The following is a 112,507-nucleotide window of genomic DNA, read 5'->3' as shown; positions in this document are numbered from 1 at the left end:
GGCAAAGATCTTCGACCAGAAATGGTAGAGGTCACGGTAGGTGTCGTTATGGGTCTTGAGCCACAAGCCTTCCAGCACCGCGAGGTAACTGGCCAGGCCGATGGTGATCGCCGGGAACAGGATGTGGAATGAGATGGTGAACGCGAACTGAATTCGGGCGAGATCTAGCGCCTCCAAACCGAACATAAGTCTTCCTCTGTCAGGTAATACCGGCTGCTGGCGGGAGCCTGCACCCACTGCCCCCACGGATATGGAGTCTGGCGAATTTCAATTCGTTTCTTTTTTTAACCAACCACGTAGGGAATCGGGCCTTGCGGCCACCAGAACAAATTCTGAAATGACTTTGATCTGGATCAATCACAGTCAAAAGAGTAGTCCCATTTTCGCGGTTGGTCCGTGTGGTCTTTTGCCGCGTGACAGACTGCCTCAGCGCAGTTCTTGCAACCATCTGTTACAACTTGATGATAATCTCGGCCCTTCCTCCGGCCTTGACCAGAATTCCCGATGCCCAGTGAACCCGCGTTGCTGTTACGTCACCACCGCCCTTTCATCGCGTTCTGGCTGGCACGGATTTTCACCGCCAGCGGCTTCCAGATGCTTACCGTGGCCATCGGCTGGAACCTTTACCAGCTCACTGGCAACGTGCTGGACTTGGGGTTGGTCGGCTTGGTGGAGTTCGTGCCGCGCGTGCTGTTCATGCTGCACACCGGGCATGTGGCCGACCGCTATGAGCGACGCAAAGTCGCGGCCATCTGCCAGACCGTGCAGGCGCTGATTGCCCTCTCCCTGGCCATCGGCGGCCTGACCGGCAACGTGACCCGCGAGATGATCTTTATCCTGGCGTTCCTGCTCGGCGCGGCGCGCTCGTTTGAAATGCCCACCACCCAGGCCCTGTTGCCGAGCATCGTACCCAGCGCGCTGTTTCCGCGGGCCGTGGCCTCGTCGCAGTCGGCCCAGCAACTGGCGACCATCGTTGCCCCGGCGCTGGGCGGTTTGCTTTACGCCTTCGGCAGCGTCTGGGTGTATGGCCCCACAGTAGCGCTGTACCTCATCGCCTGCGTGCTGACCCTCAACCTGCCCGCCCGCCACACCCCGCTCAATAAAGGCAAGGCCACCCTGGATTCGCTGCTGGCGGGGATTCGTTTTATCCGCAGCCGCCCGGACATCCTCGGGGCGATTTCCCTCGACCTGTTCGCCGTGCTGCTGGGCGGCGCCACCGCGTTGCTGCCGGTGTTCGCCAAGGACATCCTGCTGACCGGCGCCTGGGGCCTGGGCCTGTTGCGTTCGGCACCGGCGGTGGGTGCGTTGTTGATGTCACTGTGGCTGGCGCGTTTTTCGGTAGATCGGAAGGTCGGCCGGGTGATGTTCACCGCCGTCGGCGTATTCGGCGTGGCGACCATTGCCTTCGGCCTGTCCACCTCGTTCTGGTTTTCCCTGGCGGTGCTGGTGGTACTGGGCGCGGCGGACATGATCAGCATGGTCATCCGTGCATCCTTTGTGCAGTTGGAAACCCCGGATGAAATGCGCGGCCGGGTGAGTGCGGTCAATGGCCTGTTTATTGGCGCGTCCAACCAATTGGGCGAGTTCGAGTCGGGCATCACGGCCCATTGGTTTGGCACCGTGCCGGCCGTGGTGATGGGCGGGATCGGCACGCTGGTGGTGACCGGGGTATGGATCAAACTGTTCCCAACCCTGGCGAATCGGGATCGTATGCATGTGCCGATGGAAGAAAGCATCAAGCCCGCTGCATGATTCAATGTGGCAATAAGGTCAATGTGGGAGGGGGCTTGCTCCCGATAGCGGTGGATCAGTCAACTTATGCTTGGACTGAAACTCCGCCATCGGGAGCAAGCCCCCTCCCACATTTGGATCTTCAATGTTTGCTGGACCGCGTCAGAGCACCTTGTCCAGGGTGATCGGAAACTCCCGCACCCGCTTGCCGGTGGCATGGTAAATCGCATTCGCCACCGCCGCCGCCACCCCGACAATCCCGATTTCCCCCACGCCTTTAGAACCAAGGGCGTTAACGATCTCGTCGTGTTCTTCGACAAACACCACGTCTATCTCACCGATATCGGCATTTACCGGGATGTGGTATTCAGCCAGGCTGTGGTTCATGTAGCGTCCCAATTGATGGTCGATCTGAGTCTCTTCGTGCAGGGCCATGCCGATACCCCACACCACCCCGCCGAGGATCTGGCTGCGCGCCATCTTCGGGTTGACCACCCGCCCCGCCGCGATGGCACTGACCACCCGGCTGACCTTGATCGTGCCCAGGTCTTCATCAACCCGCACTTCGACGAACACCGCCGAATGGGTGGCGGTGGCGTACCCCTCGCGTTTCTTGTCCGGTTCGCTGTCGACCTGGACTTCCAAGGTCTCTTCGCCGCTGTCCTTGACCAGTTGAGCCAATGACACACTCACGTCACCGGTGTGCAGTTGGCCGTCTTCAAAGCGCACGGACTCGGCCTCCTTGAACACCGGGTAAGTTTGCCGGGCGATGGTCAGCAGCTTGGCGCTCAACGCTTCGCAGGCTTGCTGCACGGCGGTGCCGACGGACGACACGGTGAACGAGCCGCCTTGCAGCGGCGCGGTGGGCAGTGAAGAGTCGCCGAGCAGAAACACCACGTCCTCCACCGCCACGCCACTGGCCTGCGCCGCGATCTGGGTCATCACCGTGTAGGTGCCGGTGCCGATGTCGGTGGTGGCGCTGCTGACGGTCAGCTTGCCCTCAGCGTCGATGCGCGCCTTGGCGCTGGCCTTCATCTGCATGGCTTCCCACACGCCACCGGCCATGCCCCAGCCGATCAACTGGCGGCCGTCGCGCATGCTGCGCGGTTCCGGGTTGCGCTGGTTCCAGCCGAAGCGCTCGGCACCTTCGCTGTAACACTCGCGCAGAGCCTTGCTCGACCAGGGTTTGTCTTCGTTCTGGTTGCGCTCGGCGTAGTTGACCAGCCGCAGCTGTACCGGGTCCATCCCCAAGGCGCTGGCCAGTTCATCCATGGCGCACTCCAGGCCGATCACACCCAACGCAGCGCCGGGCGCGCGCATGTCCAGGGGCGTGAACACATCCAGCGGCACCAGTTTGTAAGTCAGTTGCACGTTGTCGCAGTGATAGAGCATGCCGCTCCACTCCACCACGTGCTCACTGAAATCTTCGAAGCGCGAGGTCTGGCCAATCGCCGTATGCCCCAACGCCAGCAGGCGACCATTGGCGGCGGCGCCCATCTGCAAACGCTGCAACGTGCGCGGGCGGTAGCCGAAGGTGAACATCTGCTGGCGGGTCAGGGTGACGCGCACCGAGCGCTTGAGCGCCAGGGACGCCATCACTGCCAAGGGCAATTGATACTGCGGACGCAAACCTGAGCCGAAGGCACCGCCGACGAATGCAGCAAAAATCCGCACCTGGCTTTTATCCAGTCCGAAGACTTTTTGCACATAGGCCTGGCAGTTCTGCGGGCCTTGGGTCTTGTCATGAATATGCAGGGTGCCGTCCGGCTGATACAGCACGGTGCTGGCGTGGGGTTCCATGGGGTTGTGGTGTTCGATGGGCGTGCTGTAGTGCAGGTCGAGACTGACAGCGGCAGCGGCCCACTCGGCCTGGAAGTTGCCGCGCGGCGCGGGTGGCGTCTGCGGTGAGGCATGGGCCTGTTCCTGTTGGGCGAGCAGGTCAGTCTCGAAGTCTTCACGCGCGTATTCGATTTCTACCAGCGAGCCCGCATGTCGCGCCAGCTCCAGGTTATCCGCGATCACCAGGGCCAGGGGCTGCCCGCTGTACAGCACACGGTCGTTATACAACGGGCGAAACGGCGAACCGTCCGCCGCATCATCATCCTGGAAGGCATCGTCGTAACTGGCGATTTTCGGCCGGTTGAGGTGATGGATAACCGCCACCACGCCCGGCAGAGCCAGTGCCCTGGCCGCGTCGATAGCCAGCACACGGCCCTTGGCGATGGTGCTGGACACCACACTGCCGTGGAGCAGGCCGTCCTCGGGGAATTCACCGGCATAACGCGCCTGGCCGGTGACCTTGAGCAGACCGTCGACACGGTCCAGGGGTTTGCCAATAGCGGTCATGGGCGTTCTCCTGCGACGGCGGCGTCGCTCAGGGCGCGGATAATTGCGCGGCGCGCCAGCTTGATCTTGAAGCCGTTGTGCTCCAGCGGCTCGGCGTCTTGCAACAGGGCGTCGGCGGCGTTGCTGAAGGTCTCGCGGCTGACCACCTGGCCGATCAGCGAGGCTTCCACCGCGCGGTCACGCCAGGGTTTATGGGCCACGCCGCCAAGGGCCAGGCGCGCGTCGACGATTCGGTCGCCCTCCAATTCGAGAGCGGCGGCGACAGACACCAACGCAAACGCGTAAGACGCACGGTCGCGGATTTTCAGGTAGTGGCTGTGACGCGCCAGCTGGTCGGCGGGTAATTCGATGGCGGTGATCAGCTCATCGTCGGCTAGTTGGTTGTCGCGTTGCGGCGCATCACCGGGCAAGCGGTGGAAGTCGGCAAACTCGATAACCCGCGCACCGCCACGCCCCTCCACATACACCCGCGCCTCCAGCGCCGCCAGGGCCACGCACATGTCCGACGGGTGAGTGGCCACGCACTGTTCGCTGGCGCCGAGGATCGCATGGATACGGTTCAACCCAGTGCGCGCCGGGCAGCCGCTACCGGGCTCACGCTTGTTGCAGGGCACGGTGGCGTCATAGAAGTAGTAGCAACGGGTGCGCTGCAACAGGTTGCCACCCGTACTGGCCATATTGCGCAGTTGCGGCGAAGCACCGGCAAGGATCGCCTGGGACAGCAACGGGTAACGCTGTTCGATCAGCGGGTGCCAGGCCAGGTCGGCATTGCTCACCAGCGCGCCGATCCGCAGGCCGCCCCCGGCGGTTTGTTCAATCTCATTCAGCGGCAGGCCGGTGATGTCGATCAGGTGCTCGGGGCGGCTGATGTTTTCTTTCATCAAATCCAGCAGGTTGGTGCCGCCGGCAATAAAGCGCGACGCGGCGCTGCTCAGGTGCACGGCTTCGTGGACATCCGCCGGTTTGCTGTACTGGAAGGGATTCATTGCTCGCCTCCTTGAGTACGGCAGGCAGGCAAGGCCTCTTCGATGGCATCGCGGATGTTGCTGTAGGCACCGCAGCGGCACAGGTTGCCGCTCATCAGTTCCTGGATCTGCGCGGTATCGTGGGCGCGACCTTCATTGGCCAGGCCGACGGCGGAGCAAATCTGACCCGGCGTGCAGTAACCGCACTGGAAGGCATCGTGCTTGATAAAGGCTTGCTGCATCGGATGCAGTTGGTCGCCGCCGGCCAGGCCTTCAATGGTGGTCAATTCGGCGCCATCGCACATCACCGCCAGGGTCAGGCAGGCGTTGATGCGTTTGCCGTCGCGCAATACCGTGCAGGCGCCGCACTGGCCGTGGTCGCAGCCTTTTTTGCTGCCGACCAGGTCCAGTTGCTCGCGCAGCAGGTCCAGCAACGTGGTCCAGGGCAATACATCCAGTTGGCGGTGCTGACCATTGAGGGTCAAGCGTATGGAGTGGGCGACGAACGGCTGGGCCGCCGCGCCATTAGGGGTCGCGCTCATAAACACCTCACGGGTTGGTGTACATCCGCGGCGTTCAGGAAAATCGCCGTCTCAGGGGTACGACTTCCCGGAATTTTGAGCGTTCAAGCTGATTGATCAGCGGATATTGAGCAGCGTCTTCAAGGTGTTTCGCGGGCCGTTGATCGACGAGTTGCTGTATTCGAACCAGCCCTGGGCTTCGACATTCAGGTCAAATACATAGATGTAGCCCATCAGCGTGCCCGCCCCGCTGCAGGCCTCGCTGATGCTACCGACCTGGCACACGGGCGTACGCTGCCCGTTCAGTTCGGCACCATTGAAGCGGCCCATCGGGTTGTTGCCCAGGCCGACTTCCATCACCGACACTTTGGTGGGCCCACGGTGCGTGCACATCTGGGTGCTTTGCGCGCGTTCCGGGATGGTTTCCGTGCAGCGCGCCGATTCGACCTTGAACACGCGCACCTCGCTCAAGGGCGGTGCAGTCGCGCCCCACACCGGTGCCGCGCCCAACCACAGGCCGAGACAAGGGATCAAGGCTAGACTCCACGCGTTGGCTTTTTTCATGCTGTCGAAGACCCGGTACTGAACGTCACAGCAGTATGCCTCAAGGCCATGCGCCACACAGCCTCGGCTGCTGGTATGATGCGCCGCTTTTTCCGATCCTCTCTGGAACCACAGGCGCTTGGCGCAGTTTGTGCTTTGACTTAGAGGTCAACAAATAACGACGCAACATAGCGTCACAGGGAGCAGGCATGCTGGAAAAGCTGTTTCAACTCAAGGCACACAACACCAACGTGCGCACCGAAATCCTCGCGGGCATCACGACATTCCTGGCCATGGCCTACATCCTGTTCGTGAACCCGAGCATCCTCGGCGAGACCGGCATGGACAAAGGCGCAGTGTTTGTCGCGACCTGCCTCGCGGCGGCCATCGGTTCGACCGTAATGGGCCTGATCGCCAACTACCCGATCGCACTGGCGCCGGGCATGGGCCTCAACGCCTTCTTTACCTACACCGTGGTTCTGCACATGGGCCACACCTGGCAGGTTGCGCTGGGGGCGGTGTTCATTTCGGCGGTGCTGTTCTTTTTGCTGTCGATCTTCCGTATCCGTGAGTGGATCATCAACAGCATTCCCCTGCCCCTGCGTTCGGCGATTGCCGCCGGTATCGGCCTGTTCCTGGCGCTGATCGCCCTGCACAACGCCGGGATCGTGGTCGGCAACCCGAACACCCTGGTGGGCATGGGCGACCTGACCAAACCAGCGCCTATCCTGGCCATCCTCGGTTTCATGCTGATCGTTGCGCTGGAAGCCCTGGCCGTACGTGGTGCGGTGCTGATCGGCATCCTGGCGGTGACCATCGTCTCCATCCTGCTGGGTGTCACCGAGTTCGGTGGCGTGATGTCGATGCCACCGTCCCTGGCCCCTACCTTCCTGCAGCTGGATATCAAGGGCGCGCTGGACATCGGCCTGGTCAGCGTGATCTTCGCCTTCCTGTTCGTTGACCTGTTCGACAACTCCGGCACCCTGATCGGCGTGGCCAAGCGCGCCGGGCTGATGGGCAAGGACGGCCACATGCCGAAAATGGGCCGTGCGCTGATCGCCGACAGTACCGCCGCCATGGCCGGTTCGCTGCTGGGTACGTCGACCACCACCAGCTACATCGAATCCGCTGCGGGCGTGAGCGCCGGTGGCCGTACCGGCTTGACCGCCATCGTGGTCGCAATCCTGTTCCTGCTGGCGCTGTTCTTCTCGCCGCTGGCCGCCAGCGTACCGGCCTTTGCTACCGCGCCGGCGCTGCTGTTCGTCGCTGTATTGATGACCTCAGGCCTGGCCGAAATCGACTGGGATGACATTACCGTTGCAGCGCCAGTGGTGATCACCGCCCTGGCGATGCCCTTCACATACTCCATCGCCAACGGCATTGCCTTCGGTTTCATCGCCTGGACCGCCATCAAGCTGCTTTCGGGCCGCTACCGTGAGCTCAACCCGGCACTGGTGATTCTGTCGATTCTGTTCGTGATCAAGCTGGGCTGGTTCAACGCATGACTTTTGACGCCGCACGCTACACCGTTCAACTGCAAGACAAGGTCACGCGTTTGCGTGACCTGCTGGCACCGTTCGACGCACCCGAGCCGCAGGTTTTCGAGTCGCCGCTGCAGAACTTCCGCCTTCGGGCGGAGTTCCGCCTGTGGCGCGAAGACGGTGAACGCCACTACGCGATGTTTTCCCAGGACGACAAGCGCACGCCGATCCTGATCGAAGAATTCCCCATCGCCAGCACTCGCATCAACCAGTTGATGCCCCAGCTCAAGGCCGCCTGGCAAGCCAGCGCCGCCCTGAGCCACAAGCTGTTCCAGGTGGAGTTCCTCACCACCCTGGCCGGCGACGCGATGATCACCCTGTGTTATCACCGCCCGCTGGACGAACACTGGCACACCGCGGCGAATAAGCTGGCGGCTGATTTGAATGTCAGCATCATCGGCCGCTCCAAGGGCAAGCGTGATGTGATCGGCCACGATTACGTGGTGGAAAAACTCGACGTCGGCGGCCGCACCTTCAGCTACCGCCAACCCGAAGGCGCGTTCACCCAGCCCAACGGCACGGTGAACCAGAAGATGCTCAACTGGGCATACGAAGCCTTGGGCGATCGCCCGGATGACTTGCTGGAGCTGTATTGCGGCAACGGCAACTTCACCCTGCCGCTGGCCACCCGTGTGCGTAAAGTGCTGGCTACCGAGATCAGCAAGACCTCGGTGAATGCGGCCCTGAGCAACCTCGATGAAAACGCGGTGGATAACGTCACCCTGGTGCGCCTCTCCGCCGAAGAGCTCACCGAAGCGCTGAATGAAGTGCGCCCGTTCCGCCGCCTGCACGGCATCGACCTGAAGAGCTACGAATTCGGTAGCGTGTTCGTCGACCCGCCCCGCGCCGGCATGGACCCGGACACCTGCGAACTGACCCGGCGCTTCGACAACATCCTGTACATCTCCTGCAACCCGGAGACGCTGGCGGCGAACATTGCGCAACTGCATGACACCCACCGCATTACCCAGTGTGCGATGTTTGACCAGTTCCCGTGGACGCACCATATGGAATCCGGGGTGTTATTGACCAGGCGGTAATTCAACGTCCTCAGATTCCTTCTTGCGTGGCCGGCCGCCCTTCTTGCCATTGGCGCGGGCGGCGGCGGATTTGGCGGCGCTGCTCTTGCGACCGTTGCGTGAGGCTACCAGGCTGGTGGCCAGGTCCATCAGCGGCTGGCTTGTGGCGATCAGGCCCGTGATCGAAACATCCAGATCCTGAGCCTCACAGCAAAGCGCCTTGCCGCCAAAACCGACTTCCAGCTGTTGGAAATCCTGCAAGGAAAACCCTTCGAACTCCGGCAGGCCTGCCACCGGCAGCATGACGCGACTACCGTCGCTGAAACCGATGGAAATGCAGTCGTCTACATAACGCACAGAACTGGCGTTGGCATACAAGCGCTTCAACTTGCGACCACGGGCTATTGCCTTGTCAATATCAGCTTCAGTAAGCGGTACATAAGGCACGACTTTGGCTTTTACAATTTTTTTCATAGCTCAATCTCCACGTAACCTGGCGCCCTCACCAGATTCAAAATAGTCAACTGCCCCGCTGCATCGTGCCGAGCATTGGCGATCACATAGACACCACGCCGAATGACTAAACCCGGCACCAGTTCGTCGGCATCCCAGTCCCAAGAATGGTTCTCCAGACAAACCGTTTGCAGTTTCTCCCACCAGATCCTTCGTGCCCGTGCCAAGTAATGCGGCTGCATCAGGGTCTGGCGGAGTTCTTTGAGGACCGACTCTGGTGGGCGTCGTCTTTCTGGATTCACATCCCACAACTCCACTTGCCCATTCAGAAAGCTGAAACGAAAACGCGCATCCCATGCATTCCCCCTGACATGTACATGAGGCGGGCAATGCTCGTCCCTGATAAACACCGAGATGACATACCCCTTGTAAGCACCTACTTTCATCGTAACCCATCCGTTAGGTTATTTTCCGCCAGGTAACAATTTCCCCCTGCCACCCGACAACCGGCTCCATGGTCTCGAAGCTGTTTCACAGATTAGTAACGACAAAAAACCCGGCGAATGCCGGGTTGTAACCACTCATGCCGACGGCTGGAAATACCCCGCCAACGCCCGCAAGTCCTGCTCACTCAGCAACCCCGCGTAATACTTCAACTGAATCCTGGCCAGCAGATACGCATGCCGCGCATTCGCCAGGTCGCGGCGGGCGGTGAACAGTTGTTGCTCAGCGTCGAGCACGTCGAGGTTGACCCGCTCACCGCCGCTGACGCTCTTTTGGGTCGCAGTGACCAGCGCGGTGGCGGAGCTGACAGCCATCTCGTAGGCACGCACTTTCGCCGCGCCGCTGGTGTTGAGGTTGAATTGCGTGCGCAGTTCCACCAGCGTCGCCGAGGTGTGTGCGTCCAGCTCGTATTGGGCCTGGGACAGTTGATTGGCCGCCTGGCGCGTGGAGGCCGACACCGAGCCGCCGGCAAACAACGGCAGGCTGACCTGGATACCGACGCTGTTGGTGTCGTACTTCTGGTTGTAGCTGCTTTCCGAATCGGAGCTGGTCTGGCGGCTGCTGGCGTACAGGCTGACCTTGGGCAAGTGGCCGGCGCGTTTACGCTCCACTTCGTAAGAGGCCACGTCCAGCGCGTGGTGCTGGGACTTGAGTTCGGGGTTGTTGGCCATGGCCAGTTCACGCCACGTCTCGAAGCGGTTGGGCTCCAGGGGTGGGATGTCAAATTGGCGGGCCAGGGGTGCCAGCTCTTCGACCTGCAACGGTTGGCCGACAATCGCTTCCAGCTCGCGCAAGGCGCTGTCCTGGGCGTCCAACGCCTCGATTTCCTCCGCCTGGGCCAGGCTCAAGCGCGCCTGGGTTTCCAGCACATCGGTGCGTGTGCCTTCGCCGCCTTTGAGCAAACGATCATTGAGTTGCAGGCGTTCGGCAAACGCACGCTTCTGCGCGCGGCTCAACTCGATGCGCTCCTGGGCCAGCAGCGCCTGGCTGTAGGCGCTGAGCACGCGCACGGCCAACTCCTGGCTCTTGCTGCGAAAACGTTCATCGGCCATCAGCGCCTGGGCGGTGCCTTGGCGAAAGCGCGCGTAGGCTTCGTAATCCAGCAACGGTTGCTGCAAAGTCAGGGTCGAGGCATAGCTGCGGTAATCACGGTCGCTGGTGACATCGCCGACGGCGGTGCTTTGGGTAACTTCGGATGCGTTGCGCGAGTTGTTATAGCTCCAGGACAGGTTCGGCAATAACGCTGCACGGCCGATCACGCGGTTCTCTTCGCCGGCTTCACGTTCCTGGATGGCTGCCTGAAAGGTCGGGTCATTGCGTAGGGCAAGGTCGTAGGCGTCGAGCAAACCCAAGGCATGCGCCGCCGGTGTGACGCTCAGGCACAGGGTAAAAAACAGCGCCTTCATTCTTCCACCAGGGCCATGTGGGTGCGATCCAGCAAGGGTTTGAACAGGTAATTGAGCATCGAACGTTCACCGGTCTTGATAAAGGTTTCCACCGGCATGCCGGGGCGAATCTGCACGCCGTCCAGCTGTTGCATGCCCGCCGCACTGACCTGGGCGCGCACGGTGTAATAAGGCTCGTCGGTGCGCTCATCGACCTGGCGGTCGGCGGAGACCAGCGTCACCTCACCGGCTACCCGCGGGGTGGTGGCCTGGTTGAAGGCCGAGAACAGCAGTTCTACCGGCAAACCTGGGTGCACCTTGTCGATCATTTGCACCGGCACCCGTGCTTCCACCCACAGCGGTTCGCCCTGAGGCACGATGTCCATCAGCGCCTGGCCGGGCTTGATCACCCCGCCTTCGGTGTACACGTCCAACCCCACCACCACCCCCGAAGCCGGCGCACGCACCAGGCTGTTGGCCAGTTCGAACTCGGCCGACGCCAGCCGGTTACGCAGGTCGTCGCTGCGGGTGCGGGTTTCGGCCAACTGGCCGCGCAGGTCTTTCTGGAAGTCTTCGCCGAGCTGGCGGATGCGCAGGCGCAGCTCCAAAACCTGGCGCTGCAACTGGCCGATGCGCCCGTAGTCTTCGGCAATCGCGCCGTCGACCTGGGCGTACAGGCGCTCGCTGTCGAGCAGGCGATTGCGCGGGATATAGCCGTCGCGCGCCAACTCCCGCAGGCCTTGCAGTTGCTCATTCAACGCCGCGCGTTGCAGCAGCTTGCTCGCTTGGGAATCCCGCGTGCCACGCAACTGCGCCTCGGCGCCGGCGATGGTTTCGCGCAGGCCTTGTTGCTCGGTGGCCAGCGCCTGGGCGCGGCTGGTGAACAGTTGCCGTTGCAGATTCAGGGTGTTGGCTGCCTCAGGTTCATTCAGCAATTCAGGGCCGAATGCAATGGCGGGCAAACCTTCGCTTTCCGCGCTCAAGCGCGCCTCACTGGCGAGAGACGCCAGGTACTGGCTGCGCAGCGACTGCATCTGCCCGCGCAAGGGTGTTTCCTTCAAGCGCAACAGCACCTGGCCGGCGTTGACCACATCACCGTCACGCACCTCGATGCGCTCGACGATGCCACCGGCAGGATGCTGCACGGTCTTGCGATGGCCAGAGACCATGACCTTGCCCGACACCGCCACGCCTTTGTCCAGCGGCGCCAACGCGGCCCAGCCGATAAATCCGGCAAAGCCACCGAGCACCAGCCACCAACCCAGGCGCGAATATTGTTTGTCATCCAGCGCCAACACCGTGTGAGGGCGGTCGCTGACCAGCACCGGTTTGCTCATGCTCATGCCTGTTTTCCTTCACCGAGGCGGTAGCTCATGCTCAGGGTCGACACCGGCTTGGGCGCTGCGGCTTTCTGCCGTGCTTCCAACACCCGCGCCGTAGGACCAAAGGCCTGCAACTGGCCGTCCTTGAGGATCAGCAACTGGTCGGTCAGGCTCAGCACATTGGCTTTGTGGGTAATCAGGATCACCGTGCGGCGCTGCTGCTTAAGCTGGGTGATCGCCTGGAGCAGGGCCTGCTCACCCACTTCGTCGAGGTTGGCGTTGGGCTCGTCCAGCACGATCAACGCCGGCAGGCCGTACAGCGCTCGGGCCAGGGCCACGCGTTGCTTTTGCCCGCCGGACAACCCCGCACCGCCCTCCCCCAATTGCGTGTCGTAGCCTTGGGGCAGTTGCAGAATCAGTTCATGCACGCCGGCCATTTGCGCGGCAGCGAGGACTTTGTCGGCCTCCAGCTCGGCAAACCGCGCGATGTTTTCGGCGATGCTGCCGGCGAACAATTGAATGTCCTGGGGCAGGTAGCCGATGTGCGGGCCGAGTTGCTGTTTGTCCCACTGGGCCAGGTCGGCGCCGTCCAGCCGCACCTTGCCGGCCAGCGGTGCCCAGGCGCCCACCAGCACCCGCGCCAGGGTGGACTTGCCGCAGCCTGACGGGCCGATCACGCCGAGCACTTCACCCGCTGGCAGGTTGAACGCCAGGTTCACCAGCGCCGGTCGACGGCTGCCGGGGGCGCAGGCGCTGATTTGCTCGACGCTCAACTGGCCCTTGGGCACCGGCAGGCTCATGCGCGGCGGTCGCGCCGGGTTGGCCGCCAGCAACTGCGACAAGCGCTCGTACGCCAGGCGCGCCGAGCCCCATTGTTTCCAGACGCCGATCAGTTGGTCGATGGGGCTCAGCACCCGCCCCATCAGGATCGAGCCGGCAATCATCATCCCCGGCGTGATATCGCCCTGCACCGCCAGCAACGCGCCCAGGCCGAGTACCAGCGATTGCAATGCCAGGCGCACGCCCTTGGACCAGGCGGTGACGGCGGCAGTCTTTTCACTGGCCAGGTTTTGCTCGGCGAGGAACGCCTGGTGCTGGTTGAACCAACGCCCGCGCAAGGTGGCGAGCATGCCCATGGCTTCGATGCTGTCGGCATTGCGCAGGTTGGCCGTGGCCTGCTGGCTGGCGTGGATGGACAGTTGGCTGGCCTGGGCCATCGGCGCCTGGCTGACGTGGTGGTTGATCCACGCCAACGCGATCAACACCACTGCGCCGCCCAGCGCCAGCAGGCCAAGCCAGGGGTGGAACAGGAAGATCACCAGCAGGTACACCGGAAACCACGGCGCATCGAAAAACGCGAACAGCGCCTGGCCGGTGGCGAACTGGCGCAAGGTGGTCAGGTCATGCAACGCCTGGCCCGCCGCCTGGGTGCCGCCCTTGAGTTGCGCTTCGAATGCGGCGTCGTAGACCCGCTGGTTGAGGCGCATGTCCATCTGTGTGCCGAGGCGGATGACCACCTGGCTGCGCACCCACTCCAACGCGCCCATCAGGCCGAACAGGCCGAGGATCATCAACGTCAGCATGAGCAGGGTCATCTGATTACCCGAGGCCAGCACGCGGTCGTACACCTGCAGCATGTACAACGCCGGGGCCAGCATCAGCAGGTTGATCACCGCCGAGAACAGGCCGATGTTGAAGAAGCCACCTTTATAGGCCGTGAGGGCGGCCAGGGTTTCGTTACCGGCGTGGCGCATCTGGGAATTCTCGTGGGGTTGAGCGTGCAGCGTCGCCGCGTTGACAGGCGATACGACGCTGCGCAGAATTCGGCACCGCCGTCGCCGGAAGAGTTAGAAGGCTTGGGCGAAGGCGGTGTAATGCAGCGAATGGGAGAGCGATCTTCCATTCGCTTTTTTCATGCAGCAGCAGGTTCAGGCTGCGAGTGCCCAGTCCTGTGCCACGTCCTGCACGCCCACCAGGGCAACGTCGGTGGACACTGCGTTGGCCTGCGCCGCCAGGCCCGCCGACACTTCGTCGAACGTGCTGGCAGTGGACAGACCAAAGTCGTCGAGCAGGTTGTTGAGCACGGTTTCCAGCGCGGCGGTATTGCCCTGCATCAAACCGTAGATCACGCTTTGTACTTCGTTGCCTGCCCGGCCGGCACCCTCGGCGGCGCTCAGGTCGAGGCCGTTGAACGCGACCTTGAAGTCGCTCAGGCTGAAGTCGCTGCCATTGCCGCCGCCCAGGCCAGTGCCCAGTTGCACATTATCCAGGTCGCCCCACAGGTAGTGGTTCAGGTTGCTGCTGGCGGGCAACGATGGGTTGAACACATAGTGCAGGCCATTGCTGGTGTCGCTGTCGGCGATGAACGCGTACTCGGAGTTGTTGGCGCCGTGGGTCGAATACTGGTCGCCGCTGAGGGTGCCGTTGCTGAAGCCGCCCGTGTTACTGGTGCCGTGACCTGCCGTGTTGAACCCCACTGCCCAGGAGCTCAGGTAGTCCGATACCGACAGAGAACCCAGGCCCGAATCGTAGCTAACAGAAATAGTCATCGCTAAACCTCGTTAAACAACGTTGTTGATGAGCACGCCGGTGCGGCGCGCCTTTTTGCCCACCCATGGGCAAAACCGTTGATCAAGTGCCTGCGCACGCTGATCAGAATTTGTATTCCAGCATGCCGCTCAGGGTTCGCCCGCGCGCCAGGCTGAGGTTGTTGGCGTCGCCCATGGCGACGAAATAGGCTTCATCGGTGGCGTTTTCCAACGCCAGTGCAATGTTCAGTTGATCGGTCATCCAGTAACTGGCGTACAGGTCATAGAGCGTGTACTTGGGCCACATCGCCTGATCCATCAGCTCGTAGCCCTGCTGATCGAGGTTTTCGCCGTTGCCCGAGCTGTAGCGCACACGCACACCCGTATCCAGACGTTTTTCCAGGAAGCGCGTGCCCAGGGTCAGCGAGCCGCGATCGGCAGGCATGTACGTGGCGTTACCCATGATTCGCCCGCAGCTTTCCTTGTTGTTGGCGACGTCGTCATCCAACACTTCATAGGTGGTGACCGGCCGTATGCTGATGCGCCCATCCGGCAGGGTGAAACGCTCCAGGCGAGTGGTCCTTGGCCCGGTGGTCTTGGCGCCGCCCATGTAATAGTTCTTCGAGCAGAATTCATTGCTGCCGATCATGTGGGTGTAGCTGAGGTTGGCGTACGCGCGCCCCATGTCGTAATTGAGCTGGTATTCGACCCCGCGAAAACGCGTCGGGTTGGTGTTATTGACGTAAGCCATGGTCCCGAGAAATCCACCCACCTGGGTTTCCGGCAAGCTGACGCTGGTGTTGAGGAAAGAGAAGTTTTCAATCCGGGTATCAAAGTAAGCCACCTTCATGCCGAGGCGGTCATCACTGAAGAACAACCCCTCCTTGAAGACATTCATGCCCACTTCCCAATCCCGCGATTCTTCAGGCTTGAGGTACGGGTTGGGGAACACGCGTTCTCCCGAACCACCACCGTGGGGGCGGCCGGTCATGAAGGTTTCGGTCACCGCCGGTGGCCGCCAGCCCTTGCCCCAACGGGTATAGAGTTGCAGCCAGTCCACGCCCGGTTTTACCGCAAGACCGAAGGTGGGGGAAAACTGGCCCTCTTCACGGTCGACCTCGATCACTTCCGAGACACGCCTGGCGCCGACGAGGCTGCTGTAGAAACGATCACGCCGGTACAGAGTCATGCCGGTTTCGCCTTCAAGCCGATAGCGGTCATAACGCAAGCCCGCATCCAGGGTCAGCCAGCCGCCATATTCGTACTGCGCGTTATTGAACAGACTGGCGATGGTGCGTTTGCCCCCTGGCGTACTGCCCTCTGCGTAAGGCAACAAGCCCAGGTTGTTGGTGGCTTCAACTTTGTTGGTCCGGGGCTTGAACTCGTCCTGATACAACTCCACCCCGTAGTTCCAAGTGACATGCCCCCGTTCGCCGAAATCAAACCGCGAGGTGTTGTCACCCTGCAGGCCCCAGGTGTCGGTCTGGAAGTGATCGGTGTAGGCGCCGACGTAGTTACCGGTACCTGGCGACGACAGGTTGGGGGCGTTGCCGCGATCCATCTGGGTGGTGACGTAATAGAGCTTGGCCTTGAGATCGATCAGCGGGTTGTCCGGGCTGTAGCTGTAGTCCAGCGCGACGTTTTTGGCGTTGAGATTGTTTTTGCTGGTGCGTACGTAGTAGGTGCTCTGAAGGTCGTCGGCGATATAGCCCCAGGCATCGTTACTGTCGGTGTCGGTTTCCAGGTAGCTCAACTGCACGCGTTGGTCGTTGGGCAGGTTCAGGCCGAACTTGACGATCTGTGAGCGGGTCACGCTGCCGGTGTCGCCGACTTCGCTGTTCAACCAGTCATCGAAGGCCGCAGGGGCAGATGATCTGGCGCGCAGGTTGGTGCCCAGGTTGTCGTCGTTGTGCCTGCCGGCGCGGTAGTTACCGAAATGCCGCTCGCTGTAGCCCAGCAATACATCGCCGCGCTCATCACCAAAGGCGAACACGCCGCTGCCGTTGAAGTCGGTGCCGTTACCCAGCTCACCGATGCCGCTGCCGGCGCGAAGGCGGCCGCCGTAGTCCTTGCCGTCCTTGAGGAACTCACTGGCATCCAGGGTCTTGAACGACGCAATGCCACCCAGCACGGCAGCTCCGCCCTGCCCCGACTGGCTGCCTTTGTCGATCTCGATGCTGGAGATGAACTCCGGGTCGATCAGCATGGTGCCGTTGCGCTGCTGGTGGCCGTTGACATTGAAGTTCTGGCGCATGCCGTCGATGTTCATGTTCACGCGGCCATAGTCCTGCACACCGCGAATATTCACCGACAGGCCAGGGTCGCGCTGGTTGACGGCGGTGTAGACGCCGGCGGTTTCTTCGAGCATGTCGGCGGCGTGACGGGGCGGACGTTTATCGATCATGTCCCGGCTGATCACCGCCACGGACTTTGGGGTCTGGTACACCCAGTCACTGGCCTGGCCGTTGGTGTTGCCGGTGATGGTGGTGGTGCCCACGGTCATGGCGCCGTCGTGGTCGTCGCTGACACGGTTGAGGGTTACCTGGCGCTCGCCGGTAAAGCGATATTCCACCGGCGTGGCACCGAGCAAACGGCCAAGCCCTTCCTGCACGCTGAAGCTGCCTTTGAGCGCCGTGCTGCTCAAGCCTTGCAGGCGTGGGCTGTCGAACAGCACCTGCAAACCGGCCTGATCGGCAAAGGCCAATACGGCACTGCCCAAGGATTGCGCCGGCACATCGAACGCCAGCACCGCCGGCTGGGCAGCGCCCACCTGAGGCTGCGCCGCATACACGGGAGCGGCTGCGGCGAACAGGCCCAAGTGGATGGCCAGGGCTAACCGACTACCGGTGAGACGCCCCTTGGTGAGTACTGACATTTCTGGTTTCCCTGCGCTGATCGTATTTTTGTTTATGCGAATGCTTCTCACCTAGCAAGACGTACGAGGCGCAGGAAGTCAGTAAGGCTTTTTCAAAAGTTTTTGCGCTGGGGGGAGTTAAGCGAGTGGGAGCGGGCCTCCCACCGGATCATCAATAGATCAGGCTGAGGCCTGCCAGGTCCAAGCGTTGCACTTGAAGTTCCTGGGTGAGGGTGCCGAGGGCGCTGTCGAGCATGTCGAGACGGAAGACACCGCTGACTTCGCGCTCGCCCAGGTCGGCATGGGTCAACACCACCCGCCCCGGACGGTAGCGATTGAGCTGCTCAATGACCTTGGCCAGGGGCTGGCGATCAAAGATCAGCACGCCACGTCGCCAGCTGGTGGCACGGTCTACATCGAACTGATCCAGGGGCACCACACCCTCCTGGGCGTTGTAGCGTGCAGCCTGGCCCTCCTGGAGCACCCGATCGCTCGGGCCTTTTTTCGGTGAGGCGTGCAAAGAAACTTCAACGCTGTGCTGCAACACGCCCACCCATGCCCGGCGTTCGGCCTCGCGCGCCACCACAAACCGCGTGCCCAACGCCCGCGTCTGCCCGCCGGCGCTCTGCACCACGAACGGACGGGTCTCCTGACCCACCATCGGCGCCACATCAAAAATCGCCGAGCCCTGGATCAGGCTGATACGCCGCTGCACGCCGTCGTAATCCAGGCGGATGGCACTGGCGGAATCCAGCTCCACCGTGCTGCCATCGGCCAAGTGCACGGTGCGCACCTCGCCTTTTTGGGTGACATAGTCGGCCTGCATGTGCAGCCAGGCGTCCGGCCCACGCAGCCAGCCGACGCCGGCCACCACCACGACCAACGCGACCGCCGCCGCACGTTGCCAGGGCCTGCGCCGCGGGGAGCGGCGCATGGGCAGCGCTGCAGTCGCGGGGCGCTGGCGGTGAACGCTCTCGTCCTTATGCACCTCGCCCAACGCCGCCCAGGTCTGTTCGGCAAAGCGCAGCGCCGCTTCGTGGCGGCTGTCGCAGGCGATCCACTGGCACAGCTCGGCCTGCTCCTGGTCGGTCAGGGCACCGGCGTGCAGGCGCACCGCCCACTCGGCGGCCTCCTCGGTAATGCTGTGCTGTTGCTGACCCTGGCTATTCACGTGTGAATCTCGAATTTTTCGTTATATGACGCTGTGACGTCTGACCTGAGGTTTTTCCGTAATTCATTCGTCGGATGGCCCCACCTCGCCATCCTGCAAGCGCTGCATCACATACGCCAGCGCCTTGGCCAAGTGCTTTTGCACGGAACTGTCGGAGATGTCCAAATGCCGGGCAACCTGGGCGTGGGTCATGCCCTCTATACGGTTCAGACGGAAGATCTGCTGGGTGCGTTCCGGCAGCTCCGCCAACGCCTGCTTCAATGCCTGTCGCTGTTGCTGCGCCATTGCCTGAGCCTCCAACCCGGCCACTTCATCTTCAATCTCGGCCAGCGCCTCATGGGGCACGGAATCGGTCTTGCGCCGCGCTTCCTGGCGAATATGGTCGATCAGCAGATTGCTCGCCGTTCGATAGAGATAGCCCTGGGAGTTGTCGATACGCTCGCCGGCCGGTTTTTCCGCCAGGCGCAGGAAGCTCTCCTGTACCAGGTCGGCGGCCAACTGCGGGTCCCGTACCTTGCGCGCCAGATACCCACGCAGGGTATCGGCATGCTTGAGAAACAGGCCTTTGAGATCCACGTCCGACAAACCGACTCCCTGGAATGTAAAGGAAACAGGCGGGCATCTTAAGCGTTATCGAGAATGATTTTCAATTGATATGTAATCTGATTCGTACCTGAACACTGTGCGATTAAGAGTTCGATAATCGAACACATCCGTTGCCATCAATTGACCAAATTAACCAACCAGTACATTTTATCCCCACAACGAACAAGAACTGTGGAGAGACCCTTTATGCCGCCCATCGTGCTGGTGCTCAACGGCCCCAACCTCAACCTGCTCGGCACCCGCGAACCCGCGACCTACGGCCATGAAACCCTGGCCGACGTGGCGGCCCTGTGCGGCCGCAGCGCCGAACAATTGGGGCTTAAAATCGAATTCCGCCAGACCAACCACGAAGGCGAGCTGCTGGACTGGATCCACGGCGCCCGCGCTCGCTGCGCCGGTATCGTGATTAACCCGGCCGCCTGGACGCACACCTCGGTGGCGATTCGCGACGCCTTGGTAGCCAGTGAAGTGCCGGTGATCGAGGTGCACTTATCCAATGTGCATGCGCGCGAGGCGTTTCGGCATCACTCGTTTGTGTCGCCCATCGCCAAGGCCGTGCTCGCGGGTTTTGGCAGCCATGGCTACCACCTGGCCCTGGAACATTTCAGCCAGTTGTTGAAGGGGTCGGCCCGATGAAACCGCGCATCCTCGCCGGGCTGATCGGCGCCGGCATCCAGGCTTCCCGCACCCCTGCCCTGCATGAGCAGGAAGGAGACGCCCAAGGCTTGCGTTACCTGTATCGCCTCATTGACCTTGAGCCCCTGCACCTGGACATCAACGCCCTGCCCGACCTGCTGGACGCTGCCGAGTTGATGCACTTCACCGGATTGAACATTACCTACCCGTGCAAGCAGGCAATCCTGCCGCTGCTCGATGATTTGTCCGACGAGGCCCGAGGCATCGGAGCGGTCAACACCGTGGTCTTCAAGGACGGCAAGCGTATCGGCCATAACACCGACTGCCTGGGGTTTGCCGAGGGTTTTCGCCGCAACCTCAGCGATGTGCCGCGCCAACGCGTGGTGCAGATGGGCGCGGGTGGCGCCGGTGCCGCAGTGGCGCATGCGCTATTGGCCGAAGGTGTCGAACACTTGAGTATTTTCGACGTGGACGCCAGCCGCGCCCGCGACCTTGTGGATAACCTCGCCCAGCGTTTCGGCGCCGGCCGCGCCCAGGTCGGCACCCACCTTGAAAACGCCATGGCCGAGGCCGATGGCCTGGTCAACACCACGCCGATGGGCATGGCCAAACTGCCCGGCACACCGGTGCCAGCGGCCCTGCTGAGAGCCGAACTGTGGGTGGCTGAAATTGTGTATTTCCCACTGGAAACCGAACTGCTGCGCGATGCCCGCGCCTTGGGCTGCCGCACCCTGGATGGCGGCAACATGGCGGTGTTCCAGGCGGTGAAGGCGTTTGAACTGTTCAGCGGAGAGGTGGCGGATGCGCAGCGAATGCTCGCGCACTTCAAGAGCATGAATACCTGAAATGTAGGAGGGGGCTTGTCCCCTCCTACATTGGCTTAGGCGGTGTATTCAGGCCTGCAGGTAGCGCAACACCGACTCGCAAATCATCTCGCGATGCCGCTGTTTAACCGTCTCATCCGACAGGTCGATCTGAAAGATCTCACTGAACGTATGGCGGTTGGACACCCGGTAAAAGCTGAATGAGTTGATCAGCAAGTGCACGTCCAACGGTTCCAGCCCTTCGCGGAACAGCCCCATCTCGGCGCCCCGGCGCAACGTCACTCCCAGCCCCTCGAGGATTTTGCTGTTCATCGCCTTGATCGTTTCGGTGCGTTTCACGTACTCGGCATTGTGGATATTTTCGATGCTGACAATACGCACGAAATCAACGTTCTGATCATGGTGGTCGAAGGTGAACTCCACCAGCCGCCGGATCGCCTCACGCGGTTCCAGGGCAGTGAGGTTCATGCGCGTTTCGGTGTTGCGAATATCGCCGTAGAGCTTCTCCAGCACCTCGACGTACAACTGCTCCTTGCTGCCGAAGTAGTAATAGATCATGCGTTTGGAGGTGTGGATGCGCTCGGCGATGGCATCCACGCGAGCGCCGGACAGGCCCTGCTGAACAAACTCGACGATGGCTTCCTGGAGAATGTTCTCCCGGGTCTTTTCCGGGTTGTTCTTACGACTCTTGCGCGGTGCGTCTGACACCGCGGGGAGTTCGGGACTTGAGGTCATGGTGCGCTCACGGCCATTTTTATTGTGCAGGCCGCGATTATGGGCCGAGGCGTCCTACGAAGGAAGCACTTGGCCCACCGTTATAAACGCGCCTGGCGCACTGCGCCGCTACGGGATTTGGCCATCGCCGCCAGGCGCACCGCCACGTTGGCCGCGCCGTAGCCGGCGTAGCCGTTTTTGCGTTGGATGATCTCGAAGAAAAACCGTCCTTCGAAGGGCTCGGTGTACACATGAAACAACTCACCGCCCTGGGCGTCACGGTCGTACAACACGTTGTAGTACGCCAGTTCGCTGAGGAACTCATCATCAAAATCAAAGCGTGCTGCCAGGTCATCGTAGTAGTTGAGCGGGATATCCAGCAGCGGCACCCCGGCCTCCTTGGCGCGACGTACTTCGGCGAAAATATCCGCGCAGTCAAAGGCAATGTGATGCACACCTGAGCCGCGATAACTCGACAGCGCGTGGGAAATCGCGGTGTTGCGGTTCTCGGAAATATTCAGCGGCAAGCGAATCGAGCTGCAACGGCTGCGCAGCGCACGGCTTTTCACCAGGCCGTAGGGGTCGGGCAGCACCACTTCGTCATCGGCTTCGAAATCCAGCAGGCTCTTGTAGAACAGCACCCAACTGTCGAGGCTGTCGGCCGGCAAGGCCATGGCCATATGGTCGATGCGCAGCAAACCACCGCCCGCAGCATTGGCCGGCTGCAGATTGAAATCGGTGTCGTAGATCCCCCCCTCACCCTGATCCACCAAGTAAATCAGGCTGCCGTCCGGCGCACGCACCGCCGCCAGTTCCAGCTCGTTGGGCCCGACCAGGCCGCGATAGGGCTGGCCCTTGTAGGCCACCGCCCGCTCCAGGGCCTTGGCGCTGTCCTTGACCCGAATCGCCGTGGCGCACAACGACGGCCCATGGGCCTCGAAAAAGTTATGCGCGAAGGAATAGGGTTCGCAGTTGAGGATCAGGTTGATATCCCCCTGGCGCAGCAGGCTCACGCTCTTGGAGCGGTGCTGGCCGGCCTTGACGAAACCCAGGCGTTCCAGCCAATGGGTAAGCTTGGCGCCGAGGTTTTCATCCACGGCGAACTCGAGGAACTCGATACCTTCGTACTCGCTGGCCGCTGGGGTATCAAACAGAATCTCGACAGGTTGTGCGGGCGCCTCCTGTTGCAAGCGCTCGCGGGTTTTCTCTTCCAGGTACAGCAAGGAACGCAGGCCATCTGCCGCATTCGCGCGGGTCGGCGCGGCGCGGAAGCCATCGTTGAAAATTTCCAGGGACAACGGCCCGGTGTAGCCGCTCTTGATGATCGGCGCGAGGAACCCCGCCAGGTCGAATTCGCCCTGGCCGGGGAAGCAGCGAAAATGCCGGCTCCACTCCAGCACATCCATGGCCAGGATCGGCGCGTCGGCCATTTGCACAAAGAAGATCTTGTCGCCGGGGATCTGCGCGATGGCACTCGGGTCGCCCTTGAGCGAAAGCGTGTGGAAGCTGTCGAGCAACACCCCAAGGCTCGGGTGATCGACCTGGCGCACCAGGTTCCACACCTGCTGCCAGGTATTAACATGCTTGCCCCAGGCCAACGCCTCATAACCAATGCGCAGGCCGCGACGGCCCGCGTGTTCGGCCAACAGGCTGAGGTCGTCCAGCAGGATGCGTTCATCCCCGACGCAATCGGCCGAGGCGTTACTGCACACCAGCACCAGGTCGGTGCCCAGTTCCTGCATCAGGTCGAACTTGCGCTCAGCGCGCTCCAGGTTGCGCGCAAGACGATCGCGGCGGCAGCCTTCAAAGTCGCGAAAGGGTTGGAACAAGGTGATGGCGATGCCCAGGTCAGCACACATCTGCCTGACTTCCCGGGGGCTGCCGTCGTAATACAACAAGTCGTTTTCGAAGATCTCGACCCCATCGAACCCGGCGGCGGCAATGGCTTCGAGCTTTTCCGGCAGGGTACCGCTCAAGGACACGGTGGCGATGGAACGTTGCATGGAAGACTCCCGGCAATTGTTGTTTGTGGCAAATTATTCGCCCCCAGACTACCCGCAGCAATTAAAATGTACGAACCGGTTAGTTTTTGGTGCGATTATCGAACACTAAGCCTCTTTGGCGAATTGACGATTTTTTAGCCACTGCGCACCATCAATCACGCAGCGACACCCAAAAGAAGACCCACAACACCTCATAAAAATTTCAAAAAACGGGTACAACCACATGCCTTCGCAAAACTCCGCCCTGGCCGCGCGCCCGGGCACCCCGCACGCCGGCATCGGCGACAAGATCCGCGGCGCCCTTGCCGTGGGTAAAACCCGCTGGGGCATGCTGGCCCTGGTGTTCTTTGCCACCACCCTCAACTACATCGACCGCGCCGCACTGGGCGTGATGCAACCGATCCTGGCCAAGGAAATGAGCTGGACGGCGATGGACTACGCCAACATCAACTTCTGGTTCCAGGTCGGCTACGCCATCGGCTTTGTGCTGCAAGGTCGGCTGATCGACCGCGTGGGCGTCAAGCGCGTGTTTTTCTGCGCGGTACTGCTGTGGAGCCTGGCTACGGGTGCCCATGGCCTGGCCACTTCGGCCGTCGGTTTTATGGTCTGCCGCTTTATCCTCGGGCTGACCGAAGCCGCCAACTACCCGGCCTGCGTCAAGACCACCCGCCTGTGGTTCCCCGCCGGTGAGCGTGCGGTGGCCACCGGTATCTTCAACGCCGGTACCAATGTCGGCGCAATGATGACGCCGATGCTGCTGCCGCTGATCCTGCATGTGTGGGGCTGGCAGGCTGCGTTCCTGTGCATGGCATCGCTGGGCGCGATCTGGCTGGTGTTCTGGGGTTTGAAGTACTACAACCCGGAAGACCACCCGAGCGTCAAACAATCCGAACTGGACTACGTGCAACGGGAAGTCGAACCGGAACAACCTGGCGTACCGTTCAGCCGCATCCTGCGCATGCGCGGCACCTGGGCCTTTGCCATCGCCTATGCACTCACCGCACCAGTGTTCTGGTTCTACCTGTATTGGCTGCCGCCGTTCCTGAACCAGCAGTACAACCTGGGCATCAACGTGACGCAGATGGGTATCCCGCTGATCATCATCTATCTGACCGCCGACTTCGGCAGTGTGGGTGGGGGGATTCTGTCGTCCTTCCTGATCGGCCGTGGGATGAACTCGATCAAGGCGCGGTTGTTGTCGATGCTGCTGTTTGCCTGCTGCATCGTCGGCGTGATCATGGCGGCCGGCTCCAGCCAACTGTGGGTCGCGGTATTTGCCATCTCCCTGGCCATCGGCGCGCACCAGGCCTGGACCGCCAACATCTGGAGCCTGGTGATGGACTACACGCCCAAGCACATGATGAGCACGGTGTTCGGTTTCGGCGGCATGTGCGCAGCCATCGGCGGCATGTTTATGACCCAGATCGTCGGCCATATCCTCACCGTCACCAACAACAACTACACCGTGTTGTTCACCCTGATCCCGGCGATGTACTTCATTGCGCTGACCTGGATGTACTTCATGGCGCCGCGCAAGATTCCTACCGTCGACGCCTGATTTACCGACGCCGCTGCTGCCAGGCAGCGGCCAACCCGCTCATGCAGATCACCCCGATGCCGACCACCGTGGTCATATCGGGGGTATGACTGAACACCAGCCAACCCAACAACCCCGCGAATACGATCTGGCAATAGCCGAACGGCGCCAGCAAGGCCGGTGCCGCGAAGCGGAACGCCTGGGTCAGCATCAAGTGTGCGGTCATCCCACAGGTGCCCAGCGCCAGCATCAACACGCCATGCCACAGCGTGGGAACCTGCCAGAAGAACGGCACCATCGCACTCATCACCAAGGTATTGCACAGCCCGGCGAAGAAGTTGCTGGTGGTGGGCGTGTCGTATTGGCTGAGGATGCGCGTGAGCAGTTGGTAGAAGCAGAAGAACAGCGCCGAGCACAGCGGCAGTAACACCGCAGGCGTAAACAACTCACCGCCTGGATGAATGATCACCAGCACGCCGACAAACCCGCAGATCACCGCCAGCCATTGGCCGCGTGTCACGTGCTCGCCGAGCAGCGGCACCGACAGTGCCGTCACCAGGATCGGCGCAAGGAAGTTCACCGCCGTGGCTTCCGCCAACGGGATGTAATGCAACGCCGTCGTGAAAAACAGGCTGGTACCCAACAGGCACAAGGCCCGCACCACCTGCATTCCCGGGCGTTTACTGCGCAGCACGCGTAGCCCCGATTGCGGCAGGAAAATCCCGGCCATCAGCAAGGTGTGCACCACGTAGCGCACCCACACCACCATCACGATCGGGTAGAACCCGGCCAGGTATTTGGACAAGGCATCGTGGCTGGAGAACAGGAATGTCGCCAACACAATCAGCAAAATGCCTTTGAAGGGATGGTTGACGCCGGAAAGGGGGGTGCTGACAGTCATGGAATTCTCTTGCGTGGCGAGCGAAACGCTGAGCACTGAACGAAGTAGCGCTCAACCCGGTAATCTAGCAGCCGGGCTGGAGTCTGCCCCAAGAGCATAACCAAACACCGGGCGAACAGCGCACTAAATCACCGCATTCGAGTCCAACGCAGCACCTTAGCCCCCGCATTGCATACTTTTTAACCAAGGCCTCGCCGCTATGAAAAAAATCCTCTTTGTTCTTTCTGCCCTTGCCCTGCTGACCGCCTGCGACCAGGAGGCCAAGCAAGCGCCCAAACCCGCACCGCCTTCCGTGCAGGCCACCCTGGTACCCGAAACCCCGCCCACCGATAAATGGGTCGGCAAATGGATCGGCGTCGAAGGCCTGCACCTGACCATCGCCAAGGACGACAGCATCGGCCGTGGCCACTACGTCCTCACCATGCAATACGGCCTCGACGCCGATGACTCGGGCACCTTCAAGGGTGAAGCCAGCGAAGGCGGCATCGCCTTCACCCGCCCGGACGGCCCGCAATTGCTGCGCGCCGGCGATGGCGAAGCGACCGGGCTGAAATGGCTGGCGGATAAAAAAGACTGCCTGATCGTCGCCACCGGCGAAGGCTATTGCCGTTAATACCGACCATACTCAATCACGGTTAGCACACAGAGGATTGCCCCATGCTATGGAAAAAAGGCCGACGCAGCGACAACGTGGTGGATGCCCGCGATGACAGTGGCGGCGGCGGTGGCGGGATGCGTTTTGGTGGCGGCAAGGGCCTGAGCCTGACCGCAATTGTGCTGATCGTCGGCATCGGCTGGCTGACCGGCCAGGACCCGTTGCAGATCCTCGGCCAGTTGACCGGCCAGATGGAGCAGGCGCCCTCGGTGAGCACGCAGTCGCGCCAGGCGCCGCCGGCCAACGATGAGCAAGCCGACTTCGTACGGGCGGTGCTGGGCGATACCGAAGACACCTGGGGCCAGGTGTTCCAGGAAAACGGCCTGGCCTACAAGAACCCCAAACTGATTCTGTTCCGTGGCCGGGTCAATTCCGCCTGTGGTGGCGCCACCTCCGCCAGCGGCCCGTTCTATTGCCCGGCGGATCAGCAGGTTTATCTGGACCTGGATTTCTTCCGGGAAATGTCGCAACGCTTCCAGGCGGCTGGCGATTTCGCCCAGGCCTACGTGATCGCCCACGAAGTCGGGCACCACGTCCAAACATTGCTGGGCATTTCGTCGAAGATCCAGGCCGCACGCCAGCAAGGCCGGCAGATGCAAGGCGACGGTGGCCTGCTGGTGCGCCAGGAGCTGCAAGCCGACTGCTTCGCCGGTGTGTGGGCCAACCGTGCGCAAAAGCGCCTGAACTGGCTGGAGCCTGGCGATATTGAAGAAGCGCTGAATGCGGCCAACGCCATCGGCGATGACCGCTTGCAGCAACAGGGCCAGGGGCGCGTGGTGCCGGACTCGTTTACCCACGGCACCTCGGCACAGCGGGTGCGCTGGTTCAAGACCGGCTTCGCCCAGGGCCAGATCACTCAATGCGACACGTTCGCTGCCAAGAGCCTATAAATGAATCAACGATTGGGACTGCTGTTGGGCCTGTTGCTCATCTCATCATCCGCCTGGGCCGCCGAGCATGGCGTCAAGGTGGTCAGTCCCGATCGTTTTCACCTCGACGCTGGTGACCTCAGCCTCGGCGTGAGCCAGGACTGGCGCCAGCCACTGCCCAACGTCACCCGCGCCTTGATCATCGTGCACGGGCGCCTGCGTAATGCGCAGACCTATCTGAAAAGCGGAATCGATGCCGCCGAACACGCCGGGGTTGCCGCCACCACCCTGGTGATCGCGCCGCAGTTTCTGAACGGGTCCGACATGCAGCGCAACCATCTGGACAGCCAAGTGCTGCGCTGGAAGGGCAATGACTGGATGGCCGGCGAAACCTCGACCGGCCCGGGCCAGATCAGCTCTTTCGGCGCCCTCGACCAGCTCATCAAGCACCTGGGCAACCGCACGCTGTTCCCGGAGCTCAAGGAAATCGTGGTCGCCGGTCACTCCGGCGGTGGCCAGGTGGTGCAGCGCTTCGCCCTCACCGGCCACGCCCACCCTACCCTGCAAACCGAGGGCATCCGCCTGCGTTATGTGGTGGCCAACCCCTCGTCCTATGCCTACTTCAGCCCACAGCGGCCGGTAAGGTTCGAGACCGCCAGCTGCCCAGGCTTCAACGACTGGAAGTACGGCATGCAGCACCTACCGGCCTACGCCAAGGGCCAAAACGCCGAGCAGCTGGAGCAAGCCTACGTATCACGCCCCATCACTTACCTGCTGGGCCAGCAGGACACCGACCCGAACCACCCGGCACTGGATAAAAGCTGCGAAGCCGAGACCCAGGGCGCGTATCGGCTGATTCGCGGGCACAACTACTTTGACTACCTCAAGCAGCGCCATCCGCAGTTGAGCCAGACGCTGGTGGAAGTGCCGGGGGTGGGGCATGACGGGGATGGGATGTTTACTTCGCCCGAAGGGCAGAAGGTACTGTTCACTCAGTAATACCTGAAGAAACAGTCTCAACATGTGGGAGGGGGCAAGCTTCCTCCCACATTTGATCTCTATTGCTTGGGTTAGATCATCCGGCGCAATGCAGCACAATCTGCAGCATGCCAATCCGCCAGCTCCGGCCACGGGTTCTCCGGCAAATTGACCAACACCGTCCTGGTCCCCGCCGCCCGGCCGCAGTCCAGGTCAAAACGGTAATCGCCGACCATCACCATCTCGCTCGGCGATACATCCCACGCCGCCGCCAATTTCAACAACCCACCCGGATCGGGCTTAGGCGGCGCATCGTCGCGACCCAGCACATCGTCCACGGCAAAGCAGTCCGCCAGGCCGATCGCCTCCAGGGTGATATGCGCCAACTCCCGCGCGTTGCGGGTCAGGATACCCAGGCGATAACCCCGCCCGGCCAGCTCGCGCACCAGCTCCACCGCACCGTCCGCCGCGACCGAACCCAGCGCCAGCTCGCGCTCATGTTCGAGCAGCCAGGCGTGCTTGGCCGCTGCGAGGTCCGCCGGCAAGGCGGCGAGGTGGGTCAGGATGTCGTCCTCGGGGGGAATGTCCAGGGCCACGCGAATCGCCGCAAAGTCATGCACCGCTACCGTCAGGGTGCCGTCCATGTCGAACACCCAGTGCCTGACGTCCGTCAGGCTCATGCCCAATCCTTGCGATGGCGGATCAAGCCTTCCTGGGTCACCGACGCCACCAGTTGCCCGGCGCGGTTGTACACACTACCGCGGGAGAACCCACGGGAATTGCCAGCCCATGGGCTGTCCATGGCATACAGCAACCAGTCATCGGCACGCAGGTCGGCGTGGAACCACAGCGCGTGGTCGAGGCTGGCGACCTGCATGTCTTTCTGCCACACGGTCTTGCCGTGGGGCAGCAACGAGGTGGTCAGCAGGCCGAAGTCGGAGGCGTAGGCCAGCAGGTATTTGTGCAGTGCCGGCGTATCCGCCAGGGCACCATCGGCCCGAAACCACACGTATTTGACCGGGTCGGACGGCTGCGGGTTGAACGGATCTTTTTCGGTGACCGGGCGCACTTCGATCGGCTTGGGGCACAGCAGCTTGTCGCGCATATGCTCGGGGATCAGGTGCGCGCGCTGTTGGGTCAGTTCCAGCTCCGACGGCAGGTTTTCCGGGCCGACCACCACAGGCATGGTGGTCTGGTGCTCGAAGCCGGCCTCGTCGTACTGGAACGAAGCGCTGCAGGTGAAGATCGGGTGGCCCTTCTGGATCGCCGTCACGCGGCGCGTGCTGAAACTGCCGCCATCGCGTACGCGGTCGACCGAATACACCACCGGCAACTTCGCATCGCCGGGGCGCAGGAAATAACCGTGCAAGGAATGCACGTGCCGCGCTTCTTCGACGGTCTGGCTCGCGGCCGACAGCGACTGGCCGAGCACCTGGCCACCGAACAGTTGGCGAAAACCCAGGTCCTGGCTGCGGCCGCGAAAGAGGTTTTCCTCGATCGCCTCCAGGGTCAGCAAGTCCACCAGATCTTCCAATACTTGGCTCATAGAGCAACTCCTACAACAATCGATAGGGCATTCCGGGCTGCTTATCCGTGCAGCGTGTCCAACCATTGGGCGCGGGTGATGCGGTACAAAACGTGGGGGCGCAGCGGGTCATCGGCTGCGACCTTGGGGTGTTCAAAATCTGCCTGGGGATCGTAATGCATACCGATGGCCTGCATGACTTTTTGTGATGGCAGATTGGCTTGAGTGGTGAAGGCGACGATTTCGTCCAACTGCAAACGGTCAAAACCACAGCGCAGCGCAGTCCAGGCCGCCTCACTGGCATAACCCAGGCCCCAATGCTCACGGGCCAGGCGCCAGCCGATTTCCACCGCCGGGGTAAAGCCCGCTTCGAAGCTGACGTTCTGCAACCCGGTCAGGCCGATAAACTCACCGGTGTCCTTGCGTTGCAAGGCCCACAGGCCAAAACCGTATTCGGCGAAGTGGCCGCGAATCCGGCCGATCAAGGCAGCACTTTCCAGGTGGCTCAATTTGGCCGGGAAATAGCGCATCACCTGCGAATCGGCGCACATGCGCGCAAATTCCGTCAGGTCGGCATCGCGCCACTGGCGCATAACCAGGCGCGCGCTTTCCAATTGCAATATCGCCTCCATGGGTCCCCTCCCCTTGCCATGTGCGTGAGTGTACAGCGCTGTTAAGATCCTTCGCAGATCCCCGTCAGAAAATCCCATGCCTTTGCCATTGATCTACCACGATGACTACAGCCCCGAGTTCCCGGCAGACCACCGGTTCCCCATGGACAAGTTCCGCCTGCTGCGTGACCACCTGGTAGCCAGCGGCCTGACCGAAGACAGCCAATTGCTGCGCCCGCCGTTGTGCCCGCCGGAGATTCTGGCCCTCGCCCATGAACCTGGGTATATCGAACGCTACATGAGCGGCGAGTTGTCCCGCGAAGACCAACGGCGCCTTGGCCTGCCCTGGAGCGAAGCCCTGGCCCGGCGTACCGTGCGTGCGGTCGGTGGCTCGATCCTGGCGGCGGAGCAAGCCCTGGAACACGGCCTGGCCTGCCACCTCGCGGGCGGCACCCACCACGCCCACTACGACTACCCAGCGGGCTTTTGCATCTTCAATGACCTGGCAGTGATCAGCCGTTACCTGCTGGATAGCGGCCGGGTCAACCGCGTGCTGATCTTCGACTGCGACGTGCACCAGGGCGATGGCACCGCGCGCATCCTCCACGACACGCCGGATGCAATCACCGTGTCCCTGCACTGCGAAAAGAACTTCCCCGCCCGCAAGGCCCAGAGCGATTGGGACATCCCGCTGCCCATGGGCATGGGCGATGCCGAGTACCTCCAGGTGGTGGACGATGCCCTCAACTACCTGCTGCCGCTCTACCAGCCGGACCTGGTGCTGTACGACGCCGGCGTCGATGTACACAAGGATGACGCCCTCGGTTACCTCAAGCTGACAGACGCAGGCGTAGCCGCTCGCGATGAAAGCGTGATGCGCCATTGCCTGGGCCGCGACATTCCGGTGATGGGCGTGATTGGCGGCGGCTACAGCAAGGATCGCCCCGCCCTGGCACGCCGCCACGGCATCCTGCACCACAGCGCCCAGCGGGTGTGGACGTCATCAGGTTGTCATTGAAAGGTGGGCGTTACCCACAATGCCTGTGGAACGGCCTGTGGATAACTTGAGCGTAAGCGTCTGAGAGCCTGTATCCGTAAAGCCTGTAGGAAGCTGTACGTTTTTTGATCAGGCAGCGCCGCGCTCCTCGGGTAGAATGCTCGGCTTATTTTCCGCGATCGTAGCCCTGCCCATGCCCGACATTTCCTCACGACACGTCACCATCATCGGCGGCGGCCCAGCCGGGCTGATGGCCGCCGAAGTCTTGAGCCTGGCCGGGGTGCAGGTTGACTTGTACGACGGCATGCCGTCGGTGGGGCGCAAATTCCTGCTGGCTGGCGTGGGCGGCATGAACATCACCCACTCCGAAGCGTACCCGGCGTTCCTGTCGCGCTACGCCGAGCGCGCACCGAACATCGCACCGTTGCTGCGGGGGTTTGGTGCCGAGGCGTTGTGCGAGTGGATTCATGGCCTGGGTATCCAGACCTTTATCGGCACCTCCGGCCGCGTGTTTCCTACGGATATGAAAGCCGCCCCGCTGCTGCGCGCCTGGCTCAAGCGCCTGCGCGATCAGGGTGTGGTTATCCACACCCGACACCGTTGGTTGGGGTGGAGCGCCAACGGTGATCTACTTATCCACAGCCCTGAAGGCGAGAAAACCGTCCGTAGCGATGCGCTCCTCCTGGCCCTCGGCGGTGGCAGTTGGTCGCGGCTGGGCTCCGACGGTGCCTGGCTCAAGCTGCTGGAGGATAAAGGCGTGCCTTACGTTGCATTGCAACCCAGCAACTGCGGCTTCGAGGTGTCGGCCTGGAGCGAATTGATGGTCAGCAAATTCGCCGGCGCGCCGCTGAAAAACGTCGCCATCGGCCTGGGGTATGACAAGCCGCGACTCGGCGAATGCGTGATCACCGCCACCGGTATCGAGGGCAGTTTGATCTACGCGCTGTCGGCGCCGATTCGTGAGGCCATCAATCGCGACGGTTCGGCCACGGTGCATATCGACTTGCTGCCCAGCAAACCGTTGGACAAGGTTCAGGCGGCGCTGGCCAAGCCGCGTGGCTCACGCTCGATGAGCAAGCATTTGCACAGTCAATTGGGCCTCGATGGGGTCAAGGCGGCGCTGTTGCGCGAGTTGGCGCCCGCCGAACACTTCAACAATCCGGCGAAATTGGCAGTGGATATCAAGGCGCTTCCGTTGACGTTGGTGAAGACACGTCCGATGGATGAAGCCATCAGCACCGCAGGCGGCGTGCCGTTTGAAGCGTTGGATGAGCGCCTGATGCTCAAGCAATTGCCTGGGGTGTTTTGTGCGGGGGAGATGCTGGACTGGGAAGCGCCGACCGGCGGGTATTTGCTGACGGGGTGTTTTGCCAGTGGCAGAGCGGCTGGGCGGGGGATGTTGGAGTGGCTCAACCGCTGAGATCTGCGGTGAATTCAAAGCCGCCATCGGGGGCAAGTCGAATCGTCGCACCGCCCCTCCCACATTTTTGATCTGTGAATACATTCAAACTGTGGGAGGGGCGGTGCGACGATTCGACTTGCCCCCGATGAGGCCCTTAGCAGCACCTCAAAACTTACTTCTTCTTACGCGGCCCAGTATTAAAAACAGGCACCTTACGCACCGGCTTGATCGAAGGCTCCGACGGCGCCACGTCACCACTGTCCACCCACTTGCCGAGGTTGCGCTTCCCACCGCCGCCACCTGACGCCTTAGGCTTCTTCGGTTTTTTCGGCTTCTTCACCACCTGACCGCTGGCATCGGTATCCGGCACGCGGTGCTCCGGCTCGAAGTCCTGTTCCATCTTGCGGGTCAAGGTCTGGCGGGTCAGCATCTCGATGGCCGAGAGCATGTTGACTTCATCGGCGCACACCAGGGAAATCGCCTCACCGGTGTTGCCCGCGCGACCGGTCCGGCCGATGCGGTGGATGTAGTCCTCGGCCACGATCGGCAGGTCGAAGTTGACCACCAGCGGCAGGTCTTCAATGTCCAGGCCGCGGGCAGCGACGTCGGTGGCGACCAGGATCTGCACTTCGCTCGATTTGAAACGGTCCAGCGCACGTTGGCGCGTGGCTTGCGGTTTGTCGCCATGAATGCCATCGGCATTGATGCCCAGGCCCTGCAACTTATCCACCAGCGCATCCACGCCGTTACGGGTCTTGGCGAACACCAGCACCTGCTTCCAGCGGCCTTTGCGCATCAGGTGCACAAACAGCTCCGCCTTGCGCTTCTTGTCCACCGGCACCACCCATTGCTTGACGGTGTTGGCGGCGACGTTGCGCGGGCTGACTTCGATGGTCAGCGGGTCGTTGAGCATCTGCCCGGCCAGCTGGCGGATGTCATCGGAGAAGGTCGCGGAGAACAGCAGGGTCTGGCGCTTTTTCGGCAGCATGCGGTAGATGTTCGCCAGTTCTTCGGAGAAGCCCAGGTCGAGCATGCGGTCGGCTTCATCCAGCACCAGGGTTTGCAGCTGGTTGAGTTTCAGCGCGTTCTGGCGGAACAGGTCAATCAGGCGGCCCGGCGTAGCGACCAGTATGTCGACACCCTTGCGCAGCTTCATCATCTGCGGGTTGATGCTCACGCCGCCGTACACCGCGTAGGTGGTGAGCGGCAGGTTTTGGGCGTATTCGGCAACGCTGGCGTGAACCTGCTCGGCCAGCTCGCGGGTCGGGCACAAGATCAGCGCGCGCGCCGAGTTGGCGGCGACTTTCGGCCCTTCCATGGTCAGCAGTTGCAACAATGGCACGGCAAAACCGGCGGTTTTACCGGTACCGGTCTGAGCCGCGGCCATCAGGTCGCGACCGGCCAGCACCGCCGGAATGGCTTGCGCCTGCACCGGCGTCGGGGTCTGGTAGCCAAGCGTCTCAAGGGCGCGCAGCAAGGGTTCGATCAGGCCAAGTGTGGCGAAAGTCATGTGTTTACCGTAGGAAAAATTCAGCGCAAGTCGCAATTGCGCCGCAGTTTACCTTATTTCCGGCTTGGGCTTTCGCCACTGGGGCAGGCTGATCAACAGCACGGCGCTGATAATCACCAGCATGGCCAAACCCTCTTCCAGGCCGATGGATTCACCCACGAACACAATCCCCAGTAACACCGCCACCGCCGGGTTCACATAGGCATAGCTGGTCGCGGCCGCCGGGCGAACATGCTTGAGCAGGTACATATAGGCGTTGAAGGCGATGATCGAGCCGAACACCGTCAGGTAGGCCAACGCCAGCCAACCCTCCAGCGGCGGCATGGCCTGCAGGTGCTCACCGGACAGCGCGCTGCCGATCAGCAATGTCACGCCCGCCACCAGCATTTCCGCAGCGCTGGCCATCGCGCCCTGGGGCAGCGACAACTGCCGACTCCACACGGACCCGAATGCCCACGATGCCGCCGCGAACAACAACAAGGCGGCGCCCACCGGGCTCGATTGCAGGGTGCTGCCCATGTTGAGCATGGCGATGCCGACAATCCCCAGGATCACCCCGGCCCATTCCAGCCGGGTATTGCGCGCGCCCCAGAAATAACCACACAGCAAGGTGAACAACGGCACGGTCGCCACCGCCAGCGCCGCCACGCCGGACGACACCCCGGTGTGCTCGGCCACACTCACTGCGCCATTACCGAAGGTCAGCAGCAAAATGCCGATCTTGGCAGCGGCCTTCCACTGCTCCCAGGTCGGCGCCGGCGCCCCGCGCCAACGCAAAAAGCCATACATCGCCGCACCGGCCAGCAAAAAACGAATCCCGCCCAGCATCAGCGGCGGCCAGTATTCAACGCCGATGCGAATCACCAGGTAGGTAGACCCCCAGATGACATACAGCGCAAAAAAGGCGGCGATCAACGGTAAAGGAAAGCGACGTGGGCCAGGCATTGGGCAGCTCTAAGGCAGATATAAGAGAGGCTTATTCTAAAAAGGCAGGTTGTTAAACATAAGTTACAAAACCTGTTTAAACCGCCCATACACTTTTCAAAGCATGGTTATCAGGGCTATAACCCGTGCTTTCGAAAGCCACGCGCAACTGGAGCCTTATATGGACAAATACGACCGCATGCTCCTCAGCGCCCTGCTCGAAGACGGCCGCGCCTCCTACGCGCAACTGGCCCGCACGGTAAACCTCTCCGCCCCCGCCGTGGCCGAACGCGTGGCCAAGCTGGAAGCCAGTGGAGTGATCACCGGGTACCAGGCCAAGGTGGATTTTTCGAAGGTGGGCTTGCCGATTCAGTGCGTGATTGAACTGCGGCTGACCAACCACGGCAGCCAGAAGGTGTATGACGCACTGGCCGAGATCCCGGAACTGACCGAATGCCACCGGGTGACGGGCGATCCGTGCGTGATCATGCAAGCGGCGGTGGGCTCGATGCCGGAGTTGGAGAGTTTGATCAATCGGCTGGCGAAGTTCGGGTTCAGCAAGACCTCGATTATTTTGTCGAGCGCGATAGAGCGGCGGGTACCGTTGGGGCAGTTGGAAACCAATGGCAAAAATGGTGGCTGATCTACCGCCATCGGGAGCAAGCCCCCTCCCACAGTTTGATGTGTGAATACATTCAAAATGTGGGAGGTGGCTTGCTCCCGATGGCGTCAGTGGCCGCACTGCAAATTCGAGCGTTCAACGATCAAGTCAACTATCTGCTGGATGGTAGTGATGTGATCCCAATCTTCCTGGGTCGCTTGCACGTTGAATTGCCACTTGATCTGCATGACAAAGCAGGTCAAATCATCATCAATAATCTTGAAGTCATGGATGAAGTCCGTTTGCTCCGTGACCTGGCTTCGGTCGATGAAACCGATGATATCGACGAATAGCTGAATCACCTTTTCGCTGATCTCGGCTCTAGTCGGGCTACCTTCCATTTCTTGCCTCATAGGCGCACTTACCAATACTGATTAGATCAAAGACAGCCAACCCCGCAGCAACGAAAGGAATGCCCCGTCCAATAATGCCAAATACCCGGACGGTGCCAAACGTTGCTTTCGCCATTCTGGCCACCGTGGGTTGCCTGATCAATGTACGAGGGAAAAAGCGCATTCCAATGAGACTCGCCAAGTTCGTCGTTTTGCTGGAGCCAACATGAACCCAAGTGCCCACGGCAATTTTGTTTATAGGTATGCCCGCGGCGCCAGTGAGAACCGTTGCGGCCGTCAAGCCATAGTGTTGCTGTGTACATTTCCAGAGTTCGTCAAACGTGGTGCTCGGCACCGAGGAGTCAGCATGAACGGGCTTGAGTAACTGGTAACTGGCGCCGTGGGTCCAGCCTGGCGAATTAGGTAAAACCATGACTGCTGGGCAACTTGTCATCGTGTTTCCCAAATGAAACGCCATGCTTGAAGTTGAGCCGAAATCGATGCCGTTGCCTTGGAGCTCAAACTGGCTTCGCCTGATTGCTGTGTGAAGATCGCTTTCCTGCATGACGTAGTCCCTGTACGTAAATGACAGCCGGGATCTTAGGTCGCAGCGAAGGGCTATAGACGGGAGAAGGGAAAATCCAGAAAGGTCCGACAGGACAGCAAGGCTAAGCCTACTGACTATTCAGAAAGCAGATAAACGCCCTCAAGATGCCCAGCGAGATGGCGAAGAGGGTGATGGATCGGGCGTTGGAGTGTGTGCAGCCTCGATGAACGACAGATAACCAATGTGGGAGGGGCGGTGCGACGATTCGACTTGCTCCCGATAGCTGAGTGTCAGTCACCAGATGTACTGGCTGACACACTGCAATCGGGAGCAAGCCCCCTCCCACATTTTTCTGAACGGCGTTGTTCTATCAGAACCCGCGATGTTTCTTCAGATGCTCATTGATCTTCGCCGCCGGCACCTTCTGCAGGGTGCACAGCAGGTCGTGGGACAGTTCGCGCAAGCCATGGGTACGCCGCAGTTCCTGGGCCAGGTGCGCCGTGAGGTTGGCGGCCATTTCCGCATCCGCCAGCGCTCGGTGAGCCTGGCCGGTGTGGGGCAGTTGGGCGTAGGTGTTGAGGGTGCCGAGCTTGTGGTTGGGCGCAGCCGGCATCAGGCGGCGGGCCAGCAGCAGGGAGCAGGCGAATTTTTGCAGGCGGGTGCGGCGGATCAGGCCGAGTTCGAAATCCCAGAACTTCTGGTCGAACGCGGCGTTATGCGCCATCAGCGGCGTGGTGCCGACGAATTCGTTGACTTCGTTCATCACCCGCTCGGCCGGCGGGGCGCTGCGCAGCATGGCGTTGCTGATGCCGGTGAGTTGCTCGATAAAGCCCGGCACGCGCACGCCTGCGTTCATCAGGCTCTGGTAGCGGTCCACGATCTGGCCGCGTTCGAGGATAACCACCGCGATTTCCGTGGCCCGGCAATGGCTGCTCGGGGTGATGCCGGTGGTTTCAAAGTCGATGACCGCTATACGTTCCAAACCTGTTCCAACTCCGTCTAACCCTTTATTTATTAAGCCGCCGTGCTTATTTGAGCAGCAACGCGCCTTCGATCGGCACGTAGCGGCTGGCGGCACGTATCAGTGAGTTGGCCGTCAGCCCCGGTACGCCGTAGGCCACGGCTTCGACGCCGTGCTTGTGGATGATGCGGTCGAGCAGCATGTCGAAGTCGCCGTCACCCGAGGCCAGCACAATTTCGTCGACGTGGTCGGCGGCGTCCATGATGTCGATGGTGATGCCCACGTCCCAGTCGCCCTTGGCCGAGCCGTCGCTGCGCTGGATATACGGCTTGAGCTTTACCGTGAACCCAAGGTTGCGCAGGATCTGCTGGAACTGCTGCTGCTTGCTGTCACCGCGGTCGATGGCATACGCATAGGCCTCGACGATCTGCCCACGCGAACTGATATCAGCCCACAGGGCGGCATAGTTGAAATGGCAGCCATAGGCCTGGCGGACGGTGTAGTAGAGGTTTTGTACATCGGCGAACACTGCAATTTTCTTCACCGCACTTCCTCATGACAGCCAGGCGCCAGGGCCCGGAAAGGGTGCCAGTATGCCAGCCGCGAGAACGTTTCCGGGAAAAATCAGACCGGGGCGGCTCAGCGCCCCGGACCGGGAGTGTCAGACGAAGGAATCGTCGTCGCCGAAGGAGGAAGAATCGTCGGAATAGTCGCTATCGGCAAAGCTGTCCGAGGCGTTGTCGCTGCCCCAGCTGTCATTGCCGGCGAACTTCTGGTCATCGTTGCCCCAGTTGCCGTTGTCACTGGCGGGCGCCGGCTCTTCACGGATGATTTCTTCCACGACCTGCGGCTGTTGCGAGTTGTGGCTGAACAGGCTGCTGATGCCTTCGGCCAGCAACACACCACCGGCCACGCCCGCGGCGGTTTTCATCGCGCCACCGAGGAACCCGCTGCCAATGGGGGCGGCGGCAGGTTGTTGTGGCTGTTGATAGTTCTGTTGCGGCGCTGGCTGACCAAAGGACGGCCGCGCCGGTTCACGCCAGCCACCGCCCGACGAGGCCGGAGCGCTCTGGGCCGGTTGCGGGTCACGGGAACCGCCGCCAAAGATGCTCGACAGGAAACCACCGCTGCTCGCCGGGGCCGCTTGTGCGGACTTGGCCCGCTGCAACTCATCCTGCAATTGCTGGATCTGCTGCGCCTGTTGCTTGTTCTGCGCGTCGAGACTCTTGAGCGCGTGTTCCTGCACCAGGATCGACTGGGTCATGTAGTACCCGGCGGCCGGTTGGCGAGTCATGTGCTCCTTGATCCGCGCTTCTGCCTGGGCGTCGCGGGGGGCTGAGTCCGTTTCGGCTTGTTGCAACCGTGAAAACAGTCCATCGATCAGGGTTTGCTCTTCGCTGTTCATGGCGACCTCGTTAGATTGCCGGTAAAAATCGTGGTCCTGCCTGTGATCAGGCCAGGTGCGTTCTAGTTATGGGGGTGTTACGAGTTGTTTCAATGGTCTTTACTCAAGGTTTACGTTTGCTTACCGCTGGCCATGATCGGTTAAAGTGTTGCCCTTGCTTTCAGGCCTGCGATGACCCCGATGAATCCGTTAGACGTATTGCGCGACTCCTTCCGTTTTACCCGAGGCAACCTGGGCGCAATCGTCCAGCTGTGCCTGCCATTGGTGATCCTCGAGGCCCTGCTGCAACAGCTGCTCGACCACACGCTCGGCGCGGATGCGTTCCCCGGCTACAGCGTGGTGGTGGGCTTGCTGGTGTACCCGCTGTACACCGGTGCCTTGATCCTGTTTCTCGACGCCCGCACCCGTGGCGAGTCGCCGCGCACCAAGGATATCTGGGCCATGGCCCTGACCCTGTGGCCGCGCTTCGCCCTGCTGACCGCCATGAGTACCTTGCTGATTTTGCTGGGCCTGTCGCTGTATTTCCTGCCGGGCCTGTGGCTGATGGTGGTGCTGGCGTTCGCCGAGTACCTGTTGGTGCTGCGCGGCATGTCGGCGCTGGAGGCGATGAAGGAAAGTCTGCGCCTGACCCGTGGGCATTTCTGGCGAATCCTGGTGTGCCTGTTGTGTGTGATGACACCGCTGTGGTTGCTCAAAGGCGCCAGCGTCGCGGCCTATCCCAACCCCGCGCCGTTGCTGGGGCTGCTGATGGACAGCGCCCACAGCTTCCTGCAACTGTTTACCAGCGTAGTCCTGTTCCGTTTATTCATGCTGATCGGTGGCGATGCCGACGCGCGGTGATATGCTCCACGCCACTCCTGAAACGCTATAAGCCGAGCCGATGACCCGTTTATTGCGCATCACCCTGCTGGGCCTGCTGATCGTTGCGGGCCTGCTGACGGCCCTGATCTACAGCCTCACCTGGCGCCCCGCCGCCAAGGAAACCCTGCCCGTCAGTTGCGTCGCGCCCCGTGCGCCGACCCTGTTGCCAGGGCAGGCACTCAAGGTCATGACCTGGAACGTGCAATACCTGGCGGGCAAGAACTACGTGTTCTGGTACGACACCGCCGACGGCAGCGGCCCGGACGAACGACCTACCGTCGAAGACATGGCCGTCAGCCTCGACGAAGTGGCGCGGGTGATTCGTGACGAACAGCCCGACATCCTGCTGTTGCAGGAACTCGACGAAAACGCCAAGCCTTCCCACTACCAGGACCAGCTAGCGCTTTTGCAGGAGCGCCTGGTCGACCTCTACCCGTGCAGCGCCCAGGCGTTCGACTGGAAAGCCGACTTCGTACCCGACCGGCATATCTTCGGCAGCGTGGGCCGCAAGCTGGCGACCCTGAGCCGCTATCAGATCGAACACGCCGAGCGCCTGCAATTGCCGGCGCCCGAGGCCAATATCATCAGCCGCCAGTTCCAACCCAAGCCGGCCTTGCTGCTGACCTACCTGCCACTGAGCGATGGCGGCCAACTGGCCGTGCTCAACACCCGCCTGGACGGTGATGCACCTGGGCGCAGTGCGGTGCAGGAGCAGGTGCAAACGACAGTGAAGCTGCTGGATAAATTCGAAGGCCGTGGCACGCCCTGGCTGATCGGCGGTGATTTCAACCTGCTGCCACTGGGGCAATTCCTGCGTTTGGATGCGGGTAAGCGTGGGCAGTATTCGCCGGACAGTGAGCTGCACTTACTGTGGGACAAGTACCCGATGATCCCGAGCAACAGCCAATCCAGCGGGATTGATCGTGAGAAATGGCTGACGCATTTCCCCAACGATCCGAGCATCGATGGCCCGGATCGCACCCTGGATTACCTGTTCTACAGCCCGCGAATCAAGCGGGTGGAGGCCAAGGTTAGGCAGGAGGATACGTTGCGTATTTCCAACCATTTGCCGGTGATTGCACGGTTCCTGCTGCCCGCCGCGCAATAACCCACACAACAAGATTAATGTGGGAGGGGCGGTGCGACGATTCGACTTGCTCCCTCCCACATTTGGATCCTTAGCGTTACGACTTTCGGGGTTTGATCCGCGCGGTCGGCTCGGCTATCAGCGGATCATCCGGCCAGTAATGCTTGGGATACCTGCCCTTCAGATCCTTCTTCACTTCGGCATAGGTACTGCGCCAGAAGTTCGCCAGATCCTGCGTCACCTGCACCGGCCGCCGCGCCGGCGACAATAGGTGCAACTTCACCACCTGGCGCCCGCCGGCAATGCGCGGGGTGTCGGCCAGGCCGAACAGTTCCTGCAAGCGCACCGCCAGGATCGGCGGGTGTTCGCTGTAGTCCAACCGCACCGACGAACCCGACGGCACGTTCACATGCTGCGGCGCCAGCTCGTCCAGACGCTGGGGCAGCGGCCAGGGCAACAGGTTGTGCAGGTAGCTGGAAATATCCAGGTTGGCGAAATGGCTCAGGCGCGAGACTTTGCCCAGGTAGGGCATCAGCCAGTGCTCCAGGCCGGCGAGCAAGGCGCTGTCGCTGACATCGGGCCATTCGCTGCTTTTGCCGGCGTCCAACTGGCGCAGCAGCAGGACGCGGGATTGCCATTGGCGCAGTTCAGGGGTCCAGGGCAGCAGCTCCAGACCTTTGCGCCGCACCAGGTTGACCAGCGCCTGGCTGCGTGCGGATTCGTCGAGACCGGTGAGCGGTTCGCGGCTGAGCACCAGCTCGCCGACTTTGCGCTGGCGTTCGGCGCGCAGCACGCCTTCGCGCTCGTCCCAGTCCAGTTGGTCGACGTTGCGCACTTGCTCGGCGAGGACCGTGTCGAACAGCGTCGGGTCAAAATCTGCCGCGAGGTAGATGCGTTCTTCGCGCTGGCCCTGGCGGCTGCCGAGGTCGGCGATCACCAGCCAAGGTTGTTTCATCAGGCTGTCGGCCTCGGCGAACAGCGCGGCGCGGCCGTTGGCCAAACGGTATTCGGCACCACCGGGGCGGCGTTGCTGGGCGACACGGTCCGGGTAGGCCAGCGCCAGCAACGCACCGAGCCAGCGCGGGTGGTCGGGGTCGGCCACCAGCCGGGTCGCCTGGCCTCTCAAATAGCCACGGTATTGCCGCGCCAGTTGCTTGGCGCGCTGCACGCCACCTTGAGTACCGCGCGCACGCTCTTCGCCGGACATCAGCGCCAGGCGGCTGTGCAGATCCGCGCCGCCACCGCGCAAAATATCGCGCTCGCCCAACAGTGCAGCGACATCACAGGCGGTGGCCGCAAGCCCCAGGTCCTGGCCGCGCAGCAGTAAATGGGCGATGCGTGGATGGGCCGGCAACTCGGCCATCTTCTGGCCATGAGCCGTGAGTCTTTCTTCATTCAAAGCCCCGAGGCGCACCAGCAAGTCCTGGGCCTGGGCATACGCAGCGGTCGGTGGTACGTCGAGCCACACGAGCTGCGTGGGCGTGACGCCCCAGCGCGCCAGCTGCAAGGCCAACCCTGCCAGGTCGGCCGCAAGGATTTCCGCACTGCCATACGCGGCCAGCCCTTCATGCTGGTCTTCGGACCACAACCGGTAACACACCCCCGGCTCCAATCGCCCGGCCCGACCCGCGCGCTGGGTGGCGCTGGCGCGGGAGATGCGCTGGGTGTCGAGGCGGGTCATGCCGCTGCCGGGGTCGAAACGCGGCACCCGCGCCAACCCGGCATCGATCACCACGCGCACGCCGTTGATGGTCAGGCTGGTCTCGGCAATGTTGGTGGCGAGCACCACTTTGCGTTTACCGGCAGGGGCAGGATCGATGGCTGCGCGCTGGGCGTTGAGGTCCAGTTCGCCATGCAGCGGGCAGAGCAACACGTCAGGGCTATTCCCCAGGGCGTCGGCCAGTTGCTGGTTGACCCGGCGAATTTCCGCCTGGCCCGGCAGGAACACCAGCACGCTGCCGGTTTCATCGTGCAGGGCTTCCAGAATGGTTTGCACCACGCGCGGCTCGATGAATTCACCCGGCTGGTACGGCCGCCCCCAGCGCATCTGCACCGGGAACATGCGCCCCTCGCTGCGCAGGATCGGCGCGTCGTCCAATAGGCTGGCCAGGCGCTCGCCTTCGAGGGTGGCGGACATCAGCAGGATTTTCAGCGGTTGCTCGTCGCGAAACACATCGCGGCCGTTCAGGCTCAGGGCCAGGGCCAGGTCGGCGTCGAGGCTGCGCTCGTGGAATTCGTCGAAGATCAGCAGGCCCACACCGTCCAGTGCCGGGTCGTCCTGCAGGCGGCGGGTGAGGATGCCTTCGGTGACCACTTCGATACGCGTAGTGGGCCCGACTTTGCTGTCGAGGCGGATGCGATAGCCGACGGTCTCACCGACTTTCTCCCCCAGTTCGCTGGCCAAGCGTTCCGCGGCGGCGCGAGCGGCCAAACGCCGGGGTTCGAGCATCAGGATGGTCTGCCCGGCCAGCCAAGGCTCATTCAACAAGGCCAAGGGTACGCGGGTGGTTTTACCGGCGCCGGGCGGCGCTTCCAGCACGGCTTCATGGCGATTCGCCAAGGCGTCACGCAGGGCGGGTAAAACATCATCGATCGGCAACGAATTCATACTGGCTCCAAAGCAGAGCGGCGAGTATAACGGCGAACTGCCGGATGCCGACGCTGGTCTCAATGGCAGTGCTATATAGTCCCGTATCAACCGTGTTCAGGAGAGTCTCCATGCGTATCGCTTCCCGTGTCATCGGCGGTGTCCTCGCCATCACCCTGCTGAGCCAACTGACGGCCTGCGGTTCGATTTTCTACCCGGACCGCCGTGGCCAGATCGACGGCAAGATCGACCCGACCATTGCCGTGCTCGATGCCGTAGGCCTGTTGTTCTACGTGATCCCTGGCCTGATCGCGTTCGGCGTCGACTTCGCCACGGGCGCGATCTATTTCGAACCCGGCAAGACTGCCCAGGTCGCCCCGGAAAAACTCCACGAAGCCATCGGCGCCGACGGCAAGGTCGACAACGCCAAGCTGCAAAGCATCATCCAGAAGGAAACCGGCCGCACCCTGCCGCTGGACGACCCGCGCATGATCCAGTTCAAGGGTAGCGTGCAACAACTCGCGTCCCTGGGCCTGCAACCCGCCGGCTAAGGAACGTTTATGACCAGCAGTCCCGAACACGCCCGGCTGTTACGCCTGGCCACCCGCGCCTCGGTGGGCGTGGCCTGTGCGCTGATCGTTACAAAGGCCATCGCCTGGTGGCTCAGCGGCTCGGTGAGCATGCTCGCCGGGTTGACCGACTCACTGCTCGATGGCGTGACCTCGCTGCTGAACCTGCTGGCAGTGCATTACGCCCTGCGCCCGGCCGATGACGATCACCGTTACGGCCATGGCAAGGCAGAGTCGCTGGCGGGCATGGCCCAGGCGTTGTTCATTGGTGGCAGCGCGGTGTTGATCGCCTTACAGGCGTACGAGCGTATGCAGCATCCGGAACCGGTCGGCGCGCCGTGGCTGAGCATTGGGGTGATCGTGTTTTCCCTGGTGCTGACCGTGGCGCTGCTGATGCTGCAACACCGGGTTGTGCGCGAAACCGGCTCCAATGCCGTGCGGGCGGACTCGTTGCACTATCGCTCAGACTTGCTGCTCAACGGCAGCATCCTGGTGGCGCTGGTGCTGGCGGGCATGGGCTTTCATCAGGTCGACGCCTGGTTCGGCCTGGGCATCGCTGCCTACATTTTGTGGAGCGCGATCCACATCGCCAAGGAAAGCTTTGCGGTGTTGATGGACGAGGAACTGCCGCCGGACGTCAGCCAGCACATGCTGGAACTGGCGCGAGGCGTGCCGGGGGTGCTGGGTGCCCATGACTTGCGCACGCGCATCTCGGGCAACCACTGGTTTGTGCAGTTGCACCTGGAGTTGCCGGGGGAGTTGACGTTGTCAGTGGCCCACGGCATCAGCGACCAGGCCGCCGATGCCATTCACGCAGCCTACCCGCGCGCCGAAGTGCTGGTGCACGCCGACCCGCGAGAAGTGGTCACGGGCGCCAAGGCCTAGTACTGCACCTGATACCCGCGACTGCTCAGGCAGTTGCCCTGGGCCTGGCGGTAGGTTTGCACCACCGCCGGGTCAGGGGCGTAGGTGACCGCCTGCGGGTCGAAGCCGCTTTGTTGCACCGCCCAGCGATAACAGTCGTAACCGTCCTGCTGCACTTGCGCCGGTGACTGCCCGTTGGTGGGATAGGCCACCACGTCATAGCCATTGCCTTGCGGTGCTGGCTGCGGCGCCGGCACTTGCGTCGGCGGTTGCACCACCACGTATTGCTGGGTGCTTTGTTCGTAGGCGTAGTAGGCGCCGGCGGCCAGGAACAACAGCGAGCCACCTACCCACACTTCGCGCGCATAGTCCGGCAGGTAATGCACGCGGATACCATACGGCGGCGCCACGACCACATAGCGCGGGCCTTGGGGGCGGTACCAGTAGCCGCCGGAGAAGAAGTAATCCTGGCCACGGTACGGCACGCGGTAATTGCGGTCGGGGAAGCGGTCGACGGTATAACCGGGCCGATACTGCGGGCCGGGGCCCCAGCCGTTGCCATGCCCATCGGGTCGACCTGGCCAGCGGTTGTCGTTGGGATGCCCGTTGTAGCCCGGCCGCGAACCTGGGCCACCGGCCTCCCAATTCCGGTTGTCGTCGTTGCGTCGAGGAATGTCACGGTAGTAACCCTGACGCGGTTCCTGGGTCTGGCGCACGGTATCGGGGCGACCCTGGATCGGCAGGTTATTCGCAGGCTGCGGGGCTGGCCGAGGCTGTTCGGCACCTTGCGGGCGACCTTGCCACTGCCCGCCACCGTGTTGTTGCTCGGCGCGATCAAAATGCGGGTTCTGTGGACGCGGCTGATTGTTTTCCGGCCGTGATTGATTGTTCTGCGGCTGCGGGCGCGGTTGGTTATTTTGCGGGCGCGGTTGTTCGTTACCTTGACCTTGCCGACCGCCCTCCGGCCCTCTTTCATGCTGGCCGCCCCCTTCAGGGCGTGGGTCTTCGGCCATCACTTGCGTGCCGACGGTGACCATCAGCAAACCTACACCTGCCATACGCCAGATGCGCTTCATGCTATTCCTCACTGCGGATAGGGCCTGGAAGGTCCGGCCTCATAGATGAGACTGGAAAAGCCTCGCCCGGTTCTGAGACAGGTTATCAGTCACAAGAACAATTTTCTTAAGGCAAAAGAAAAGGGGTGACCCGTCGGCCACCCCTTGAGAACTTCGTCCATGCTCAACGCTTTTGACGTTGGCTCACCTCACGCCGCCTTGTGGACAGTGTGCAGCCTGGAGGCCGGCTCAACCCTGCTGGGGTGGCGGCCGCAGCGCGCCTGATTGGGCGAGCTGCTGTGGACTATTGTCCAGGCGGTGATTCTGTTGATAAAGATACAGGCCCGCGCCCGACAGATGATTGCGAAGATTGCGTCAATAAACAGTGCTTGCGCAATTTTTAACCCTTCATGGATAATTCACCGCAATAGTTACGACAAAGGCCAACCCAATGAGCAAGCTTGACCGATACGACCTGAGTATTTTGGCGGAATTGCAGCGCGACGCGAGGATCTCCAACCAAGAGTTGGCCGAGCGCATCGGCCTGTCGCCTTCGCCCTGCTCGCGCCGGGTCAAGCAGTTGGAAGACGACGGCTACATCTCGCGCCAGGTCGCCCTGCTCGACCGCAAGATGCTCGGCCTGAGCCTCACCGCCTATGTGCTGATCGGCATGGACCGCCACACCCCCGAGCGTTTCGAGAACTTCGAAGCGGCCATCCGCACCCTGCCCCAGGTGCTGGAATGCAGCCTGGTCACCGGGATGGATGCGGACTATCAGTTGAAAGTGGTGGTGCCGGACATGGACCACTATCAGAAACTGCTGCTGGGCCACCTCACTCGGATCGAAGGCGTGACCAGCGTGCGCTCGAGCTTTGTGCTGAACCAGGTATTGAACAGCACCGAGCTGCCACTGACCCACCTGCGCACTTAAGATCGGTGAAGGTCAACTGTGGGAGGGGGCTTGCTCTCGATGACGGTGTGTCAGCCACAGATTAGCTGACTGACACACCGCCATCGGGAGCAAGCCCCCTTCCACATTTGGAACGCACTTCGATCCAGGTCAATGTTGCACCTGTGACGCTGCCGTATACTTGCCGCCTGCCCCGTTGGAAGAGCCCATGAACAACATCGACCCCGCCCTGTTCGAAGAATGGATGATGACCGGCCTGGTCACTATCCTGATCATTTTCATGGGCTTTATCGTCTGGGACCTGGCGAAGAAATCCAAGGCCGGGCGCTTTGGTTCGTTCATCCTGTTTTTCGTGCTGGGCCTGGGCGTGGCCGCGTTCATCATCAAGAGCGTGGTGATCGGCCTCATCGAGTCCGGCGCTTTATAAACGCGCAGGTACTTCCTTCCATTGGCCTTGGTCCAGGCCGTCGATTGTCCAATCGCCAATGCGCACCCGCACCAGACGCAAGGTCGGCAGGCCCACGGCGGCGGTCATGCGCCGCACCTGGCGGTTACGCCCCTCTCGAATCACCAGTTCAAGCCAGTACGTCGGTAGGTTTTTGCGAAAGCGCACCGGCGGGTTGCGCGGCCATAACTCGGGCTCATCCAAACGCCGGGCCTCGGCGGGCAAGGTTTTGCCATCGTTGAGTTCTACCCCGTCGCGCAGGCGTTGCAGCAATGCTTCGGTGGGTTCGCCTTCCACCTGCACCCAGTAGGTTTTCGCCAGCTTGTGCTTGGGGTCGGCAATACGCGCCTGCAACTGGCCATCGTTGGTCAGCAGCAACAGGCCTTCGCTGTCACGGTCCAGGCGACCGGCCGGGTAAATGCCGGGGATATCGATAAAGTCCTTGAGCGTCGCCCGCCCGCCCTCGTCGCTGAACTGGGTCAGCACATCGAAAGGTTTATTGAACAGGATCAACTTCGGCTCGGCCGGCGGCGCCTTGGCAACACGGCGCGCAGCAGAATACGGAGGTTTCACACCGGGGCGGCGCGAATCGGGACGGGTGGGACGGGACATGGCAAAGGAACATCTAACGGTCAGGACCGACAATGCTAGTGGCCTGACCGCTAAATGACCATCCCAACCGCTTAGCGGAACGGCGGCTCGTCGAAGCTGCGCAGCTTGCGCGAGTGCAGCGAGTTGAGTTCGGTGCGCAACAGGTCGACCGCCTCGATGCCGATCTTCAAGTGCTGGCTGACCGCACGTTCGTAGAACGCGTTGGCCGACCCCGGCAGCTTGATCTCGCTGTGCAGCGGCTTGTCCGACACACACAACAACGTGCCGTACGGTACGCGCAAGCGGTAGCCCTGGGCGGCGATGGTGCCGCTTTCCATGTCCACCGCCACGGCGCGGGACAGGTTGATCAACGGCCGTTCCTGAGCCCAGCGCAGCTCCCAGTTGCGGTCGTCGTAGGTCAACACGGTGCCGGTACGCAGGCGTTTTTTCAGCTCTTCGCCTTTTTCACCGGTGACATTCGCCGCCGCCTGCTGCAAGGCCATCTGCACTTCAGCCAGGGCCGGGATCGGGATGTTCGGCGGTACCACGCGGTCGAGAATCCCGTCGCGGCGCATATAGGCGTGGGCCAGTACGTAGTCGCCGATGGTCTGGGATTGGCGCAGGCCGCCACAGTGGCCAATCATCAGCCAGCAGTGTGGACGCAGCACCGCCAGGTGATCGGTGATGTTCTTGGCGTTGGACGGGCCGACACCGATGTTCACCAGGGTCACACCGTGGCCATCGCTGGCCTGCAGGTGATAGGCCGGCATCTGGTAGCGGTGCCACACCACGCCGGCGGCAATCGCCGACGCTTCACCGTGGTCCATGCTCTTGTCGATGATCACATTGCCCGGCAGCACCATGCGGATAAAACGCGGGTCGCTGCGCAATTGTTCCAGGCCATGCAGGATGAACTGGTCGACATAGCGGTGATAGTTGGTCAGCAGGATCCACGGCTGCACATGGCGCCAGTCGCTGCCGGTGTAATGCACCAGCCGACGCAGGGAAAAGTCCACGCGCGCTGCATCGAATAGCGCCAGGGGCAGCGGATCGGTGTTTTCCCAGTCGTACAGGCCATCGGCGATGCCGTCGGTGGCGGCCGACAGGTCGGTGCTGGGGAACACGCGCGCCAAGGTCGCGGCGGTCACACCGGAGCCGGCCAGTTCGTCGCCCTGCTCCACCACGTACGGGTACGGAATGTTCTGCTGGCTGACGCCCACTTCCACCGTCACGGTGAAGTCGTGCATCAGCGGCACCAGTTGTTCCAGCAAATACTTACGAAACGCCGCCGGATGAGTAACGGTAACGCTGTAGGTCCCCGGTAACTGGACCTTGGCATACGCCCGGGTAGTCTGTGGGACTTCACCGTGGCAGTGGTAAGTCAGGCGCAGTTCCGGATAGCGAAACAGCGCGCGTTGTTCGGCGTCGGGTTCGACGCGGTCCTTGAGGTACTGCTTGAGGGCTTGATTGAGCGCGCCGGTAGCCCGCTCATGCAGGGCCGCCAGCCGATCCACGGCTTCTTCGGCGGTTTGAACGACAACAAAAGCTTCGGTCACGGTAAGCATCCTGTGTTCTGACTTGCAGGCCTTTATCTTGCCTGTATCCCTGTCAGACGCAAACCTTGAATTGGAGTGCCCTCGCAAGATGGCTGCAATCCCTGTGGGAGGGGGCTTGCTCCCAATAGCGCTGGGTCAGTTTATAGATAGGCTGACTGACACTCAGCCATCGGGAGCAAGCCCCCTCCCACATTTGGACCGTGTTTATTCAGATACATTGGGGCTTGAGCGCGCGACGATGGCCCCGACATCGACGCCACGCGGCAAGGTGCCGTAGACGCGGCCAGACGACTGGCCCAAACGGCTGGTAATAAAACCATCGCTGACCGTCCCATGACCGGCCTCCAGCAGCAACTTGGCCTGCAGCGCCACGGCGATGTCCTCGGTCAACTGCCGCGCGCGGTACTGGATGTCCTGGGTGTCCATGAACGCCGACTTCAGATGTTCGATATGCCGCGCCAGTTGCTTATCACCATGCCCGTCACCGAGTTCGACAAACAGCGCTTCCAGCACGCCGGGCTCCTTGGACAGTGCGCGCAGCACATCCAGGCATTGCACATTGCCGGAACCTTCCCACGTCGAATTCACCGGTGCCTCACGGTACAAGCGCGGCAGGATGCTGTCCTCCACGTAGCCCGCGCCGCCCATGCATTCGGCGGCTTCGTTGATCATCGCCGGGGCGCGCTTGCAGATCCAATACTTGCCCACCGCCGTCACCAGCCGAGCGAACTTGGCTTCGCGCTCATCGCCCAGGTTGTCCAGGGCGCAGCCCATGCGCATGCTCAAGGCCAGCGCGGCTTCGCTTTCCAGGGCCAGGTCGGCCAGCACGTTTTGCATCAAGGGTTGCTCGCTGAGTACGCGGCCACCGACCAGACGATGGGCGCAATGATGACTGGCCTGGGTCAGCGCCTGGCGCATCAAGGCGCTGGAGCCGACCATGCAATCGAAACGCGTCATGGCAACCATCTCGATGATGGTCGGCACGCCACGCCCCTCTTCGCCGATCATCCAGGCCAGGGCGCCGCGAAACTCCACTTCACTGGAGGCGTTGGAGCAGTTACCCAATTTGTTTTTCAGGCGCTGGATGTAGAACTCGTTGCGGGTGTCATCCGGGCGGTGCCGGGGTAGCAGGAAACAGGTCAGGCCTTTGTCGGTCTGGGCCAGGGTCAGGAAGGCATCGCACATCGGCGCCGAGCAGAACCACTTGTGGCCCACCAGCTCATAGGCTTGCCCGGGCCCGCCCGCGCCCACTGGATAGGCGCGGGTGGTGTTGGCGCGCACGTCGGTGCCGCCCTGTTTCTCGGTCATCGCCATGCCGATGGTTACACCGGCCTTGTGGGCAATGCCGACATTGCGCGGGTCGTATTGGGTGCTGAGGATTTTCGGCAGCCAGGTCTGCGCCAGGTCGGGTTGCAAGCGCAGGGCCGGGACACAGGCGAAGGTCATGGTCAGTGGGCAGCCGGTGCCGGCCTCCGCCTGGCTGTGCAGGTAGGTCATGGCTGCGCGCGCCACATGGGCGCCAGACTGTGGATGGACCCACGGCAGCGACGGCAGGCCATGCTCGACTGCCGTGCGCATCAGCTCGTGGTAGGCCGGGTGAAACTCCACCAGATCGATACGATGCCCATACCGGTCATGGCTGCTGAACAGCGGTTTGTTCTGGTTGGCCAGGAACCCGGCCGCCATCAGCGGCCCGCCGGCCAACGCTCCGTATGCATCGATGCGCGCCTGCGCCCAGCCGGCGCCAAAGCGCCGCGACCATTCTTGCAGGGGCACGTCGATGCGGTACAGGTTGGTGCCGTCCAGGGAGGGCGGCTGGTTGATGACGTCGTGGGTTTCGGCGAACTGGTGCAGGTTCATGACGGGCCTCCTGGAAAAAGGCCCTGTCGAATGCACACCTACCCATGAAGGCGCAGATCGATTGAGGCCGGTTTTTTCAGTTAAGCACCGTCATCCGGGTTAAAAAAGTGGCATACGCGCCGAATGCCCGGCGCCTTCGCCCTCTAGCGCGCTCAACAAGTGGCGTTCCAGTACCGCCTGCAACGCCTCGAAGCGCACCGGCTTGGCCAGGCGGTCGGTGATGCCGATGCCGTGGCAGCGCTCGCGCTCAGACGTATTCAGCGACGTACTCAAGGCGATCACCGGCAATTCACCACAGCCCGGCAGTGCACGAATCTGACAGCACAACGAGAAACCGCCTTCAGGTATATCCAACAAGACGGCGTCGAAGTTTTGCCCCTGCAAGGCCGCCAACGCCGCCGGACCGCTCTCCACGGTTTTCACCCGGTAGCCCAACTTAAGCAACATGCCGCGCACCACCAACTGGCCGACGCTGTGGTCATCCACCAGCAATACCGCGCAATCCTGGGGCGCGCGTTGCCGGTCGGGCGCCGGTTTTGCCTCGGGCGGCACCGGGCTGACTTTCACGTCCAGCTGGAAGCGGCTGCCCTTGTGCGGCTCGGAATGATGGGTAAGGCGTCCGCCCAACAGCTCGATCAATTGCCGGCAGATGGCCAGGCCGATACCCAGGCCGCCGTATTCGCGGGTCATGGAGCCATCGAGCTGGAAAAAGCGCTGGTACAAGGTCGCCTCGTCGAGGAAGGCGAAGCCAATACCGGTGTCGGTAACAATAAAGCTCAGGCGTACGCCGCCATCACTGTGAGGTACACCCACCACTCGCAGGCGCACGGAGCCTTCGCGGGTGAACTTGAAAGCGTTGTCCAGCAAGCAATCCAGGCACTGGATCAGTTTGTCGACGTCCCCCACCACGCGGTCCGGCAGCTCCTCGGCCACATCGATGGAAAATGCCAGGCCTTTGCCTTGGGCGCTGGCGTTGAATTGCTGGCGCAGGGTGTCGAGCACGCCGCGCAGGCTGAACACCCGAGGCTGGGCACTCAGGCGGCCGGCCTGCAATTCGGTAAGGGTGAGGATGCCATCGACCATGCGCATCATGTCCCGTGCCGAACCGGCGGCAGTTTGCTGGTACTGCGTCAGGTCGTCGTCCAACGGTACCGTTTGCATCAGTTCAAGGGAGCCGATCACACCGTTCATGGGCGTGCGCAGTTCATGGGTCAGGGTTGCGAGGAATTCATCCTTGAGACGGTTGCTGCGGGCCAGTTGCTGGTTGAGCACTTCGAGCTTCTGGCTGGCATCGAACAGGATCTGCGCCTGCTGCTCACGCATGGCATTGATGCGGTCGGCGAGGGCCAGGGATAACAGCGCCACTTCAATCGCTGAGCCGATCTGGCTGGCGTACATGGTGAGGAACACATTGGGCAGGTAGCCCAGCACCATCAGCGTATTCACCACCCCACCCAACAGGAACGCCGACCAGGCGATGATGAAATACCGCGCCACCCGCTGGCCGCAGTACCAGGCCTTGATGGCGGCGACGAAGATGGTGACGGTGAATACCAGCGCCAAACCGGTCGCCAGGCGCAAGGCCAAGGCGTAGCTGGTCAGCAGCGCCAGCGCCATCACTACGCCACCGCATACCGCCAGTGTCAGCAAGACCCGGTTGAGCCAGCGGCTGTGCTGCGCGGTATGCAGGAAGCTACGGGCGAACAGGCTGCCGAACAGCGCCGCCGAACCGATCAGCAACGGTACCGCTGCATTCGCCCACCACGGGTTGTTCGGCCAGAAGTACTGCACGGCCACGCCATTGACCGACAGTTGGTACAGGGCAAACGAGGCGATATAGAGGATGTAATACAGGTAGCTGGTGTCGCGCACGCTCAGGTAGATGAACAGGTTGTAGACCAGCATCCCCAGCAATACGCCGTAGATCACGCCAAGCACAGACAGGCGCAGCGGTTGTTGCTCCAGGTAAGCGGTGCCGGACCAGAGCGTCAGCGGCGCCTGGATCGAGCCCTCACTTTGCAGGCGCAGGTAGAGCGTCTGTTGCTGGTTGGGCACAAAGTTGAGCTTGAACAGATAGTTGCTCTGGCTGACGTCACGACTGGAAAAAGGCAGCGCACTGCCGGTGCGGCTGGCCAGCCGATAATTGCCGGTGCCATCGTTCTGGTACAGGTCCAGATGATTGAGCGGTGGATAAGCCAACTCCAGGAACCAGGTGCGGGGGGCACGGGGGTCCTTGGCCATGTAATGCAGGTCGACCTTGAGCCAGAACACCGAGCGCGAATAGCCGGCGTTGAGGGTGGCTTTGTCATGGTGCTTGAATTGAGCAGCGTAGGCGGGAGAGCTTACTTCGGCGATGGTGAGGGCATCGGTCGGGTCTTCGAGCGCTTGCATGGCTCGGCCCAGCGGCAGGCTTCGGGTGTCCTGATTGAACTCGATGGCGCTGGCGAGCATCGGCAGCCCGCACAACAATAAGATCAGCAAATAGCGCATAGAGCCCCAGCGTGGCCTGTCCGGTTATGTCAAAAGCCCCCCATCCTTTTGAGAAGACGTACACCGGCGGTACAGTAAGTTGTTTGGATCCACTTTAGCATAGCCGCCAAAGGCCATTGGACACCATTGAAATAATTTTCCTTAAGGCTCTAGAACAAGGCTTTCAGCGCTTTTTGCGAGAAGAAAAGCGCCAAAAATTCGTCATTCTTTGGACAAAATTCAACCATCGCCCGAAGGCCCCGCCAAAAGCGTTTGGTGGTAAGCTCGCGCACCATGAATATCTACAGCTCTCGCCCTGTTGTCCTCTGTCTCTCCGGCCATGATCCCAGTGGTGGCGCCGGCTTGCAGGCAGATATCGAAGCCCTGCTCGCCCAAGGCTGCCACGCGGCTCCGGCCGTCACTGCCCTGACTGTGCAGAACACCGTCAATGTCAGCGATTTCCGCGTGCTCGACCGTGAGTGGGTACTGGCCCAGGCCAATGCCGTGCTCGGCGACTCCGAAGTGGCGGCGGTCAAGCTGGGCATGCTCGGCTCTACCGCAATGGTCGACACCGTGGTCGAACTGCTGCAGGCGCACCCGCACCTGCCGGTCGTGTGCGACCCAGTGCTGCGCGCCGGCGGCGGCGGCAGCCTGGGCAAGGACGAAGTCGGCTATGCCATGCGCGAGCGGCTGCTGCCGCTGTCGCTGATCGCCACGCCGAACCTGCCTGAAGCCCGTATCCTCGCCGAGCTGCCCGAGGGCACCGCCGACGAATGTGCCGAGAAGCTGTTGCCGTTTATCAAGCATCTGTTGATCACCGGCGGCCATGGCGATGAGCACGAAGTGCACAACCGCCTCTACAGCCGTGATGGCACGCGCCAGACCTTTACCTGCCAGCGCCTGCCCGGCAGCTATCACGGTTCGGGCTGCACCCTGGCCAGCGCCCTGGCCGGACGGATCGCCCAAGGCGAAGGGCTGGTGAGTGCGGTGCAGTCGGCACTTAACTACACTTGGCGCACCCTGCGTGACGCCGAACAACTCGGCCAGGGCCAGTTTGTACCGCGCCGTCTGCCGCTGGATTTCTGTTCGTAACTTTCTGCTCTTAAAAGCAAGAGGCCTGCCCGATGAAACTACGTGGCCTTTACGCCATTACCGACAGCCAACTGTTGGCCGGCAAGTTCCTCGCCTACGTCGAAGCGGCATTGGACGGTGGCGTGACCCTGCTGCAGTACCGCGACAAAAGCAGCGACGAAGCCCGGCGCCTGCGCGAAGCCGAAAAACTGCGGGAGCTGTGCTCGCGCTACAAGACCCAGCTTATTATCAATGATGACTTTGACTTGGCCGCGCGCCTGGGCGTCGGCGTGCACCTGGGCCAGACCGACGGCCCACTGACGCCGGCCCGTGCGCTGCTCGGTTCCAAGGCGATCATCGGCGCCACCTGCCACGGCCAGATCGAACTGGCCGAACAGGCGGCAAAAGAAGGCGCCAGTTATGTCGCCTTCGGCCGCTTCTTCAATTCCAACACCAAGCCGGGCGCTCCGGCCGCCACCGTTGAAATGCTCGCCGAGGCCCGCAAGCGCCTGCATGTGCCGATCTGCGTGATCGGCGGCATCACCCTGGAGAACGCCGGACCGCTGGTGGCTCATGGTGCCGACCTGCTGGCCGTGGTCCACGGCCTGTTCGGTGCCGACAGCACCCAGGAAGTCACGCGCCGCGCCCGCGCCTTCAACGAACTCATCAAATCCTGAATTCAGAGAGCCCTCACCATGTCTCGTTCCGAAACCCTGTTTGCCAATGCCCAGAAACACATCCCCGGCGGTGTGAACTCCCCCGTGCGTGCGTTCAAGAGCGTGGGCGGCACGCCGTTGTTCTTCAAGCATGCCGAAGGCGCCTACGTCACCGACGAAGATGACAAGCGCTACGTGGATTACGTCGGTTCCTGGGGGCCGATGATCCTCGGCCATAGCCACCCGGACGTGCTGGACGCCGTGCGCAAGCAACTGGAACACGGCTTGTCCTACGGCGCGCCGACCGCCATGGAAACCGAGATGGCCGATCTGGTCTGCAGCATCGTGCCGTCGATGGAGATGGTGCGCATGGTCAGCTCCGGCACCGAAGCCACCATGAGCGCGATCCGCCTGGCCCGTGGTTTCACCGGCCGCGACAGCATCATCAAGTTCGAAGGCTGCTACCACGGCCATTCCGACAGCCTGCTGGTCAAAGCCGGTTCCGGCGCGCTGACCCAAGGCGTACCCAGCTCGGCCGGCGTACCGGCAGCGTTCGCCAAACACACCCTGACCCTGCCGTTCAACGACATCGGTGCCGTCGAGCAGATGCTCAGTGAAGTCGGCCAGGACGTGGCGTGCATTATCGTCGAGCCGGTGGCCGGCAACATGAACTGCGTGCCACCCGCCCCTGGCTTTCTGCAAGGCCTGCGCGAACAGTGCGACAAGCACGGCGTGGTGCTGATTTTCGACGAAGTGATGACCGGCTTCCGCGTTGCCCTCGGCGGTGCCCAGGCGCACTACGGCGTCACACCGGACCTGAGCACGTTCGGCAAGATCATCGGTGGCGGCATGCCCGTGGGCTGCTTCGGCGGCAAACGCGAAATCATGCAGCACATCGCGCCGCTGGGCCCGGTCTACCAGGCCGGCACACTCTCGGGTAACCCGCTGGCCATGGCGGCCGGCCTGACCACCCTGCGCCTGATCAGCCGCCCGGGCTTCCACGCCGAGCTGACCGACTACACCACCCGCCTGCTGGACGGCCTGCAACAGCGCGCCGATGCCGCCGGTATCCCGTTCGTGACCACGCAAGCGGGCGGCATGTTTGGCCTGTACTTCAGCGGCGCCGATGACATCGTCACCTTTGATGATGTGATGGGCAGCGATGCCGACCTGTTCAAGCGCTTCTTCCACCTGATGCTGGAGGGCGGCGTGTACCTGGCGCCGAGTGCCTTCGAAGCCGGTTTTACCTCGATCGCCCATGGCGATGCCGAGCTGAAACTGACCCTGGATGCCGCCGAGCGCGCGTTTGCCGCACTGAAATAGCCGCTGGAAAAATCTGGCGTTGCTGTAGGCGGCGTCAGGTTTGCTACTTTGCTGACAGGCATTTCCCTATTTTTCCGAGAATTTACCTGCAATCCGGCAGATAACTTGCCCAAGCAGCAGAAAAACGAGTAAAGACTTTGTAAGCAGAGGCCTGCTTATTTCATAATGCGCGCTTATTGGATCCCGAGAGGATCCGCGCGCCCCGTCAGAGGTAAGTCGATTCCCATGAAACGCACCGGCCGCGCCCTGGTACTGGGCTGCCTGTTGCTCCTTCAGCCGCTGCTGGCACATGCCCAGGCAGGCGGCAACTCGTTGTTAATCCCAGCGATGGGTCGTTGCACCCTCAATACCCAGCCAGACAGCCAGGCCGAAGCCCTGAGCGCGTGTCAGAAACAGGCCGACGGCGGGGATGCGCAGGCGCAATACGAGTTGGGCGAGTACTACCACGACAGCAAGAACCCGGCCCGTGACCTCAACAAAGCCTTGAGCTACTTCGAGAAAGCCTCGTTGCAAGGCCACGCCCAGGCGCAATTCCAATTGGGTACCATGTTCTTCAAAGGCGAAGGCGTGCCCGCCAATAACGTCCAGGCCTATATCGTGCTGAAAATGGCCGCGGTCAACGGCGCTGAAGACGCGCTGGACACCGCCGACGAAGTCGCCGAGCACATGCAACGCGATGAATTGGAAGTGGCCACCCAGGTCCTGGGGCAGATTTTCCGCAACTACCTGCTGGAGCTGCAGAGTGCCGATGGGCGCTCGCCCTTCTCACCCCTGCCCTGATCAAGGCGATAACAGATAACCCTGTCGATATGCCTTCGGGCCTGCGACATGAGCAATCGTCATACCAGCGGTAGCCATTCGCCGTAGTGACCGAACATACAAAAGCCCCCCGCGCGTACAAATGACCGGAGTTACGTGGTCGGTGATCGGATCAATGATTTCGGCCAGGACTTGCCCCGCCTCCAGGGAATCGCCCACCTGCGCGCAAAACACAATCAAACCTCCCACCGGACTGATCACGGGCTCTACCCCGGCCAACGGCGTCGGCGCGTGGAGTAATGGCGGCGGGGGCGGCGCATGGCCATCAATGGCTCCGCGCTGAATCAGGTAGTTAATCAGTGCCTGGCAATCCTGCCGCGCCAGGCCGTGGTCCACATCGGCAACACCTCGCAATTCCACCGTCACCGCGAACCCCGGCGCTGTAAAGCGCCCGGTAAACCGCGCCTGCATCTGCGCCCAGAACAACGTAAAGCACTCATCGAACGACTGCCCTCCTGCCTCCTTGGTGAGAAAGCATGCCCTGGCGCCCAGGTAGCGAGCCAAGGGCTCCACCTGTGACCAGAAATCCGGTGACAGGTACAAGTGCTGCACGGCTTCGAAATCACAATGCAGGTCCAGTACGATATCAGCGTCACAGGCCAGCGTTTGCAGGACCAAGCGCATCGATTGCAACTGCGTCGCCGGTACTTGGCAGGCAAGCGTTTGCCGCAGGCTGGAACGGATCAGTTGCAGATTGTTGGCAGGATCATCGGTCAACAGGTCTTGCACGCAATCACCGACCTGCTGGCTCACATCAAGGAAGAAACGGTTGAAGTTCTCCCGGCTATCGTTATCGAAGCGCCCCTGAGGCACGTCCATCAGCACCTGTTCCAACCCCAGCGGATTGGCCAACGGCACCAGCACAACCGACCAACGCAACAATCCGGCCGCCTCCAGCTGCGCCAACCGTTGCTTCAGATGCCATAGGACCAGCATCCCCGGCAACTCATCGGCATGCAGCGAGGCCTGGAGGTAGACCTTGCCAGGCGCATTGTCTGGACCGTAATGAAAGCTATGGATCTGTCGTGCCGTACCCGGCACAGCCGCCAGTAACTCGTGTATGTGAGCCTGCATATCGGCCTCCTATCGGCCTGGATCAAGAAAGCGCAGCCAACGCCGTTCTGCCAGGCGAAACAGACCGACCAAGGCAAAGGTGATGCACAGGTAAAGGACTGCGGCGAGGCCGAAGGATTGGAAGGTCAGGAAGGTGGCAGCGTTGGCATCCCGGGCCACTTTGAGGATGTCCGGCACGGTGGCCGTAAACGCCAAGGTGGTGGAATGCAGCATGAAAATCACTTCATTGCTGTAGTAGGGCAATGCGCGGCGCAGGGCCGAAGGCATGATCAAGTGGACATACAGCTTCCAACCATCGAACCCCAAGGACCGCGCAGCCTCGATTTCACCGCGCGGCATCGCTCGAATCTCACCTGCCAGTATTTCCGTGGTGTAGGCCGCGGTATTCAGGGCGAACGCCAACAGCGTGCAGTTCAGTGCCTCGCGGAAAAACCCATCCAGCAGTGGTTGCTCACGAACCGCAGCAATGCTGTAGATACCGGTGTAGAAGATGAGCAACTGGATATACAGCGGCGTGCCGCGAAACAGATAGGTGAAGCTTTGCACCGGCCAACGCCACCGGCGCCGCGAGGACGCCCTGGCAATGGACAGTGGCAGTGCAAGCAGCAGGCCGAAACACAGCGAGGCACTGGTCAGCCACAGGGTCATGGCCAGGCCTGTCAGTTGTTGACCGTCGGAATAGAGCAACGGCTGCCAGTACTCCTGGATCAACTCGATCATCGTGATGACTCCTGCACACCGCCGCAGTAACGACGCGCCAACCAGCGCAACGCGAGGCTTGAAACGCTGCTGAGCAACAGGTAGACCGATGCCGCCATCAGCAAAAAGGCCAACACCTGTTGGCTGCTCTTGCCCGCTACCTGGGCCACTTTGATCAAATCCGCCAGGCCGATGATCGATACCAGCGCAGTGGCCTTGAGCAAAACCATCCAGTTATTGCCCAGCCCTGGCAGGGCGAACCGCATCATTTGCGGGAATATCACGTGCACGAAAGCTTGGCTGAAGGTCATGCCCAAGGCCTTGGCGGCCTGGAACTGACCGCGAGGCACGGCCAGCAAGGCGCCGCGAAAGGTTTCGGTGAAATAGGCGCCGTAGATAAACCCCAAGGTGAGCACTCCTGCGCTGAAAGGGTCGATTTCGATGTAGGCCCAGCCCAGTTCCTGCGTCAGACGACTCAAGCCGGTTTGTGCCCCGTAGAAAATCAACAACATCAAAAGCAGGTCCGGCACCCCACGGATCAGGGTGGTGTAGAGCTGTGCGCAGAAGCGCCAAGCCCTGCACCCGGACAGCTTGGCGCCTGCACCCAGCAGGCCGAATACCAGCCCCAACAGCAGTGATAACAACGCCAGTTGCAGTGTGATCCAGACACCGTGCAACAACAGCGGCGCGAAATCGTCCAAGGTTGCAGCGAATTGCGTGAAGGTCGGTAGCATGGTTGGGTCCTCGCCGATCATTGACCGCTGAACATATCCACACCCGGAAAGTACTGTTCTTGCAGCCGGGCATAGGTGCCATCGACGTGCAGGGCGGCCAACCCGTTGTCTAGCAAGGCTTTCAACACGTGGTTGCCCTTGGCGATACCGATAGCACTTTGGGAGGGCATCAGTTCGCTTTCAATCAACGGCCCCAGCACGAACCCCGCGCCTTGGGGCAGGCGCAAAAATCCGCTTTGCGCCTGCTGGGCATCCTGCAGCGAAGCCTGCAAACGTCCCGCTACCAGATCGGCGTAGACCTGCTCCTGATCGGCGTACGCCACGACCTTCATGCCCTGTTTAACGAGCACTTGGCGGGCGTAAGTTTCTTGAGTACTGCCCTGCAAATAGCCCACGGCCGTACCCTTGGCCAGCTCAGTGCCGGGGCGGAATACCATGGCAGTAGGGCTGGAAAACACCTCTGAGGAAAAATCGATCACCTTTTGCCGTGCTTCGGTGACCGTCATTGAAGCCAGGATCGCGTCGATCTTGCCGGCGTTCAGGCTCGGGACCATTCCGTCGAAGTCGCTCTCGACCCACTGGCAGCGAATATTCAAATGTGCGCAAACAGCATTGCCTATATCAACTTCGAAACCAGTCAAAGTTCCCGTCCGATCCTTATAGGCAAACGGAGCATAGTTGGGGTCGACACCGAAACGAATTACCGTATATTCGTCGGCAACGAGTGGCGCGCTTATAAAGAGCAGAGCAAATAACATCAGGATTATTTTTTTCATTATTGTATTCCTCGTTATTAATGAAACAGCAATATCCGCTACACCTCGATCAACGGAATTTCTCGACGTACAAATAAAGAATCAGCAGGCGCATCGAACTCTCGTGCCATTCGATGCCCCGAATAGACCGCAGCGGCTATCGTGCCGGGTGCCATGCAGTCGCCGATCAACGACAGCGTGCTGATGCCGGCCGCACGCAGGTGCTCGGGCGCGTTATTCAACGCGTGAAACAGCGTCTGCTCGGGTTCGCGGGACGTGACCAACAACAGGGACGCTGCTGGAATAAAGCGAGTTCGCTCGGTATAGACACACCCGGCCAGCACACCTTCCGGCATACCGCTGACCAGTGTGTGGGACGGGATGATCGTGACATTCAACTCCAGCAGCCGACGCTGGATGCGATGCTGCTCCAGGGTGTTGTGGGTCCACGCCGCCACATCCGCCGCTGGGGTGACGAATACCACGTCCACGCCCCGCGCCACCAAGTGCTCGGCCAATACACTGCCCATGTAATAGTGATCGTCGTCGAACAGCAGCACCGGTGAAGGCGGCAGTACACCCGCCATCAGATCGTCCGGCGTCAGCACGGGCAGGCACTCCAGACCCGGTAAGGTGCACCGCAGGGCGCGCCCCAGCCCGTCCCGCCGCCAGCGAGAGCCGGTGGCGATAAACACATGTTCGGCAGCAAAGTCGAGGATGTCCTGGGCCTGCAATGGGCTTTCCCGATATATCTCGACCGATGCCAGGCGGCTCAAGGCATCCTGTCGATAGTCGATGACTCGCGCCCAACTCGCCAGCCCCGGAAGCCGGGCCTCCAAGGCTACGCGTCCGCCCAGCGTGCGCTGGCTGTCTACAAGCGCAACGTCCATCCCTCGCGCGCCCAGTATCCGCGCGCACTCAAGCCCGGCAGGGCCGGCGCCGACCACCAGGGCGCGCCCAGGCTCATACGTACGCTTCACCGACTCGGGGTGCCAGCCGCGCCGCCACTCCTCGCCCATGGTTGGATTCTGAGTACAACGCAAAGGCGTGCTGGTGTGATCGCCACTGACACACACATTGCAGCCAATGCATTCACGGATCTCTTCAGTGCGCCCCTCTTCAATCTTTTTTGGCAGGAAAGGATCGGCAATCGAAGGGCGGGCCGCGCCAATGAGGTCGAGAACGCCACGGCGGACCATGGAGACCATAGTGTCCGGCGAGGTGAACCGCCCGACGCCGACTACCGGCTTGCAAGTCAACGCCTTGAGCCCCAGCAGAAAGGCCTCTTGATAACCTTCCGAGGCAAAGCGCGCGGTGACGCTGTCGTTGGCCCAATCGGCGACATTTACATCCCACAGGTCCGGCAAGTTCGCCAGCATCGAGAAAATTTCAGTACCTTCGCCCTCGCGACACAGACCGCCGGCCATCTGCTCATCCACCGCCAGGCGCACCGCCACGGCGCACCGATCACCGACCGCATCGCGGGTGTCTTCAATCAATTCGCGCAACAGGCGCACGCGGTTTTCCAGTAGGCCGCCGTACTCATCGGTGCGCCGGTTATTACGCGGCGTGAGGAAATGGAATGGCACGCTCAGGTCATGCCCGGCATAGACATAAATGATGTCAAAACCCGCGTCCCGCGCCCGCAGGGCGGCTGCGCGGTGCATGGCGCGTAACTGCTGGATATCGGCACGACTCATGGCCCGCGCCTGCACGGGGTCATAACCACGCACTGGCGTATTGGAGGGCGCCCAGGGGATTTCACGGCTGTAGCGGTTGGGCGCGGAGTAACCATTGAACGCCAACTCGACGCCGGCCAGTGAACCGTGCTCGTGGACCGCCTCACACATCCGAGCGAGTGCCGGAATGTCGCGTTCATCCCACAAACGCGCCTCTATATAGGGAGAGAACTCGCTCAGCGGGCTGATCTCACATTCTTCGGTACAGACCACGCCCCACCCTCCCTCGGCTTTTACGCCGCGCATACGGGCCATGGCCGACGGATGCACATGGCCCATGCCATTACAGTGGGGAACTTGATAAAAACGGTTGCGGGTGCGAACCGGGCCTATTTGTACCGGTTCAAACAGAATGTCATAACGAGGATCGCGCACAAGGCTACTCCCGAACAGATAAGTCCGTTGATGACTGCGTGAAAAGAAACTCGGCGTTAACTAATAGCGTGGCGTAACAGTGCAACAGTGCGCTAATGCCCACGCGCTTCAAAATCAAACTTTTTTGACGGCTCATTAATTAACAAGCGAAACTAAAACGCCACTGAAACAGGGGAAACGTCGAGGCACTTTATTATTGGTATATTCATGACGCCCTCTCTGCATAAACAAAATCTGCTATTTTTCAAACAAAATGTCTATGCACGAGAGAGCAAAATCAGAAACGCCCTACAAAATAGTTGAAATTCACTTTTCAGGCATCGGCATCGGAAACGGCATGACATTGCTCACGCCCCGGGCTTCGCTGATTTTCGGCGTGCCCAGGCGCTCGACTTCGTCGATGCGCACAATCGAATGCATCGGCACAAAACTGCGCACCACACCTTCGAACTGGGCCTTGAGTTTTTCCTCGCCCGGATCGACGACCAGCTGCGTGCGCTCGCCAAAGACGAACTCTTCCACTTCCAGGAAGCCCCACAGATCACTTTGATAGATCTGCTTGGCGTACATTTCGAACACCTGGCCCTGGTTGAGGAAAATCACCTTATAGATTGGAGCTTCACGTTTGGTCATGGTGGGTGAGGAACACATGGGGGATATAAAAGAGGGCGCGAACTATAGCATGGCACCCGATGCACAGCGCTAGGAACCGATGGGCATGACCCCTATAATGCGCGGTTCTTTACCACCAGTTGACGATTCCCATGGCCAAGAAGCTTTATATCGAAACCCACGGTTGCCAGATGAACGAGTACGACAGCTCGCGCATGGTCGACCTGCTGGGTGAACACCAGGCCCTGGAAGTCACCGCCCGCGCCGAAGATGCCGACGTGATCCTGCTCAATACCTGCTCGATCCGTGAGCGAGCCCAGGACCGTGTGTACTCGCAGCTGGGCCGCTGGCGCGAGTTGAAACTGGCCAACCCCGACATGGTGATCGCCGTCGGCGGTTGCGTGGCCAGCCAGGAAGGCGCCGCGATCCGCGACCGTGCGCCGTATGTCGACGTGGTCTTCGGCCCACAGACCCTGCACCGCCTGCCGGAAATGATCGACGCCGCACGCATCACCAAGCTGCCCCAGGTCGACGTCTCGTTCCCGGAAATCGAAAAATTCGACCACCTGCCCGAGCCGCGCATCGACGGGCCGAGCGCCTACGTGTCGGTGATGGAAGGCTGCAGCAAGTACTGCACCTTCTGTGTGGTGCCCTACACCCGTGGTGAAGAAGTCAGCCGGCCGTTTGACGACGTGCTCGCAGAAATCATCCACCTGGCCGAAAACGGCGTGCGCGAAGTGACCCTGCTGGGCCAGAACGTCAACGGCTATCGCGGCCTGACCCACGACGGGCGCCTGGCTGACCTGGCGGAGTTGATCCGCGTGGTCGCTGCGGTGGATGGCATCGAACGCATTCGCTATACCACCTCGCACCCGCTGGAATTCTCCGACAGCCTGATCCAGGCCCATGCCGAAGTGCCGGAACTGGTCAAGCACCTGCACTTGCCGGTGCAGTCGGGCTCGGACCGCATCCTCTCGGCGATGAAGCGCAACCACACCGCCCTGGAATACAAATCCAAACTGCGCAAATTGCGCGCAGCGGTGCCAGGCATCTGCATCAGCTCGGACTTTATCGTCGGCTTCCCCGGCGAAACCGAGAAAGACTTCCAGCAGACCATGAAGCTGATCGAAGACGTCGGTTTCGACTTCTCCTACTCGTTCGTCTACAGCCAGCGCCCCGGCACCCCGGCGGCGGACCTGTTGGACGAAACGCCGGAAGCGCTGAAAAAAGAGCGCTTGAACGCGCTGCAACATCGCCTTAACCAGCAGGGTTTCGAGATCAGCCGACAAATGGTCGGTTCGATCCAGCGCATCCTGGTCACCGACTACTCGAAAAAAGACCCTGGCGAATTGCAGGGCCGCACCGAGAACAATCGAATCGTCAACTTCCGTTGCGATAATCCAACCCTGATTGGCCAATTTGCCGATGTGCACATCGATGCGGCGCAACCGCACTCGTTGCGTGGGTCGCTGGTGCAATAAGCGTGGGAGGGGGCTTGCCCTCGATGGCGGCGAATCAGAGCACTCATTGATTGCCGGCACACCGCTATCGGGGGCAAGCCCCCTCCCACATTGGAACCGTGCAACATTCCAATGACGTAAGTGCTTTCGTACCCGCGTCACTGGCGTTATCCTCTCTTTCACTTAAACAGCCAAAGGGCGGCTAAAAGCAACCTTGAACGCACCCATAGCAGAACCCCATCGTTTTCTCCTCGAGCCCTTTGAGGCTCGCCGTTTCGCCAACCTGTGCGGACAGTTCGACGAGCACCTGCGCCTGATCGAACAACGCCTGAGCATCGAGATCCGCAATCGCGGCAATCAGTTCGAGCTTATTGGCGACCCCCAACACACCACGTCTGCAGAAAACCTGCTGCGTCGCCTCTATCGCGAGACCAAGGGCAGTGAACTGTCGCCGGAAACGGTGCACCTGTACCTGCAGGAGTCCGCCGTGGAAGACCTGGCCAACAACCCGGTGGCCGAAGCCAGCGTTGCCCTGCGTACCAAAAAAGGCATGATTCGCCCTCGCGGCTTGAATCAGCAGCGCTACGTCAAGGAAATCCTCGGCAACGACATCAACTTCGGCATCGGCCCCGCCGGTACCGGCAAGACCTACCTGGCCGTGGCCTGTGCGGTCGACGCTCTGGAGCGCGAGCAAGTACGCCGTATCCTGCTGGTGCGCCCAGCGGTGGAGGCCGGTGAAAAACTCGGCTTCCTGCCCGGCGACCTGGCCCAGAAGATCGACCCGTACCTGCGCCCGCTCTACGACGCGCTGTACGAGATGCTCGGCTTTGAATACGTGGCCAAGCTGATCGAGCGCCAGGTGATCGAGATCGCTCCGCTGGCCTACATGCGCGGCCGCACCTTGAACAACAGTTTCATCATCCTCGACGAAAGCCAGAACACCACCGTCGAGCAGATGAAGATGTTCCTCACCCGGATCGGTTTCGGCTCCACCGCCGTGATCACCGGTGACGTCACCCAGGTCGACCTGCCCAAAGGCACCAAGTCCGGCCTGGCCCAGGTGATCGAGGTGCTCAAGGATGTGCCGGGTATCAGCTTCACGCACTTCATGCCCAAGGACGTGGTCCGCCACCCACTGGTGCAGCGCATTGTCGAAGCCTATGAGCGCTTCGACCACCGCGATGACGCACCGGCCAAGGACGTTCGCCGCGATGCTTGAGCTTGACCTGCAGCTGGCCACCGAAGCGCCCGCCCCCAGCGAAGAACAGTTCCGCGAGTGGTGCGCCCTGGCCCTGCGCCAGCGCACCGCCGACTCGGAACTGACCATCCGCCTGGTGGACGAGCCCGAGGGTCGCGAACTGAATCACACCTGGCGCCAGAAGGACTCCGCGACCAACGTGCTGTCGTTTCCCGCTGACGTACCCGATGAGTTACTGGACATCCCCTTGCTGGGCGACCTGGTGATCTGCGTCGAGGTGGTCGAGCGTGAAGCAAAGGAACAAGGCAAGGAACTCGAGGCTCACTGGGCCCATCTAGTCATCCACGGCTGCTTGCATCTCTTGGGTTACGACCATATAGATGATGAAGAAGCCGAGGAAATGGAAGCGCTGGAACGAACGTTGCTTGCAGAATTGGGTCACCCTGATCCGTATGCAGACGACGAAAACTGATCAACACTCAACTGTCACATCAAAGGATTTAGAGTAATCGCTATGAGCGAAGACCGATCGAGCAACGGGCAAAAGTCATGGCTGGGTAAACTGACCCAGGCTTTTGCCCACGAGCCGAAAAACCGCCAGGAGCTGCTGGAGCTGCTGCGTGAGGCCCATCAGAACAAGTTGCTGGACAGCGAAGCGCTGGCCATCGTCGAAGGCGCCATCCAGGTGGCTGACCTGCAGGTTCGGGACATCATGGTCCCGCGTTCGCAGATGATCAGCATCAAGGCGACCCAGACCCCACGGGAATTCCTCCCGGCCGTGATCGACTCGGCGCACTCGCGCTACCCGGTGATCGGTGAAAGCCATGACGACGTCATGGGTGTCCTGCTGGCCAAGGACCTGCTGCCGCTGATCCTCAAGGAGAACGGTGACAGCTTCAACATCAAGGACCTGCTGCGTCCGGCCACCTTCGTGCCCGAATCCAAGCGCCTGAATGTGCTGCTGCGCGAATTTCGCGCCAACCACAATCACATGGCCATTGTGATCGACGAATACGGCGGCGTGGCGGGCCTGGTGACCATCGAGGACGTGCTGGAACAGATCGTCGGCGACATCGAAGATGAGCACGACGTCGAAGAAGACAGCTACATCAAGCCGCTGCCCAGTGGTGACTTCCTGGTCAAGGCGCTGACGCCGATCGAGAACTTCAACGAGTTCTTCGACAGCGAATTCTCCGACGATGAGTTCGACACCGTCGGTGGCCTGGTAATGAGTGCGTTCGGGCATCTGCCAAAGCGTAACGAAACCACCGAGATCGGCGCCTATCGCTTCCGCATCCTGAATGCCGACAGCCGCCGCATCCACTTGATTCGCCTGACACCTATTGCCCGCTAAGGATTGATATGCGCCGTCTGACCCGCCCCGGCTGGCCCGGTAATTTGCTGGCCGTGGTGGCCGGCGCCATCACCACCCTGGCGCTGGCGCCGTTCGACCTGTGGCCATTTGCACTGGTCGCGGTCGGATTGTTCTATATCGGACTGCGGGAACTGACGCCGCGTCAGGCCTTGGGCCGTGGTTGGTGCTTCGGTTTCGGGCTGTTTGGCGCCGGTACCAGCTGGATCTATTACAGCATCCACCACTTCGGCGGCGCTTCGGTGCTGCTGGCGGGGTTCCTGATGCTGCTGTTCACCGCCGCCATTGCCTGGTTCTTCGCCCTGCCCGCCTGGCTATGGGCGCGCTGGTTGCGTCGCAATGAAGCACCGTTGGCAGATGCGCTCACGTTTGCCGCATTGTGGGTCGGCCAGGAAGCCTTTCGCGGCTGGTTCCTCACCGGATTCCCGTGGCTGTACTCCGGTTACAGCCAGCTCGACGGCCCGCTCACCGGCCTGGCGCCAGTGGGCGGCATGTGGCTGATTTCGTTTGCCCTGGCACTGACGGCGGCCCTGTTGTGCAACCTGCCGCGCCTGCTGGCGGCCAAGCGCAATGCATTTATCGGCGCTGGCCTGGTGTTGCTGGTAGCGCCCTGGGCCATCGGCCTGGCGCTCAAGCATCATGCCTGGACCACGCCTTCTGGCGCGCCGCTGACCGTCGCTGCGATCCAGGGCAACGTCGAACAAAGCATGAAGTGGGACCCTGAGCAGCTCAATGCGCAGCTCGCGCTGTACCGCGACATGAGCTTCAGCTCCAAGCCGGTCGACCTGTTGGTGTGGCCGGAAACGGCGGTGCCGGTGCTCAAGGAGTCCGTCGAGGGCTACCTGGGGATGATGGGCAAGTTTGCGGCCGACCGGCACACCGCGTTGATCACCGGCGTGCCGATACGCCAGGAAGTGCATCACCAGAAGCGCTACTTCAACGGCATCACCGTGGTGGGTGAAGGTGACGGCACCTACCTCAAGCAGAAGCTGGTGCCGTTTGGCGAGTACGTGCCGCTGCAGGATATGTTGCGCGGCCTGATTGCCTTCTTCGACCTGCCCATGTCGGACTTCGCCCGCGGCCCTGCCGACCAGCCGATGCTGCAAGCCAAGGGCTATCAGATTGCGCCGTTCATTTGCTACGAAGTGGTGTACCCGGAATTCGCAGCCGGCCTTTCAGCCCAGAGCGACCTGCTGCTGACCATCAGCAATGACACCTGGTTCGGCCGCTCCATCGGCCCCTTGCAGCACCTGCAAATGGCGCAGATGCGTGCACTGGAGGCTGGCCGTTGGATGATCCGCGCCACCAATAATGGCGTGACCGGGTTGATCAACCCGTTTGGGCAGATCACCGTGCAGATCCCGCAGTTCGAACGCGGCATTCTCTACGGCGAAGTGGTGCCAATGCACAACCTGACGCCGTACCTGCAATGGCGCTCGTGGCCGCTGATCATCGTGTGCCTGGGGTTGTTTGGTTGGGCGTTGCTGGCAGGCCGGATGTCAAAAACCGTCTAACAGACAATGCACAACCAATGTGGGAGGGGGCGGTGTTATCGATAGAACAACCGATACCCCACCTGCCCCACCGCCTCGTTGATCAATTGCCCGCTCTGCCACACCGACTTGAACTCCGGCAGCCAGCCGCCCAGCGGCCGGGCGTTGTCCACGCCCAGGAACCCCACCGGCGCCGGCACCACGGTGAAGCCGGCCTGTTCAAAACTCCACACCGAACGCGGCATGTGCCAGGCCTGGGTCACGACCACCACACGCTTGATGCCCTCAGGCAATAGAATCTCGGCACTCATCTGCGCGTTTTCCCAGGTGGTGCGGCTGCGCTCTTCCCTCCAGCGCACAGCAACGCCGAAGTCATCCTGCATCGACACCGCCATCAATTGCGCCTCGCTGGGCGGCGTGCCGTAATGCAGGCCGCCGGTCGTCAACACCGGCAGCCCGGAGGCCTTGGCCAATCGCGCGGCATACCGTTGGCGCTCCAGGCCGATACCGGTCGGCTGATCAGAACCCCATGCCGGGTCGCCGCGCTCGCGTCCCGAGCCCAACACCACAATGGCGTCGGCGCGCTGGGCCAGGGTCGACCAGTCTTCACGGGCCAACGGCGGTTCGGCCTCCAGGGCACGCGCGCCCCACTCCACCGTCACCGGCAGGCTGATCAACCACATGCCGCCAAACCCCAGGGCAAAGCAACAGCCAGCCAAACGTGGGCGACTGCGACGAAACCACCAGGCAAGGGCCAGCAGCAGCAAGAGGATGCCGGGTGGCAGGAGCAGTTGTTTGATGAAATAACGAATAGGCATCGGGCATCTCCAAAGATGCCCGAAGCCTAAGGTGTAACGGGGTTCAGCGACAATCTTTACAGTGACATGGCACGATGACGTGATTCAGGCGAGTGAACTACTTGAAGCGGGCGGACCGGAGCCTTTCCGGGCCACGACCGGCCGACAAGTCCTTGAGCCACACCACCTTGGCTGAGTGCGTAGGCTCTTTGGCTGGCGGGGTTGCCACCCAAGGAGGCGCACTGCGCTTGTTACGTTCCAGGTAAGCTTTGATCAGTTCCAGCTCCGCACGGCTCAAACCGCGCAGTTCCAACTCGACGGGCCGTTCATCACGCAATCGGCCCGCGGTCCTCGCTGCATCCAATGCACGACCCAATCGGTCGATCAGTCCTTCGTAGATTTCCGGTTTCGTTGCGATTCGCTGCGATTCGACCATCCCCTCACCTCATTGAAGAAAGACTTGCTCCCCAATAAACAGCGTAGTCCCCGTGGCTGCGCCTGCCCGGCGCCGCGACAGACGGCCCTCGCCGCGCAATCAGGGTTTCCCTCGATAGAGTGGGGTCATGTATGCTACGGCGCTTCCTGTAACTCCACTTCCCGCAGGGTTTGGGCACGGACGCGCCGCTTTTTGGTGTCGAACAACCTGAACGTTGCACCGAAGAGGATTAGGCCACCCCTATTCAGTTCAAAAGTAGCCATGCACGAACAATATCAGCCCCGTGAAATAGAAAATGCCGTCCAAACCTTCTGGGACGAGCAAAAGTCCTTTGAAGTCAGTGAACAGCCAGGCAAGGAGACTTTCTATTGCCTATCGATGTTCCCTTACCCCAGCGGCAAGCTACACATGGGGCATGTGCGTAACTACACCATCGGCGACGTGATCTCCCGCTACCAGCGCATGCAAGGCAAGAACGTCCTGCAGCCCATGGGTTGGGACGCCTTCGGCATGCCGGCGGAAAACGCCGCGATGAAAAACAACGTGGCCCCCGCCAAGTGGACCTACGAAAACATCGCCTACATGAAGACCCAGCTGCGCAGCCTGGGCCTGGCGGTGGACTGGTCCCGCGAAGTCACCACCTGCAAGCCGGACTACTACCGCTGGGAACAATGGCTGTTCACCCGCCTGTTCGAAAAAGGCGTGATCTACAAAAAAAGCGGCACCGTGAACTGGGACCCTGTCGACCAGACCGTCCTGGCCAACGAACAGGTGATCGACGGTCGCGGCTGGCGCTCCGGCGCGCTGATCGAAAAGCGCGAAATCCCGATGTACTACTTCAAGATCACCGCCTACGCGGATGAACTCTTGTCGAGCCTCGACGATTTGCCGGGCTGGCCTGAACAGGTCAAGACCATGCAGCGCAACTGGATCGGCAAGTCCAAGGGCATGGAAGTGCAGTTCCCGTACAACGTCGACTCCATCGGCGAAGCGGGCGCACTCAAAGTCTTCACCACCCGTCCCGACACCCTGATGGGCGCGACCTACGTCGCCGTGGCCGCCGAGCACCCGCTGGCCACCCAGGCCGCACAGAACAACCCCGAGCTGCAGGCGTTCATCGCCGAATGCAAAGGCGGCAGCGTGGCTGAAGCCGACGTCGCCACCCAGGAGAAAAAAGGCCTGCCGACCGGCCTGTTCGTCGAGCACCCGCTGACCGGCGAGAAGTTGCCGGTATGGGTCGCCAACTACGTGTTGATGCACTACGGTGATGGCGCAGTAATGGCTGTGCCGGCCCACGACGAGCGCGATTTCGAATTCGCCACCAAGTACAGCCTGCCGATCAAGTCGGTGGTGCGCACCAGTTCGGGCGACACCAACCCGGCGCCGTGGCAAGACGCCTACGGCGAGCACGGTACGCTGATCAACTCCGGTGAGTTCGACGGCCTGGACTTCGCCGGTGCCTTCGACGCCATCGAAGTTGCACTGATCAAGAAGAACCTCGGTGCCTCGCGCACCCAGTTCCGCCTGCGCGACTGGGGCATCAGCCGCCAGCGCTACTGGGGCTGCCCGATCCCGATCATCCACTGCGAAACCTGCGGTGACGTGCCGGTGCCGGAAGACCAACTGCCGGTCGTCCTGCCGGAAGACGTGGTGCCGGACGGCGCCGGTTCGCCATTGGCACGCATGCCTGAGTTCTACGAGTGCAACTGCCCGAAATGCGGCCAGCCGGCCAAGCGTGAAACCGACACCATGGACACCTTCGTCGAGTCCTCGTGGTACTACGCTCGCTACGCGTCGCCTCATTACGAAGGCGGCCTGGTGGAAAAATCTGCAGCCGACCACTGGTTGCCGGTAGACCAGTACATCGGTGGTATCGAACACGCCATTCTGCACCTGCTGTACGCGCGCTTCTTCCACAAGCTGATGCGCGACGAAGGCCTGGTGAGCTCCAACGAACCGTTCAAGAACCTGCTGACCCAGGGCATGGTGATCGCCGAGACCTACTATCGTCGCGAAGCCAATGGCGCCTACACCTGGTTCAACCCAGCGGACGTCGAGCTTGAGCGCGACAGCAAAGCCAAGGTCATCAGCGCCAAACTGATCGCTGACGGCCTGCCGGTGGAAATCGGCGGCACCGAGAAGATGGCCAAGTCGAAGAACAACGGCGTCGACCCTCAGTCAATGATTGATCAGTTCGGCGCCGATACCTGCCGCCTGTTCATGATGTTCGCTTCGCCGCCTGACATGAGCGCCGAATGGTCCGACTCCGGCGTCGAAGGTTCGCACCGTTTCCTCAAGCGCGTCTGGCGCCTGGCGCACGCCCATGTCAGCCAGGGCCTGCCGGCCAAGCTCGACGTAGCGTCGTTGAGCGACGAGCAGAAACTCATTCGCCGCAGCACTCACCTGGCCATCAAGCAAGCCAGCCAGGACGTGGGCCAGAACCACAAGTTCAACACCGCCATCGCCCAGGTGATGACGCTGATGAACGTGCTGGAAAAAGCCCCGCAAGCGACCGAACAGGATCGCGCACTGGTGCAGGAAGGCCTGGAAACGGTCACCCTGCTGCTGGCGCCGATCACGCCGCACATCAGCCACGAACTGTGGAGCCGCCTGGGCCATAGCGACGCGGTCATCGATGCACGCTGGCCGGTGCAGGATGACAGCGCCCTGGTACAGGACACGCTGCAACTGGTCATCCAGGTCAACGGTAAACTGCGCGGCCAGATCGACATGCCGGCCAGTGCCAGCCGTGAAGAAGTCGAAGCGGCCGCACGGGTCAACGAGAACGTGCTGCGTTTTACCGAAGGCCTGACGATCCGCAAAGTGATCGTGGTGCCTGGCAAACTGGTCAATATCGTCGCTAGCTAATCGGATCGGGCGTGGGGCTCAAGCCCTGCGCCGAACAAAGCCTTCAGGGCCTCGATAAGGCCCACATGGTTTCAAGGGGAGCAACAAAATGATCAAACGCAATCTGCTGGTTATGGGCCTTGCCGTACTGCTGAGCGCTTGCGGCTTCCAGCTGCGCGGCACCGGCACCAATGACCTGACGATCAAGGAACTGGACGTCAGCGCTCGCGACGCCTACAGCGAAACAGTGACCCAGCTGCGCCAGGTCCTTGAAAACAGCGGCGTGCACGTCTACACCGGCGCGACCTACAAGCTGTTCCTGGCTAACGAGAAAGAAACCCAGCGCAACCTGAGCTACGCCAGCGCCGGGCGCGCGTCCGATATAGAACTGAGCACCGTGCTCAGTTTTGAAGTCCAGGGCCGCGATCGCCTGCCCTTGATGAACGACGACATTCAGGTGCAGAAGATTGTCAGCCACGATGGTAACAACCTGGTGGGTTCGGACTCCGAAATCATCCAGGTGCGCAAGGAGATGCGTCGCGAGCTGGTGCAACGCATGGTCCTGCGCCTGTCGCTGCTGACTCCGCAACAACTCGAAACCTTGCAGCAACGCGCTGACGACAAGGCCAAGGCCGATGCCGACGCGCTGAAAGCAGCGAAAGAGTACGAAGACAACACGCCGAAACAATCGCCTGTTGAAGTACCTGTCGAGTAAGCCAGACGGGGCGCCCCAGGCGCCCCGTTCACCCTGCCTATGAAACTCGCCCCCGCCCAACTCGCCAAACACCTGCAAGGTGGCCTCGCGCCTGTCTACATCGTCAGCGGTGATGACCCGCTGCTGTGCCAGGAAGCCGCCGACGCCATCCGTACCGCCGCACGCCAGCAGGGCTTCGATGAACGCCAGGTATTCAGCGCCGACGCCAGTTTCGATTGGGGCACGCTGCTGCAAGCCGGTGCAAGCATGTCGCTGTTCGCCGAAAAACGCCTGCTGGAGCTGCGCCTGCCTTCGGGCAAGCCCGGCGATAAGGGCGCGGCGGCACTGATGGAATACTGCTCGCGGCCCGCCGAAGACACGGTGTTGCTGATCAGCTTGCCCAAGCTCGACGGCAGCGCGCAGAAGACCAAGTGGGGCAAGGCCCTGGTGGAGGGGGCGCAGACCCAGTTCATCCAGATCTGGCCAGTGGACAGCAATCAGTTGCCGCAATGGATTCGCCAGCGCCTGTCCCAGGCGGGGCTGTCCGCGACACAGGATGCAGTGGAGCTGATCGCCGCGCGGGTCGAAGGCAACTTGCTTGCCGCCGCCCAGGAGATCGAAAAGCTCAAGCTGATGGCCGAAGACGGGCAGATTACCGTCGAGACCGTCCAAGGCGCAGTAGCAGACAGTGCACGTTTTGACGTGTTCGGGCTGGTGGATGCGATCCTCAACGGCGAGCCCGCCCATGCCCTGCGCATGCTCGAAGGCCTGCGTGGCGAAGGTGTGGAGCCGCCGGTGATTCTCTGGGCCCTGGCCCGGGAGCTACGGGTATTGGCCAATATTGCCCTGCAATACAGCCAGGGCACGCCGCTGGACAAGTGCTTCAGCCAGGCTCGGCCACCGGTGTGGGACAAGCGCAAACCCCTTATGAGCAAAGCCCTGCAACGGCACTCGGCGCAACGCTGGGCGCAGCTGTTGCTGGAGGCGCAGCGCATTGATGCACAGATCAAGGGCCAGGCGGCGGGTTCACCGTGGATGAGCCTCAGCCGTTTGTCGCTGTTGATGGCCGGTCAGCGCCTGACATTACCAGCGGAATAACCCTAGTTTCCAAACACCACAGAACCAATGTGGGAGGGGGCTTGCTCCCGATGGCGGCGCTGAAGTCGACACATGTATTGACTGCAACACCACCATCGGGGGCAAGCCCCCTTCCACACTTTTGATTGCGTTTACAATTCATGGGCTTTACAGCGACCTGACTTCGGCAGATTATTTGCGCCGCATCCCCCCATCAAGAGCATCGACCATGAGCAAAAAGCCATCCAAGCATGGCCCCAACAAGGCCAAATCCATCATCGCCCAGCCACTGTTCCGTAGCCGTCAGGAACGCGCCGGCAAGGGCAAAGGCAGCTACCGCCGCGAAGCCTTCCAGTCTAATAGCTGGGAGGCTTCTTACTTTCTGGCTGCCTGAAGGCAAGCGCCCCTCTGGCATGATAAGGTCTGTGCCTGATTTGTAATTCCTGGACCTGTGCATGCCCTCTTGTCTTTCCCGTCGTTGGCACCTTCGCCAATTGATCGCTGCCTCCAGCCTCATTCTGCTTGTCGCCTGCGCGGAAAAACCCACCGCCGCCGATGCCCAACCCTTGCCGAAGCTCCAGACCGCACCCGTGGTAGCACCTGCCGTCGTGGCCCCCCTGGCCGTGGACAATCTCGACATCCAACCGACCCAGACCTTTGCTGAATGGCAGGCTGGCTTTCGCGCGCAAGCCCTGCAGGCCGGCATCACGGCCGACGTTTTCGACACTGCATTCGCCAATGTCACCCCCGATATGGCGGTGATCCGCGCCGACCGCAGCCAGCCGGAGTTTTCCCGACCGGTGTGGGAATACCTCGACGGCGCCCTGTCGCCGCTGCGCGTACGTAATGGCCAGGCGTTGCTGGTCAAGTACGCCGACATCCTGCAAAGCATCGAGCAGCGTTATGGTGTCGACCGCCAGGCGCTGGTCTCGGTGTGGGGCATGGAGAGTAACTTCGGCCAGTTCCAGGGCAACAACTCGGTGATCCGTTCCCTGGCGACCCTGGCCTATGAAGGCCGCCGCCCGGCCTTTGCCCAGGCGCAATTGCTCGCGGCGTTGCAGATCATCCAGCACGGCGACATCGCCGCCGACCAGATGAAGGGCTCCTGGGCCGGGGCCATGGGCCAGACCCAGTTCATTCCGACCACTTACAACACCCACGCGGTGGACTTCGATGGCGACGGTCGCCGCGACATCTGGAACAGCCCGGCCGACGCCCTCGCGTCCACCGCGCACTACCTGCAAAGCTCCGGTTGGCAGAAAGGCCAGCCGTGGGGCTTTGAAGTCAAGCAATTGCCGGCGAACTTCGACTACACCCTGGCTGACGGCGGCGTGCGCAAGAGCATTGCCGATTGGATGAAACTGGGCATTCAGCTGCCACCGGGCGCGAGTATGCCGCCGAACGTCGACCAACTGTCCGCCGCCCTGCTGCTACCGGCAGGCTACCGTGGCCCGGCGTTCCTGGTGCTGGATAACTTCCGCGCGATCCTCAAGTACAACAACTCGTCGTCCTATGCACTGGCAGTGGGTCTGTTGTCGGAGCGCTTTGGCGGCGGTGGTGTGATTCGTGGCGATTGGCCAAAGGATGAACTGCCACTGAGCCGTTCCCAGCGCATTGACCTGCAGACGGCGCTGAGCGCCAATGGCTACGACGCCGGCAACCCGGATGGGATTATTGGCGCAAACACGCGCAAGGCGATTCGGGCGGCGCAGCAGACGCTGGGCTGGCCGGCGGATGGGTATCCGACGGTGAAATTGCTGGAGTCGCTGCAAAACCGATAGATCCGCGTATGGCGACTACCGCAATCGGGTGCTTGCCCCCGATTGCGGTGTCTCAAACGCCAACAGACTCAGGACCTGAGCACCACATCCTGCTCCAACACCACCCGCTGCTCCCCCGCATCCAACCGTACCAATGCGCCCATCGGCAGCGTCAGGTTCGGATCGCAATGCCCGCTGCGCCAGCCGGCCAGTACCGGTATGCGCAACGGCTCGAACGTCTGCTTCAGCAGGCGCTCCAGCGCAACGTTATCCACACCCGCCACATCCCCTGCCAGCACACCCGCGACCTGCGCCAACTTGCCCGCCAGACGCAGGTGGGTCAGCAGACGGTCAATGCGGTAGATCGGCTCATTGACGTCTTCGATAAACAGGATGATGCCTTCAGCGTCGATTTCGTAAGGCGTCCCCATGACCGCCGCAATCATCGACAGGTTACCCCCCAGCAAGCGCCCACGGGCAATGCCAGGCTCAATCGTGGTCAGCGGGTACGCCACCGGGTGCGCCAGCACACTGCCGGCGCCCAGCTGGCCGCGCAGAAGGCCGAACAATGATGACTCGGTAGGTTGTTGTTTGCCGCCGAGCAGGTCGGCATTGAGCATCGGCCCGTGGAAGGTCACGAAACCGGCGTAACGGTTGATTGCCAGGTGCAGGGCGGTGATGTCGCTATAGCCGACGAACGGCTTGGGATTGGCACGCAGCAGGTCGAAATCCAGCGCGTCGAGCAGCCGTGGTGTGCCGTAACCACCGCGCAGACAGAAGATAGCGTCGATGTGCGGATCGGCAAAAGCCGCGTGCAGGTCACGCAGGCGCACTGCATCGCTGCCGGCGAGGTAGCCGTCGCGTTCATAGACTCCGGGGAAAATTCGCAGATCGTAGCCGCGCGTACGCATCCATTGGCCGGCCTTTTCTACGTCCAGCACGGCGGGGCCGGCGGGGGCGATCAGGGCGATGGTGCCTTCAGAACGAAGGGCTGGAACGGCTGCAGTCATACACAACTCTCCCTAACTAACGCAGAACGAAATGTGGGAGGGGGCTTGCCCCCGATAGCGGTAGATCAGCCAGCACATGTAGCGACTGACATACCGCAATCGGGGGCAAGCCCCCTCCCACACTGGATCTAAACCCCTATCAGGAAACCAGGCTAGCCTTGACCAGCTTGGCCTGCTCGTCGGCGTGGTACGAAGAGCGTACCAACGGGCCCGAGGCGACGTTCTTGAAGCCCATCTTGTAACCTTCTTCGGCGAACCAGGCGAAGGTGTCCGGGTGCACAAAACGCTGCACCGGCAAATGGCTGCGCGACGGTTGCAGGTACTGGCCCAGGGTCAGCATGTCGATGTCGTGTTCGCGCATGCGCTTCATGACTTCGATCACTTCTTCATCGGTCTCGCCCAGGCCCAGCATCAAGCCGGATTTGGTCGGGATGTGCGGCATCATCTGCTTGAATTTCTGCAGCAGGGTCAGCGACCACTGGTAGTCCGAACCTGGACGCGCGGCCTTGTACAGGCGTGGCACGGTTTCCAGGTTATGGTTGAACACATCCGGCGGCTCGGCAGCGGTGATTTCCAGCGCGACGTCCATACGGCCACGGTAGTCCGGCACCAGGGTCTCGAGCATCACGTTCGGCGACAATTTGCGGATTTCGCGGATGCAGTCGGCAAAGTGCTGGGCACCGCCGTCGCGCAGGTCGTCACGGTCAACCGAGGTGATCACCACGTATTTGAGTTTCAGGTCGGCGATGGCGATGGCCAGGCTTTCCGGTTCGTTGACGTCCAGTGGCTTCGGCCGGCCATGGCCGACGTCGCAGAACGGGCAACGACGGGTGCAGATGTCACCCATGATCATGAAGGTGGCGGTGCCGCCGGAGAAGCATTCGCCCAGGTTCGGGCAGGACGCTTCTTCGCACACGCTGTGCAGCTTGTGTTTGCGCAGCAAGGCCTTGATACGGTCGACTTCCGGCGAAACCGGGATGCGCACGCGGATCCAGTCGGGCTTTTTCGGCAACTCGGTGGTCGGGATGATCTTGACCGGGATGCGTGCAACCTTCTCGGCGCCGCGCAGCTTGACGCCGGCTTCCACCTTGGCACGCGGGGCCGGGGCCGGACGCTCGGTGATGTCCAGCGTCGGGATCATGGTTTGCACTGCATCAGTAGTCATAATCAGTCGATTCCGCCCGTGAGGGTCGTCTGCTCAGCATAGTCGAGGTGTTTGACGAGCTGCGCACGCAGCCGGGCACTTACCTCGGCAAATTTAATCGGTGTGGCGTGGTCGCTCAGTTGGGTCATCGCCAGCCCGGCATAACCGCACGGGTTGATCCGCCGGAACGGTGCCAGGTCCATGTCCACGTTCAGGGCCAGGCCATGAAAGGAACAACCGTGGCGAATGCGCAAACCGAGGGACGCGATTTTCGCGCCATCCACATACACACCGGGTGCATCGGGCTTGGCCGCGGCACTCACGCCGTAACTGGCCAACAGCTCGATCAGGCAAGCCTCCATACGGCTCACAAGGTCGCGCACGCCAAAACCCAGCTTGCGCACGTCCAGCAGCAGGTACGCCACCAGTTGACCGGGCCCATGGTAAGTCACTTGGCCACCTCGGTCGACCTGCACCACCGGAATATCCCCCGGCAGCAGCAGATGTTCGGCTTTGCCGGCCTGGCCCTGGGTGAACACCGGCGGGTGCTCCACCAGCCAGATTTCATCGGGTGCCGAAGTGCCGCGTTCATTCGTGAACCGCTGCATGGCATGCCAGACGGGCTCGTAGTCCATCCGGCCGAGCTCGCGAAAGCCCAGGACCTGTGACATCACAGCACCATGTGCACGAAGCCGGTGGCCCGCAGTTCGCTATTGATGTCGTAGAGCTGGTCTTGACCGGTCGCAACGATGTGCAACTGGATCGTGGTGTACTTACCGTTGGTGCTCGAACGCTCGTCCACCCGGTTGTCATTGATCGTCGCGTGTTTACGCACGATATCCAGAATCTTGTCTTTGTTGCCTACACCGGTATCGCTGATCACCTTGACGGGATAATCCGTCACCGGGAATTCGATCTTTGGCGCCTTTACTTCTTTATCGGTCATGGCAGAACGGCCTCGTAAGCGGTAAGCCGTGGCGACGGCAAAGCCCCGCGTCGGATCAACGCGGGGCTTTGCAGGTGCACACAATCAGTTGAACAAGCCGTAGAAGAATAGACGGATGCTATCCCACACGCGGCGGAAGATACCACCTTCGTCGACGGCGTCCAGCGCGATCAGGTCGGCGCTGTGTACCACCTTGTCGTCCAGCTTCACTTCGACTTTACCGATCACGTCGCCCTTGGCGATGGGTGCAACCAATTGCGGGTTCATGGTCATGCTGGCAGCGAGCTTTTTCAGCTGGCCTTTAGGCATGGTCAGGGTCAGGTCTTCAGCCAGGCCGGCCTTGACTTGCGAAGTCGCGCCTTTCCACACCGGCGCGGTCGCCAGTTCAGCACCCTTCTGGTAGAAGGTCTGGGTTTCGAAGAAGCGGAAACCGTAGGTCAGCAGTTTTTGCGTCTCGGCCGCACGGGCCTGCTCGCTATTGGTGCCGAAGACTACGGCGATCAGGCGCTGGCCATCACGTACCGCAGACGACACCATGCAGTAGCCGGCTTCTTCGGTGTGGCCGGTTTTCAGGCCGTCGACGGTCTTGTCGCGCCACAGCAACAGGTTGCGGTTAGGCTGCTTGATGTTGTTCCAGAAGAACTCCTTCTGGGAGTAGATCGCATAGTGAACCGGGTCGATACGAATGATCGCGCGCGCCAGGATCGCCATGTCGTGAGCCGACGAATAGTGCTCAGGGTTTGGCAGGCCGGTGGGGTTCATGAAGTGGCTGTTGGTCATGCCCAGGTCGGCCACGGTTTTGTTCATCATGTCGGCGAATGCGTCTTCGCTGCCGGCGATGTGCTCGGCCAGGGCGACGCTGGCGTCGTTACCGGACTGGATGATGATGCCGTGCAGCAGGTCGCTGACGGTGACTTGCGAGCCCACCTTGATGAACATCCGCGAACCGCCGGTACGCCAGGCGTTTTCGCTGACGGTCACTGGGTCGTTTTCGCCGATCTGGCCGCGACGGATTTCCAGGGTCGCGATGTAGGCGGTCATCAGCTTGGTCAGGCTGGCCGGTGGCAGGCGCTGGTCACCGTTGCTCTCGACCAGCACGTTGCCACTGGCGGCATCCATGAGGACCCAGGACTTGGCAGCCAGTTGCGGTGAAGCCGGCACCATTTCAACCGCCCAGGCGGCCGGGGTGATGATCAGCGAGATAAGCAGGCACGTGCGTTTGGCTAAGGTGGTGATGTTCATCCGTCTCTCGAAATTGCTTATGGAAACTTGCCCTCGCGGGCAAAACTTATTCAGACAGCCCGCTACCAGACTGTCACGTGTTCGGTTGCACGCTCACCCCTTGCCCCTGGGTTTTTATTGTTCAACGAGCCAACAACCACGGCTCATACCCGCGCACGGACCTGAGCCATCAATCCTTTTTTATTCAGCGGTGACCACGCTGGGTTGCCCCAGGTTGGCCAGACGCACGCTGTTCTGCACTTGTGCAACCTCGCTCGGCGAACCGATCGGGCCCATACGCACACGGTGCAACGTTTGCTGGTTACGCACGATGGAGCTGATAAACACTGGCGCGCTGACCATGCTGCTGAGCTTGGACCTTAACAGTTCTGCCGCATCCGGGTTGGCGAAAGCGCCCACTTGCAGGTATTGCCCGCCCGCGACCGCGGCGCCTGGCGCCGCATGGGGCACGACCACGGTATCCGGTGCATGCTGCTGCGGTGGCGGTGTCCACTGTTCGATCTTGCCGGTTGATGCCGTCACTTGCGGCTGCGCACTCTGGGGCTCGTTGAGCATCAACGGCGCTGGTTTGCCACGCTGGGCCCAGTACTGCGCCGGATCGATGCCTTCGACCTTGACCCGCGCGGTACCGATTTCGGCATAGCCGAGTTTTTTGGCGGCGGCGTAGGACAAGTCGATGATGCGATCCGAATAGAACGGTCCACGGTCGTTGACCCGCAGGATTACCGTGCGGTTGTTGTCCAGGTTGGTCACGCGGACATAGCTGGGCAGCGGCAGGGTCTTGTGGGCCGCGCTCATGCCGTACAGGTCGTAGACCTCGCCGTTAGCGGTGTTCTGACCGTGGAACTTGGTGCCATACCAGGACGCCGTGCCCGATTGCACGTAGGTCTTGGAGTCCTGCAACGGGAAGTAGGACTTGCCCAGCACCGTATAGGGGTTGGCCTTGTATGGGCCGGTGTGCAGGGTCGGCGTGGCATCCGGGATCTTCGACACGTCGACATCCCACCACGGCGCGCCGTCTTTGTGCGCGCGGTTGATGTCCAGTCCTGGCTGGGAACGCACAGCCGTGCCGCCGGACTTCTGTACCGGGCCACGGCTGGTGGAACAACTGACGACGAGCAGGGACAACGCGGCGAACGCCACCAGCTTGAGCGGTTGATTGAACGGCGATGCCCGCATTACTTGTTGCCCCGTGCTTGGACCAGCATGTCTGACAGCTGATGCACGGCCATGGCGTACATCACACTGCGGTTATAACGCGTGATTGCGTAGAAATTCTTCAGGCCCATCCAGTATTCAGGGCCGTTTTCACCTTCGAGGCGGAACGCCGTCACCGGCATATCGTCGCGTGGCGCATTCTGACTCGACCAGCCCAGCGCCCGCAACTCCCCAACCGTCTTGGCCGGCTCGATGCCCTGGGTCAGGCCTTCATCGGCGTGCTCCCCGGTGACATCGGCGCGGATCACCACCGGCTCGCCACCGACCCAGCCATGGCGCTTGAAGTAGCTGGCCACACTGCCGATGGCATCGTCCGGGTTGCTCCAGATATTGATGTGCCCGTCGCCGTCGAAATCAACCGCGTAGGCGCGAAAGCTGCTCGGCATGAACTGCGGCAAGCCCATCGCACCGGCGTAGGAGCCTTTGAGGGTCAGCGGGTCGACCTGCTCTTCACGGGCCAACAGCAGGAACTCACGCAGTTCCTTGCGGAAGAAGTCGGCGCGCGGCGGGTAATCGAAGCCCAGGGTAGACAGGGCGTCGATCACCCGGTAACTGCCGGTATTGCGCCCGTAGAAGGTTTCAATGCCAATGATCGCGACAATCACCTGGGCCGGCACGCCGTATTCCTGCTCGGCGCGGGCCAATACGGCCTCGTGCTGGCGCCAGAAGTCCACACCCCGGGCCACGCGGGCGTCGGTGAGGAACATAGGGCGATATTCGCTCCACTGTTTCACGCGCTCAGCGGGGCGAGAGATAGCATCGAGGATCGCCTGCTTGCGCTGCGCTTCGCGAAACACGCCCATCAGCTGTTCACCGGCGAAACCGTAGTCGCGGGTCATTTCACCGACGAACTCGGCGACCTGGGGTGAGCCATCGTAGTCACCGGCCTGCGCCTCCTGCGTTGCGCCCAGCAGCCCAATCAGGCCCATCCAGGACGCATGCCGAGTCGCCCAGCCGCGCATTACTTGCATTGACATCTTCACCTTATTCAAACCTGTGCGATCCACTTGCGATGCGTATGAATCGACATCAAAACCCCAAACGCTGACAGCAATGTCACCAGCGAAGTTCCGCCGTAGCTAATGAACGGCAACGGCACCCCAACCACCGGCAGCAGGCCACTGACCATACCGATGTTGACGAAAACGTAAACAAAAAAAGTCATGGTCAGGCTGCCGGCGAGCAATTTGCCGAACAGCGTCTGCGCCTGTGCGGTAATCACCAGGCCACGACCAATCAATAACAAATAGATCAGCAACAACGCGCAAATGCCTACCAGGCCGAACTCTTCGCCCATCACCGCAATAATGAAGTCGGTGTGGCTCTCGGGCAAAAAGTCCAAATGCGACTGGGTGCCCAGCAGCCAGCCCTTGCCAAATACACCGCCGGAACCGATGGCCGCCTTCGACTGGATAATGTTCCAACCGGTGCCAAGCGGGTCGCTTTCGGGATCGAGGAAAGTCAGGATTCGCTGCTTCTGGTAGTCGTGCATAAAGAAGAACCACATGGCCACGGCCACCGGTACTGTCGCCGCCAGCACGCTGAGGATCCAGCGCCAGCGCAACCCGCCCATGAACAGCACGAACGCACCGCCAGCCAGGATCAGCAGCGACGTGCCGAGGTCAGGCTGGCGCACGATCAGAATGAACGGCACCCCGATCAGGATCAGGCTGATCCCCACATGCTTGAGCTGCGGCGGTAAGGTGCGCTTGGACAGGTACCAGGCGATAGTCGCCGGCATCAGGATCTTCATGAATTCCGACGGCTGGAAGCGAATCACCCCCGGAATGTTGATCCAGCGGGTCGCGCCCATGGCGTTGTGGCCCATGACGTCCACCACCACCAGCAGCAATACGCCGGCGACATAGCCGAGCGGCACCCAGCGCGCCATGAAACGCGGCTCCAGCTGGGCGATCACGACCATGGATAACAGGCCCAGGCCGAACGACGACGCCTGCTTGATCAGCAAGTCCCAGTTCTTGCCGCTGGCCGAATACAGCACGAACAGGCTGCCGGCCGCCAGGGTCAGCAGCAGGATCAGCAACGGACCATCAATGTGCATGCGCTGCAGCAGCGTGGCGCGACGACGCATCACATCCTCGCTGGAGAGGATGCGGTCAAAATTACTCTTCACTGGCCGTAACCTCTGGGGTTGAAGGGGGGCCGCCATATTCGGGCTTGAGCCTGCCGTCGTCGGCCAGCAACCAGGCGTCCATCACCTGGCGCACCACAGGCGCCGCCACACCGGAGCCGGACTCGCCGTTCTCGACCATCACCGCCACCACGATTTTCGGGTCGTCGGCCGGGGCAAAACCCACAAACAAGGCGTGGTCGCGGTGGCGTTCCTGGACCTTGGAGCGGTCGTATTTCTCGCCCTGCTTGATCGCGACCACCTGGGCGGTACCACTTTTGCCGGCGATACGGTATTGCGCACCGATCGCCGCCTTGCGCGCGGTACCGCGTGCGCCGTGCATCACCTGCTGCATGCCGTGGTTGACCTTGGTCCAGTCGGACGGGTCGCGCAGCACGATGTCGGGGATGGGGTTTTCATCCAAAGGCTTTTCGCCTTCGATGGTCCGGGCCAGGTGCGGGCGGTTCCAGATGCCTTTGTTGGCCACCAGCGCCGTGGCCTGGGCCAGCTGCAAAGGCGTGGCCTGCATATAGCCCTGGCCGATGCCAAGGATCAGGGTTTCGCCCGGGAACCACGCCTGGCGGCGGGTCGCACGCTTCCACTCCCGCGATGGCATCAGGCCAGGGGATTCTTCGAACATATCCAGGGAGACTTTCTGACCGAGGCCGAACTTGCCCATGTAGGCGGACAAGCGGTCGATCCCCAGCTTGTGGGCCAGGTCGTAAAAATAGGTGTCGTTGGAACGCATGATCGCGGTATCCAGGTCGACATAGCCGTCACCGGTGCGGTTCCAGTTACGGTATTTGTGATCGTAGTTGGGCAGCATGTAGTAACCAGGGTCGTAGACCCGACTCGATGCAGTCACCACACCGGCGTCCAGGCCGGCAATCGCCACCGCCGGCTTGATGGTCGAACCCGGCGGGTACAGGCCGCGCAGTACGCGGTTGAACAGCGGCCGGTCGATGGAATCACGCAGCTCGGCGTAGGCCTTGAAGCTGATCCCGGTGACGAACAGGTTGGGATCGAAACTCGGCTGACTGACCATCGCCAGCACTTCGCCGGTCTTCGGGTCCAGCGCCACCACCGCGCCACGCCGGCCGCCCAGCGCCATCTCGGCCGCTTCCTGCAGCTTGATGTCCAGGCTCAGCACAATGTCCTTGCCCGGCACCGGGTCGGTACGCTTGAGCACCCGCAGCACGCGGCCGCGAGCATTGGTCTCGACTTCTTCGTAACCCACCTGGCCGTGCAACTCGGGCTCGTAGAAACGCTCGATGCCGGTCTTGCCGATATGGTGGGTGCCGCTGTAATTGACGGGATCGAGGCTTTTCAGCTCTTTCTCGTTGATCCGTCCCATGTAGCCGACGGAGTGGGCAAAGTGCGGCCCTTGGGGATAGTGGCGCACCAACTGTGCCACTACTTCCACTCCCGGCAGGCGGAACTGGTTCACCGCGATCCGCGCGATCTGCTCTTCGGTCAGCTCGAACAGGATCGGCACCGGCTCGAATGGCCGACGCCCCTGCTTCATGCGTTTCTCGAAGATCACCCGGTCTTCCGGGGTCAGTTGCAACACCTCGACGATCACATCGAGGACCTGCTGCCAATCACCGGAACGTTCGCGGGTCATGCTCAGGCTGAAGCTGGGCCGGTTATCCGCCACCACCACGCCATTGCGGTCGAAGATCAGCCCACGGGTAGGCGGAATCGGCTGCACATGCACCCGGTTGTTCTCCGACAGCGTGGAGTGATAGTCGTACTGGATCACCTGCAGGAAATACAGGCGCGCAATCAGCACCCCGATCAAACCCACCACCATAAAAGCGCCAAACACCACACGCGCGCGTACTAGACGTGCGTCTTTCTCGTGGTCCTTGATGCGGATCGGCTGGGTCATCGGGAGGGGCGCAGATTATTTGTGGTAAGGGTGCCCGGACAGAACTGTCCAGGCGCGATACAGCTGTTCACCGATCAGGATCCTTACCAACGGGTGCGGCAGCGTCAGCGCCGACAGCGACCAGCGCTGGTCCGCCCGCGCGCAGACTTCCGGCGCCAGCCCTTCGGGGCCGCCGACCATGAAGTTGACGGTGCGCGAGTCCAGGCGCCAGCGATCCAGTTCCACCGCCAGCTGCTCGGTGCTCCAGGGCTTGCCGTGCACTTCGAGGGTGACGATGCGCTCGTTGGGACCGACCTTGGCCAGCATGGCTTCGCCTTCCTGACGGATAAAGCGCGCCACGTCGGCATTCTTGCCCCGGGTGTTGAGCGGTATCTCTACCAGTTCCAGCGACAGCTCGGCGGGCAGACGCTTGGCATACTCGTGCCAGCCTTCTTCCACCCACTTGGGCATGCGTGAACCGACAGCAATCAGACGCAGGCGCACAGCCGTTCCTTATTCCTGGTCTTTGTTGAGCTTGTCGAAGTGCGCGTGGCCCACTTCCGGGCTGTGGTGCTTGCCATCGGCGGCACGGCTCTGCTCGGCGCCTTTCCACAGACGCTCCAGGTCGTAGAACTGACGGGCGTTGGAAGTCATCATGTGAACGATTACGTCGTCCATGTCCAGCAGCACCCAGTCGCTGTCGCCCTTGCCTTCTTCACCCAGCGGCTTCACGCCTTGGGCTTTGACGGCTTCGCGAACCTTGTCCAGCATCGCGCCGATCTGGCGGTTGGAGGTACCGGTGGCGATGATCATGAAGTCGGTGATGCTCTGCTTGTCGCGCACGTCCAGGACCTGGATGTCCTGGGCCTTCACGTCTTCCAGGGCGGCAACGGCGACTTTTACCAGCTCTTCGCCAGCCAGTTCAGGGCCAACGTGGGCTTCAACCGGCAGCGGGGCGCTTTTGAACGTGCCTTTGCGTTTTACTTTGCTTACGTCTTTGTTCGTCATAAAAAACTCGTTTTGCTCGTATGTTCGGGCGCTCGCTGCACGACTGTTCGTGCGTTCAAGCGCGCCTTTTCAGTTCGACGCACGGTAAAGCCCGTGCGCATCGATGTAGGCCAGGACCGCGTCAGGCACCAGGAAACGTACCGACTTCCCGCTGGCCAGCAGTTGACGGATCTGGGTGGCAGACACCGCAAGCGGGGTCTGCCAGACGAATGCAATATTCCCGTTTGGCCCGGTCAGGGCCAAGGGGTCACTTACCGACCGCGCGGCCAGCAGGTTGCGCAAGGCATCCGGCGGTTCGCTGTCGGCATCCGGGCGTTGCAAAACCAGGATGTGGCAGTGCTGGAGGAGTTCCTCCCAGCGATGCCAAGAGGGCAGGCCGCAAAATGCGTCCCAGCCCAAAAGCAGAAACAACTGGTCATCCGCGGCCAACTCGGCGCGCATCAGCTCCAGGGTGTCGACAGTGTAGGACGGTTTATCGCGCTTGAGCTCACGATCGTCCACCACCAGCGGCGGTATGCCCTCTACGGCCAGGCGTACCATTTCCAGGCGCTGCTGCGGCGACACCTGCGGGGTATCGCGATGGGGCGGCCGGAAATTAGGGATCAGGCGCAGCTCATCCAACGCCAAGGCATCCGCGACTTCCAGGGCACTGCGCAAATGGCCGATGTGCACGGGGTCGAAGGTACCGCCGAGCAGCCCGATGCGTTTAGCCATCAAGTGCGCACATGACCGTCGCCGAACACCACGTACTTCTCGCTGGTCAGGCCTTCCAGGCCAACCGGGCCGCGTGCGTGGAGCTTGTCGGTGGAGATGCCGATCTCCGCCCCCAGGCCATACTCGAAGCCGTCGGCAAAGCGCGTCGAGGCGTTGATCATCACCGAAGCGGAATCCACTTCTGTGAGGAAACGCCGGGCGTCGCTGAAATGCTCGGAAACAATGGCGTCGGTGTGCTTGGAGCCGTACTTGTTGATGTGTTCGATGGCCTGGTCCAGGTCGTCGACGATGCGGATCGACAGGATCGGCGCCGTGTACTCGGTGTACCAATCCTCTTCGGTGGCTTCGATCACGTCCGCGCCCAACAGGACACGGGTGCGTTCGCAACCGCGCAGTTCCACACCCTTGTCACGGTAGATGGCAGCCAACGGCGGCAGCACGCGCTCGGCAATGCCGACGTGCACCAGCAGGGTTTCCATGGTGTTGCACGGCGCGTAGCGGTGGGTCTTGGCGTTGTCGGCGATGCGGATCGCCTTGTCGATGTCGGCGGCGATGTCGATGTACACGTGGCAGACGCCGTCCAGGTGCTTGATTACGGGCACCTTGGCATCGCGGCTGACGCGCTCGATCAGGCTCTTGCCACCGCGCGGTACGATCACGTCGACGAATTCCGGCAGGGTGATCAGCGCGCCGACAGCGGCACGGTCGGTGGTTTCGACCACTTGCACCACGTCGGCCGGCAACTCGGCCACGGCCAGGCCCTGCTGGATGCAGGCGGCAATGGCGCGGTTGGAATTGATCGCCTCGGAACCGCCACGCAGGATGGTGGCGTTACCCGACTTGAGGCACAGGCTCGCGGCGTCGATGGTCACGTTCGGGCGCGACTCATAGATGATGCCGATCACGCCCAGGGGCACGCGCATCTTGCCGACCTGGATACCGGACGGCAGGTAACGCATATCGCGGATTTCACCGATGGGGTCAGGCAGCTTGGCCACCTGACGCAAACCTTCGATCATGTCGTCGATGCGTGCCGGGGTCAGCGCCAGGCGGTCCAGCAGGGCGGGCTCGAGGCCATTGGCGCGGCCGTTGGCCAGGTCCAGTTCGTTGGCGGCAGTCAGCTCGGAGCGCGAAGCGTCCAGAGCATCGGCGGCGGCCAGCAGGGCACGGTTCTTCTGCGCGGTGCTCGCACGGGCGATCAACCGCGAGGCCTGACGGGCAGCGCGACCCAGGCGGGTCATGTAGTCAAGAACGGACTCAGTCATGGTCAGGGAGTCTTGGCAAAGAGGAAAGCGGCAGATTATAGCTGTGACGCCGCCCGACTGACAGCGGTGAGGGGCGGAAGGTCGAAATGAACTGTAAAAACCTGGGGTTCAGCCGTAATTAAGGTGGGAGTTGTTATTATTCCGTCACATTTAGCCGTATTAACCCTAGACCACCATGCCCAGTTCGTCGCCCCAACTCCCAGCCAGCGCCCTGCCCGACAGCTTCTTCGACCGTGATGCGCAAATACTCGCGCGAGATTTGCTCGGAAAAGTCATACGCCATCGTGTCGGCGATATCTGGCTTTCGGCACGAATTATTGAAACCGAAGCCTATTACGTGGCAGAAAAAGGCAGCCACGCCTCACTTGGCTACACAGAAAAGCGTAAGGCTTTGTTTCTGGATGGTGGGCATATCTATATGTACTACGCCCGTGGCGGGGATTCGCTGAACTTCAGCGCTCAGGGGCCGGGCAATGCCGTGCTGATCAAATCGGCCTATCCATGGGTCGATGAAACCTCCGGGCCCGCCAGCCTGGCGCAGATGCTACTGAACAACCCGAATGCCGATGGCAGCCCGCGCGCGTCGCAAAAGCTGTGTGCCGGCCAGACGTTGCTGTGCAAGGCGCTGGGCCTGAAGGTGCCGATGTGGGATGCCAAGCGCTTTGATCAAGAATTGCTCTATGTGGAAGACGTCGGCCAGACACCGACGCACATCATCCAGACCACCCGATTGGGCATCCCCAGCGGCCGTGACGAGCACTTGATGTACCGCTTCGTCGATGCTGGCTATGCGCCCTATTGCACGCGGAACCCACTGCGCCGGGGCCAGGTCGAAGGCCGCGACTACTTTTTGATTTGAATCTGTGGCGTTGGAGTGAAGATTTATGGGCCAGTGGCTCGATAGCATTACCGGCTGGCTGACCCTCAACCCGCAATGGCTGGCGGCGGCGGTGTTTATCGTCGCGTGCGTGGAATGCCTGGCCATTGCCGGACTGATCGTGCCGGGCACGGTGTTGCTGTTTGCCATTGCGGCACTGGCTGGCAGCGGCGCCTTGTCCCTGAGTGAAACCCTGCTGATGGGGTTCCTGGGAGGCTTGTTGGGCGACGGGGTTTCCTACTTCCTGGGGCGACACTTCCATCAGAACATCCGCCGCCTGCCAGGCCTGCGTCACCACCCGCAATGGATGAACGGCGCGGAAACCTACTTCCACAAATACGGCATCGCCAGCCTGCTGGTGGGCCGCTTCATCGGGCCATTGCGGCCGATGCTGCCGATGGTCGCCGGGATGTGCGACATGCCGTTCCCGCGTTTCGCCCTGGTCAGCCTGCTGGCAGCAGCGGGTTGGTCGGTCGCCTACCTGCTGCCGGGCTGGGCGACCGGCGCTGCATTCCGCTTGCCATTGCCGGAAGGGTTCTGGCCTGAGGCGGGGGTTGTTACAGCCTGCCTGGCGGTCATGCTGGGGCTGAGTCTGAACACCAGCGTGCGCGGCCATCGTCGCGCGACCTTGTGGATAGGTTGCGCCAGCCTGACGTTGTTGATCGCCCTGTTTATCGGCTATACCCACCTGGACGACTTCGACCACGGCCTGAGTGCGCTGGTGCAGGAGCATCGCAGCCCCTGGCTGGACCAGACCATGGTGATGGTGACCCAGTTGGGCGAGTTCAAGAAAATGTTCTTCGCCAGCGCCGTATTCACGGGTCTGCTGCTACTGGCGCGGCAATGGCGTCATGCCATGTTTGTCGGTGCAACTCTGGCCGGGGCGGCGGTGATCAATACCGGGACCAAACTGTTTTTCGCCCGCGGCCGCCCGGAAATCCTCACCGACCCATTGACCAGCTTCAGCATGCCCAGCGGCCACGCCTCTGGTGCGTTTGCGTTTTTTCTGGCGTTGGCGGTGCTGGCCGGTCGCGGACAACCCACGCGCCTGCGCCTGACCTGGATGCTGCTGGGCTGTATTCCTGCGGCCTTCATCGCGCTGTCACGGGTCTACCTCGGCGCCCATTGGCCCACCGACATCCTGGCTGGCACGCTGCTGGCAATGACCGTCTGTGCATTCAGCCTCACCGTCTGCCAGTACCGCAGCCCATTGCCGCCGATGCCGCAGAAGGCCTGGTGGCTGGTATTACCCGCCGTGGTGGCGGTGCTCGGTTTCATTGCCTTTACCGGCACCCCCCACGCGCTGCTCAGGTACGCCTACTGATCCTGGGCCGGGCCGAGCCAATCAACTGGCGCGGCGCGGCGTTCAATACACCGCTCGCGTCGCTCCAGCAACATCTCATCAGCTATTTCCGCGGCGCGTTCAGCGATGTATTCCGGACCGCGCTTGGCGTCCAACCGCAGCAATTGCGCGGCAATACTGCCAAAAAAAGCGTCCCAGGCTGCCTGCTCCGATTGCACTAGCCGAATCATGTTCATCCCCGATCATTGTTGAGTGATCGGCGACTATTTCAGCCCACGCACCGGGAGCAACGAAGAAACATCTGAAAGTGGTGCAGGACTGATCCGAAACTCAGGTGAACAACTCACCCTGAAGTTCATCGAGCAGCATCTGGATCGCATCCAGCCGCTGCTGCGGGTCGTCGAGTTGCAGCAGGTCGATCTTGTCGGCCTCGGTGAACGGCAACAGATAAGCCAGTTGATTGCCCAAGGCTTGCTGGCCATCGGCATGGGTGCCCATGTCCAGCGACGCGACCATCGGATGTTCGGCCAGGGCCTGGAGCAAAGCCAGCAGGTCGGCATCCTCTTCTTCCAGCGCCTGGTCCGGCAGTTCTTCCAGCCATTGCACCTCGGCTACCAGCAACTGGTCCTTCTGCACCCCGGCGTCACGCACGCGGAAGCGCCGCCCGCCTTCGACGCGAATCCCCAGCAGGCCGTTGTCCTGCTGCTTGAAGTCGCGAATCAACGCTTCGCAGCCGATCAGCGCATAGCCATCCGGGGCCATGCCCACCTCCTTGCCATCGAGGATGCACACCACGCCGAAGCTTTCGCCCTTTTTCATGCAGCGGCTGATCATGTCCAGGTAGCGCGCCTCGAACAGTTGCAGGTCGAGGGTGCAGCCAGGGAACAGCACGGTATTGAGGGGGAACAGCGCCAGACTCATAAAGGCTTCCTTAAACCCGGTTTAAACAATCACTGACACGGCCAGCGGCAGGAATACCGCTGTGGCTACGCCCATCAGACTCATGGCCAGCGCCGCAAAGGCGCCACACTCTTCGCTTTCCTGCAGGGCCACCGAGGTGCCGACGGCGTGGGCAGTCATGCCCAGCGCCATGCCACGCGCCTCGGGACTGTACACCCCAAGACGCGAGAGTAACGCCGGGCCAACCATTGCGCCCACCACCCCGGTGATCAGCACAAACACTGCCGCCAAGGCTGCCACACCGCCGATCTGCTCGGCCACCAGCATGGCAATCGGCGATGTCACCGACTTCGGTGCCATGGTCATCAACATCCTGTGTTCGGCGCCGAACCCCCAACCCAGCAGTACGCACAGGCCGGTGGCCAGCACGCCGCCTATCACCAGCGTAGTAAAAATCGGCCAGAACAATTGGCGAATCCGCCGCAGGTTCAGATAGAGCGGCACCGCCAGGGCCACCGTCGCCGGGCCCAGCAGGATCCCCATGATCTCCGTGCTCTTGCGGTACTCGGCGTAGCTCAGGCCGCACGTGAGCAACACGCCGATCACCAGCAGCATGGAGACCAGCACCGGTTGCAGGAAAATCCAGCGGGTTTTCTCAAAACCCGCCAGCACCAGCTGATAGGCGCCCAGGGTGATACCGATACCGAACAGCGGGTGATGAATCACAGCCGTCCACGCGCCGTGCCAGTCGAAGATCATTGATCCTTCTCCTTGCGCTTGACCATGCGTTCCATCAACAACCCGACAAAGCCCATGGCGATCACCAGCGACAACACCAGTGCACCGACGATGGCCCAGAAATCAGCGGCAATATCCTTGGCATACACCATCACCCCCACCGCCGGCGGTACCAGCAGCAACGGCAAGTAGCGTAACAAGCTACTGGCCGCCAGGCTCAGGGGCTCGCCGACTTCGCCACGCCAGATCAGGAAACCGAGCATCAACAACAGGCCGATGATCGGCCCCGGCAGTACCGGCACCAGCAAATGATTGATCGCCGTGCCGATCAATTGAAACAGCACCAGCCATGTCAGACCGCGTAACAGCATCCGTTCTCTCCCCCTCAAGACCCGCCCGCATTATAAGCATGCCCGCCCTATGCCCCGGCATTCGCCAAAAGCATGGTGGGTTGACCAGGCTGGATGCCCATGATGATCTACATTGGTTCTTTGTAACCCCAAAAAACAGAACCGATGAACCAAGGAGAGACGCAATGCCCTATGTACCCGTAGCGCAGCTCAAAGACTATGTCGGCAAGGAACTGGGACGTTCCGAATGGCTCACCATCGACCAGGCGCGCATCAACCTGTTCGCCGAAGCCACCGGCGATCATCAGTTCATCCACGTCGACCCGGTCAAGGCCGCGCAAACCCCGTTCGGCAGCACCATCGCCCACGGTTTCCTGTCGCTGTCACTGATGCCCAAGCTGATGGAAGACATCCTGATCGTGCCCGAAGGCCTGAAGATGGCGGTCAACTACGGCCTGGACAGCGTGCGTTTCATCCAGCCGGTGAAGGTCAATTCCAAGGTGCGCCTGAACGTGACCCTCACCGATGTTACCGAGAAAAAGCCCGGCCAGTGGTTGCTCAAGGCCACCGCCACCCTGGAAATCGATGGCCAGGAAAAACCCGCTTACGTTGCCGAGTCGTTGTCGCTCTACTTCGTGTAAGCCCATCCCTGTGGCGAGCCACTGAAACTCGCCACAGGGTATGTAAATTTATGTATGAAACTCGCAGCTGCGGCATACTCGGCGCTCAAATATCCGGATCCCGCTATGCGCCCACTCGCCCCCCTTGCCCTTGCCCTGTTGCTCACCGCTTGCGGAGACGGCGAATCGCTGTTGCCGCCCGATGCGCGCCTGCCCGATGGCGGCCGTTACCGGGGCGATGTGGTCAATGGCTTGCTGCAAGGCCAGGGGCGCGTGGATTACCCCAACGGCAGTTGGTACGCCGGGCAGTTCGACAAAGGCCAGTGGCACGGCCAGGGCGAATGGCATGGCAGCAACGGCGAAATCTATAAAGGCCAGTTCCAGCAAGGCCTGTTCGACGGCCAGGGCAGCCTGACCACAGCCGGCAGCCACTATGTGGGCGGGTTCAAGAACGGTCGGCGCAACGGCGAAGGCACCCTCAAAGAAGGGCAGATGACCTATCGCGGCGAATTCAAGGACGACCAGTATTCCGGCCTCGGCCGCCTGGAACTGGCCGACGGCAGCCAGTATCAGGGCCAGTTCGCCCACGGCAAGCCGAACGGCGAAGGCCAGCGCAATGACGACAGCGGCAACCAGTTCAGTGGCCACTTCGTCGACGGCCAGTTGGAGGGCAACGGTACCTTCAACAGCGCGGACGGCGACATCTATGTCGGCCAGTTCAAACAGAACCAACTCAACGGCAAGGGCCGTTATGAAAACGCCGATGGCGACGTGTGGATCGGCCAGTTCAAGGAAGGCGCACTCAGCGGCAAGGGCGAGTTGATCGGCGTCGACGGCAGCCACTACGTCGGCCAGTTCAGCGATTGGCGCTTTACCGGCGAAGGCCGCCTGAACCTGACCGACGGCAGCTTCTACATTGGTGGCTTCGACAGCGACAACTATCAAGGCCGCGGCACCCTGGTACTCACCGACGGCACCGTACAGGCCGGCACGTGGGTCAACGGCATGCGCGTGCGTGATGCCGACGGCAAGCTGTTGCCCGATCCGCTGGAAATCGGCGTACTGGCCCAGGGTCGCCTGTTGGACGCCGCCCTCGCCGCCGTGCCCGTCTCTACCCCGGCCGTGGAGCTGTACACCTTGGCCGTGGCCGGCGACGGCAAACAGAGCGTGTTCCTGCGCGAAGCCGATTACGTCAGCAATATGCTCGCCACCCGCTTCGGCGCACGTGGGCAGATCCGCCTGGTCAACCACCGCGACCATATCGCCGACCGGCCACTGGCCACCCGCGAAAGCCTGCGCCGTGCCGTGCAAACCCTGGCCGAGCGCACCGGCCCGGAAGACCTGGTGTTTATCTACCTGACCAGCCACGGCACCCACGAACACGAGCTGGTGCTGGACCAACCACGCATGGAACTGGCCGATCTGCCCGCCGATGAGCTGGCCGCCGTGCTCGCGCCGCTGAAAAACCGCGACAAGATCGTCGTGATTTCAGCTTGCTACTCCGGCGGCTTCATCCCCGTGCTCAAAGACGAGCGCACCCTGATCATGACCGCCTCGCGCGCCGACCGCGTGTCCTTCGGTTGTTCCGAAGAAGCCGACTTCACCTACTTCGGCGACGCCCTCTTCGCCCAAGCCTTCAACCAGACCGACGATTTGCAGCAAGCCTTCAAGCTGGCGCAGTTGCATGTGAGCGAACGCGAACAGGCAGACAACTACGAAGCGTCCGAACCGCAGATCTGGGCCCCCAAAGGCGTGATCGCCCATTGGCAATTATTACGCAAGCAGCAGGCACGAAAGGCGCTGGAAAGCGTCTCAATGAATAGCAAGGAAGCCAAAGGCAACTAAGCTGTAACGTGTAACAAGGGGGAAACACCATGTACCTGACACCTCAGCATATCCTGCTCGCCGGCGCCTCAGGCCTCACCGGCGAACACCTGCTCGATCGCCTGCTCAACGAACCCACCGTGACCCGTGTACTTGCACCCACCCGCAAACCGCTGGCCGAGCACCCGCACCTGGAAAACCCGGTGGGCGACCCAGCGGTGTTCCTGCCGCAACTGAGCGGCCAGGTGGATATTGCCTTCTGCTGCCTGGGCACCACCATCAAGAAAGCCGGTTCGGAAGAGGCTTTTCGTGCCGTCGACCTGGATATGGTCGTAGCCTTTGCCAAGCGCGCGCGGGAGATGGGCGCGCGGCACCTGATCGTGATCAGTGCAATTGGCGCCGATCCGAAATCCTCGGTGTTCTACAACCGGGTCAAAGGGGAAATGGAACAGGCGCTCAAGGCCCAGGACTGGCCGCAGTTGACCATCGTGCGGCCTTCGTTGCTGTTGGGGGAACGGCTGGAGCCCCGTTTGGCCGAGCAACTGGCAGGGCCGCTGTCACGGTTGATTCCCGGGAAATACCACGGCATTGAAGTCTGCGAACTGGCACGGGCCATGTGGCGCCTGGCGCTGGAAGAGCAGGACGGGGTGCGGGTGGTGGAGTCGGACGAACTGCGCAAGCTCGGTAAATAAAGCCGAAAACAAAGCAAAATGTGGGAGGGCCTTGCCCCCTCCCACATTGGTTTTGTGATGCGTTTAAAATCCGGGCTAGAGCCCGCCAGTCGAGTTAAACCCTACCCCCAGCACCGTCAACACTGACAGCGGCAATAACAGCGTGTCGAGCAACGCGCTGGCTGGCAGGTCGACGCCGGGATAGCTGGGCGCCTCGGCACCGAACCGGTCCTTGGCGCAGCAACCTCCGTTCATTGCATACAAATCCAACCGCGTGCCGGCATACACCACCGGCGCGCCGGGCTGCGCGGCGTCCAGGGTACGTGCGGTGGCGCAGCCGGCCAGTTGCAGCGCCAGTATCACCAACAGTGCCTTATTCATCGCTGCTCAAATGATGTTCGCCCCAACGCGGCAGCATGTCCTGAGGGATATTCAACAGGTTGAGAATGCGCGCCACCACGAAATCCACCAGGTCATCGATGGTCTGCGGCTGGTGATAGAAGCCGGGCGACGCTGGCAGGATAGTCCCCCCCAGGTTCGACAGCTTGAGCATGTGTTCCAGATGAATGCTCGAGTACGGCGCCTCACGCGGCACCAGGATCAACTGGCGGCGCTCCTTCAGCGTCACGTCGGCGGCGCGTTCAATCAGGTTGTTGCAAGCGCCCGTGGCAATCGCCGACAACGTCCCCGTGGAGCACGGCACCACCACCATTGCCGCCGGCGCGCCAGAACCCGATGCCACCGGCGACATCCAGTCTTCCTTGCCATAGACCTTGATCTGCCCCGCCGCCGCACCGGTGTACTCGGTGAGAAAGGCTTGCATCATCTGCACCTTGGGGGGCAGCGCGACATCAGTCTCGGTGGCCATCACCAACTGCGCGGCCTTGGAGATCAGGAAGTGCACCTCACGATCCTCACGCACCAGGCAATCCAGCAGGCGCAAGCCATACGGCGCGCCGGATGCGCCGGTCATCGCCAGGGTGACGCGTTCCGGGCCACTCATTTCAGCGCCTCGGCCAGTTTGCCGTGCAAGCCGCCGAAGCCGCCGTTGCTCATGACCACCACATGGGCGCCAGGCTTGGCCTCGTGCTTGACGAACTCAATGATGCCCTCGATGGAATCACAGACTTTCGACGGCACCGTGCACTGCGCCGCAATCGCCGGCAGGTCCCAGCCAAGATTGGCCGGTGCGTACCACACCGCCTGGTCGGCATCGTTAACGCTTTCCGGCAGGCCGTCGCGGTGGGCGCCGAGCTTCATGGAGTTGGAGCGCGGCTCGACGATCGCGATTACCTGGGCATCACCGACACGCTTGCGCAGGCCGTCCAGCGTGGTAGCAATCGCAGTCGGGTGGTGGGCAAAGTCGTCGTAGATGGTAATCCCGTTCACCTCGGCGACTTTCTCCATGCGTCGCTTCACACTCTTGAATGCACTCAGCGCCGCGATGCCCATGGACGGCACCACGCCCACATGGCGCGCGGCGGCCAGGGTGACCAGGGCGTTGGCAACGTTGTGCTGGCCGGTCATGTCCCAATCGACAATGCCTTGGGCTTGACCCTCGAACAGCACTTCAAACCTGGAACCGTCTTCACTGAGCAACTTGACCTGCCATTGCCCACCCGCCCCGGTGGTTTGCACTGGGGTCCAGCAACCCATCTCGATCACACGCTGCAAAGCTGGCTCGGTGGTCGGGTGGATGACCAGGCCTTCGCTGGGAATGGTGCGCACCAAATGGTGGAACTGTCGCTCGATGGCCGCCAAATCTGGAAAGATATCGGCGTGATCGAACTCGAGGTTGTTGAGGATCGCCGTGCGCGGACGGTAGTGGACGAACTTGGAGCGCTTGTCGAAAAAGGCGCTGTCGTATTCGTCGGCTTCAATCACGAAGAAAGGCGTATCGCCCAGACGCGCGGAGACCGAGAAGTTCTGTGGCACGCCGCCGATCAGGAAGCCCGGGCTCATGCCCGCGTGCTCCAGCACCCAGGCCAGCATGCTGCTGGTGGTGGTCTTGCCATGGGTGCCGGCAACGGCCAAGACCCAGCGACCTTGCAGCACATGGTCGGCCAGCCATTGCGGGCCGGACACGTAAGGCAAACCTTTGTTGAGTACGTATTCGACAGCAGGATTGCCACGGGACATGGCATTGCCGATCACCACCAGGTCCGGCACCGGGTCGAATTGCGCCGGGTCGTAACCCTGGGTCAACTCAATACCCTGAGCCTCCAGTTGCGTGCTCATGGGCGGGTAAACATTGGCATCGGAGCCCGTTACATGATGGCCCAGCTCTTTGGCCAGAACCGCCATCGAACCCATGAAAGTGCCGCAGATACCAAGAATATGAATGTGCATAGTCGACCTCGTAAACATCGAGGCAGGTTAGCGCAGGGGGGCGAAAATCGCACTCTTTAGCTGTAGGACCGATCTATGGAGCAGCCCGTGCAATGCCGTGCCGGCGCAGCTTTCTATACAGCGTGTTACGGCTGACACCCAACTGCTCCGCCGTGTGGGTCATGTGCCAGCGTTGTTGCTCCAGGGCCGTGAGCAGGGCGAGTCGTTCGGCGTCCCCCAGGGGCGACTCTGCAAGCCTGGCCTCGGCGACCGGCTGTGGCCGAGCCTGGCGGATCAACGCTGGCAAATCCTCAAGACCGACCCGCCCGTCGTCACACAGCGCTGCCAGCGTACGCAACACCGTGCGCAGTTGCCGGACGTTGCCCGGCCAGGGGTAGGTCAGCAGCGCCGAGCGCGCTGCCGGGTCGAGTTGTACGCTCTGCCCACCCGCCTCCTGCGCCAGCAGGAAATCCAGCAACTGAGGCTTATCGCTGCGCTCACGCAACGCTGGCAAACCGACTTCCAGGCCGTTGAGCCGGTAGTACAAGTCTTCCCGAAAACTTCCGTCCTGCACGCGCTCCAGCAAATTCCGGTGAGTCGCGCTGATAATTCTGACATCAACCGCCTGGGGCTCACCGCCGATGGGCACCACCATGCGGTCCTCCAGCACCCTTAACAGGCGCGTCTGCAGCGCCAACGGCATATCGCCGATTTCATCGAGGAACAGCGTGCCGCCGTCGGCCTGTTGCAACTTGCCCTGCATGCCGTCCTTGCGCGCGCCGGTAAAGCTGCCGCCGCGATAGCCGAACAGTTCGCTTTCGATCAGACTTTCCGGGATGGCGGCACAGTTGAGGGCAACGAAAGCCTTGTCGGCGCGCGGGCTGGCGTGATGCACCGCCTTGGCGAAGGCCTCTTTGCCGGAGCCGGTTTCGCCGTTGATCAGCAAGGGCACATCACGCTCGAATACCCGCAGCGCTTTCCGGAAGTCACTCTGCAGTGTCGGGTCGCCCAGGCAGATACCGGCCAGGCGCACGGCCTCAGGCTTGACGATGGGCGCAGGCACACTGCGCGATTGACCGCGCAAAGCCGCGAACAAGTGCCGGCCATCCCGCGTGCGCAATGGCCAACTGGCGGTGGCATTGGCACTGGCGCGACCGAGCAGTTGGTCCAGGGAACACTCGAAAAACGCCTCCACCGGTTGCCCCATCAAGCCACCCCGAACCTGCCCCAGCAGGTTGAGTGCGCTCTGGTTGACGGCACAAATCCGGCCCTCGCCGTCAAACGCCAGCAGCCCTTCACTGAACAGGCCCACCGACTCGGCCTGCAGATGAAAGCGCAGCAGCCAATGGTTTTCGAAGTGACGCAGGAAGTAGCAACTCTCGATCATCTTCGCCGACAGGTTGACCAGCGCCATGGTGTGGAATTGGCTCTGGCGCGACACCTCCTCACGGGCCGACGACACGTCCAGCACCGCCAGCAGGTCGCCATGGGGGTCGAATACCGGGCTCGCCGAACAGGTCAGTCCAGTGTGGCGCCCACGAAAATGTTCGTCGCGATGAATGGTCAACGACTGGCGTTCCACCAGGCAGGTGCCGATGCCGTTGGTGCCCTCGCACGCTTCGCTCCAATCCGCACCGAGCCACAACCCGGCGCGTTCGAAAATCTTGCGCTCGGACGGCGCCGTGACACAGTTGAGGATCACCCCACGCGCATCGGTCAGCAGCACCGCATGGCCAGCGCCCGACAGCTGCTGGTGCAGGCTGTTCATCTCGCTGCCAGCGATATGCAGCACCTGTTGCAGGCGCTCACGGCTTTCCAGCAGGCGGCCATGCTCAAGCACAGTGGGGGCAATGGTTTGCGCAGGGTCGAGGTGGTAGTCCTCCAGGCAGCGCAGCCAGGAACGGGCGATGGACGGGTCGCTGGACGGATCGCGCCCGCGCGCCACGGTGAGGACTTGCTGGGCATGGCGACTGAAATGATCGTTATGCATGTTCTTATTATTCTCCCTGCGTGAGAGCAACCAGCATCCCCCAGGCACCCAGCCAATGCAATCCCGGACCGACCCGCCGGTCACAGCGTGTACCGTTTATGGCACAAACTGTCACAGCGCCTGTACCACCCGTGTCACAGCAACGCTTTGCAACAAACCCCAACCCCTTGATTTCCCTGGCCTGCGAAGCAGTGGCCCAACCTTTGCTCTACGCTTTATCAAGCGCTTGCGCGCTGCACTCCAATAAACATAAAAGCCAGGAGATACCCACCATGCGTTACGCACACCCCGGTACTGAAGGCGCGATCGTTTCGTTCAAGGCCAAGTACGGCAACTACATTGGTGGCGAATTCGTTGCCCCGGTCGATGGCAACTATTTCACCAACACCTCGCCGGTCAACGGCAAGCCTATCGCCGAATTCCCGCGCTCCACTGCCAAAGACATCGACAAGGCGCTGGACGCCGCCCACGCTGCCGCTGACGCATGGGGCAAGACCTCGGCCCAGGACCGCTCGCTGGTGCTGCTGAAAATCGCCGACCGCATCGAACAGAACCTCGAACTGCTGGCCATCACCGAAACCTGGGACAACGGCAAGGCCGTGCGTGAAACCCTCAACGCCGACATCCCGCTGGCGGCGGACCACTTCCGCTACTTCGCAGGCTGCATCCGCGCCCAGGAAGGCACCAGCGCCGAGATCAACGAACACACCGCGTCCTACCACTTCCACGAGCCGCTGGGCGTGGTCGGCCAGATCATCCCGTGGAACTTCCCGCTGCTGATGGCCGCCTGGAAACTCGCTCCGGCCCTGGCCGCCGGCAACTGCGTGGTACTCAAGCCCGCCGAGCAAACGCCGCTGGGCATCAACGTGCTAATGGAAGTGATCGGCGACCTGCTGCCACCGGGCGTGCTGAACGTGGTGCACGGTTTCGGCCGCGAAGCCGGCGAAGCCCTGGCCACCAGCAAGCGTATCGCCAAGATCGCCTTCACGGGCTCCACGCCGGTGGGCTCGCACATCATGCACGCGGCGGCCGAGAACATTATCCCGTCCACTGTTGAGCTGGGCGGCAAGTCGCCGAACATCTTCTTCGCCGACATCATGAAAGCCGAACCGTCGTTTATCGAGAAAGCCGCTGAAGGCTTGGTGCTGGCGTTCTTTAACCAGGGCGAAGTGTGCACCTGCCCATCCCGTGCGCTGGTGGAAGAGTCGATCTACGACGAGTTCATGAAAGTAGTGATGAAGAAAGTCGAGCAGATCAAACGCGGCGACCCGCTGGACACCGACACCATGGTCGGCGCCCAGGCGTCCGAGCAGCAGTTCGACAAGATCCTGTCCTACCTGGAAATTGCCAAGGGCGAAGGCGCGCAACTGCTGACCGGCGGCAAGGTCGAGCAGCTCACTGGCGACATGGCCGGCGGCTATTACATCCAGCCGACCCTGCTCAAGGGCACCAATGAAATGCGCGTGTTCCAGGAGGAAATCTTCGGCCCGGTGGTGAGCATCACCACCTTCAAGGACGAAGCCGAAGCCCTGGCGATTGCCAACGACACCGAGTTCGGCCTGGGCGCCGGCGTGTGGACCCGCGACATCAACCGCGCCTACCGCATGGGCCGTGCGATTAAAGCTGGCCGCGTGTGGACCAACTGCTACCACCTGTACCCGGCGCACGCCGCGTTTGGCGGTTACAAGAAGTCCGGCGTGGGCCGTGAGACGCACAAGATGATGTTGGATCACTACCAGCAGACCAAGAACTTGCTGGTGAGCTACGACATTAATCCGCTGGGCTTCTTCTAACTAACCCCTCCCCTCCCACAGTTGAAATGTACTCAAATGTGGGAGGGGTTTGCCCTCTCCCAGACTTAGCTCTCCACAAGTACTTGCGAATTGCATTCGGCACACAGAGGCCGAGTTAAAAACAATAACAATGAAAGGTACTTCTTCATGCCTAGCGAACCGACTGGATCTTCTGTCGACTTCGAAAAAGTCGACTCCCAATACTTCCAACAACGCGAACTTAAAAAAGGTGCCGCCGGCTGGGTGCTGCTAGTCGGCCTTGGCGTTGCCTACGTCATCTCCGGCGACTACGCCGGCTGGAACTTCGGCCTGGCCCAGGGTGGCTGGGGCGGTATGTTCCTCGCCACATTGCTGATGGCCACCATGTACCTGTGCATGTGCTTTTCCCTGGCCGAACTGTCTTCCATGATCCCCACCGCCGGCGGTGGCTACGGCTTTGCCCGCAGTGCCTTCGGGCCTTGGGGCGGGTTCCTGACGGGCACCGCCATCCTGATCGAATACGCCATCGCCCCCGCCGCCATCGCGGTGTTTATCGGTGCCTATTGCGAGTCGCTGTTCGGTATCGGCGGCTGGATGATCTACCTGGCGTTCTACATCATCTTTATCGGCATCCATATCTTCGGCGTCGGTGAAGCCTTGAAGCTGATGTTCGTGATCACCGCCATCGCCGCGATTGCACTGGGCGTGTTCCTGGTGTCGATGGTGCCGCACTTCAATGTCGCCAACTTGCTGGATATCCCGGTAAGCGAAGCCAAGGGCGCCAGCAACTTCCTGCCATTCGGCTATGTCGGCGTGTGGGCGGCGATCCCCTATGCGATCTGGTTTTTCCTTGCCGTAGAAGGCGTGCCGCTCGCCGCCGAAGAAACCAAGAACCCCAAGCGCGACCTGCCCCGGGGCTTGATCGGCGCCATTGTGGTGCTGACCAGTTTTGCCCTGTTGATCCTGGTGATCGCACCGGGCGGCGCGGGCACCTACGCGCTGATCAAATCCGGTAACCCGCTGGTGGAAGCGCTGGCGCTGTCCTATGGCGGTTCGACCTGGATGGGCAGCTTCGTCAACCTGGTCGGTCTGGCCGGCTTGATCGCGAGCTTTTTCTCGATTATCTACGCCTATTCACGGCAGATCTTTGCCTTGTCCCGTGCCGGCTACCTGCCGCGCAAACTGTCCCAGACCAACAAGAGCAAGGCACCGGTACTGGCCCTGGTGATCCCCGGCATTATCGGTTTCGGCCTGTCGCTGACCGGCCAGGGGGATTTGCTGATTCTGGTGGCGGTGTTTGGCGCGACCATTTCCTACGTGCTGATGATGGCCGCGCACATCACCCTACGCATCCGTCGCCCCAAAATGGACCGTCCTTATCGCACGCCGGGCGGCATCTTCACGTCCGGTGTAGCCCTGGTACTGGCCTGCGTGGCCGTCGTTGCGGGCTTTTTGGTGGATCCACGGGTGGTGATTGGCGCCGCAATCATCTATGGAGTATTAATTGCTTACTTTGCTTTCTACAGCCGGCATCACTTGGTAGCAGGCACGCCCGAAGAAGAATTCGCCGCGATCCAGGCCGCAGAGGCCGCCTTGCACTAACTGCCGTAAACCTCGACGCGGGTTCCTCTCCTGCCCGCGTCGTCAAGGAGACACTGTATGGCAAGCTTTTCCCACGCGGTGGGTGCACAGACCTACCGCTTCGACAGCCTCAAGGACGTGATGGCCAAGGCCAGCCCCGCGCGTTCCGGGGACTTTCTCGCCGGCGTCGCCGCGCAGAACGATGGTGAGCGGGTGGCGGCGCAAATGGCGCTGGCCAATATCCCGCTGAAACACTTCCTCGAAGAAGCGCTGATCCCCTATGAAAGCGATGAAGTCACCCGGCTGATCATCGACACCCACGACAAGCAGGCTTTCGCCGTGGTCAGCCACCTGACCGTCGGCGGCCTGCGCGACTGGCTGCTGAGCGACGCCGCCGATGAACAATCCCTACGCGCATTGGCGCCGGGGCTGACACCGGAAATGGCAGCGGCTGTGTCGAAGATCATGCGCGTGCAGGACCTGGTGCTGGTAGCGCAGAAGATCCGGGTGGTCACTCAGTTTCGCGGCACCATGGGCCTGCGGGGGCGCCTGTCGACCCGCCTGCAACCTAACCACCCGACCGACGAGCCGGCAGGCATCGCTGCGAGCATTCTCGACGGCCTGCTCTACGGTAACGGCGACGCCATGATCGGCATCAACCCGGCCACCGACAGCATCGCCTCGATCTGCGCCATGCTGGAGATGCTCGACGCCATCATCCAACGCTACGAAATCCCCACCCAGGCCTGCGTGCTGACCCACGTCACCACCTCCATCGAAGCCATCAACCGCGGCGTGCCGCTGGACCTGGTGTTCCAGTCGATTGCCGGCACCGAAGCGGCCAATGCCAGTTTCGGCATCAGCCTGAGCGTGCTGCAGGAAGGTTACGAGGCGGGCTTGAGCCTGAACCGGGGCACCTTGGGCCAGAACCTGATGTATTTCGAAACCGGCCAGGGCAGTGCCTTGTCGGCCAACGCGCATTTTGGCGTCGACCAGCAAACCTGCGAAACCCGCGCCTATGCGGTGGCCCGGCATTTCAAGCCGTTCCTGGTGAATACCGTGGTCGGTTTTATCGGCCCCGAGTACCTGTACAACGGCAAGCAGATCATTCGCGCGGGCCTTGAAGACCACTTCTGCGGCAAGCTGCTCGGCGTGCCCATGGGGTGCGACATCTGCTACACCAACCATGCCGAAGCCGACCAGGACGACATGGACACCCTGCTGACCCTGCTGGGCGTCGCCGGGATTAACTTCATCATGGGTATCCCCGGCTCCGACGACATCATGCTCAACTACCAGACCACCTCGTTCCACGACGCCTTGTACGCTCGCCAAACATTGGGTTTAAAGCCGGCGCCGGAGTTTGAACAGTGGCTGGCCAAAATGGGCATCTTTACGCAAGCCGACGGCAAGGTGCGCTTCGGCAACAGCCTGCCACCGGCGTTTCGCCACGCCTTGGCGCAATTGGGATGAAGGAGCCGCCTGTGCAACTCGACCTGCCTGAAAACCCGTGGCTGGAACTGCGCCGCCTGACCCCGGCGCGGATTGCGCTGGGCCGCACCGGCACCAGCATTCCCACCAACGCACAGCTTGATTTTCAGTTCGCCCACGCCCAGGCGCGGGACGCGGTGCACCTGCCCTTTGACCATGCCGGCCTGAGCAGTCAGTTAGCCGAACGTGGGCGTGACAGTCTGTTGCTGCACAGTGCCGCAACCGACCGGCATAGCTACCTGCAACGTCCGGATTTGGGGCGGCGCTTGAGTGATGAATCGGCCCAGAGCCTGCGGGATTACGCGGCTGCGCATCCGGGCGGCATGGACCTGGCGGTCGTGGTGGCTGATGGTTTGTCGGCGCTGGCGGTGCATAAACATACGTTGCCGTTTCTTACGCGCATGGAAGAACAGACCCACGCCGAAGGGTGGTCCTTGTCGCCGGTGATCCTGGTGGAACAGGGCCGCGTGGCGGTGGCCGACGAAATCGGGCAACTGCTCGGCGCCAAGATGGTGGTGATCCTCATCGGTGAACGGCCGGGGCTCAGTTCGCCGGACAGTTTGGGGCTGTATTTCACCTACAACCCCAAGGTCGGCCTCACCGATGCCTATCGCAACTGCATCTCCAATGTACGCCTGGAAGGCTTGAGCTATGGCATGGCGGCCCATCGCCTGCTGTACTTGATGCGAGAGGCGTGTCGCCGGCAGCTGTCGGGGGTCAACCTGAAGGACGAGGCCCAGCTTCAGACGATCGAATCCGACGACCCGGATCTGATGAAGGGCAATTTCCTGCTCAGCCCACCCACCGACTGATCCCGGCACGATTGCGCTTTTTCGCGTCTTTAGGCAGCATCAAGTCACGGCCGCTCGTGTGGTCATACCCCATTTGGAAGTTGAGGCCTGGCATGCGGATTACTCAAGCGACCCTGGAACACCTGGACCTGTTGACCCCATTGTTCGTCAAGTACCGCGAGTTCTATGGGGCCCTGCCCTTTCCGGATTCGTCACGGGCCTTCCTGGAAAAGCGCCTGCGCCGCAAGGAGTCGGTGATCTACCTGGCCCTGGCCGATGACGATGACAAACGCGTGCTCGGGTTTTGCCAGCTTTACCCGAGCTTTTCCTCGCTGTCGCTTAAACGTGTGTGGATCCTCAACGACATCTATGTGGCCGAAGACGCGCGCCGACAACTGGTGGCGGACAATTTGATACGCACAGCAAAGAAGATGGCCAAGGAGACCCATGCGGTCCGGCTGCGGGTGTCGACCAGCAGTAATAACCAAGTGGCGCAAAAGACGTACGAGTCAATCGGGTTTCGGGAAGACACCGAGTTCAAGAACTACACGTTGCCGATCAGCGAAGACTGATTCCCTTACACGTAGACACCCTGTGGGAGGGGGCTGCCCCCGATAGCGGCTTTTCAGTCAGACTATTTATAACTGACACGGCCTCATCGGTAGCAAGCCCCTCGCACAGCGGGTTATGTGGCGCCCAGCGCACCGTGTACTGCGACATCCCCCGCTACAAAACCAACACGCTTTTCACCTCTCAATCCGTATAATGCGGACCTTTCAGGGTTGTAAGAAACACTACATACACGTGTAGCCTTATTACCCGAGCTTCCGCACAGGCCTGCCGAGTCGGGCCGTTCACACAGGTGCCATCCATGGATTTCAACCCGCTCGACCTTATCCTGCATCTCGACGTGTACCTCGACATGCTGGTAACCAACTATGGTCCGTGGATATACGCCATTCTGTTCCTGGTCATCTTTTGCGAAACCGGCTTGGTGGTCATGCCGTTCCTGCCAGGGGATTCGCTGCTGTTTATCGCCGGCGCCGTCGCTGCGGGCGGCGGCATGGACCCGGTCTTGTTGGGCGGGCTGTTGATGTTGGCGGCGATTCTCGGCGACAGTACCAATTATGTGATCGGGCGAACGGCGGGAGAACGCCTGTTCAGCAACCCGAACTCGAAAATCTTCCGCCGCGACTACCTGCAAAAGACCCACGATTTCTACGACAAGCACGGCGGCAAAACCGTGACCCTGGCGCGCTTCCTGCCGATCCTGCGGACCTTTGCGCCGTTCGTTGCCGGTATCGCAAAAATGCCTTACCCACGCTTCTTCGGCTTCAGCGTGCTGGGCACCATCCTCTGGGTCGGCGGCCTGGTGACCCTGGGCTACTTCTTCGGCAACGTGCCATTTATCAAGAAAAACCTCTCGCTGCTGGTGGTGTTCATCATCCTGCTGTCGCTGGTGCCGATGATCATCGGCGTGTTCCGCAGCCGCTTTGGCCGCCCGTCTTCAGAAGCCAAGTCGCAGTAACCCGGCATGTGGTCCCTCAGCGCCTGGCGTCGCCGGCGCCTGCTGGCCAAGCACCCGATTGCCGATGACACCTGGCAGCGGGTGCGCCACCACCTGACCTTCCTCGACGGCATCAGCGCCGAGCAGGACCAGTGGCTGCGCGAAGCCTGCGTGGTGTTCCTCGCCGAAAAACACCTCACCGCCCTGCCCGGCGTCGAGCTGCACCAGGAACAACGCCTGCTGCTCGCCGCCCAGGCGCAATTGCCGCTGATGAACCTGGGTGACCTCGACTGGTACCAGGGTTTCCATGAAATCGTGCTGTACCCCGACGACTTCCTCAGCCCCCAGCGCCATCGCGACAGCAGCGGCATCGAACACGAGTGGGACGGCGAACACAGTGGCGAAGCCTGGCAGCAAGGCCCGGTGATCCTCGCCTGGCCGGGCGTACTGGCCAGCGGTCAGTGGGAAGGCTACAACCTGGTGATCCACGAACTGGCCCACAAGCTCGACATGCTCAACGGCGACGCCAACGGCCTGCCGCCGCTGCACCACGACATGCGCGTGCAGGAATGGGCCAGCGTGATGCAGAGCGCTTATGACGATCTCAATCGCCAACTGGACGCCAACCCCGACGCCGAGACGGAGATAGACCCCTACGCGGCGGAAAACCCGGCGGAGTTCTTTGCGGTCACCAGCGAATATTTTTTCAGCGCCCCGGATTTACTCGTCAACCGTTATCCACAGGTGTACGCCCAACTCAGCCGCTTTTACCGCCAGGATCCCTTGGCCCGCCTGACCCAACTGCAAGCGCACGACCCGCGTTATCAGCCACAAGGCGAATGACCGTACGACGTCTGGCGCATGGCATCGCCGTCAGAATATGCCTATAATCGCCGCCACTTTTAGGCCAATCCGGCCATGTCATATGGCCAACTACGGGGGCAACGCCCAATGAGCTACAGCAAGATTCCGGCTGGCAAAGACCTGCCGAACGACATCTACGTCGCCATCGAGATTCCGGCCAACCACGCGCCGATCAAATACGAAATCGACAAAGACAGCGACTGCCTGTTCGTTGACCGTTTCATGGCCACCCCGATGTTCTACCCGGCCAACTACGGTTTTATCCCTAACACCCTGGCCGACGACGGTGACCCCCTCGACGTGCTGGTCGTAACCCCTTACCCGGTTACCCCAGGCTCGGTCATCCGCGCTCGCCCAGTCGGCATCCTGAACATGACCGACGACGGCGGCGGTGATGCCAAAGTGATCGCAGTGCCACACGACAAGCTGTCCCAGCTGTACGTGGACGTGAAGGAATACACCGACCTGCCGCCACTGCTGCTGGAACAGATCAAGCACTTCTTCGAGAACTACAAAGACCTCGAAAAAGGCAAATGGGTGAAGATCGACGGTTGGGGCAACGCAGACGCCGCCCGCGCCGAGATCATGAAGTCGGTCGCAGCCTACAAAGGCTGATACCCGCTACTCATTGCCTCGGCAATTGAAAAAGCCCCGATTATTCGGGGCTTTTTTTGTGGGAAAAATTAAACGACAAGTTCAATGCTTTATAAGCTTAGTTTAACCACCGCTCAAATCCGAAGTAACAAGCTACAACTAAGCAAAAACCTACAGGCCTAACTCAACGCATGGTTTATTTGATGTGTTTTCTCGGCCAGTAAACTCTGCGTTTATGAATACATCAGGTGATCGCTTAAAAGCGCTATTAAGGGAAGTTCATCTTTCCGCCTCCGACTTCGCCAAAAACCGTGGTGTCACGCCTCAACACGTGAACAACTGGTTCAAACGCGGTGTACCCATGGGCCGACTCAACGAGATCGCGGAACTGCTGTGTATCTCCAGCCGTTGGCTACGCACCGGCGAAGGCCCCAAACACCCACCGGCCAACTTCCTGCTGGAAGGCCCGAGCATCAGGAAAGGACTCCCCACCCGCGAAGAAAGTGGCAAATACCTCACAGGCCCCGCCTGCAGCCCGGAAAAAATCGACGTGGAGATCCCCCTCCACCCCACCTTCACCTCAACCGAACGCATCCGCGTCTCCCTGCACACCCTCGAAACCCTCAACGTCAACCCCGACCGCGCGCTGGGCGCCTACATGGTCGACAACAGCATGATCGACATCATCCAACAAGGCGCCACCCTCGCCATCGACAAAGGCCGCACCCAAATCATCGACGGCGAAATCTACGCCGTCGAACACGATGGAATGCTACGCATCAAATACCTCTACAACCGCCCAGGGGGTGGTTTGCGCATGCGCAGCCACAACGCCGGCGAACACCCGGATGAATACCTGACGCACGAGCAACGGTTCGAACAGAACTTCCAGATCGTGGGGTGGGTGTTCTGGTGGTCCACCCTCAACAACCGCCGCCCACCCGTGCCGCTGGATGAGCATCTTTTGGGCTGGGAAGGCTCTAAATCGGAACCGGAGGTGGGCAACTGAGGTGAATGTGGGTATCATGCGCCGCACATTTGGCAGGGGGTTGCGTTGCGCTATCCACCCTGCTCGGCGATGCGGAGGATTTCCCGCGGATGCCCCTACTATTCAGCCCGACGCAATGTGGGCTGAGCGATTTGAAGGCTGCTGAGGTTTGTCAAAAACAAGCTGAGGCGGTCACAGAGAAGCCGGCCACAAGCCGGCTTTTTAATGTCTTTAATTCCCGATCAGTATGAACGGCTAAATCAGCCTGGCTTACGCCTGCCTCCATTCTCCAGACCGTAATCGGCCCCTCAAAAACCGAGTTCAAACTCAGACCGCAAAAAACTCACACCCAGAGAGAATTCTCTTACAATCCCTGTCTAGCTTTCCAAATCCTTTTACGGATGCGATAACCATCGGCGATCAAGAGGCGAGCCTGTGAGCAAAGTAGGGAGCACATCCGAGCAGCTGGTAAACGTTGAAAATCTTTCGGCTTCATTGCAGCGCTTTGCTGATGATCGTGACTGGCGACAATTCCACTCTCCGAAAAACCTTCTCCTAGCATTGACGGGAGAAGTGGGCGAACTCTGCGAAATTTTCCAGTGGATGAGTGAAGCCGACTCAGTGGACGCTGCAAAGCGCCCTGAAACAGCCCAAGCCGTAAAAGACGAACTCGCAGACGTTCTCATGTATCTGGTCCGCTTGGCTAGCGTGTTGGACGTCGACCTCAACGAAGCCACCCAAAGCAAACTCGCACTTAACGGTTTGAAGTACCCAGTCGATAAAGCCAAAAGCACCAGCAAAAAGTACGACCAACTCTGATATCCCACGCGCTAAGGACTTCTCGTGATCGTTTACGCTGCGACCAAACAGCAATTCCTCAAAGACAACGATAACGACGACATCGAAGAGGTCATTCTCAGGCACTACAAAGAAGCCACAGGAAAGCGAGTTGGCGCGTCGGAAATTAAATCCTGGCAAGGCTCGTTGACGTACATGGCGAAGGTGCTTCGAGACGAGGAACTACCAAATGACGCCGGATTGGCCATTGAACTGCACATCCCGCAATCCTCGAAACGTATCGATTTTTTGATGACTGGCAGGGACGCAAAGCAGGGTAAAAACGCTGTCCTGATTGAGTTAAAGCAGTGGAGTAAATCAACAGCTACCACCAAAGATGCAATAGTCAAAACCGCCTTGGGTGGCGGCATAGTGGAAACCATCCATCCTTCCTACCAAGTTTGGTCGTACGCCGCATTGCTGGAAGGCTTCAACGAGGCTGTCTATGACAAAAGCATTGAGGTTCGTCCCTGCGCCTATCTGAATCGCCCCGGGTTTCGTAGACACCTCCATGCCTTAAAATGAGGCCAATCAGGAGGTGCCATGAGCAACCCGCGTTATCCCGAAGAATTCAAAATCCAAGCAGTCAATCAAGTGACCGAAAAGA

Annotated in this window: 109 protein-coding genes and 1 pseudogene (1 of these 110 cut by a window edge); 48 read left to right on the top strand and 62 right to left on the bottom strand. The window is 61.4% G+C overall.

Annotated features, from left to right (window positions below):
• Window positions 1-186 carry the 5' end (the start) of a cytochrome ubiquinol oxidase subunit I gene (locus HCF10_RS24270; protein WP_131700154.1) on the bottom strand. Its footprint begins 1,254 nt before the window's first position, so the window shows 186 of its 1,440 coding nt (coding positions 1-186); the start codon lies at window positions 184-186; the stop codon falls past the left edge of the window.
• Window positions 187-504: 318 nt separating this feature from the next.
• On the opposite strand from HCF10_RS24270, the gene HCF10_RS24265 reads away from it, so the two are divergent.
• Window positions 505-1,752, top strand: coding sequence for an MFS transporter (locus HCF10_RS24265; RefSeq protein ID WP_167656577.1), 1,248 nt, complete (start codon window positions 505-507; stop codon window positions 1,750-1,752).
• Between the two features lie 141 nt (window positions 1,753-1,893).
• Here the strand turns inward: HCF10_RS24265 and HCF10_RS24260 are convergent, their stop codons facing one another.
• The 4 genes from HCF10_RS24260 to HCF10_RS24245 all read right to left on the bottom strand — a co-directional run bounded on the left by HCF10_RS24260 (window position 1,894) and on the right by HCF10_RS24245 (window position 6,127).
• A complete protein-coding gene (locus HCF10_RS24260) occupies window positions 1,894-4,077 on the bottom strand; it encodes a xanthine dehydrogenase family protein molybdopterin-binding subunit (RefSeq protein WP_145336631.1) in 2,184 nt (727 codons plus the stop codon).
• A complete protein-coding gene (locus HCF10_RS24255; RefSeq protein ID WP_167656576.1) occupies window positions 4,074-5,063 on the bottom strand; it encodes an FAD binding domain-containing protein in 990 nt (329 codons plus the stop codon). Before HCF10_RS24255 ends, HCF10_RS24260 begins: the two co-directional genes overlap by 4 nt.
• Entirely contained in the window at window positions 5,060-5,584 is a 525-nt protein-coding gene (locus HCF10_RS24250; protein ID WP_145336635.1) for a (2Fe-2S)-binding protein, read from the bottom strand. Before HCF10_RS24250 ends, HCF10_RS24255 begins: the two co-directional genes overlap by 4 nt.
• Before the next feature lie 96 nt (window positions 5,585-5,680).
• On the bottom strand, window positions 5,681-6,127 hold the full coding sequence (locus HCF10_RS24245; RefSeq protein ID WP_131700149.1) for a DUF4879 domain-containing protein: 447 nt from the start codon (window positions 6,125-6,127) through the stop codon (window positions 5,681-5,683).
• A gap of 188 nt (window positions 6,128-6,315) precedes the next feature.
• Between HCF10_RS24245 and HCF10_RS24240 the strand changes: the two genes are divergently transcribed.
• Together HCF10_RS24240 and trmA are read left to right on the top strand one after the other, a co-directional pair.
• Window positions 6,316-7,611, top strand: a complete 1,296-nt coding sequence (locus HCF10_RS24240; protein ID WP_131700148.1) for an NCS2 family permease — start codon at window positions 6,316-6,318, stop codon at window positions 7,609-7,611.
• Window positions 7,608-8,687, top strand: a complete 1,080-nt coding sequence (gene trmA / locus HCF10_RS24235) for a tRNA (uridine(54)-C5)-methyltransferase TrmA (RefSeq protein ID WP_167656575.1) — start codon at window positions 7,608-7,610, stop codon at window positions 8,685-8,687. Before HCF10_RS24240 ends, trmA begins: the two co-directional genes overlap by 4 nt.
• On the opposite strand, the gene HCF10_RS24230 is transcribed toward trmA, so the two are convergent.
• The 9 genes from HCF10_RS24230 to HCF10_RS24190 form a co-directional block, all read right to left on the bottom strand.
• Entirely contained in the window at window positions 8,670-9,140 is a 471-nt protein-coding gene (locus tag HCF10_RS24230) for a DUF2442 domain-containing protein (protein ID WP_167656574.1), read from the bottom strand. The genes trmA and HCF10_RS24230 overlap by 18 nt on opposite strands.
• On the bottom strand, window positions 9,137-9,565 hold the full coding sequence (locus HCF10_RS24225; RefSeq protein WP_167656573.1) for a DUF4160 domain-containing protein: 429 nt from the start codon (window positions 9,563-9,565) through the stop codon (window positions 9,137-9,139). The genes HCF10_RS24230 and HCF10_RS24225 overlap by 4 nt, the downstream gene beginning before the upstream one ends.
• A gap of 135 nt (window positions 9,566-9,700) precedes the next feature.
• Window positions 9,701-11,029 carry a TolC family outer membrane protein gene (locus HCF10_RS24220; RefSeq protein WP_167656572.1) on the bottom strand — a complete coding sequence of 443 codons (1,329 nt, stop codon included), beginning with the start codon at window positions 11,027-11,029 and terminating at the stop codon, window positions 9,701-9,703.
• On the bottom strand, window positions 11,026-12,351 hold the full coding sequence (locus tag HCF10_RS24215; RefSeq protein ID WP_167656571.1) for an HlyD family type I secretion periplasmic adaptor subunit: 1,326 nt from the start codon (window positions 12,349-12,351) through the stop codon (window positions 11,026-11,028). Before HCF10_RS24215 ends, HCF10_RS24220 begins: the two co-directional genes overlap by 4 nt.
• Complete coding sequence (locus tag HCF10_RS24210) at window positions 12,348-14,084, bottom strand: type I secretion system permease/ATPase (RefSeq protein ID WP_167656570.1); 1,737 nt, start codon at window positions 14,082-14,084, stop codon at window positions 12,348-12,350. Before HCF10_RS24210 ends, HCF10_RS24215 begins: the two co-directional genes overlap by 4 nt.
• Window positions 14,085-14,258: 174 nt before the next feature.
• Window positions 14,259-14,879, bottom strand: coding sequence for a heme acquisition protein HasA (locus tag HCF10_RS24205; RefSeq protein ID WP_167656569.1), 621 nt, complete (start codon window positions 14,877-14,879; stop codon window positions 14,259-14,261).
• Window positions 14,880-14,982: 103 nt separating this feature from the next.
• Window positions 14,983-17,733 (bottom strand): TonB-dependent receptor, encoded by a 2,751-nt coding sequence (locus HCF10_RS24200; protein ID WP_167656568.1) that lies wholly within the window; start codon window positions 17,731-17,733, stop codon window positions 14,983-14,985.
• A gap of 151 nt (window positions 17,734-17,884) precedes the next feature.
• Entirely contained in the window at window positions 17,885-18,883 is a 999-nt protein-coding gene (locus HCF10_RS24195) for a FecR family protein (protein WP_131700140.1), read from the bottom strand.
• 63 nt (window positions 18,884-18,946) lie between these two features.
• Complete coding sequence (locus HCF10_RS24190) at window positions 18,947-19,468, bottom strand: RNA polymerase sigma factor (RefSeq protein WP_131700139.1); 522 nt, start codon at window positions 19,466-19,468, stop codon at window positions 18,947-18,949.
• 207 nt (window positions 19,469-19,675) lie between these two features.
• Between HCF10_RS24190 and aroQ the strand changes: the two genes are divergently transcribed.
• Both aroQ and HCF10_RS24180 read left to right on the top strand, forming a co-directional pair.
• On the top strand, window positions 19,676-20,125 hold the full coding sequence (gene aroQ / locus HCF10_RS24185) for a type II 3-dehydroquinate dehydratase (protein WP_010206717.1): 450 nt from the start codon (window positions 19,676-19,678) through the stop codon (window positions 20,123-20,125).
• Window positions 20,122-20,970 (top strand): shikimate dehydrogenase, encoded by an 849-nt coding sequence (locus HCF10_RS24180; protein WP_167656567.1) that lies wholly within the window; start codon window positions 20,122-20,124, stop codon window positions 20,968-20,970. Before aroQ ends, HCF10_RS24180 begins: the two co-directional genes overlap by 4 nt.
• A 48-nt stretch (window positions 20,971-21,018) precedes the next feature.
• Here HCF10_RS24180 and HCF10_RS24175 read toward each other — a convergent pair whose 3' ends face one another.
• A complete protein-coding gene (locus HCF10_RS24175) occupies window positions 21,019-21,684 on the bottom strand; it encodes a TetR/AcrR family transcriptional regulator (RefSeq protein WP_131700137.1) in 666 nt (221 codons plus the stop codon).
• An 80-nt stretch (window positions 21,685-21,764) separates the two neighbouring features.
• Window positions 21,765-23,666, bottom strand: coding sequence for a 3-dehydroshikimate dehydratase QuiC (quiC, locus tag HCF10_RS24170; RefSeq protein ID WP_167656566.1), 1,902 nt, complete (start codon window positions 23,664-23,666; stop codon window positions 21,765-21,767).
• Window positions 23,667-23,889: 223 nt separating this feature from the next.
• Here quiC and HCF10_RS24165 point away from each other — a divergent pair, with 223 nt between their 5' ends.
• Window positions 23,890-25,224: an MFS transporter gene (locus tag HCF10_RS24165; protein WP_131700135.1), complete on the top strand. Its 1,335-nt coding sequence runs from the start codon at window positions 23,890-23,892 to the stop codon at window positions 25,222-25,224.
• Window position 25,225: 1 nt separating this feature from the next.
• Here the strand turns inward: HCF10_RS24165 and HCF10_RS24160 are convergent, their stop codons facing one another.
• Complete coding sequence (locus tag HCF10_RS24160; protein ID WP_167656565.1) at window positions 25,226-26,104, bottom strand: DMT family transporter; 879 nt, start codon at window positions 26,102-26,104, stop codon at window positions 25,226-25,228.
• A gap of 199 nt (window positions 26,105-26,303) precedes the next feature.
• On the opposite strand from HCF10_RS24160, the gene HCF10_RS24155 reads away from it, so the two are divergent.
• Genes HCF10_RS24155 through HCF10_RS24145 form a run of 3 tightly spaced genes read left to right on the top strand, consistent with a single transcriptional unit; the run spans window position 26,304 to window position 28,627 of the window.
• Entirely contained in the window at window positions 26,304-26,717 is a 414-nt protein-coding gene (locus HCF10_RS24155) for a membrane lipoprotein lipid attachment site-containing protein (protein ID WP_167656564.1), read from the top strand.
• A 44-nt stretch (window positions 26,718-26,761) separates the two neighbouring features.
• The gene (ypfJ, locus tag HCF10_RS24150; RefSeq protein ID WP_131700133.1) at window positions 26,762-27,649 is read left to right on the top strand and encodes a KPN_02809 family neutral zinc metallopeptidase; all 888 of its coding nucleotides are present in this window, start codon (window positions 26,762-26,764) and stop codon (window positions 27,647-27,649) included.
• Window positions 27,650-28,627 (top strand): alpha/beta fold hydrolase, encoded by a 978-nt coding sequence (locus tag HCF10_RS24145; protein WP_131700132.1) that lies wholly within the window; start codon window positions 27,650-27,652, stop codon window positions 28,625-28,627.
• A 71-nt stretch (window positions 28,628-28,698) separates the two neighbouring features.
• Here the strand turns inward: HCF10_RS24145 and HCF10_RS24140 are convergent, their stop codons facing one another.
• From HCF10_RS24140 to HCF10_RS24130, 3 genes are read right to left on the bottom strand one after another with little or no spacing between them, the layout of a single operon-like run.
• Window positions 28,699-29,286, bottom strand: coding sequence for an HAD family hydrolase (locus tag HCF10_RS24140; protein WP_131700131.1), 588 nt, complete (start codon window positions 29,284-29,286; stop codon window positions 28,699-28,701).
• Window positions 29,283-30,152: an acyl-CoA thioesterase II gene (gene tesB, locus HCF10_RS24135; RefSeq protein WP_167656563.1), complete on the bottom strand. Its 870-nt coding sequence runs from the start codon at window positions 30,150-30,152 to the stop codon at window positions 29,283-29,285. Before tesB ends, HCF10_RS24140 begins: the two co-directional genes overlap by 4 nt.
• Before the next feature lie 41 nt (window positions 30,153-30,193).
• Window positions 30,194-30,763, bottom strand: coding sequence for a GNAT family N-acetyltransferase (locus tag HCF10_RS24130; RefSeq protein WP_131700130.1), 570 nt, complete (start codon window positions 30,761-30,763; stop codon window positions 30,194-30,196).
• A 76-nt stretch (window positions 30,764-30,839) separates the two neighbouring features.
• On the opposite strand from HCF10_RS24130, the gene HCF10_RS24125 reads away from it, so the two are divergent.
• Together HCF10_RS24125 and HCF10_RS24120 are read left to right on the top strand one after the other, a co-directional pair.
• On the top strand, window positions 30,840-31,760 hold the full coding sequence (locus HCF10_RS24125) for a histone deacetylase family protein (protein WP_131700129.1): 921 nt from the start codon (window positions 30,840-30,842) through the stop codon (window positions 31,758-31,760).
• Between the two features lie 172 nt (window positions 31,761-31,932).
• A complete protein-coding gene (locus tag HCF10_RS24120) occupies window positions 31,933-33,159 on the top strand; it encodes a TIGR03862 family flavoprotein (protein WP_167656562.1) in 1,227 nt (408 codons plus the stop codon).
• Between the two features lie 154 nt (window positions 33,160-33,313).
• Here the strand turns inward: HCF10_RS24120 and HCF10_RS24115 are convergent, their stop codons facing one another.
• Both HCF10_RS24115 and yedA read right to left on the bottom strand, forming a co-directional pair.
• A complete protein-coding gene (locus HCF10_RS24115) occupies window positions 33,314-34,651 on the bottom strand; it encodes a DEAD/DEAH box helicase (protein WP_131700127.1) in 1,338 nt (445 codons plus the stop codon).
• A 48-nt stretch (window positions 34,652-34,699) separates the two neighbouring features.
• Window positions 34,700-35,596 carry a drug/metabolite exporter YedA gene (gene yedA / locus HCF10_RS24110; protein WP_167656561.1) on the bottom strand — a complete coding sequence of 299 codons (897 nt, stop codon included), beginning with the start codon at window positions 35,594-35,596 and terminating at the stop codon, window positions 34,700-34,702.
• A gap of 160 nt (window positions 35,597-35,756) precedes the next feature.
• On the opposite strand from yedA, the gene HCF10_RS24105 reads away from it, so the two are divergent.
• Window positions 35,757-36,218: an Lrp/AsnC family transcriptional regulator gene (locus HCF10_RS24105; RefSeq protein WP_131700125.1), complete on the top strand. Its 462-nt coding sequence runs from the start codon at window positions 35,757-35,759 to the stop codon at window positions 36,216-36,218.
• 86 nt (window positions 36,219-36,304) lie between these two features.
• On the opposite strand, the gene HCF10_RS31545 is transcribed toward HCF10_RS24105, so the two are convergent.
• The 5 genes from HCF10_RS31545 to HCF10_RS24080 all read right to left on the bottom strand — a co-directional run bounded on the left by HCF10_RS31545 (window position 36,305) and on the right by HCF10_RS24080 (window position 39,481).
• Complete coding sequence (locus HCF10_RS31545) at window positions 36,305-36,577, bottom strand: acyl carrier protein (protein ID WP_237683175.1); 273 nt, start codon at window positions 36,575-36,577, stop codon at window positions 36,305-36,307.
• Entirely contained in the window at window positions 36,567-37,133 is a 567-nt protein-coding gene (locus tag HCF10_RS24095) for a hypothetical protein (RefSeq protein WP_145336671.1), read from the bottom strand. The genes HCF10_RS31545 and HCF10_RS24095 overlap by 11 nt, the downstream gene beginning before the upstream one ends.
• A gap of 352 nt (window positions 37,134-37,485) precedes the next feature.
• Window positions 37,486-38,097, bottom strand: coding sequence for a 3'-5' exonuclease (locus HCF10_RS24090; protein ID WP_115487532.1), 612 nt, complete (start codon window positions 38,095-38,097; stop codon window positions 37,486-37,488).
• A 46-nt stretch (window positions 38,098-38,143) separates the two neighbouring features.
• Window positions 38,144-38,620: an NYN domain-containing protein gene (locus tag HCF10_RS24085; RefSeq protein WP_024077544.1), complete on the bottom strand. Its 477-nt coding sequence runs from the start codon at window positions 38,618-38,620 to the stop codon at window positions 38,144-38,146.
• Window positions 38,621-38,737: 117 nt separating this feature from the next.
• Window positions 38,738-39,481 carry a DUF2076 domain-containing protein gene (locus HCF10_RS24080; RefSeq protein ID WP_131700124.1) on the bottom strand — a complete coding sequence of 248 codons (744 nt, stop codon included), beginning with the start codon at window positions 39,479-39,481 and terminating at the stop codon, window positions 38,738-38,740.
• A gap of 180 nt (window positions 39,482-39,661) precedes the next feature.
• Here HCF10_RS24080 and HCF10_RS24075 point away from each other — a divergent pair, with 180 nt between their 5' ends.
• A complete protein-coding gene (locus HCF10_RS24075; protein WP_092488567.1) occupies window positions 39,662-40,321 on the top strand; it encodes a YciC family protein in 660 nt (219 codons plus the stop codon).
• Window positions 40,322-40,361: 40 nt separating this feature from the next.
• Window positions 40,362-41,450 (top strand): endonuclease/exonuclease/phosphatase family protein, encoded by a 1,089-nt coding sequence (locus HCF10_RS24070; RefSeq protein WP_131700123.1) that lies wholly within the window; start codon window positions 40,362-40,364, stop codon window positions 41,448-41,450.
• Window positions 41,451-41,526: 76 nt separating this feature from the next.
• Here HCF10_RS24070 and hrpB read toward each other — a convergent pair whose 3' ends face one another.
• Complete coding sequence (hrpB, locus tag HCF10_RS24065; protein WP_167656559.1) at window positions 41,527-44,037, bottom strand: ATP-dependent helicase HrpB; 2,511 nt, start codon at window positions 44,035-44,037, stop codon at window positions 41,527-41,529.
• A 110-nt stretch (window positions 44,038-44,147) separates the two neighbouring features.
• On the opposite strand from hrpB, the gene HCF10_RS24060 reads away from it, so the two are divergent.
• Entirely contained in the window at window positions 44,148-44,567 is a 420-nt protein-coding gene (locus HCF10_RS24060) for a polyribonucleotide nucleotidyltransferase (protein WP_131700121.1), read from the top strand.
• A gap of 9 nt (window positions 44,568-44,576) precedes the next feature.
• Window positions 44,577-45,470 carry a cation diffusion facilitator family transporter gene (locus HCF10_RS24055; RefSeq protein ID WP_131700120.1) on the top strand — a complete coding sequence of 298 codons (894 nt, stop codon included), beginning with the start codon at window positions 44,577-44,579 and terminating at the stop codon, window positions 45,468-45,470.
• On the opposite strand, the gene HCF10_RS24050 is transcribed toward HCF10_RS24055, so the two are convergent.
• Window positions 45,467-46,525, bottom strand: coding sequence for a DUF6515 family protein (locus HCF10_RS24050; protein WP_167656558.1), 1,059 nt, complete (start codon window positions 46,523-46,525; stop codon window positions 45,467-45,469). The two genes, HCF10_RS24055 and HCF10_RS24050, sit on opposite strands and share 4 nt — an antisense overlap.
• A gap of 430 nt (window positions 46,526-46,955) precedes the next feature.
• Between HCF10_RS24050 and HCF10_RS24045 the strand changes: the two genes are divergently transcribed.
• Both HCF10_RS24045 and HCF10_RS24040 read left to right on the top strand, forming a co-directional pair.
• Window positions 46,956-47,435, top strand: coding sequence for an Lrp/AsnC family transcriptional regulator (locus HCF10_RS24045; RefSeq protein WP_003176264.1), 480 nt, complete (start codon window positions 46,956-46,958; stop codon window positions 47,433-47,435).
• Between the two features lie 196 nt (window positions 47,436-47,631).
• A complete protein-coding gene (locus HCF10_RS24040; protein ID WP_025999909.1) occupies window positions 47,632-47,841 on the top strand; it encodes a DUF2788 domain-containing protein in 210 nt (69 codons plus the stop codon).
• Here HCF10_RS24040 and HCF10_RS24035 read toward each other — a convergent pair.
• The 4 genes from HCF10_RS24035 to HCF10_RS24020 all read right to left on the bottom strand — a co-directional run bounded on the left by HCF10_RS24035 (window position 47,836) and on the right by HCF10_RS24020 (window position 54,356).
• Window positions 47,836-48,471, bottom strand: coding sequence for a pseudouridine synthase (locus HCF10_RS24035; protein WP_131700118.1), 636 nt, complete (start codon window positions 48,469-48,471; stop codon window positions 47,836-47,838). The two genes, HCF10_RS24040 and HCF10_RS24035, sit on opposite strands and share 6 nt — an antisense overlap.
• Before the next feature lie 71 nt (window positions 48,472-48,542).
• A complete protein-coding gene (gene amn / locus HCF10_RS24030; RefSeq protein ID WP_024077553.1) occupies window positions 48,543-50,015 on the bottom strand; it encodes an AMP nucleosidase in 1,473 nt (490 codons plus the stop codon).
• Window positions 50,016-50,210: 195 nt separating this feature from the next.
• Window positions 50,211-51,866 (bottom strand): acyl-CoA dehydrogenase family protein, encoded by a 1,656-nt coding sequence (locus HCF10_RS24025; protein ID WP_167656557.1) that lies wholly within the window; start codon window positions 51,864-51,866, stop codon window positions 50,211-50,213.
• A gap of 99 nt (window positions 51,867-51,965) precedes the next feature.
• Window positions 51,966-54,356 carry a hybrid sensor histidine kinase/response regulator gene (locus HCF10_RS24020; protein WP_167656556.1) on the bottom strand — a complete coding sequence of 797 codons (2,391 nt, stop codon included), beginning with the start codon at window positions 54,354-54,356 and terminating at the stop codon, window positions 51,966-51,968.
• 273 nt (window positions 54,357-54,629) lie between these two features.
• Between HCF10_RS24020 and HCF10_RS24015 the strand changes: the two genes are divergently transcribed.
• The 4 genes from HCF10_RS24015 (at window position 54,630) to HCF10_RS24000 (ending at window position 58,165) form a co-directional block, all read left to right on the top strand.
• Complete coding sequence (locus HCF10_RS24015; RefSeq protein ID WP_124418525.1) at window positions 54,630-55,427, top strand: hydroxymethylpyrimidine/phosphomethylpyrimidine kinase; 798 nt, start codon at window positions 54,630-54,632, stop codon at window positions 55,425-55,427.
• Window positions 55,428-55,459: 32 nt separating this feature from the next.
• Window positions 55,460-56,083 carry a thiamine phosphate synthase gene (gene thiE / locus HCF10_RS24010; RefSeq protein WP_131700114.1) on the top strand — a complete coding sequence of 208 codons (624 nt, stop codon included), beginning with the start codon at window positions 55,460-55,462 and terminating at the stop codon, window positions 56,081-56,083.
• Between the two features lie 18 nt (window positions 56,084-56,101).
• Window positions 56,102-57,385: a glutamate-1-semialdehyde 2,1-aminomutase gene (gene hemL, locus HCF10_RS24005; protein WP_131700113.1), complete on the top strand. Its 1,284-nt coding sequence runs from the start codon at window positions 56,102-56,104 to the stop codon at window positions 57,383-57,385.
• 225 nt (window positions 57,386-57,610) lie between these two features.
• Window positions 57,611-58,165 (top strand): tetratricopeptide repeat protein, encoded by a 555-nt coding sequence (locus tag HCF10_RS24000; RefSeq protein WP_131700112.1) that lies wholly within the window; start codon window positions 57,611-57,613, stop codon window positions 58,163-58,165.
• On the opposite strand, the gene HCF10_RS23995 is transcribed toward HCF10_RS24000, so the two are convergent.
• The 6 genes from HCF10_RS23995 to HCF10_RS23970 all read right to left on the bottom strand — a co-directional run bounded on the left by HCF10_RS23995 (window position 58,166) and on the right by HCF10_RS23970 (window position 64,213).
• A complete protein-coding gene (locus HCF10_RS23995) occupies window positions 58,166-59,278 on the bottom strand; it encodes a succinylglutamate desuccinylase/aspartoacylase family protein (protein WP_145336716.1) in 1,113 nt (370 codons plus the stop codon).
• 9 nt (window positions 59,279-59,287) lie between these two features.
• Window positions 59,288-59,998 carry an ABC transporter permease gene (locus HCF10_RS23990; RefSeq protein ID WP_131700110.1) on the bottom strand — a complete coding sequence of 237 codons (711 nt, stop codon included), beginning with the start codon at window positions 59,996-59,998 and terminating at the stop codon, window positions 59,288-59,290.
• Window positions 59,995-60,711, bottom strand: coding sequence for an ABC transporter permease (locus tag HCF10_RS23985; protein WP_131700109.1), 717 nt, complete (start codon window positions 60,709-60,711; stop codon window positions 59,995-59,997). Before HCF10_RS23985 ends, HCF10_RS23990 begins: the two co-directional genes overlap by 4 nt.
• 17 nt (window positions 60,712-60,728) lie before the next feature.
• Window positions 60,729-61,487 carry a transporter substrate-binding domain-containing protein gene (locus HCF10_RS23980; RefSeq protein WP_167656555.1) on the bottom strand — a complete coding sequence of 253 codons (759 nt, stop codon included), beginning with the start codon at window positions 61,485-61,487 and terminating at the stop codon, window positions 60,729-60,731.
• A 38-nt stretch (window positions 61,488-61,525) separates the two neighbouring features.
• Window positions 61,526-63,580 (bottom strand): oxidoreductase, encoded by a 2,055-nt coding sequence (locus HCF10_RS23975; RefSeq protein ID WP_167656554.1) that lies wholly within the window; start codon window positions 63,578-63,580, stop codon window positions 61,526-61,528.
• Between the two features lie 306 nt (window positions 63,581-63,886).
• Entirely contained in the window at window positions 63,887-64,213 is a 327-nt protein-coding gene (locus HCF10_RS23970) for a DUF1820 family protein (protein WP_003236992.1), read from the bottom strand.
• Between the two features lie 131 nt (window positions 64,214-64,344).
• Here HCF10_RS23970 and miaB point away from each other — a divergent pair, with 131 nt between their 5' ends.
• The 5 genes from miaB (at window position 64,345) to lnt (ending at window position 69,736) form a co-directional block, all read left to right on the top strand.
• Window positions 64,345-65,673 carry a tRNA (N6-isopentenyl adenosine(37)-C2)-methylthiotransferase MiaB gene (gene miaB / locus HCF10_RS23965; RefSeq protein ID WP_053138071.1) on the top strand — a complete coding sequence of 443 codons (1,329 nt, stop codon included), beginning with the start codon at window positions 64,345-64,347 and terminating at the stop codon, window positions 65,671-65,673.
• A 193-nt stretch (window positions 65,674-65,866) separates the two neighbouring features.
• On the top strand, window positions 65,867-66,871 hold the full coding sequence (locus HCF10_RS23960) for a PhoH family protein (RefSeq protein WP_131700106.1): 1,005 nt from the start codon (window positions 65,867-65,869) through the stop codon (window positions 66,869-66,871).
• Entirely contained in the window at window positions 66,864-67,322 is a 459-nt protein-coding gene (gene ybeY, locus HCF10_RS23955; RefSeq protein ID WP_167656553.1) for an rRNA maturation RNase YbeY, read from the top strand. The genes HCF10_RS23960 and ybeY overlap by 8 nt, the downstream gene beginning before the upstream one ends.
• A 42-nt stretch (window positions 67,323-67,364) precedes the next feature.
• Window positions 67,365-68,204, top strand: a complete 840-nt coding sequence (locus HCF10_RS23950; RefSeq protein WP_005791724.1) for an HlyC/CorC family transporter — start codon at window positions 67,365-67,367, stop codon at window positions 68,202-68,204.
• Between the two features lie 8 nt (window positions 68,205-68,212).
• A complete protein-coding gene (gene lnt, locus HCF10_RS23945; RefSeq protein WP_131700105.1) occupies window positions 68,213-69,736 on the top strand; it encodes an apolipoprotein N-acyltransferase in 1,524 nt (507 codons plus the stop codon).
• A 35-nt stretch (window positions 69,737-69,771) separates the two neighbouring features.
• Here the strand turns inward: lnt and HCF10_RS23940 are convergent, their stop codons facing one another.
• Together HCF10_RS23940 and HCF10_RS23935 are read right to left on the bottom strand one after the other, a co-directional pair.
• Window positions 69,772-70,533, bottom strand: a complete 762-nt coding sequence (locus HCF10_RS23940) for a YdcF family protein (protein WP_167656552.1) — start codon at window positions 70,531-70,533, stop codon at window positions 69,772-69,774.
• A 97-nt stretch (window positions 70,534-70,630) separates the two neighbouring features.
• Window positions 70,631-70,948, bottom strand: coding sequence for a hypothetical protein (locus tag HCF10_RS23935; RefSeq protein ID WP_053138081.1), 318 nt, complete (start codon window positions 70,946-70,948; stop codon window positions 70,631-70,633).
• Between the two features lie 261 nt (window positions 70,949-71,209).
• On the opposite strand from HCF10_RS23935, the gene leuS reads away from it, so the two are divergent.
• The 5 genes from leuS to HCF10_RS23910 all read left to right on the top strand — a co-directional run bounded on the left by leuS (window position 71,210) and on the right by HCF10_RS23910 (window position 77,347).
• Window positions 71,210-73,816, top strand: a complete 2,607-nt coding sequence (gene leuS, locus HCF10_RS23930; RefSeq protein WP_167656551.1) for a leucine--tRNA ligase — start codon at window positions 71,210-71,212, stop codon at window positions 73,814-73,816.
• Window positions 73,817-73,904: 88 nt separating this feature from the next.
• Window positions 73,905-74,510: an LPS-assembly lipoprotein LptE gene (locus HCF10_RS23925; protein WP_131700101.1), complete on the top strand. Its 606-nt coding sequence runs from the start codon at window positions 73,905-73,907 to the stop codon at window positions 74,508-74,510.
• Between the two features lie 39 nt (window positions 74,511-74,549).
• The gene (gene holA / locus HCF10_RS23920; protein ID WP_131700100.1) at window positions 74,550-75,587 is read left to right on the top strand and encodes a DNA polymerase III subunit delta; all 1,038 of its coding nucleotides are present in this window, start codon (window positions 74,550-74,552) and stop codon (window positions 75,585-75,587) included.
• A 208-nt stretch (window positions 75,588-75,795) separates the two neighbouring features.
• Complete coding sequence (gene arfA / locus HCF10_RS23915) at window positions 75,796-75,960, top strand: alternative ribosome rescue factor ArfA (protein WP_003176285.1); 165 nt, start codon at window positions 75,796-75,798, stop codon at window positions 75,958-75,960.
• Window positions 75,961-76,021: 61 nt separating this feature from the next.
• Window positions 76,022-77,347: a lytic murein transglycosylase gene (locus HCF10_RS23910; RefSeq protein WP_167656550.1), complete on the top strand. Its 1,326-nt coding sequence runs from the start codon at window positions 76,022-76,024 to the stop codon at window positions 77,345-77,347.
• Window positions 77,348-77,415: 68 nt separating this feature from the next.
• On the opposite strand, the gene HCF10_RS23905 is transcribed toward HCF10_RS23910, so the two are convergent.
• From HCF10_RS23905 to HCF10_RS23845, 13 genes are all read right to left on the bottom strand, one after another.
• Window positions 77,416-78,336, bottom strand: coding sequence for a S66 peptidase family protein (locus HCF10_RS23905; RefSeq protein ID WP_167656549.1), 921 nt, complete (start codon window positions 78,334-78,336; stop codon window positions 77,416-77,418).
• Window positions 78,337-78,475: 139 nt separating this feature from the next.
• Window positions 78,476-79,477 carry a lipoyl synthase gene (gene lipA, locus HCF10_RS23900; RefSeq protein ID WP_057444888.1) on the bottom strand — a complete coding sequence of 334 codons (1,002 nt, stop codon included), beginning with the start codon at window positions 79,475-79,477 and terminating at the stop codon, window positions 78,476-78,478.
• A 26-nt stretch (window positions 79,478-79,503) separates the two neighbouring features.
• The gene (gene lipB, locus HCF10_RS23895) at window positions 79,504-80,151 is read right to left on the bottom strand and encodes a lipoyl(octanoyl) transferase LipB (protein WP_027605241.1); all 648 of its coding nucleotides are present in this window, start codon (window positions 80,149-80,151) and stop codon (window positions 79,504-79,506) included.
• Window positions 80,151-80,426 (bottom strand): DUF493 domain-containing protein, encoded by a 276-nt coding sequence (locus HCF10_RS23890; RefSeq protein ID WP_017848340.1) that lies wholly within the window; start codon window positions 80,424-80,426, stop codon window positions 80,151-80,153. Before HCF10_RS23890 ends, lipB begins: the two co-directional genes overlap by 1 nt.
• 84 nt (window positions 80,427-80,510) lie before the next feature.
• Window positions 80,511-81,668: a D-alanyl-D-alanine carboxypeptidase family protein gene (locus HCF10_RS23885; protein ID WP_131700097.1), complete on the bottom strand. Its 1,158-nt coding sequence runs from the start codon at window positions 81,666-81,668 to the stop codon at window positions 80,511-80,513.
• Between the two features lie 180 nt (window positions 81,669-81,848).
• The gene (locus HCF10_RS23880) at window positions 81,849-82,847 is read right to left on the bottom strand and encodes a septal ring lytic transglycosylase RlpA family protein (RefSeq protein WP_092488466.1); all 999 of its coding nucleotides are present in this window, start codon (window positions 82,845-82,847) and stop codon (window positions 81,849-81,851) included.
• Window positions 82,847-83,857 (bottom strand): lytic murein transglycosylase B, encoded by a 1,011-nt coding sequence (gene mltB / locus HCF10_RS23875; protein ID WP_131700096.1) that lies wholly within the window; start codon window positions 83,855-83,857, stop codon window positions 82,847-82,849. Before mltB ends, HCF10_RS23880 begins: the two co-directional genes overlap by 1 nt.
• 17 nt (window positions 83,858-83,874) lie before the next feature.
• Entirely contained in the window at window positions 83,875-84,978 is a 1,104-nt protein-coding gene (gene rodA / locus HCF10_RS23870; RefSeq protein WP_167656578.1) for a rod shape-determining protein RodA, read from the bottom strand.
• Window positions 84,979-85,009: 31 nt separating this feature from the next.
• Window positions 85,010-86,908, bottom strand: coding sequence for a penicillin-binding protein 2 (mrdA, locus tag HCF10_RS23865; protein WP_145336738.1), 1,899 nt, complete (start codon window positions 86,906-86,908; stop codon window positions 85,010-85,012).
• 15 nt (window positions 86,909-86,923) lie between these two features.
• On the bottom strand, window positions 86,924-87,391 hold the full coding sequence (gene rlmH, locus HCF10_RS23860; RefSeq protein ID WP_003176297.1) for a 23S rRNA (pseudouridine(1915)-N(3))-methyltransferase RlmH: 468 nt from the start codon (window positions 87,389-87,391) through the stop codon (window positions 86,924-86,926).
• Between the two features lie 9 nt (window positions 87,392-87,400).
• The gene (rsfS, locus tag HCF10_RS23855; protein WP_003176298.1) at window positions 87,401-87,895 is read right to left on the bottom strand and encodes a ribosome silencing factor; all 495 of its coding nucleotides are present in this window, start codon (window positions 87,893-87,895) and stop codon (window positions 87,401-87,403) included.
• Window positions 87,896-87,964: 69 nt separating this feature from the next.
• Window positions 87,965-88,609, bottom strand: coding sequence for a nicotinate-nucleotide adenylyltransferase (nadD, locus tag HCF10_RS23850; protein ID WP_065910068.1), 645 nt, complete (start codon window positions 88,607-88,609; stop codon window positions 87,965-87,967).
• Window positions 88,609-89,874 carry a glutamate-5-semialdehyde dehydrogenase gene (locus HCF10_RS23845; protein ID WP_167656548.1) on the bottom strand — a complete coding sequence of 422 codons (1,266 nt, stop codon included), beginning with the start codon at window positions 89,872-89,874 and terminating at the stop codon, window positions 88,609-88,611. The genes nadD and HCF10_RS23845 overlap by 1 nt, the downstream gene beginning before the upstream one ends.
• 175 nt (window positions 89,875-90,049) lie before the next feature.
• Between HCF10_RS23845 and HCF10_RS23840 the strand changes: the two genes are divergently transcribed.
• Together HCF10_RS23840 and HCF10_RS23835 are read left to right on the top strand one after the other, a co-directional pair.
• The gene (locus tag HCF10_RS23840; RefSeq protein ID WP_131700093.1) at window positions 90,050-90,733 is read left to right on the top strand and encodes a DNA-3-methyladenine glycosylase; all 684 of its coding nucleotides are present in this window, start codon (window positions 90,050-90,052) and stop codon (window positions 90,731-90,733) included.
• 25 nt (window positions 90,734-90,758) lie between these two features.
• Window positions 90,759-92,075, top strand: a complete 1,317-nt coding sequence (locus HCF10_RS23835) for a bifunctional DedA family/phosphatase PAP2 family protein (protein ID WP_167656547.1) — start codon at window positions 90,759-90,761, stop codon at window positions 92,073-92,075.
• Here the strand turns inward: HCF10_RS23835 and HCF10_RS23830 are convergent.
• From HCF10_RS23830 to HCF10_RS23815, 4 genes are all read right to left on the bottom strand, one after another.
• Window positions 92,069-92,284 carry a hypothetical protein gene (locus HCF10_RS23830; RefSeq protein WP_131700091.1) on the bottom strand — a complete coding sequence of 72 codons (216 nt, stop codon included), beginning with the start codon at window positions 92,282-92,284 and terminating at the stop codon, window positions 92,069-92,071. The two genes, HCF10_RS23835 and HCF10_RS23830, sit on opposite strands and share 7 nt — an antisense overlap.
• 100 nt (window positions 92,285-92,384) lie before the next feature.
• Window positions 92,385-92,975, bottom strand: coding sequence for an LON peptidase substrate-binding domain-containing protein (locus HCF10_RS23825; RefSeq protein WP_145336742.1), 591 nt, complete (start codon window positions 92,973-92,975; stop codon window positions 92,385-92,387).
• 21 nt (window positions 92,976-92,996) lie between these two features.
• Window positions 92,997-93,713: an LrgB family protein gene (locus HCF10_RS23820; RefSeq protein WP_131700089.1), complete on the bottom strand. Its 717-nt coding sequence runs from the start codon at window positions 93,711-93,713 to the stop codon at window positions 92,997-92,999.
• Entirely contained in the window at window positions 93,710-94,063 is a 354-nt protein-coding gene (locus tag HCF10_RS23815; protein ID WP_131700088.1) for a CidA/LrgA family protein, read from the bottom strand. Before HCF10_RS23815 ends, HCF10_RS23820 begins: the two co-directional genes overlap by 4 nt.
• 164 nt (window positions 94,064-94,227) lie before the next feature.
• Here HCF10_RS23815 and HCF10_RS23810 point away from each other — a divergent pair, with 164 nt between their 5' ends.
• From HCF10_RS23810 to HCF10_RS23800, 3 genes are all read left to right on the top strand, one after another.
• The gene (locus HCF10_RS23810; RefSeq protein WP_027605226.1) at window positions 94,228-94,683 is read left to right on the top strand and encodes a MaoC family dehydratase; all 456 of its coding nucleotides are present in this window, start codon (window positions 94,228-94,230) and stop codon (window positions 94,681-94,683) included.
• A gap of 105 nt (window positions 94,684-94,788) precedes the next feature.
• Window positions 94,789-96,507 (top strand): C13 family peptidase, encoded by a 1,719-nt coding sequence (locus HCF10_RS23805; protein WP_167656546.1) that lies wholly within the window; start codon window positions 94,789-94,791, stop codon window positions 96,505-96,507.
• 29 nt (window positions 96,508-96,536) lie between these two features.
• On the top strand, window positions 96,537-97,178 hold the full coding sequence (locus tag HCF10_RS23800; RefSeq protein ID WP_145336745.1) for an oxidoreductase: 642 nt from the start codon (window positions 96,537-96,539) through the stop codon (window positions 97,176-97,178).
• Window positions 97,179-97,253: 75 nt separating this feature from the next.
• On the opposite strand, the gene HCF10_RS23795 is transcribed toward HCF10_RS23800, so the two are convergent.
• From HCF10_RS23795 to HCF10_RS23780, 4 genes are all read right to left on the bottom strand, one after another.
• Window positions 97,254-97,538, bottom strand: a complete 285-nt coding sequence (locus tag HCF10_RS23795; RefSeq protein ID WP_167656545.1) for a YceK/YidQ family lipoprotein — start codon at window positions 97,536-97,538, stop codon at window positions 97,254-97,256.
• Window positions 97,531-98,160: a flavin prenyltransferase UbiX gene (gene ubiX / locus HCF10_RS23790; RefSeq protein ID WP_167656544.1), complete on the bottom strand. Its 630-nt coding sequence runs from the start codon at window positions 98,158-98,160 to the stop codon at window positions 97,531-97,533. The genes HCF10_RS23795 and ubiX overlap by 8 nt, the downstream gene beginning before the upstream one ends.
• Entirely contained in the window at window positions 98,157-99,506 is a 1,350-nt protein-coding gene (gene mpl, locus HCF10_RS23785; RefSeq protein ID WP_167656543.1) for a UDP-N-acetylmuramate:L-alanyl-gamma-D-glutamyl-meso-diaminopimelate ligase, read from the bottom strand. Before mpl ends, ubiX begins: the two co-directional genes overlap by 4 nt.
• 73 nt (window positions 99,507-99,579) lie before the next feature.
• Window positions 99,580-101,475 carry a sigma-54-dependent Fis family transcriptional regulator gene (locus HCF10_RS23780; RefSeq protein WP_167656542.1) on the bottom strand — a complete coding sequence of 632 codons (1,896 nt, stop codon included), beginning with the start codon at window positions 101,473-101,475 and terminating at the stop codon, window positions 99,580-99,582.
• A 272-nt stretch (window positions 101,476-101,747) separates the two neighbouring features.
• Here HCF10_RS23780 and exaC point away from each other — a divergent pair, with 272 nt between their 5' ends.
• From exaC to HCF10_RS23725, 11 genes and pseudogenes are all read left to right on the top strand, one after another.
• Window positions 101,748-103,268: an acetaldehyde dehydrogenase ExaC gene (gene exaC, locus HCF10_RS23775; protein ID WP_131700082.1), complete on the top strand. Its 1,521-nt coding sequence runs from the start codon at window positions 101,748-101,750 to the stop codon at window positions 103,266-103,268.
• A gap of 147 nt (window positions 103,269-103,415) precedes the next feature.
• Window positions 103,416-104,849, top strand: coding sequence for an ethanolamine permease (gene eat, locus HCF10_RS23770; protein WP_167656541.1), 1,434 nt, complete (start codon window positions 103,416-103,418; stop codon window positions 104,847-104,849).
• Window positions 104,850-104,906: 57 nt separating this feature from the next.
• Window positions 104,907-106,301 (top strand): ethanolamine ammonia-lyase subunit EutB, encoded by a 1,395-nt coding sequence (locus HCF10_RS23765; protein ID WP_131700081.1) that lies wholly within the window; start codon window positions 104,907-104,909, stop codon window positions 106,299-106,301.
• Window positions 106,298-107,131 (top strand): ethanolamine ammonia-lyase subunit EutC, encoded by an 834-nt coding sequence (eutC, locus tag HCF10_RS23760; RefSeq protein ID WP_053138150.1) that lies wholly within the window; start codon window positions 106,298-106,300, stop codon window positions 107,129-107,131. The genes HCF10_RS23765 and eutC overlap by 4 nt, the downstream gene beginning before the upstream one ends.
• A 92-nt stretch (window positions 107,132-107,223) precedes the next feature.
• Window positions 107,224-107,682, top strand: coding sequence for a GNAT family N-acetyltransferase (locus HCF10_RS23755; RefSeq protein WP_131700080.1), 459 nt, complete (start codon window positions 107,224-107,226; stop codon window positions 107,680-107,682).
• 299 nt (window positions 107,683-107,981) lie between these two features.
• Window positions 107,982-108,638 carry a DedA family protein gene (locus HCF10_RS23750; RefSeq protein ID WP_167656540.1) on the top strand — a complete coding sequence of 219 codons (657 nt, stop codon included), beginning with the start codon at window positions 107,982-107,984 and terminating at the stop codon, window positions 108,636-108,638.
• A gap of 6 nt (window positions 108,639-108,644) precedes the next feature.
• Window positions 108,645-109,460: a zinc-dependent peptidase gene (locus HCF10_RS23745; RefSeq protein WP_131700078.1), complete on the top strand. Its 816-nt coding sequence runs from the start codon at window positions 108,645-108,647 to the stop codon at window positions 109,458-109,460.
• A 108-nt stretch (window positions 109,461-109,568) separates the two neighbouring features.
• Entirely contained in the window at window positions 109,569-110,096 is a 528-nt protein-coding gene (ppa, locus tag HCF10_RS23740) for an inorganic diphosphatase (protein ID WP_003176323.1), read from the top strand.
• A gap of 214 nt (window positions 110,097-110,310) precedes the next feature.
• The gene (locus HCF10_RS23735; RefSeq protein ID WP_131700077.1) at window positions 110,311-111,084 is read left to right on the top strand and encodes a LexA family transcriptional regulator; all 774 of its coding nucleotides are present in this window, start codon (window positions 110,311-110,313) and stop codon (window positions 111,082-111,084) included.
• A 414-nt stretch (window positions 111,085-111,498) separates the two neighbouring features.
• Window positions 111,499-111,882, top strand: coding sequence for a MazG-like family protein (locus tag HCF10_RS23730; protein ID WP_167656539.1), 384 nt, complete (start codon window positions 111,499-111,501; stop codon window positions 111,880-111,882).
• A gap of 24 nt (window positions 111,883-111,906) precedes the next feature.
• Window positions 111,907-112,386 (top strand): annotated as a pseudogene (locus HCF10_RS23725) (ATP-binding protein); the annotation flags it as partial.
• Window positions 112,387-112,507: the final 121 nt, after the last annotated feature.

It is taken from the genome of Pseudomonas sp. B14(2022) (assembly GCF_012030485.1).
Lineage (GTDB): Bacteria > Pseudomonadota > Gammaproteobacteria > Pseudomonadales > Pseudomonadaceae > Aquipseudomonas.
The sequence above is the reverse complement of the archived record's forward strand: the minus strand, read 5'-3'. Positions and strand labels throughout refer to the sequence as shown.

Excerpts from the sequence above, each read along its gene's own strand:
- HCF10_RS24265 (WP_167656577.1), top strand. The coding sequence starts at position 505 with ATGCCCAGTGAACCCGCGTTGCTGTTACGTCACCACCGCCCTTTCATC.
- HCF10_RS24260 (WP_145336631.1), bottom strand. The coding sequence starts at position 4,077 with ATGACCGCTATTGGCAAACCCCTGGACCGTGTCGACGGTCTGCTCAAG.
- HCF10_RS24255 (WP_167656576.1), bottom strand. The coding sequence starts at position 5,063 with ATGAATCCCTTCCAGTACAGCAAACCGGCGGATGTCCACGAAGCCGTG.
- HCF10_RS24250 (WP_145336635.1), bottom strand. The coding sequence starts at position 5,584 with ATGAGCGCGACCCCTAATGGCGCGGCGGCCCAGCCGTTCGTCGCCCAC.
- HCF10_RS24245 (WP_131700149.1), bottom strand. The coding sequence starts at position 6,127 with ATGAAAAAAGCCAACGCGTGGAGTCTAGCCTTGATCCCTTGTCTCGGC.
- HCF10_RS24240 (WP_131700148.1), top strand. The coding sequence starts at position 6,316 with ATGCTGGAAAAGCTGTTTCAACTCAAGGCACACAACACCAACGTGCGC.
- trmA (WP_167656575.1), top strand. The coding sequence starts at position 7,608 with ATGACTTTTGACGCCGCACGCTACACCGTTCAACTGCAAGACAAGGTC.
- HCF10_RS24230 (WP_167656574.1), bottom strand. The coding sequence starts at position 9,140 with ATGAAAAAAATTGTAAAAGCCAAAGTCGTGCCTTATGTACCGCTTACT.
- HCF10_RS24225 (WP_167656573.1), bottom strand. The coding sequence starts at position 9,565 with ATGAAAGTAGGTGCTTACAAGGGGTATGTCATCTCGGTGTTTATCAGG.
- HCF10_RS24220 (WP_167656572.1), bottom strand. The coding sequence starts at position 11,029 with ATGAAGGCGCTGTTTTTTACCCTGTGCCTGAGCGTCACACCGGCGGCG.
- HCF10_RS24215 (WP_167656571.1), bottom strand. The coding sequence starts at position 12,351 with ATGAGCATGAGCAAACCGGTGCTGGTCAGCGACCGCCCTCACACGGTG.
- HCF10_RS24210 (WP_167656570.1), bottom strand. The coding sequence starts at position 14,084 with ATGCGCCACGCCGGTAACGAAACCCTGGCCGCCCTCACGGCCTATAAA.
- HCF10_RS24205 (WP_167656569.1), bottom strand. The coding sequence starts at position 14,879 with ATGACTATTTCTGTTAGCTACGATTCGGGCCTGGGTTCTCTGTCGGTA.
- HCF10_RS24200 (WP_167656568.1), bottom strand. The coding sequence starts at position 17,733 with ATGTCAGTACTCACCAAGGGGCGTCTCACCGGTAGTCGGTTAGCCCTG.
- aroQ (WP_010206717.1), top strand. The coding sequence starts at position 19,676 with ATGCCGCCCATCGTGCTGGTGCTCAACGGCCCCAACCTCAACCTGCTC.
- HCF10_RS24180 (WP_167656567.1), top strand. The coding sequence starts at position 20,122 with ATGAAACCGCGCATCCTCGCCGGGCTGATCGGCGCCGGCATCCAGGCT.
- HCF10_RS24175 (WP_131700137.1), bottom strand. The coding sequence starts at position 21,684 with ATGACCTCAAGTCCCGAACTCCCCGCGGTGTCAGACGCACCGCGCAAG.
- quiC (WP_167656566.1), bottom strand. The coding sequence starts at position 23,666 with ATGCAACGTTCCATCGCCACCGTGTCCTTGAGCGGTACCCTGCCGGAA.
- HCF10_RS24165 (WP_131700135.1), top strand. The coding sequence starts at position 23,890 with ATGCCTTCGCAAAACTCCGCCCTGGCCGCGCGCCCGGGCACCCCGCAC.
- HCF10_RS24160 (WP_167656565.1), bottom strand. The coding sequence starts at position 26,104 with ATGACTGTCAGCACCCCCCTTTCCGGCGTCAACCATCCCTTCAAAGGC.
- HCF10_RS24155 (WP_167656564.1), top strand. The coding sequence starts at position 26,304 with ATGAAAAAAATCCTCTTTGTTCTTTCTGCCCTTGCCCTGCTGACCGCC.
- ypfJ (WP_131700133.1), top strand. The coding sequence starts at position 26,762 with ATGCTATGGAAAAAAGGCCGACGCAGCGACAACGTGGTGGATGCCCGC.
- HCF10_RS24145 (WP_131700132.1), top strand. The coding sequence starts at position 27,650 with ATGAATCAACGATTGGGACTGCTGTTGGGCCTGTTGCTCATCTCATCA.
- HCF10_RS24140 (WP_131700131.1), bottom strand. The coding sequence starts at position 29,286 with ATGAGCCTGACGGACGTCAGGCACTGGGTGTTCGACATGGACGGCACC.
- tesB (WP_167656563.1), bottom strand. The coding sequence starts at position 30,152 with ATGAGCCAAGTATTGGAAGATCTGGTGGACTTGCTGACCCTGGAGGCG.
- HCF10_RS24130 (WP_131700130.1), bottom strand. The coding sequence starts at position 30,763 with ATGGAGGCGATATTGCAATTGGAAAGCGCGCGCCTGGTTATGCGCCAG.
- HCF10_RS24125 (WP_131700129.1), top strand. The coding sequence starts at position 30,840 with ATGCCTTTGCCATTGATCTACCACGATGACTACAGCCCCGAGTTCCCG.
- HCF10_RS24120 (WP_167656562.1), top strand. The coding sequence starts at position 31,933 with ATGCCCGACATTTCCTCACGACACGTCACCATCATCGGCGGCGGCCCA.
- HCF10_RS24115 (WP_131700127.1), bottom strand. The coding sequence starts at position 34,651 with ATGACTTTCGCCACACTTGGCCTGATCGAACCCTTGCTGCGCGCCCTT.
- yedA (WP_167656561.1), bottom strand. The coding sequence starts at position 35,596 with ATGCCTGGCCCACGTCGCTTTCCTTTACCGTTGATCGCCGCCTTTTTT.
- HCF10_RS24105 (WP_131700125.1), top strand. The coding sequence starts at position 35,757 with ATGGACAAATACGACCGCATGCTCCTCAGCGCCCTGCTCGAAGACGGC.
- HCF10_RS31545 (WP_237683175.1), bottom strand. The coding sequence starts at position 36,577 with ATGGAAGGTAGCCCGACTAGAGCCGAGATCAGCGAAAAGGTGATTCAG.
- HCF10_RS24095 (WP_145336671.1), bottom strand. The coding sequence starts at position 37,133 with ATGCAGGAAAGCGATCTTCACACAGCAATCAGGCGAAGCCAGTTTGAG.
- HCF10_RS24080 (WP_131700124.1), bottom strand. The coding sequence starts at position 39,481 with ATGAACAGCGAAGAGCAAACCCTGATCGATGGACTGTTTTCACGGTTG.
- HCF10_RS24075 (WP_092488567.1), top strand. The coding sequence starts at position 39,662 with ATGAATCCGTTAGACGTATTGCGCGACTCCTTCCGTTTTACCCGAGGC.
- HCF10_RS24070 (WP_131700123.1), top strand. The coding sequence starts at position 40,362 with ATGACCCGTTTATTGCGCATCACCCTGCTGGGCCTGCTGATCGTTGCG.
- hrpB (WP_167656559.1), bottom strand. The coding sequence starts at position 44,037 with ATGAATTCGTTGCCGATCGATGATGTTTTACCCGCCCTGCGTGACGCC.
- HCF10_RS24060 (WP_131700121.1), top strand. The coding sequence starts at position 44,148 with ATGCGTATCGCTTCCCGTGTCATCGGCGGTGTCCTCGCCATCACCCTG.
- HCF10_RS24055 (WP_131700120.1), top strand. The coding sequence starts at position 44,577 with ATGACCAGCAGTCCCGAACACGCCCGGCTGTTACGCCTGGCCACCCGC.
- HCF10_RS24050 (WP_167656558.1), bottom strand. The coding sequence starts at position 46,525 with ATGAAGCGCATCTGGCGTATGGCAGGTGTAGGTTTGCTGATGGTCACC.
- HCF10_RS24045 (WP_003176264.1), top strand. The coding sequence starts at position 46,956 with ATGAGCAAGCTTGACCGATACGACCTGAGTATTTTGGCGGAATTGCAG.
- HCF10_RS24035 (WP_131700118.1), bottom strand. The coding sequence starts at position 48,471 with ATGTCCCGTCCCACCCGTCCCGATTCGCGCCGCCCCGGTGTGAAACCT.
- amn (WP_024077553.1), bottom strand. The coding sequence starts at position 50,015 with ATGCTTACCGTGACCGAAGCTTTTGTTGTCGTTCAAACCGCCGAAGAA.
- HCF10_RS24025 (WP_167656557.1), bottom strand. The coding sequence starts at position 51,866 with ATGAACCTGCACCAGTTCGCCGAAACCCACGACGTCATCAACCAGCCG.
- HCF10_RS24020 (WP_167656556.1), bottom strand. The coding sequence starts at position 54,356 with ATGCGCTATTTGCTGATCTTATTGTTGTGCGGGCTGCCGATGCTCGCC.
- HCF10_RS24015 (WP_124418525.1), top strand. The coding sequence starts at position 54,630 with ATGAATATCTACAGCTCTCGCCCTGTTGTCCTCTGTCTCTCCGGCCAT.
- thiE (WP_131700114.1), top strand. The coding sequence starts at position 55,460 with ATGAAACTACGTGGCCTTTACGCCATTACCGACAGCCAACTGTTGGCC.
- hemL (WP_131700113.1), top strand. The coding sequence starts at position 56,102 with ATGTCTCGTTCCGAAACCCTGTTTGCCAATGCCCAGAAACACATCCCC.
- HCF10_RS24000 (WP_131700112.1), top strand. The coding sequence starts at position 57,611 with ATGAAACGCACCGGCCGCGCCCTGGTACTGGGCTGCCTGTTGCTCCTT.
- HCF10_RS23995 (WP_145336716.1), bottom strand. The coding sequence starts at position 59,278 with ATGCAGGCTCACATACACGAGTTACTGGCGGCTGTGCCGGGTACGGCA.
- HCF10_RS23990 (WP_131700110.1), bottom strand. The coding sequence starts at position 59,998 with ATGATCGAGTTGATCCAGGAGTACTGGCAGCCGTTGCTCTATTCCGAC.
- HCF10_RS23985 (WP_131700109.1), bottom strand. The coding sequence starts at position 60,711 with ATGCTACCGACCTTCACGCAATTCGCTGCAACCTTGGACGATTTCGCG.
- HCF10_RS23980 (WP_167656555.1), bottom strand. The coding sequence starts at position 61,487 with ATGAAAAAAATAATCCTGATGTTATTTGCTCTGCTCTTTATAAGCGCG.
- HCF10_RS23970 (WP_003236992.1), bottom strand. The coding sequence starts at position 64,213 with ATGACCAAACGTGAAGCTCCAATCTATAAGGTGATTTTCCTCAACCAG.
- miaB (WP_053138071.1), top strand. The coding sequence starts at position 64,345 with ATGGCCAAGAAGCTTTATATCGAAACCCACGGTTGCCAGATGAACGAG.
- ybeY (WP_167656553.1), top strand. The coding sequence starts at position 66,864 with ATGCTTGAGCTTGACCTGCAGCTGGCCACCGAAGCGCCCGCCCCCAGC.
- HCF10_RS23950 (WP_005791724.1), top strand. The coding sequence starts at position 67,365 with ATGAGCGAAGACCGATCGAGCAACGGGCAAAAGTCATGGCTGGGTAAA.
- lnt (WP_131700105.1), top strand. The coding sequence starts at position 68,213 with ATGCGCCGTCTGACCCGCCCCGGCTGGCCCGGTAATTTGCTGGCCGTG.
- HCF10_RS23940 (WP_167656552.1), bottom strand. The coding sequence starts at position 70,533 with ATGCCTATTCGTTATTTCATCAAACAACTGCTCCTGCCACCCGGCATC.
- HCF10_RS23935 (WP_053138081.1), bottom strand. The coding sequence starts at position 70,948 with ATGGTCGAATCGCAGCGAATCGCAACGAAACCGGAAATCTACGAAGGA.
- leuS (WP_167656551.1), top strand. The coding sequence starts at position 71,210 with ATGCACGAACAATATCAGCCCCGTGAAATAGAAAATGCCGTCCAAACC.
- HCF10_RS23925 (WP_131700101.1), top strand. The coding sequence starts at position 73,905 with ATGATCAAACGCAATCTGCTGGTTATGGGCCTTGCCGTACTGCTGAGC.
- holA (WP_131700100.1), top strand. The coding sequence starts at position 74,550 with ATGAAACTCGCCCCCGCCCAACTCGCCAAACACCTGCAAGGTGGCCTC.
- arfA (WP_003176285.1), top strand. The coding sequence starts at position 75,796 with ATGAGCAAAAAGCCATCCAAGCATGGCCCCAACAAGGCCAAATCCATC.
- HCF10_RS23910 (WP_167656550.1), top strand. The coding sequence starts at position 76,022 with ATGCCCTCTTGTCTTTCCCGTCGTTGGCACCTTCGCCAATTGATCGCT.
- HCF10_RS23905 (WP_167656549.1), bottom strand. The coding sequence starts at position 78,336 with ATGACTGCAGCCGTTCCAGCCCTTCGTTCTGAAGGCACCATCGCCCTG.
- lipA (WP_057444888.1), bottom strand. The coding sequence starts at position 79,477 with ATGATCCCGACGCTGGACATCACCGAGCGTCCGGCCCCGGCCCCGCGT.
- lipB (WP_027605241.1), bottom strand. The coding sequence starts at position 80,151 with ATGTCACAGGTCCTGGGCTTTCGCGAGCTCGGCCGGATGGACTACGAG.
- HCF10_RS23890 (WP_017848340.1), bottom strand. The coding sequence starts at position 80,426 with ATGACCGATAAAGAAGTAAAGGCGCCAAAGATCGAATTCCCGGTGACG.
- HCF10_RS23885 (WP_131700097.1), bottom strand. The coding sequence starts at position 81,668 with ATGAACATCACCACCTTAGCCAAACGCACGTGCCTGCTTATCTCGCTG.
- HCF10_RS23880 (WP_092488466.1), bottom strand. The coding sequence starts at position 82,847 with ATGCGGGCATCGCCGTTCAATCAACCGCTCAAGCTGGTGGCGTTCGCC.
- mltB (WP_131700096.1), bottom strand. The coding sequence starts at position 83,857 with ATGCAAGTAATGCGCGGCTGGGCGACTCGGCATGCGTCCTGGATGGGC.
- rodA (WP_167656578.1), bottom strand. The coding sequence starts at position 84,978 with ATGCGTCGTCGCGCCACGCTGCTGCAGCGCATGCACATTGATGGTCCG.
- mrdA (WP_145336738.1), bottom strand. The coding sequence starts at position 86,908 with ATGACCCAGCCGATCCGCATCAAGGACCACGAGAAAGACGCACGTCTA.
- rsfS (WP_003176298.1), bottom strand. The coding sequence starts at position 87,895 with ATGACGAACAAAGACGTAAGCAAAGTAAAACGCAAAGGCACGTTCAAA.
- nadD (WP_065910068.1), bottom strand. The coding sequence starts at position 88,609 with ATGGCTAAACGCATCGGGCTGCTCGGCGGTACCTTCGACCCCGTGCAC.
- HCF10_RS23845 (WP_167656548.1), bottom strand. The coding sequence starts at position 89,874 with ATGACTGAGTCCGTTCTTGACTACATGACCCGCCTGGGTCGCGCTGCC.
- HCF10_RS23840 (WP_131700093.1), top strand. The coding sequence starts at position 90,050 with ATGCCCAGTTCGTCGCCCCAACTCCCAGCCAGCGCCCTGCCCGACAGC.
- HCF10_RS23835 (WP_167656547.1), top strand. The coding sequence starts at position 90,759 with ATGGGCCAGTGGCTCGATAGCATTACCGGCTGGCTGACCCTCAACCCG.
- HCF10_RS23830 (WP_131700091.1), bottom strand. The coding sequence starts at position 92,284 with ATGATTCGGCTAGTGCAATCGGAGCAGGCAGCCTGGGACGCTTTTTTT.
- HCF10_RS23825 (WP_145336742.1), bottom strand. The coding sequence starts at position 92,975 with ATGAGTCTGGCGCTGTTCCCCCTCAATACCGTGCTGTTCCCTGGCTGC.
- HCF10_RS23820 (WP_131700089.1), bottom strand. The coding sequence starts at position 93,713 with ATGATCTTCGACTGGCACGGCGCGTGGACGGCTGTGATTCATCACCCG.
- HCF10_RS23815 (WP_131700088.1), bottom strand. The coding sequence starts at position 94,063 with ATGCTGTTACGCGGTCTGACATGGCTGGTGCTGTTTCAATTGATCGGC.
- HCF10_RS23810 (WP_027605226.1), top strand. The coding sequence starts at position 94,228 with ATGCCCTATGTACCCGTAGCGCAGCTCAAAGACTATGTCGGCAAGGAA.
- HCF10_RS23805 (WP_167656546.1), top strand. The coding sequence starts at position 94,789 with ATGCGCCCACTCGCCCCCCTTGCCCTTGCCCTGTTGCTCACCGCTTGC.
- HCF10_RS23800 (WP_145336745.1), top strand. The coding sequence starts at position 96,537 with ATGTACCTGACACCTCAGCATATCCTGCTCGCCGGCGCCTCAGGCCTC.
- HCF10_RS23795 (WP_167656545.1), bottom strand. The coding sequence starts at position 97,538 with ATGAATAAGGCACTGTTGGTGATACTGGCGCTGCAACTGGCCGGCTGC.
- ubiX (WP_167656544.1), bottom strand. The coding sequence starts at position 98,160 with ATGAGTGGCCCGGAACGCGTCACCCTGGCGATGACCGGCGCATCCGGC.
- mpl (WP_167656543.1), bottom strand. The coding sequence starts at position 99,506 with ATGCACATTCATATTCTTGGTATCTGCGGCACTTTCATGGGTTCGATG.
- HCF10_RS23780 (WP_167656542.1), bottom strand. The coding sequence starts at position 101,475 with ATGCATAACGATCATTTCAGTCGCCATGCCCAGCAAGTCCTCACCGTG.
- exaC (WP_131700082.1), top strand. The coding sequence starts at position 101,748 with ATGCGTTACGCACACCCCGGTACTGAAGGCGCGATCGTTTCGTTCAAG.
- eat (WP_167656541.1), top strand. The coding sequence starts at position 103,416 with ATGCCTAGCGAACCGACTGGATCTTCTGTCGACTTCGAAAAAGTCGAC.
- HCF10_RS23765 (WP_131700081.1), top strand. The coding sequence starts at position 104,907 with ATGGCAAGCTTTTCCCACGCGGTGGGTGCACAGACCTACCGCTTCGAC.
- eutC (WP_053138150.1), top strand. The coding sequence starts at position 106,298 with ATGAAGGAGCCGCCTGTGCAACTCGACCTGCCTGAAAACCCGTGGCTG.
- HCF10_RS23755 (WP_131700080.1), top strand. The coding sequence starts at position 107,224 with ATGCGGATTACTCAAGCGACCCTGGAACACCTGGACCTGTTGACCCCA.
- HCF10_RS23750 (WP_167656540.1), top strand. The coding sequence starts at position 107,982 with ATGGATTTCAACCCGCTCGACCTTATCCTGCATCTCGACGTGTACCTC.
- HCF10_RS23745 (WP_131700078.1), top strand. The coding sequence starts at position 108,645 with ATGTGGTCCCTCAGCGCCTGGCGTCGCCGGCGCCTGCTGGCCAAGCAC.
- ppa (WP_003176323.1), top strand. The coding sequence starts at position 109,569 with ATGAGCTACAGCAAGATTCCGGCTGGCAAAGACCTGCCGAACGACATC.
- HCF10_RS23735 (WP_131700077.1), top strand. The coding sequence starts at position 110,311 with ATGAATACATCAGGTGATCGCTTAAAAGCGCTATTAAGGGAAGTTCAT.